Source organism: Caballeronia sp. LP006, assembly GCF_031450995.1.
In the GTDB taxonomy this organism is placed as follows: domain Bacteria; phylum Pseudomonadota; class Gammaproteobacteria; order Burkholderiales; family Burkholderiaceae; genus Caballeronia.
In genome coordinates, this window is the sequence record NZ_JARTVW010000004.1 from 1,149,506 (window position 1) to 1,262,969 (window position 113,464).

Sequence of the window (113,464 nt, forward strand, 5' to 3'; positions counted from 1 at the left end):
GATAGCCGTCGAGCAGCTTGGCCGCGAGCAACGCATAAGGCCCGGTGCAAATGCCGCCGAGCGGAACGCCCGCTTCGTGCACGCGCTGCAATAGCTCGATGATCGTATCGTCCACGTGATCCGTCACGTGCCAGCCCGCGCAGACGATGAGCACATCGGGCATGCCGGCTTCGTCGAGCGTCGTGGTTGGCTTCACGGTGATGCCATTGCTTGCTCGAGCAGGCTCGCCATCCGGTGTGATGACCGACCACGTGTAGTGCTGCGCGCGGCCGACGTAGTTGGCCATGCGCAGCACTTCGACCGCGCTCGTGAACGCGATCATCGAGAAATTCGGCAGCGTGAGGAAGCCGAAGTGCGCGAGGTTGGACAACGGCGATTCCGAGGCAGCCGGAACGAGCGCGTCGCGTTTCATGAGCGCATCAGCCTTGTTGCGCGGCCGGTGCGCGGCGCACCTTCATGACGCTGCGAATGCCCGAAAGAAGCGGGGCGCGCGCCATGCCGGGCGAACGGCCGAAGCTCTCGGTGATACGGTCCAGAATGATCGCCAGCAACACGACGGACAAGCCGCTCTCGAAGCCGAGGCCGATATCCAGACGCTGAATGCTCGCGAGCACGTCGTTGCCGAGACCGCCCGCACCCACCATCGACGCGATGATGACCATCGACAGCGCCATCATGATCGTCTGGTTCACGCCGGTCATGATCGAAGGCAGCGCGTTGGGAATCTGCACCTTGTAGAGCAGTTGCCACGGCGTGCAGCCGAACGCCTGACCCGCTTCCACGATCTCGCGGTTCACGTGCTTGATACCGAGCGACGTAAGACGGACGGCGGGCGGCATCGCGAAGATCACGGTCGAAAGAATGCCGGGCACGCGGCCGAGGCCGAACAGCATCGCGGCGGGAATCAGATACACGAAGGCGGGCATCGTCTGCATCAGGTCGAGCACCGGACGCACGGCCATCTCCACGACCTTGCTCTTCGCCGTCCAGATCCCGAGCGGTATCCCGAGCAACAGGCTGATGAAGGTCGACGAGAGCGTGAGACCGAGCGTGATGACCATCTGATCCCAGAAGCCGGTCGCGTAGATCAGCAACAGCGAGAGCAACGTGAAGGCGGCAAAGCGCCAGCCCACGCGCCACAAGCCGATGCCGACGAAGATGGCCATGAGCGCCCACATCGGGACGGCCTGCAGGCTGTGTTCGATGAAAGCGGCGAAGCTCTCGATGACCTTGCCGATTGAATCGAACGTCTTGGCGTCGTGGTCGAGCAGGTAATGGACGCCGTGATCGACCCAGCTACCGAGCGGAATGATTTCAGACATGGGAACCTCGATGGCGGGTTAAGACCTTCAGGACGTTCGACTTGTTGACCGAACCGCAATAGAAACCCTCGGCGTCGACCACCGGCAGCGGCGCGGGACTCGCGACAACGCGGTGCACGACGTCATCGAGCGTCATGTTGCGCTCGATACACTCGATGTGATTGATCTGCGGCACTGGATTGCCGTTCGAATCGCGGCCGACGAAACCGCGAATGCGCCGCTCGCCGTCGAGCACGAACGCATAGTCCGCGCTGCCGTTGAGCGTCGCCGCCACACTCGATGCGTCGATCTGCGGCGAATGCTTCATGAGCGGCACGACATCGGTCTGCATGAGGTCGCCGGCGGTCAGATAGCGGCTGGTATCGATGCCGTCGAAGAACGCTTGCACGTAGTCGTCGGCGGGGTTCTGGATGATTTCCTGCGGCGTGCCGATCTGCACCACGCGGCCGCCTTCCATGATCGCGATGCGCGTGCCGATACGCATGGCTTCTTCGAGATCGTGCGAGACGAAGAGAATCGTGCGCTGCTGCTCACGTTGCAAGTCGAGCAGGACGTTCTGCATTTCTTTGCGTTTGAGCGGATCGAGCGCGGAGAACGCTTCGTCCATGATCATCAGCGAGGGATTCACCGCCAGCGCCCGCGCAAGCCCCACGCGCTGCTGCATCCCGCCCGATAGTTGCGCTGGCAACTTCTGCGCGAACGATGCAAGGCCGACTTGTTCGAGCACGGTCATCGCGCGCTTCTCGCGTTCCTTCTTGCCGACGCCCGCGACTTCCAGACCGAACGCGGCGTTCGAAAGCACGGTGCGCTGCGGCATCAGCGCGAAGGACTGAAACACCATGCTCATGTCCTTGCGGCGCAGCGCCGTGAGTTCCGAGCGCGGCACGGCAGCCACGTCGCGGCCATCGATCAGCACCTTGCCGGCGGTGGGATCGACGAGACGGTTGATCAAACGGATCAGCGTCGATTTGCCGGAACCGGAAAGGCCCATGAGCACGAAGATCTCGCCTTCCTTGACGTCGAAGGAAACGTTATGTACGCCGACGATCTGCCCGGTGCGCGCAAAGACTTCTTCTTTCGTCGCGCCGCCGGCGAGCATGTCGATCGCCTGCTTGGGGCTGTTGCCGAACACCTTGCATAGCCCTTCGACTACTACCTTTGGGGAATTCATCGAAATCTCCATAGCGTGGCGGACGTGCGTCCGCGCTGTGCATACATAGTTGCCAGAAAAAAGTATCGCTAGCCGACTATTTGCGACAACTGCATGTCGAAATACGACAATGAAATAAGGAGGATTCTGGACGGGCGCGGGTAAGCCCTTGTGACGCAAGGATTTTTTGGCGTCGAATGGACAAGATTCGGCGAATTGCGCGTGTCGCGCAAGAACAAGTGTTCGCGCGTTTGCGATGCAGATGCGGGGAAGAAGGATGATCGTGCGGCCGAATTGCTCGGTCGGGGCGATCTTAAAGGCGGAAAGTCAGCGAGAATCCGCTAGAAAAACTACAAACTTAAGACTAATCGGCGGGCGGGGTCTACGGCGTCAGGCCGTCTCGCATTGCTATTTGTGGTTGTCCCGCACCGCCATTAGTTACGCATTACAGACGAACGCCGAAAGCGGTACCGCGTGACTTGCGTTGACGCTCAGATTCACGGAAACGCGCTTGATACGAGTAGTCGCTGTCCATCGGCAGGTGCGGCGATTCGAACAGCGAAGCGAATTTTTGCAGCAAGGCGAAGAGGTAGCTCATGTCAGACTCCGGTTGGTGATAAGAGGGTTTTCCCTTAGGACCGATTATAGGGTTTGCACTTAGCCATTCCTAGTGCAATGCAACATTTACAGCCGAACAATTTGGTAGTTTTTCTACATTCTTCCGCGTAACTGTTTCTCGCGAAAACGGGGACAGCTCGCAGACGGCCTTCCAGCAAGCACGCAGAGAGTGGCGGAAAAAATTACGCGACAGTCCGTCTTGAGACAGAATGTCGCGTCAAAGTAACAGTTTTTGGCGGAAATCAGCGCGTGTGGCGTTGCGCGTGGAGCGCACGCGCCGTCTCTCGACTCGCAGCGCCGTTACTGGCGTCGGTTTCGGAATCCGCATCGAAGAGAGAAGCAAGTGTCGCCTGCTGATTGAGCATGAGTTGCTCCATGCGCTCCTGCTGCAACGTGGTGTCGCGACCCATACGCATCAGCACGACCGTTTGCACGACGCCGGTCGCCACCGTCAGCAGCGTGACGCACACGATGATCGTCAGCAGCGTCTTCATGCGGCGGGCGTGCGCGGCAGTCGATCCGCGCTGCTCGGAGATCACGGCGCGTAACGCGTCGATGGTGTCGGTGAACGCCGTCACGCGTGCGCGATCCAGCACCGGATTGAAGGACGCGTCCTCTAGCCCAATGCGTGCATCAACGAGCGCGGCGCTCAATGAGCCTGCGACGATATCCGCGGAATGCGAGTCGATCGATGCGGCGAGTTCGCCTGGCGCATGAGTTGGCGGCGCAGCGTCGGTTTCATCGCCTTCGGCCGCCACGAGAAGCTCGTCCTGAACCGATGCCGGATGCGGCGCGGCTTCCGAACGCGGCGCCGTCCGCTTGTTCACGGCCAATGCGCCATTCGATTGCACCGCCGCCAAAAACACGTCCGGCAGTTCGAAGCCTTCGAACGTGCCCTGGCGAATGTCGGTGTTCAGCGCCTGAAGGTTGGCGCGCTCGGCGTCTTCGGCGAAGAGATCGAGCGTCTCGCCCGCGCAGCGCTGCGTTGCGCTCAACTGGGCAAGACGCTGCGCCGAACGCACGGCGCGCGCGAGTTTCTTTTCGGTGTCGGCGCTGTCGGCCGAAGACGCCTCGGCGGTGCGGCCACGGCGCGGTCGCGTGAGAGGAGCGACGGCGTCGGCGGGTGTATCGAAGGTATGGCGGTGACGCTTAACAGCAGGATCTGGCATAGGTCGAAAGGCGGTGACCGGGACAACCGGCGCGAAACGCGCACATGCGGTTCGGCAATGATTTTCGAGAGGCGGCATTGTCGCACGGCGCGGCGGCTTATCCCACATCGTGTTCGTGCATGTCTTGCGCCGCGCGGGCGATGCCGTCAGCTTCCATCCTCTTCGTGGAATTCCCGCACCACGCTCAGATGCTTGAGCCGCTCGCAAATCGACCGATATTCCTGCGTCGAAAGCCGCGAAAGCACGACCTGCACTTCATCGAGTTCCGGCGATTCGTCGCTTTGCTGCACGACGAACTGCTTCACGCGCACGCTGCCTGGCCCGAGCGCTTCGTGCAGGCCGTGAAAGGACAGCGAGCCGCGATCGACCAGCATCGTCAATTGCCGCTGCTGCTTGACGCTGATGAAGCGCCGCTCCAGCGGTTTGAGTCCCGCCAGAATGACGAGGATGATGGCCGTCGCCGCGATCGATGCCGTGTACAGCCCGCCGCCTACCGCCAGCCCGATGGCGGCGACCGACCACAAGCTCGCGGCGGTGGTCAGCCCGCGCACGATCTCGCCGCGCAGCAGAATGGATCCCGCGCCGAGAAAGCCGATGCCGGACACGACCTGCGCCGCGATCCGCGATGGATCGAGCACGACGTGGTCCGCCTTGAGCGCCTCTTCGAAACCGTAGGCAGACACGATCATGATGAGCGCGGAGCCAACGCACACCAGCATGTGCGTGCGCAAGCCCGCCGCCCATGAAAGCCGTTCGCGCTCAAAACCGATCACGCTGCCGAGCGCCGCGGCCATGATGAGTCGTGAAACGAGTTCTACGTTGCCCAACATCTTTGACCTCCTGTCGTCGTGGCCGGTCTCCTGCCGGAGCGCTTTTGCTATGCTTATCCGGCTGTGCCGAGCCGTTTTCAAAGGGCTCATCTCTTCCGAACCATCAGGCTGGAACTTGTCTTATGCAGCAACAGCACTCAAACGGCACTTCATTGCGCGAACACTACACGAGCATCGTGCTGCCCATTTGGCGCGGTCCCGGCTTCAACACAGCGCTTCACCTGCCATTCGAAGCCGTTACGCCCGACGATCACGCGCCGTTGCCACCCAAGCGTTATCGCGCGATGGCATGCGCCCGTCAGTTGTTCGCTTTCACGGATGCGGGCGATCTCGCGCACGCGTCGGTGCTGTTCGATTCGTTGCGACACTATTTTCAGGACAAGCAAAACGGCGGATGGTTCTATAGCGTCGATGCAAACGGCGCGCCCCACGAGCGCCAGAAGGACCTTTATACGCACGCGTTCGTGGTTTATGCGTGCGCGCATTTCGCGCAAAAGAGCGGATCGGCGGACGCATTCGCCTTGCTCGATGAAACCGCGCGGCTTATCGAAACGAAGTTCGCGGGTAGCGATGGCGGCTTGCTGAACGCCGCGTACAGCGAAGACTTCGGCGCGATGCTCGAAGGTCCGCTGCAAAATCCGCTCATGCATTTGAGCGAAGCGTGGCTCGCCGCGCGCGATGCCACGGGCAACATCGCTTTCGACGAGCGGCTCGCCGTGCTGGCGCAATCGGTCGCGCGCACGTTCGTGCACGAGGCGACCGGCAGTATCGCCGAATTGCCGATTGGCGCGCCGGGCAATCGCCTGGAGCCGGGACATCAATTCGAGTGGTATTTCCTGGCAATCGGCAGCGGCCATCCCGCATTCGAGGCGGCGGGACTGAACGCGCGGCTCGAACGGGCGTTCGACTTCGCGCGGAAACATGGCGTCGACAAGTCGACTGGCGGCGTGAGCGCCGCGCTGGACGAAGCGGGACGCGTGATCGACGGCACGCAGCGCATCTGGGCGCAAACCGAATATCTACGCGCGCTGGCAACGCGCGGCGAAGCCGTCGGCGGACAGATCGAACGCTTCGGCGCACGGTTCCTACATGCGCGCGGGTGGATCGAGTGCCGCTCCGCCGACGGCGCGATCACAAGGTCGGAAATGCCTTCGACCACGCCGTATCATTTGGCCACGGCATACGCGGCGTTGCCGGATTGAGCGGTTGGATCGCCATCGCATCACGGCATTGCTTACGGCTGCAATCGATAGCCGCCCTGCGCATTCGACGAGCGAAAGCGTCAGGGCCGTGAAAACTCAGGCGCCCGACAGACGCCGAAGTCATCCACTCGTCAAGCCACCTGAAACACCGAAACCGCATCCTTCAACTGCCGCGTCTGTTCATGGAGCGACTGCGCGGCAGCCGCGGCCTGCTCCACGAGCGCGGCGTTCTGCTGAGTCATCTCGTCCATTTGCGTCACGGCCTGGTTCACCTGCTCGATCCCCACGCTCTGCTCCAGCGACGACGCGCTGATCTCCGCCATCATCTGCGTGACGCGTGAAATCGAGGTCGATACCTCGCGCATCGCCGTGCCCGCGCGTTCGACCAGCGTCGAGCCGTCGCTGACCTGCGCGACCGATTCGCCGATCAGTTCCTTGATTTCCTTCGCCGATTGCGCCGAGCGTTGCGCGAGGCCGCGCACTTCGCCCGCGACGACTGCAAACCCGCGCCCTTGCTCACCGGCGCGCGCCGCCTCGACGGCCGCGTTCAGCGCGAGGATGTTGGTCTGAAACGCGATGCCGTCGATGACCGAGATGATTTCCGCGATCTTGTCCGAGCTTTTAGCGATGCCGCGCATCTTCTCCACAACGTCATCCACCACGCCCGAACCGCGTGAAGTCGCTTCGAGCGCCACGCCCGCCAGCGTGTTGGCCTCGCGCGCGTGCTCGGCGTTCTGGCGCACCGTCGCCGTCAATTCTTCCATGCTCGACGCCGTTTCCTCGAGCGATGCCGCCTGATTCTCCGTGCGCGCGGACAGATCGGCGTTGCCGCTCGCGATTTCATCGGCGCCCAAGTTGATCGAATCGGAAGTCTCGCGCACGGTCTTTACCGTCGTGGCGACGCTTGCCTGCATCGTCGCGAGTCCCGCGAAGAGCCTGCCGATTTCATTGCTGCCGCGATCCGCGATACGTTCGTCGAGGCGGCCTTGCGCAATGCGCTCGAAATGGCGTCCCGCTTCTTCCAGCGGCGCGATCACGCCACGGCGCAGCGCAAAATGCACCGCCGCGACACCCGCGACCAGCGCCACGAAGATGGCGATGCCGACCGCGCGGAACCAGGCGTAGCGCGTATCGATCGATTCGAGATACGCACTGCTCGCCGCATTGCCGAAGTTGACGAAGTTCTGCTGTTCGGCGAGATAGCGATCCTGAAAGCCCTGTGTCGGCTGATCGAGGAACGCCTGAATGTTGCCCGCATCCAGATACTGGACGAGCTCGCCGAGCGCCTTCGAATACTCCGCGTATTTGGCCTGAAGCGCGGCCATGCGCTCCTTGTTCTCATCGCCGGTCTTCGGCGCGTCGAGGAAGGCCGCGAACGACTTGTCCGCCTGCGCGATCTGCTCACGCGCGTGCTGCACGATCTCGACCGGCTCCGTGCCGCCGCGCACCATGCGCGTGCCGGCGCGAGACAGGTTGATGCGCGCATCCATCAGATGCTGCGTGGTCTTGTTGACCGCGTTGACTTGCTTGAGCGCGATATCGGACAGGTTGCCCACATCGTCATGCGTGCGCGAAAGCGACCAGAAGCCAAGCCCTTCGGTGACCAGTTGGAATAGGCAAAACACCACCAGCACGGCGAGCAAACCGGATGAAACCTTGATCTTTGCAAACATTTCTCAAGAACCCGAACTAACGAATGAGCCGTATGACTACGGCGGAAGTCCGGGTTTACGGCAATGAAGCGCGCGAGCTTGAATTGTTTTGCGTCGATGCCGCTTTGCGCGAGCGGGATGACCGGCGCGCTTGCCGAAACGGCGGGCGCGCGCATGCTGCGTTCGCACGATTTTTGTCGAACGTCCTTGCAGTGCGAAGAAACCCTACCTATTGTCTTTGCAGGACGGCGCCGAACCCACCCCAAGGAGTGTCCGAATGGCCGAATTAGTCGATATCGCGCGCGGTGCGCTGAATGCGCAACCGTTTAGCGCCTTGCTCGGAACGAAACTGATGCAGGTCGATGCAGCGAGTCTCACGCTGTGTCTGCCGATCCGCGATGAGCTGAGGCAACAACACGGTTTCGTGCACGGCGGGGTGGTGAGTTATCTCGTGGACAACGCGCTGACTTTCGCGGGCGCGCTGAGGCTCGGTCCGAAGGTCGTCACCGGCGAATACAAAATCAACTATCTGCGCCCGGCGGTTTCCGGCACGCTGATGGCGCGGGCGCGCGTGGTGCATGCCGGCATGACGCAGGCAACCTGCCAGTGCGATGTCTTCGTCACCGACGGCAATGCCGAAACGCTCGTCGCGGTGGCGCAAGGCACGATCACGCGCATCAGCGAAAGCGCGGCCGAAGCGCTCTATAACGCCTGAACCTCAACCTTCCGTCCTGAAGACGAAAAACCTCGCCGCAGCGAGGTTTTTTGCTTTCACGGCGCGAAGCTATTACGCGTCGACCGTCTTCTGCTGCTGCTCGCCGAGACCTTCGATACCAAGGCGAATGGTCTGCCCGGACTTCAGGTACACCGCGCTGGGCTTCACGCCCATGCCGACGCCCGGCGGCGTGCCGGTCGAGATGACATCGCCGGGCTGCAGGCTCATCGTCTTCGACAGATACGCGACCAGTTGCGCGACGGTGAAGACCATGGTCTTCGTGTTGCCGTTCTGGTAACGGTGACCGTCCACCTCGAGCCAGAGATCGAGCTTCTGCGGATCGGCGACTTCGTCTTTCGTCACGAGCCACGGGCCGAGCGGCCCGAACGTGTCGAAGCCCTTGCCCTTGTCCCATTGCGTGCCGTGTTCGAGCTGCCATTCGCGCTCGGAGACATCGTTGATCACGCAGTAACCGGCCACGTAGTCGAGCGCGTTGGCTTCATCGACATACTTGGCTTCCTTGCCGATCACCACGCCGAGTTCGACTTCCCAGTCGGTCTTCTTCGAATTGCGCGGAATTTCCACGTCGTCGTTCGGGCCGCAAATGGCACTCGTCCACTTGCCGAAAATGACCGGCTCGGTCGGCACGGGCAGATTCGATTCGGCGGCGTGATCCGCGTAGTTGAGGCCGATACACACGAACTTGCCCACACGTCCGACACACGGCCCGATACGCGGATTGCCATCCACCACCGGCAGCGACGCCGGGTCGGTCGCGCGCAGCTTAGCCAGGCCCGCATCGGTCAGCGTAGCGCCGGAGATGTCGTCCACGACCTTCGACAGATCGCGAATCTTGCCTTCGGCATCCAGCAAACCCGGTTTTTCCTGACCCTTGGGGCCGTAACGAAGCAGCTTCATCTGAATAGATCCTCGTGTTTCGAAATTCAAAGGTTGAAAACGCAGCGGCCGGTCTTAGTTGGACCAGCCGCCATCGATGACGTGAGCCTGACCCGTCGTGAACGACGACTCGTCCGAGGCGAGATACAGCGCGAGCGCCGCGATTTCTTCCGTGCGGCCGACGCGGCCCATTGGTTGACGCGAAACGAAAGCCGCCTGAATCTGGTCGATCGTCGCGCCCTGCGCCTTGGCTTGCTCGGCGATGCGGTCCTTCAGCGACGGCGACTCCACCGTGCCCGGACAAATTGCGTTGCAGCGGATGCCGCGCGTGACGAAATCCGCCGCGACGGATTTCGTGAGCCCGATGACCGCCGCCTTCGACGCACCATACACGAAGCGATTCGGCACGCCCTTCACGCTCGACGCCGCCGACGACATATTGACGATCGAGCCGCCGCCCTTTTCCAGCATCTTCGGCAGGAACGCGCGGATCGTCCGATACATGGCCTTCGCGTTCAGATTGAAAGCGAGGTCCCAGTCCGCTTCGCTTGCTTCGAGAATCGAACCGGGATGCACATAGCCCGCGCAGTTGAAGAGCACGTCGATGGCGCCAACTTCCTTCGCGAGCGCCTCGATGGCTTGGGGGTCGAGCACGTCGAGCTTGTGGGCTTCGACCGGCTTGCCTTCGAGCCCTTCGATACGAATGTCGGTTGCGATCACGCGCGCGCCTTCCGCCGCGAAAAGCTCGGCCGTCGCGAGCCCGATTCCTTGTCCCGCCGCGGTGATCAGCGCCGTCTTGCCTGCCAGTCTTTGTACCATCTACTGCTCCAGTGGAAGTTGATTTTAAGACATGCCGGGTATATCAGCGGCTTCAGAGGCGATAGAACGCACGGGCGTTTCCGCCGAAAATCGCGTCTTCCTCGGCTTTTTCGAGATGCGAGACCAAGCGCCTCGCGGCGGCGTGCCAATCAGTGTAGCAACCGTTTAAGTTCAGTACCGGCCAATCGCTGCCCCACATGAGGCGCTCGTGTCCGAATTGGTCGATGAGATGCGCGACGTAAGGCGCGAGCGTGTCGGCGGTCCAGCTAGGCGACGCTTCTGTCGCGAGCCCCGAGAGCTTGCAATAGAGGCGCTGCGGCAAGGCAGCGAGTTGCGCGATGCCACCGGCCCACGGTTGCCAGCCCGCTTCGCCATCGCGGATGGGCGGCTTCGCGCCGTGATCCACGACGATACGCAACGCTGGATAACGCCCGGCGAACTCGACGAGCGATGGCACGTGGCGCGCGAAGATGAGCGCGTCGAAAGCAAGATCGAGCTCGATCAGACGCTGGATGGCTTCCGGGCGCGGCGCGTGGTCTATCCACGTATCGTCGGGCAGGTCTTGCAGCATCGGCCGCACGGCTTTGAATTTTTTGTCGCGCGCAAATTCATCGATGATTTCTACCGCGTCGACGGAATCGAGCGGAACCCAGCCGACGACGCCCGCAATGGATTCGTCATCGCGCGCTAGATTGAGCAGATAACGCGTTTCATCGACGGTCGCCGCCGCTTGCACGACGACCGTTTGCTTGACATTCGTGATCTTGCGGAGCGGCGCCAGATCATCGGAACCGAAGACGCGATAGAGCGGCTTGAGATCGGGCGTGAGCCAACCGTAATCGCCACGCGCCAGGTCCCAATAATGTTGATGAGCGTCGATGTTCATTGCGGTGTTGGCGCCTTCTCATGCAGCAAGCCAGCCGCACGCAAAGCGTCCCACAACGCCGAAGGAACCGGCGTGGCGAATGACGCCGCATTCTCACGCACTTCCTCGGGCTTGCGCGCGCCCATCAACACCGTGGCGACGACTTTATGCGCATAAGGAAACTGCAGGGCGGCCGTCGACAGCGCGACGCCATACTCGCGACAGATGCGTTCCAGCCTCGCCACACGATCGACGATCTCTTTGGGCGCATCGCCGTAGTTGAATTTGAGATCGCCTTGCGCGTCGGCATCGAGACCGCGCGCGAGAATGCCCGAATTGAACGCGCCGCCAAGCAGGATGCTCACACCGCGCTGTTCGCACTCGGGCAGGAGATCGTCGAGCGTGTTCTGTTCGAGCAGCGTGTAGCGGCCAGCGAGCAACGCGCAGTCGATGTCGTATTCGGCCATTGCCTCGCGCACCGCCGCGCCTTCGTTTACGCCGAGCCCAACTGCTTTCACGCCGCGCGACTGTTTGAGTTCATCGAGCGCGCGAAAACCGCCTTCGCTGGTGAGCTGACGCCAGTAATGCGCGTTTTTTTCGCCGTGCGTGACACGGCCGATGTCGTGTATCAGCACGATATCGATGTCGATCATGCCGAGCCGCTGCTGGCTGTCTTCGAACGAGCGCAAGATGCCGTCGTAGGTGTAGTCGTAGATGGCCTGGAACGGTAGCGGCGCGGCCCAGCCTTCGCTGCCGTCGTCGGGCGCGGTGCGCGGCACGAAGCGGCGGCCCACTTTGGTCGAGAGCACGTAGTCACTTCGCGCGTGGCGTCGCAGGGCATCGCCGAGACGGTGTTCTGCCTTCGTGTGTCCGTAATGCGGTGCGGTATCGAAGAAACGGATGCCCGCTTGCCACGCCGCATCGACTGTAGCGCGCGCCTCGTCTTCCGTCAGTTCGTAATATAGCCCGCCGAGCGGCGCCGTGCCGAGCGAAAGTGCCGTCACCTCCAGATCCGTCCGCCCGATCTTGCGTCGGCGCGTGACGGCCTCCTGCGTGTCTCCGTTCATTGTGCAACCCTCAGTCGATTGTTCAGTTCGAAACGACTTCTGCGGTGCCGCGAGACGCAACACTAACGCGTTGCGCGCCGCCAGGCAAACACGCGGGGCCGACGGGCTCGAAGGTTTTGTAAGTCAGGATGAATTCCTGATGCCCCAGCGACTCCGATTTCGACGCAGCGCCCGCCGCCACCGCCACGGTGACATCGAACACTTCGCGTCCTACTTCGTCGAGCGTCGCGCGGCCTTCTAGAATGCGGCCGGCATCCACGTCCATGTCGCCGGACAGGTTGCGATACGTCGCCGGATTCGCGCAGACCTTGATGACGGGCGATATCGCCGAGCCGACCACCGAGCCGCGCCCCGTCGTAAAGAGGATTACGTGTGAGCCGCACGCGATGAGTTCGCCGATTTCAGCGTTGTCGCTGATGTTCGGAAAGCCGAAGCGCGGCTCGCCGTCGGGCACGACATCGAGCAGATAAAGGCCGCCGGTCGGCGGGACATCGCCCGGCTTGATGATGCCGACGATAGGCGACGCGCCGCTCTTCGCATACGCGCCGAGCGACTTCTCTTCCTGCGTCGTGAGCCCGCCGTCCGCGTTGCCGACCGCGAAGGAACCGTGGCCCATCGTCGTGTAATAGCGCGCGGCTTTTTCCACGCACGCGACGATTTCATCGCCGAGTTCGGGACGCGCCGCGCGGGTCTTCATATGAAATTCGCAGCCGACGAGTTCGCCGGTTTCCTCGAAGATGCACGCCGCGCCTTCGTCGATGAAGGTGTCGAAGGCGCGGCCCACGGCTGGGTTCGCCGTGATGCCGCTCGTGCCGTCCGAGCCGCCGCAGATCGTGCCGATGACGAGTTCATCGAGCGCCATCGGCACTTTCTCTTGCGCGGCGAGCGTCGCGCGCGCTTCGCGTACCCAGTCGAGACCGTGCTGAATCGTGCTGCGCGTGCCGCCGTTTTCCTGGATCGTCACGACGGCGGCGGGGCGGCCGCTCGCGCGCACGACATCGGCGAGATAGTGCTTGTTCATGCTTTCGCAGCCAAGCGACACGAACAGCACCGCGCCCACGTTCGGATGCGTGCAGATGCGCTCCAGCATCTTTTCGGCGTAGCTATTCGGATAGCAGCCGGGGAAGCCGATCAGGTGCACGGGCGGCGCTTCGTTTTGCGCGGCGTCGAATGCGTCGAACGATGGGCGGAAGTGCGTGACGATCTCGCGGGCAACGTGATGCGCGCACTCGACCATGTACGCCACCGCGACGATGTTGCGGATGCCCTTGCGGCCATCGGATCTTGGGAAGCCCAGCAATGTTGATGTGTTCATGGCTCTCAATGCTGCACGTAGGCGTGGCCGGCGTCGTGCGTGTAGGTGGAGATGTAGTCGCTCTCCAGATTGTGAGTGTGGAGATGCGCGCCGCGGGGAACGTCTTTGCTCACGTGGCCGATGATCGCGCCGTAGCGGAGGACCTTGTCGTCCTTCTTCAACGCGCGGCGGGCTATTTTGTGAGCCAGTTCTATCGTCGTTTCCAGCTTGACTGGCTCGCCTTCTATCTGAAGCGTTTCGCCTGCGATTAGGCGGGCTGCTGCTATCAGGCAGTTGTCTTCTTTGCTCAAGAGGATCAGGCGGGGGTCGGTGGTTTTTGTCTCTGTGTCGGGCATCTCGTTCCTTCTGAAATCCGTGTCGTCGTGGACATTGAGCCGTATGCTCGCGGCATCTTCAGCAGCCGCCTGCTGACGTTCGTCGTCCGGGCGCTGGACGCGTCAGCCGATTTCGCGAGACGCGTGCGGCTGCGCTCCCGTTTCAGTTCTGCGCATCTCCACCCGCCAGTCTCGCCACCATCAGCGAACCCAGGATGATCGCGCCGTAAATCGCCTGAATCCAGAACGATGGCACCTGCGCCAAGGTCAGCAAGTTCTGCACGACGCCCAGCAGCAACACGCCCGATAACGCGCCGAGCATCGTGCCCTTGCCGCCATCCAACGAAATGCCGCCGATCACTGCCGCCGCGAACACCGTGAAAATCATTCCATTGCCCTGGTTCGCGTTGATCGCGCCGACGTAGCCTGTAACGATCAAACCGCCAATCGACGCCAGTACGCTGCCGAGCACGAACACGCCCCACGTGATGCGCTCCACGCGAATGCCTGCCGCGCGTGCCGCTTCGGGATTGCCGCCGATCGCGTAAAGCGCGCGGCCGAGGCGGTGGTAACGCAGCATGAACGCGGCAACGGCGAACGCGGCCGCCGCGAGCCATACCGAGATCGGCAGACCGAGCACGAGTGTCGTGGCCAGCGTGAAGAACGAAGGCGGCATGTCGAATAACGTGCCGCCCTTAGTCGCGCCGACGAGCATGCCGCGCAGCACGATCAGCATCGCGAGCGTGACGATGAACGCGTTCAGCCGCAGCCGCACGACCAAAAAGCCGTTGAAGAAGCCGATCAGCGCGCCGACCACGACGATCGCCGCAAGTCCCGCTGCCGCCGGCCACTCGAAGCCGAAGCCCGCCGACGCCGCCGGCATCACGAGCATCGCGCCGACAGCGGGCGCAATGCCGACCGTCGATTCGAGCGATAAATCGAATTTGCCTGTCAGAACGATCAGCGATTCGGCCAGCACGACAAGCGCAAGCGCCGCCGATGCCCCAAGGATGCTGATGAGATTTGCCTGCGTGAGAAAGCTCGGGCTGACGAACGCGCCGATGGCAAGCAAGAGCGCCAGCGCGGGCAGCAATGCGAGGTCGCGAAAACGCGCCAGTTCGATGCGCGGGCGCGCCACGGCCATGCTCGCGCCGTTCATCGCCGGGTTGGGTACGTCATGCTTCATGGAGATTCACCCCTTCGACGGATGCGATGAGTTCATGGTCCTGCCATCCGGCAGCGAATTCGGCGACGATGGCGCCGCGAAACATCACCAGGACGCGGTCGCACGTGCGCAAGTCGTCCAGCTCGCCCGATACGACGAGCACCGCCTTTCCTTCCTCGCGCACGCGTTCGACGACGCCGAGCAGCGCTTCCTTCGACTTCACATCGACGCCAGCGGTGGGATCGATCAGAACGAGCACGTCCGGATCAGTGGCGAGCGCGCGCGCCATCACCACTTTTTGCTGATTGCCGCCCGACAAGCCCGACACGATATGTTCCGGGCCCTGCGTCTTGATGCCGAGCGCGGCAATCATGCGGCGTCCGAAGGCGTTCTTTTTCGCGGGCGTCGCAATACCGAAGCGGCCGAGCAATCGCGCGATCGTCATGGACGCGTTTTCCGCGACGGATTGCGACAGCACCAAGCCTTCGCGATGCCGGTCTTTCGGCACGCAGCCGACACCATGCGCCAGCGCGGCGGGCACGTCGCCCGGCGGCAGCTCGTGGCCATCGACGCTGATCGTGCCCGCGCGTTGCGCCTTCAATCCGGCGATGGCTTCGGCGACGCTCGTCCGGCCGCTCGTCGTCGCGCCGGTCAGGCCGATCACTTCGCCCTTGCGAACGCTCAACGTGACGTTCTCGTAGTTGTCGCCGCATAACGCTTCGACACGCAGCGCTTGCGGCGCATCAGCGGGCAGGGGCGCGCGCGCGGCGGCATCCGCGACGGCAAGGCCTCCCTGCTCGCCCGTCATCGCTTCGATGAGCCGGTCGCGCGGCAATGCCGAAACCGGCGCGCTGACGATATGCCGTGCGTCGCGCAGAACTGTCACTGCCTGACAGATTTCGTACACCTCTTGCAAGTGATGCGAAATGAACAGGAAAGTGACACCTTCGCGCTGTAATTCCTCAATACGCCTGAAGAGACGCTTGATCTCCTCGCCGTCCAACTGTGCAGTCGGTTCATCGAGAATGATGAAGCGCGCACCGTACGACAGCGCCCGCGCAATCTCCACCAACTGCCGCGCTTCCACTGTCAGATCGCCCGCGCGTGCGTCTTCGCGCACGTCGATCTTCCAGTGGTCGAGCAGCGCGCGGGCATCACGGCGCATGGCGCGCCAGTCGATCACGCCGCCCTTCTGATGCTGCCGATTGATGTACAGATTTTCGGCCACCGACAACTCGCGGATGATCGTCGAATGCTGATAGACGCAGGCGACGCGCTCGCGCCATGCATCGCGGTCGGCGAGCGGCGGCGCGGGCGCGTCGTTGAAGCGGATCTCGCCAGCGTCCGGCTTCTTCAGGCCGGTGATCATCGACACGAGCGTCGATTTGCCCGCGCCGTTGCGTCCGACGAGCGCATGCGACTCGCCGGGCAGCACGCGCATGCTTACATCTGCGAGTGCGGGCGTCGAGCCATAGCGCTTCGTCAGGCCAACTGTCTCAACGACGGGCGCGCTCATTTGACGGTGTTGCCCCAAAGTGTTTTGTCATCGACATTGGCTTTCGTCACGAGCGGCGCGGGCAATTGATCTTCGAGAATGCCTGGACCGCGCTGAACGATCGTGCTGCCGTGATCCGTCGGGCCCGGTTTGAAGGTTTGTCCCGCCAGAGCCGCCTTGATATAGAAGAGGCCATACTTTGCGTAGAGATCGGCGGGTTGCGAGATGGTCGCGTCGATATCGCCACGGCGGATCGCATCATATTCCTGCGGAATGCCGTCATTGCTCACGATCACGATGTGCTTCGGATCGCCCGCCTTCACCAGCAACTGCTTGCGGCGCAAAGTCTGCAACGTCGGCGACAGATAGACGCCGCCCGCCTGCATATAGATCGCCTTCACGTCGGGGTTCGCGGTGAGCAGGCTGTCGAGCGCGGTCGCGGCGGCCTCGCCTTTCCATGCGGCGGGAATCTCGAGCAGGCTCAGCGACGGGAATTTCTTCAGGCACTCGCGAAACGCTTCCGAACGATCGCGGCCATTGACCGATGCCAGATCGCCCATGATCTGCACGACCTTGCCCGACTTCACGTGCTCGCCAATGTACTCGCACGACTTCGAACCATACGCGCGGTTGTCGGCGCGTACCACCATCGCGACCTTGCCTTGCGTGGGCGCGACATCGACGGCGACGACCGGCACGTTCTTCGCCGCCGAGGCGTCGAGCGCGCGGCTGATTGCGGCCGAATCCAGCGGGCCGACCACGATGCCCTTCGCGCCCAGGTTCAGCAGGTTGTTCATGTCGGTGATCTGCTGCGCGGGATCGCCGTTCGAGTTGACGGGCGCAAGGATGTCTATGCCCATGTCCTTCGCGTACTTCGGCAGATAGTTGTTATACGACTGCCAGAACGGCGAAGTCAGAAGCGGGAGACCGAGGCCGACCTTGCTGGCATCGGCGGCTTGCGCGAGGCCAACTGCACCGGTGGTCGAAAGTACGGCGAGCGCCACGCCGGCTTTTACGGCCAGGCGGCGAAAGGAAGTTGAGGACGTCATGCTTGTCTCCTGATCTTGTGTTTTTTGCGACTACGGCCGTGTGGGTGACTACGGGAAACTGTCGATACGCATATTCATCAGTGAACGTATTATTCATATACGGACAATCAGAAGTCAGTTGGTGCTTTCCCTAGCGCGGGCAACGCTATTGCTGACGAAAGGCTTAAACTCGGCGCCAATTCATGAATCGACGCATACCCAACATGGACGTTGAAGTAACCGACACCGATGGCGACGCGGATCGCTATCGCGCGCCCGCGCTCGACAAGGGACTGGACATTCTCGAACTACTCTCGGAACAGAAATCGGGACTGACGCGCGCCGAGATCACGAAGATGCTCGGGCGCAATGCAAGCGAGATGTATCGGATGCTGGAACGGCTGGTCGCGCGACAATACGTCGTGCGCTCGCCCGAGGGCGACCGTTATTCGCTGAGCCTGAAGTTGTACGCGCTTGCGCACCGGCATCCGCCGATGAACCGGCTGATTGCCGAGGCTCTGCCCGTGATGCAACGTTTCGCCGATACCGCCGAGCAGTCAATTCACCTGGTCGTCTACGATCGCGGCAACCTGCTGGTGATCGCGCAAGTGGACGGTCCCGGCACGTGGGGGATTTCGGTCCGGCTGGGGTCACGCGTCGGACTTATCGACACCGGCTCCGGTCGCGTGGTGCTCGCGTTTCAAACCGAGGAGCAGCGCGAGCACATGCTGGCGGAACATACAAAGGTGAAAGGCGAACTGGCGCTCGATCGCGCGGTGCTCGATGCCGACTACGAAAAGATCGGCGAGCTCGGCTATTCACAAAAGGACAGCCAGCAGACCTTCGGCGTGACAGATGTGACTTTTCCGTTGCTCGGGCCGTCGGGCCAAGCCATCGCGGCGCTGACCTGCCCTTTCATGCGGCGTATCGACGAATACGTCGCACCTTCCATCGAAGAAGTGACGGCGCTTTTGCGAGGCGCCGCGAGCGAGCTTTCGATGACGCGAGACTAAATCACGGCTGATACACGCGTTAGAATGGCGGCCCTCCTAAAAAGCGGCAGCCGGTTCACGCCCACGCCGCGCTCTATCTTCACGGTTCATGGCAAAACTCCTTTCCGATTCAGAATTCCAGCGTTTTTCCGAACTTCAACAGAAACAGGCGAGCTTTACGATCACGCCTGACGAGGCCGACGAATTGCGCGATATCGTCGCGCGCGCACAGAAGAAGCGCGACGATCGCGCCGCTGCAATGCAAGCGCTCGAAGCGCATATCGCGCAGTTCGACATCACGCCGGACGAGCTTTTTTCCGCCGAGCAGATCGCGGAAGCGGCGCGCAATTTCGGCCTTATTCCGGCCGCGAAGAAGGAACGCACACTGCCGCCGCAACTGACGCATAACGGCAAGCCTTATCAATGGACTTCGCGTGCGCTGCCGGAAGAGATTCGTGTACCGCTCTTCGAAGCATTCTCGGCGGGACATTCCGTGAAGTCGTTCATCGCGACGCCGAAAGACTCGGCGCGCTCGGCGCTGACGATCGCGAGACTCGAAAAGGAAACGGGAAGTTCGTATCCCGATGCTTTGCTCGAAGAGTTGGCGATAACGAGAGCGCAGATCGACGAGGCGTCCGGGCGACTGGCCGGCTAATCGCGAACGGCCGGCTAGGTCGGTTTTTCACCGAGTCGCATCCGAAAACCAACGACGCTCGGATCTTCGGTTCTGATCAATTCGAAACCGGCTTTGCGCGCGAGCGCGATCATCCCCGTGTTCTCGCGCAAAGCCTCGCCCACCAGCCAGCGTGTTCCACGCTCTCGCGCATAGTCGATGATTCGCGTGAGCAGCAGCGAGCCCAAGCCCTTCCCTTTCATGTCCGAGCGCGCGGCGACGGCAAACTCCGCAGTCTCGTTGTCCGGATCGGAAATGGCGCGTGCGACGCCCAGCGTTTCCGTGGCGCCCTCCGCAATGCTCCGTGTCACGATCAACGCCATTTCGCGGTCGTAGTCGATTTGGGTCATCCGCGCGAGTTGCGAATGATCGAAATTGCGCACGGCGCCGAAAAATCGCAAGCGCAAATCTTCGGCCGTGTTCGCCGATACGAACGCGCGATGCGCATTTTCATCCTCGGGACGAATGGGCCGCACGGTGATACGCATACCGCGCCAGTCGAGCGTCTCATCCATGCATCGCGGATACGGCACGATCGCTAGCTGCTTGCGATGCGCGCCTAAGGTCAATTGCGGCTCGTGCACCGCAACCGAATCGCGCGTGACACGCAACGTCAGCCGCAGTGCGACGATCTCCTCTATATAACAAACCATTTGCGACAGCGCGGTCAGCGCGTTCAACAGCATGTCGGTGGGCAACTCGCGCGAGCGCGGCGATCGCATGACGAGATCGCGCGCAAGGACAGGGTTGAGCGGAGGCAGCGCAAATTCATGAAGCGCATCGGCAAGTCCGAGCGCGCCTTCGGCCTTGAATTCGAACACCGGTCCAAAGACGCGATGGTTGAGCAGGCGCGTCTGTATCTCGACTGCATCGGCGGAAAAGGAATCGGGCGGTCCCGGCTTCACCGTGATGCCGAAGCGGGCGAGGATGCGCGCCGCACGTTCACCATTCAATTCCGCAATGCCGTTTTCCAATGCGATTCGAATTTCGTTTTGCGCGATATCGATTTCTTCTGGAATTTCCGTTGGAAGTCCGTCGGGTGTTTGCATCAACAATTCGCGTCCCTGACGAAAATCGACGAGGCGTGCAAAGCCACGCGCGAGACGCTGCGGGGTGGTGTGAACCGGGATGCCATTTGCGTGGAGTGCGTCGCGGGTGGCGGCATCCACGCAACCGAAGAAACACGCGAGCAATCCGCGATGAGCATGGCGGCGCGCGGCGATCAATGTGCGAGCGACGTCCGCGACGGGCGCGCTATGCGTCGGCGCGTGTACGACGAAGATGGTGCCGGTGTCGCGATGCGGAGCCAGCGTTTCCACCGCGATGCCGAAATCGGCGGGCGACGCATCGTCGCCGAGCAAAAGGGGATTACCGGATTCGGCTCGGGGTAACGCGAGCGAGACGGCGTCGCGTGCGGCGAGTGGCCATTGCGCCAGATCATCGCCGGCCTTGCTGAACGCATCTCTTGCCAAAGTGGCGACGCCGCGATCGCTGGTGATGACGGTTGCCACGTCGCCGGCTGCGACGCTTCCTACGCCCAGGGTTTCGATTTCGTCGAGCAGATCGTCGAGCGAATCCACGCGTACAAGTCCGGCACGGCGGAAGGCTGCACCGTATAGGCGATCGAATGGGTCGTCGTGTCCGGTTCGTAGAACGAGTACCGGCTTATTCCTCGCGGCGGCGCGCGCGGCGGAGATAAATTTGCGTGCGGCGCGGACGGTTTCGATTGCAAGAAGAATCGCTTTGGTCGATGCGTCGGTGGCGAGGAAGTCGAGGATATCGCCGGAATCGACGTCAGCTTCGTCGCCCAACGCGACGATGCGTGAGAAGCCGAGGCCCCGCGCGCGGGCCCAGCCGAGCACGCCATTGGTTAGCGCGTTCGAGCCTGATACCCAAGCGACGCCGCCCGATTTGACACTGCACGCTGGCGCCCCGAGGCATGCGCCGACGGCGGGAGACACTACGCCGAGACTTGCCGGTCCTACCACGCGCAGCAGGAAGGGACGCGCGGCGGCAAGGGTACGGGCAGTCCATTCGTGGGACTCTGCATTGGAGATGAATTCGGCTCTCGCGGGGTGTCTCGCTGCCTCTCCAATAACGACGACAGCTTTGGTCCCACAGTCTCCGAGTTGTTCAACTAGTTGAGGCCAAGTTTTAGGGGGCGTGCATAGCACCGCAACGCTCGGCGCTTCAGGGAGGTGAGCTATGTCGGCGAAGCTCGGCTGTTCGCCTATGGTTCGGTACTTTGGATTTACTGGCCAGATCGGGCCTCTGAATCCAGCGCTGTTGGCGCGGACCCATACCATTTCGCCGATGCTGCCCGGCCGCGTCGATGCGCCGATCACTGCAATTGACTTCGGCGCGAACAAGATGTCCAGGTTGCGAACGGTCATTACGGAGCTCCGGACTCGGTCGGCGAATGGCGGTTGAGGCAGGGTTAGGATAGGCGATTTTGGGGGTGGGGGGTGCGGTGTCGTTGCGGGCTGTGCGCTTCGGGCTGTGGGCTTCGGGCTGTGGGCTTCGGGCTGTGGGCTGTGGGCTGTGGGCTGTGGGCTGTGGGCTGTGGGCTGTGGGCTGTGGGCTGTGGGCTGTGGGCTTCGGGCTTCGGGCTTCGGGCTTCGGGCTTCGGGCTTCGGGCTCGGGCTTCGGGCTTCGGGCTTCGGGCTTCGGGCTTCGGGCTTCGGGCTTCGGGCTTCGGGCTTCGGGCTTCGGGCTTCGGGCTTCGGGCTTCGGGCTTCGGGGCTTCGGGGCTTCGGGGCTTCGGGGCTTCGGGGCTTCGGGGCTTCGGGGCTTCGGGGCTTCGGGGCTGCCGTGACTTTATGCGCATAAAGCTGGTCCGGCCGCGCGGCACCGCTTAACGATTTCCAAGACGCCTAAAGCCGTGACGGGGAGATATTGGTCTCGCGTCTTAGCTTCTTGCTGTCGAGCATGATGTTTGATTTAAAACTGCATCCATCAGGCCCACGTCCGCGCTTTCACAATATCAACTAAAGCTCACCCCTATGCCAAATGGCTAACGACACATTTAATGTCGAATTAAAGTTGAAATTACTAAACCTCAATGTAAAATTCAACCGCCTGCAAAAACTGGAGCATTAAAGTGGCGGCGGAAATCATAGCGATCACGCAGCAGAAGGGCGGCGTTGGCAAGAGCACGATTGCAATGCACCTGGGCGCAGCTTTTCACGAAAAGAAGAAGCGCGTGCTCGTCGTCGATGCAGACGGTCAAAACACGTTAATCCACTGGTCGAGCGCTGCGTCAGACGAAGCGAGCGGCATCCCCTTTCCTGTCGTGAATCTTTCGGAAGCGGGCGGACAAATCCATCGTGAAATCAGGAAGTTCGTGAATGACTACGACATCATCGTGGTGGATTGCCCGCCGTCAATTACAGAGAAGGTGTCAGGCGTCGTTCTGCTAGCCGCGAGCGTGGCAGTGATTCCGACTTCATCATCGCCAGCCGATTATTGGTCGAGCGTCGGCCTCGTCAAACTGGTTCAGCAAGCGCAGGTGATGAACGAAGATCTGCGCGCGGTGTTTCTGCTGAACAAGACGGAAGAGAAGCGGATGCTCACGCGCGAGCTGAAGGTCGCTCTTGAAGAACTGGGCTTTCCGCTACTAAAAACGCAGATCCCAACCCGAGAGTGCTACAAGCAGGCCATGGCGCTAGGACAAACCGTTTTGCAAATGTCCGACCGCGGCTCGCGCCTCGCTGCTGCCGAGATTCGCGCGTGCGCCGATGAAATCCTCGGCATGCTCTCCTGACTTTATGCGCATAAAGGACCCTGAATGAAACCGTCCCAACTGGCAAAAGGCTTCAAGGCCCGCCCCGATACGACAAGCAGCGAGAAGCGAACCGCTCTAGATCGCCTGAACGCCATCGATGGAATCGTCGATATACAAAGCGTCGGACAGGCCGCGAATGGACGCGCAAGCACTTTCGTATCCGACGAGCACGCCGACGCAGAGGTCAGCACCGAATCCGAGCAGTTTCGCGCGTGGCGACGGGCGAACCGCTACACGGCTGGGCAGGTCATCGAGTTGCCGCTAAAGGCGATCAAAGCGAGCCCGTTTAATCCGCGCCATTTCTACCTCAAGGCATCGATCGCCGAACTAGCCGTCAACCTTGCAAGGCAGGGACAGCAGCAGGCCATCCACGTCATTCCTGACTACGATAACGCTGGAACCTTCTTTGTAAGCGACGGTGGCCGTCGCGTCCGTGCGCTCAAGGAAGCCAACAAGGAAACCGTCAAAGCGATCGTCGTCGATCTGCCTATTGGAATTCAAAGCTACAAGCTTGGCTACGATCTAAACGTTCAGCGGGATTCGCAAACTGTCTTCGATAATGCCGTCGTCTGGCGACGCTTTCTGGACGAGCAACATTTCCAGAGCCAACGAGAATTGGCCGACCATCTTGGGCTAGACGAATCTACTATCGCAGTCGCGCTATCGGTTGCGAAGCTTCCTGAAAACGTCATGCAGGAAATGGTCGCTCGGCCTGATCGATTCGGGTCGAACATGGCCTATCAAATCACCCGCTACCACTCGGCGCGTGGCAGCGATGCCACGCTGCGCCTCATCAACAAGATCACGTCGGATGATCTAAGCACGCGACAAGTCGCGGATATCGTGAAGGGACGCGCAAGCGGACAAGAAGTGCCCAAGCCGCCCGGCCGTCAACGCTATGCCCAACGAATGGAGATTAAACTGGACGGCGTCGCGGTCGGCGATCTCAAGTCATATGGCGAGGATCGCCTTGAGTTGCGGTTGCGCGGCTTGTCACGGGATCGACGAGATGAACTGCTGCGTCAGATCGAAACCATGCTTCAGTTCAACGAAGAGAAGAAATAACAGCGTCCGCCCTCCGCCAGACGCGTTCAGTTAGCGCGTGTCTGGCTAAGTGTGAAGGCGAGCAAATCCCCATCGGTCGGCTCGCCCCACGTCTTCCTAGCCAGCCAGTCGAAAAATGACGTTTCCGCCAGCTTCGAATCGAGGCCGCGCTTACGCCAATCGTCGCGCATATGCGTGCCGAGTTCCGGCAACACGTCGTCTTCAAAACTTTGCCGCGCCAGCTCCCGTTCCCGCTCACCTTGCTCGTCGTAGAGCGCACGCGCTTCCTTCCTTCTATATGCCGAAAACTCGCCAAGCAGGCGTGCCTTGAGATCATCGGCGCCGGATGCCGATCCCGCTGTCGACCGCGGCGCGCCGTTGGCCGTTGCCGGCGGTAGCGCTTCGAGCGGCGGCGCGTAGCCCTTCTTGAGCGCGTCCTTGAACAGCGCTGCCGCGCTTCTGATAGGCGGAAGCGTCGTGCTGCGCAACCGTTGCTCGGTCATCTGCAACGCCGCCCGAATGCGATTTTCCTCGCTGTCGGCGTACAGCGTCTGCGCCTCTTTCAACGGAATGCCGATCTTTACCATCCTGTCGACCAGCGTGCTGTCGAAGACGTTCGGATGTTCGTCGAGCGCCAGCATCGGCTGCTTGCGCTCCGTGACGCGGAACTGAATCTCGGCGACGCGCCGACCCTCTCGATGTTCCACCAGTTCAACGAAAATGTTAGTGACGGCGTTGACTTCCGCGATTGCGGGACGAAGATAGTCGCGCTTGAAATACTTGTACTCTCGCTTGGCCTCGTCTCCAGCCTCGGTATCTGGCGTGCCGGATAGAATCGGCCGCCACCACTCCCACGTTTCGCGCATCGTCAGATGGCTGGGGTTGGTCAGATAACGCACGCATATTTCATAAAGCGCAAGACCCGCGCTGCTGCGCAACTGGCTTTGGAACTGCAGGCTCAGACGCGCATACTGCACCGGATCGAGCAGCTTCTTTTTGATTTTTGGAGCGAAGGAAAATTCGACCCATACGCGGCGCGTCGTCGGGTCCTCGAGAATTTCCGCGTCGGCGATGAGCGTCGAGATGCCCCACTTGCGGCCGGGCTTCTGGCTCGACGTGCCCGTGCTCCACTCGACCTGCACCGACACCATGCGACGCAGATGCTCCTTGACCAGCGCTGTATCGTTTGAATCGAATGCGGAATTCGCGACAATGTCGGACAGCAACGCGCGGTAGGTGTCGCCAGATTCGTCCGCCTGCTGCGCCACGGCGAGCAGAACGTTGAAGAGCTTGCGAGTAAGCAGCGTGATCTTGCCGCTCTTCGGTTGAATCGCGATGGCTTCGACCGCCTTGCGCAACTCAGCCGAGCTCGGGCTGACAACATCGGTTTTCTTTGCGCGTTTGGTTGCCATGCGTCGGACAGTATCGGGATTGCCAGCAGCATACCGAGTGCGGTGATCAACGTCTACAGGGTGGCCTTCACCGTTTGGGGTGAAGTGCGAGAACGAACAGAAGCTCACTGCGGTGCGGCCCCGTAAACTCTCACCACTCACCTTTGAGCGTCAGGCGCCATCCCTAGAAGCCACGCGGGTAAACGGGAGCGGCGAGCGCCAGGGGGCATCACGGCATCGCGGCACAGGTCCCGAAAAATCTCACCGAAAAAAAATTTCCCCAAAAATGGCGTGTCGCACACGCACGACGCGTTCATTTGGGATGACGATCGTCGCCAAAAGCAACAGAAAAAGGGCATATGTGGATCTCCTTAAGTCGACGAACTTCAAAACGCTCCTGTAATACCTCACCTTAAGCGGAATAGAGGACAGACCTGAGCAAAGCCGTCTCCAGACGCCGTCTTGGTTCATGCGTGTTGGCATCCCGAAAGGGCTCACCTTGAAGGAAAATTCGAGACCCGTTTGGGTCCTGCAAAGGCTCACTTGAAGCTCCTGAGAAAGCTCACCTTCGCTGTCTACGTCTGCTGAAGACTCGCCCTATAAGGCTCCGAAGACGGCTGGAAAGGCTTACGTGACGAATGCCCGATCCTGAATATTCTCACCCTAGAAGATATTCCTTGAGCGCTGCCTTATCGCGACGAGGTCCCGAATACTCTCACCCTAACGCCGGCATAACCCATGCGCTTGTGCTAACTCATTGTTTAAAAAAGGTATTCTGAAGATGAGGTGTTTCAACCGAGTTCAGCGATGTCACGCTATTTCGGAGTAGGACAAAGGAAGTGTTTTCCGTCGAGCAAGCCAATGCGGGAATGAGGCTAGATTTGCCACGAGTAGGCCCCCGTAAAAGCTCACCTCTCCTATTTTGGCCCGCTTCAAGGGAAGCATTGCACAAAACGTGGCGGTCTCTCTGGCCTCACCTCTCCCCGTAAAACCTCACCTCCAAGGCTTCGGGGTCCGATTTCGCTCGTTTTATGGCTGTTGGTCCTGCAAAGTCTCACCGCACGAACACTTTGGCGCCTGAAATACCTCACCTATCGGTAAAATCGACCCGTTTTATCCGGTGACGGACACAAATCGGCCAATCCCGATAAGCCTCACCTCGGTTGATCGAGGATTTCGACCACAATCCAACCATGGCGGGAGATCTGAGGCACTAAGCCCCCGGAAAATCTCACCTACATCAAAAACGGGCTCCCTGAATCCGCTCACCAAGCCTCCCGCGAGTCCTCACGTACGGCCCTGAAGGACATCACCAGAGTGTCCCGAATAGCTTCACCTTCTATCCTGAAACATCTCACCCGACGGCCTGGAAAGCCTTATGCAGTAAGGCTTTGCCAAGGCGTTAACAGGGTTAACAAGGTTTCAAAGGTGTTTACTTTTATTACTCTCAAACGAGCCCCGCGAGCATCTGGCTCTAAACAAAACGATCCGTCCCGGCTCTGTACGACGTGAAACCTCGCAAAAGCCAGTCGCAGTAGAAATTATTCAAGAATATCAACATGATAGATGGAAAAGCTAAGGATGTTTCACGCTCTGATGTTCTAAGCACTAAGATTTGCAGTACTCAGTCGGTGCCACCGCACATCGACAACTCTTGACTCGAGTGGATCTGCTGCCGTATAACGCTCAAAACGTAAAACGTACCGTTCGATACAAATGCGCTGGAAATTGATATGAAAATGGCGACTCGCGAGTCCTTGCGCGAAGAAATTGAACAGATGAGGGCGTCAGGCGCACGCAGGCAGGACTTGTCCATGCACGCGTGTAAGCGCCTGTTTTTCGATCTTGGCGTTCGTCCGTCAGTTACGACGGTCCGAGAGTTCACGCAGACGGGTAGCGCTGGCGACATTCCCAAAGACATTGAAGCGTTCTGGTCCACCGTGCGCTCGTCGATGCGCGTACGAATCGATGCCGGCGGGCTGCCTGCAGCCTTACAGGAGCGCGCTGGCGAGCTGCTCACGGAACTATTCGTACATGCGCAAGAAGAAGCCCGCTTGAAGCTGGATGCCGAGCGCAAGCAAGTCGATGCCACTGTCAGCGCGGCTCAAATGCAAGCGCGCGAGGCCGAAATCCGGAGGGAAGCGATCGAGCTAGCGCATCAGCAAGCAAAAGCGCATCTCGACACGGCGATGGCGCAAATCGCAAATCTTGAAGCCGACTTGAGAGTGGCCCGTGAGCAGCAGATCGATGCGCAGACAGGCCTGCGTGAAGTCATCGCGCGATTGGAAAAGGAAAACGGGTCCCTTTCCGATCGTCTTTCGCAAGAGCAAGCGCATGGCGCGCGGCTGCGCGAACGCATCGATGCGCTTCAGGACGAATCGCGTCGAAATAGCGAGCACTACGCGCAGCAGATCAAGGATGCAGTCAAGGAAGCGGAGCGCCGGGTCAAGCCCATGCTCGTCGAACTGGATGCGTTACGCGGCATGGCGGCGACGTATCAGGCCGGCACGCGAGAAGCAGGTCAGAAAGAATTCGAATTCATTCAACAACTTAGCGCCGCGAGGGGCCGCGCGGATCGGCTGGAATCGCAGGTCCGCACGCAGTCGGACGAGATCGATGCTCTGGTTCGCGAACGAGACGCGCATCGCGTCAGAGCGGGCATGAGTGCCGAGATTGGCAAACTGCTGGCGTCGATGGCCCAGGACCGCCGACTGAACCCCGAAGAGTTGGCGGCGCTCGGCACCCAGGTCGATGCGTATTTCGTGACCCCCACCGCGTGCCCGGCCTGCGAAATCGGCGAGCCGGAATTGCAGCGTCACGAAGACGAGTTCGAACTCTCGTGTCCGAATTGCGAGCGCACTTCGGGCGCAGCCGCGTCGAAGCTGGCCGCAATCAAAGGTTTCATCGAAGCCCCGCGATTGAAGGCTGATTAGCCCGCACGCGGGTATCGAAGGTCAAAGGTGAGAGTTTTCGGGATCGATTAACCGATCTTCCATCCCCTCTTGCCCGCAAGCCTCGGCCATATCGCGCTCCCGTATTTGCTCACCCATCCAGTCCTGCCACGCCCGATGCAGGCGATGAACCGAGATCATCTGCTGGAATCCGAGCCATTGTCCAACGCGTTCAGGGTCCGTGCCGTTCTCGAAAAGTTCGGCCGCATAGGTATTGCGCAGCGTTTGCGGGCTCGCGCGCGCGGCGCGTGATTCGGCGATTCCCGCCGCTGCGACCACCGCATCGATGGCGCGCAGCATGGTCGCTTTGTGCATCGGCCGACCGGCGGGCGCGGCCGGGAAGAGCAGCGCGCCCGAGAGTCCGGCGACCTTTCGTTCGTCGATCCACCGATCCAGCACATCGACGGCAAAAGGCGCGAGCCGGGCCTGCCGAATCAGCATGGGATTCGAGGCGTCGACGGTGACATACGGCGCGCCGCGCGCATAGCAATCGATAGTGAGTTGCGCCGCCTCACCGGTCTTCACCCCTGCGCCTAGAAACACCGCGACGAGCGCTCGATCGCGAAGCTCGCGCCACCGCTGCACACTCGACAAAGCGCCAAGCGGCGCATCGAGTCGCGCGATCAGCAAGCCGCGTTCGTCATGCGTGAGAAAGCCGGTCGGCTCGTTGTCGCGTGCCTTGCGCCACGCCGCCTCGCCGTCCTGCGCGATGAATCGAGCCGGATTCGTCGACGCCGATTCGATCTCGCGCACGTGATCCAGCACGCGTTCGATCAAGCGTAGATAGCGCATGCGCTGTGGCCGCCGAATCTCGAGTTGAGAGACGAACTGCTCGATGACCGGTCGCTGCACCGTATGAAGCGTTGTGCGCCTGGCCGCGAGCCATTCAAGAAAGTTGCCCCATTGCGCCCGATAGACATCAGCCGACGATGCCCGGAACTGCTGTTGCGCGAGCCACGCATCGAAAGCAGCATGCGGGTCCGCTTGCCAGTCGGCGCGCTGTTGGTCGAAGAGATCGGTAGTGTTCGGCATGGTGTTCAAAGTGCGCTTCTAAGCGTCATGTTGCGTTGCGAACAGCGTCGGACTTCGGACTGATTCCGTCAAGGGCACTCTTCAGGATAAGTGTGGTGAAGTGTCTTGTAGCGGTGTTTGCAATCGTCGACTACTGTTTTCGATGTGACGTACTTCGAATAATAACGAGAGGTGATCCATGGGCGAAGGCTTAGCTTCACATTCGGGGCAATCGACGTTGACGTGGCAGGAACGCCGGGCTAGCGGACGTGCCGCGCGTCAGCGAACACCACGAGGCACGCAAGAGGCTGTCGGCGACATCGATCGCGATCCCATCGAGTTGCTGCGAATAAGCAGCATGGGTCGCGTCCCTGCGCTGATTCCGCTGCGATACGGCCGCATGTTGGCATCGCCATTTGCTTTTTTTCGTGGCAGCGCGATTGTTCAGGCGCACGATCTGGCTAGTACACCTTCGAGTGGATTGACCGTTCAAATCTGCGGTGACTGCCACCTGTCAAACTTCGGCGGGTTCGCGACTCCCGAGCGTGCGCTCGTATTCGATCTGAACGATTTCGACGAAACCGCACAAGGTCCATGGGAATGGGACGTCAAGCGACTCGTCGCGAGCGTGGCGGTCGCGGGCAGGCATCTGGGCCACGGGCGTGCGGGCTCTGAAGCACTCTGCTTCGAAGCGGCCCAGAGCTATCAGCAGCACATGCACGAGTATGCCGAGATGGGCGTGCTGGATCTTTGGTACGAACGAATTACGTTCGACAGGATGTACGACGATGTGCAAAACGAAGACGTGAAACGTCGGATCAAGCGCGGTAGCGAACGCGCGAGCCGGCGCACGCATGAAAAGCTGCTGCCGAAGCTCGCCGATCGATCGGGCGATGCCTGGCGAATTCGCGACGCGCCGCCCGCGATCTTTCATATTCGCGGCGCAAGCACGCTCGTCGACGAGGACGACGAGTGGATGAAACTCGAAGGCGATTCGCACACGATCCTGACTCCGCTCATACGCGATTACGTTTCGACGCTGACAACCGAGCGCGCCGCGCTTTTGTCGCAATTCGCGCTTCAGGACATCGCTTTCAAAGTGGTTGGAGTGGGAAGTGTCGGAACGCGATGCTTCGTGTTGTTGCTTACCGATCATCTTGGTAAGGCGCTCTTCCTGCAGTTGAAAGAGGCATCGACGTCCGTGGTGGCGCGCTACGTCGGCGCGACGAAACATACGCACGACGGGCATCGCATCGTTCACGGGCAACGCCTGATGCAGGCGGCGAGCGATCCTTTTCTAGGCTGGGCGTCGGGCCCGGTTGGACGCCCGCTTTATGTTCGCCAACTGCGCGACATGAAAATATCCGCCGACCTCGAAACATTCAGCGGCGAGGCCTTTCGCGGATACGCGTCGCTATGCGGCTGGGCGCTCGCGCGCGCGCATGCCAAGGCAAGCGGCTGCGCGCTTGAGATTTCCGGCTATCTGGGTTCTGGTGATCGCATGGCGGAAGTGCTCGTCCGATACGCGAGCTCCTATGCGGATCAAGTCGAAAAAGATTACGACGCGTTCCGCTTGGCCTGCCGCAGCGGCAGACTTATGGCGCGCACGGATGCGGACATGGCGGCGGACTTTGCCGCCTGATGACTAGCGATGTGCGGCGTGCATCGCTCGCATGTCAGTGTGCGGCGATGGCCAGTTGCGGTCGGCCTTGTCGTGCAGCGCATTCGTAGGCGTCGACGGCGAATGCGAATACTGCCGGCAAAGCGTCGGAAGAGGCGACATCGACCACGTCGTCGGTTTCGGGGAAATGGAAGTCGTCGGGGCGGGCAAAAAGTTCGCGCAACGCAGCCTCGTGCCGGCCAGCGAAGCCCAGGTCCGCCACGGCTTCCGCTTCGATGGCGTGCAGCAAACGCCAGGTCAACGGGACGCCCAGATCGATGTATCGGCCCGCAATCTGCCGCGTAATGCGTTCCAGATCTTGTACCGCACGTGCAAACTGCTTCCTGCTGAGATGCTCGCCGTTCGACTCCATGATTCGCCCCTTCCGACTGGTCTTTGTACTGTATAAATATACAGTACTTGCCGCCATGAAAGTAGGGTCTCGCCAGTCGCCTTGCGTGTATGTGCGGTTTCGCTTATGGGCGGTTCAGTCCTGCGTGGGAGTGCGCGGCGAGTCACGTAAGGCGGCCGCGCGACGCAGACGGATGCTACGTCTTCGCAGGACGCGCCAGAAATTTATGCGCATAAAGAAGTGCCATGCCACCGTTGCTGTGAGCGGAAGGAAGAGGCGGAGCATCTGCTCGCGGAAAACCGCAGACTTGCGAGTCGGGCCATTACCCATGTATAACCACGAGCAAAGCCTTTGCTTCGCCTCGCCCGACATTCCTGATGACATGACCGTCGTCGGCAGCGTAACGTGCGGTTTCCCCTGCCTTAAGTCGCTTCGCAGCACCCGACGCTTCAATTTCGATCGCGCCATTTAGCACCGTCAAATGCTCCCGCGTGCCTGGCTCATGCGCGTCGGAGATAAGCGCCGCGCCCGCATGCAACGTGAGCTCGTACCATTCGAATTTCCCAGCCAGCTCAATCGGTCCCCACACGCGAAGCTGATAGCCGCCGTTATCACCATTCAATGTCGGAATCTCATGCGGACCCGCAACGCGTATGACGTCACCGGCCTTCTGCTGCGCAAATAGCTGATCGAGGCTGATACCCAGTGCGTTCGTTAGCCGCCACGCCACGGCAATAGTTGGATTGGCCTTGTCCCGCTCGATCTCCGATAGCATCGATTTCGAAACGCCAGCGGCGCGGGATAAGTCATCGAGTGTCAATTTCCTTTCATTGCGTAGACGCTGAATCTGCTCGCCAACGCGTGGTGGCGCAGTTCCGCTGCCTGAGGAATCACCAGCCTTGCCGCTTGTGACAGAACTTGTCATGAACGCTGCATTCCCTTAGAGTGTTCGATATACTGGAAATCGGTTCGAAATACCGAACCTGTCCAATGCAATGAATGAACTATAACAGGGCTAAAGGTGTGGCCGAGCCTGGCTGGTCCGCATCGACTCCTAAACAGCCGGATACTGGAAAGATGCCGATGAAAGACCGATACCTCTCCCATTTGCGAACTACGCTTAACGAGATTCGCGCCGCCGGGTTTTACAAAAGCGAGCGGGTCATCGCTAGCTCGCAATCCTCGGAGATCCGCCTTGCCAACGGGAGCACCGTCCTCAATTTTTGCGCGAACAATTATCTCGGTCTTGCGAACGACGCTCGCTTGGTCGAAGCCGCAAAAGCCGGACTTGAAGCAGATGGCTTTGGCATGGCATCCGTTCGCTTTATTTGCGGAACACAAACAGTCCACAAAGCGCTCGAACAACAAGCCGCGAAGTTTCTCCACTCCGACGACGCCATTCTTTACTCAAGCTGTTTTGACGCAAACGGCGGGCTCTTCGAGACGTTGCTGACCGAGGACGATGCAATCATCAGCGACGAGTTGAACCACGCGAGCATCATCGATGGCGTGCGTCTTTCCAGGGCAAAACGCTTGCGCTACAAGAACAACGATCTTGTAGACCTCGAAGCGCGCTTGAAGGAAGCCGATGCAGCCGGCGCCCGCTTCAAATTGATTGCAACTGACGGCGTGTTCTCGATGGACGGCATCATCGCCAATCTCGCTGGCATCTGCGATCTGGCTGAACGCTACGGCGCGCTGGTCATGGTCGACGACTCGCATGCCGTTGGATTCATCGGGGAGAACGGACGCGGGACGCCCGAGTATTGCGGCGTGCTCGATCGAATCGACATCATCACGGGTACGCTCGGCAAGGCGCTCGGTGGTGCGTCAGGCGGATATGTGGCTGCGCATCAGGAGATCATCGACTTGTTGCGGCAGCGCAGCCGGCCGTATCTGTTCTCGAACACGCTTGCGCCGAGCATTGCGGCTGCGTCGCTGAAAGTGCTTGAGTTGCTGGATAGCGATGAAGGCGCCGCGCTCCGGCGACGCGTTCGCGAAAACGGCGCGCGGTTTCGGCAAGCGATGACCGCTTTAGGTTTCGATCTAGTGCCCGGCGAGCATCCGATCATTCCCGTCATGCTTGGCGATGCCCAACTTGCTTCGAAGATGGCCGACGCGCTTCTCGACGAAGACGTTTATGTGATCGGTTTTTCATACCCTGTCGTGCCCAGGGGCCGCGCGCGCATCCGCACGCAGATGAGCGCCGCCCACACCGCCGAACACATCGACCGCGCAGTCGATGCATTCGCGCGCGTGGGCCGCTCGCTTGGTGTGATCCGTTAGGACTCACGCTTCGCAGGGTCCTTTATGCGCATAAAGTCAGGACACGTCCCCCGACCTTTAGATGCACGGCGCGGTCACAAGCAGCGCCGCGACACAACCGCCCGGAACACCAACAATGAAAGCACTCGCCAAACTCGAATGCGCCCCCGGTCTTACCTTGACTCACGTCAAGCGGCCGGAGGTCGGACATAACGATGTCCTCATCCGCATCCGCAAGACTGCAATTTGCGGTACTGATATCCACATCTGGAAGTGGGATGACTGGGCGCAGAAGACGATACCGGTGCCGATGCACGTCGGCCATGAATATGTCGGTGAGATCGTCGAGATGGGACAGGAAGTCCGCGGCTTTGCCCTCGGCGATCGCGTTTCCGGCGAAGGTCACATCACATGCGGATTCTGCCGCAATTGCCGCGCAGGTCGCCGTCACTTGTGTCGCAACACCGTTGGCGTCGGCGTGAATCGCGAAGGCGCGTTTGCCGAATACCTCGTGATTCCTGCCTTCAACGCGTTCAAAATTCCGCCCGATATCTCCGACGACCTCGCCGTGATCTTCGACCCCTTCGGCAATGCGACGCACACTGCCCTTTCGTTCAACCTTGTCGGCGAAGACGTGCTGATTACCGGCGCCGGACCCATCGGTGTAATGGCCGCCGCCATTGCGCAGCACGTCGGAGCGCGTAATGTCGTCATTACGGACGTCAACCAATATCGTCTCGAACTTGCCCGCAAGATGGGTGCAACGCGAGCGGTCAACGTTTCCAACGAAAATTTGCGCGATGTCATGCAAGAACTCGGCATGACCGAGGGGTTTGACGTCGGCCTGGAAATGTCCGGCGTACCGAGCGCTTTCACCGCCATGCTGGAAGCGATGAACCACGGCGGCAAAGTCGCTCTGCTCGGCATTCCACCCGCGCAAACTGCGATCGACTGGAATCAGGTTATCTTCAAGGGTCTTGAGATCAAAGGCATTTACGGGCGTGAAATGTTCGAGACTTGGTACAAGATGGTCGCTATGCTGCAAAGTGGCCTCGATCTTTCGCCGATCCTCACGCATACATTCCCCGTCGACGACTACCAGCGCGCGTTTGACACCATGCTTTCGGGCAACAGCGGCAAGGTCGTGCTCGACTGGACCGCGGCGTAAGGATCAGCGCTTCACTGCTTCTCTTTTGCGAACTCGGCCTGAATGGCGACGTGAACATCGTCGCCGACTGCCGGATACCACGTCGTCAGTCCGAACTGCGCGCGGCTGAAATGACCGTCGGCCGAGAAGCCTAACGTTTCCAGCTTGGTCAGTGGATCGACCGAATGCCCGTTGAACGTGACATCCAGAGTGACGGGTCGTGTCGTTCCGCGAATCGTGAGATTGCCTGCCAGTGTGCCCTTGTCGTTGCCCGTACGCGTGAAGCCGGTGCTGACGAATTCGATGTTCGGATAACGCGCGACATCGAACATGTCGGGGCCCTTCACCATCCGGTCGAGCAACGGCACATTCGTATTGACGCTCGCGGCGTCGATAGTCACATGCACCGTGCTCCCCGTCATGCCATCCGCGCTCCAGTCGAGCTGTCCGGCCGTCTTGTCGAAACGCATGACAAAGCGCGAATAATGAAGATGATCGACGTCGAAGCTCACATTCCAGTGATGCGCATCCAACTGATAAATCCCGGGCGGCACGCTCGATTCATTCGCGGACACACTGTGCGTGACGACGGCAAGCGGCGTGCATCCACTCGTTGCGATCAACGCGAATAGCGCGACGCATTGCAAGCTTTTCCAAACTTTCATCGACTGTATCTCCTCGACGCGCGAAAAACGAGTTTCCTCCGAAACAGAAAAGTGCGCATTCGTCACGTGCGTGTCAGTTCATCACACGAAAATGGCACGATCAGGTAGAGTTCGCGACGACCTTCATCTCGAAAATAAGACGCCTAAATCATGCGCTCATGGCCACTCTGTTTCCGATTCGCTCGCGCCGCGTGTGCGGCGGCGCTCGCTGCCATCACGGTATCTTGGACGCCGTCGGCGCACGCCGCGCTGTGCTCTGACGGCGTTTGGATCGATGCGATGATCGGCTCGCATCACGTTCATCCCGATAAGCACTTCGAGCAGTTCAATCCCGGCATTGGCGTGGAATGCTGGGTCTCGCCGCAATGGGCATTAACCGGCGGCTATTTCCGCAACTCGCTCTCGAAGCCTTCGTTTTACGGCGGCGGGGTCTGGGCGCCCGAGTTCCTTCACTGGGGCTTCGTGCGGCTCGCAGCCATGGGTGGCTTGATCTCCGGTTATGACTACGGCCGCTGGGGTATTGGCCACAATCACACGCTTGGCCCCGTGGCCGCGCCGCTCATCATGGTGGACTATAAGCGCGTGGGCGCGAACATCATCCTCATTCCGCCCATTCCTTCGAGCGACTTGCCGTTCACGCTCGGCTTTCAGATCAAGGTCAAGTTTTGACCGTCAAACTCGATTTTATACGGCATCCGAACTAATCAACGGCACGCTGGATTAAAGACTCGTTTCGTCGATGCCGGGTTCTTCTCCAGTTTCTCCGCCGGTCGTCGCGGACGCTTCACCAGTTCACCGCCGCAGTTCGGACACGTGCCCTTTAGCACTTGCTCGGTGCAGTCGCTGCAAAATGTGCATTCGAACGAGCAGATGAATGCCTCCGATGAAGCGGGCGACAAGTTCTTGTCGCAACATTCGCAACCGGGCCGTAATTCAAGCATTTTTTGCTCCTTTCTCCTCAGTGCTGCATTCATGGTCTCGAACGTGAGATCGTACCAATCCCCGCACGAGCAGTGGACATTTACGCCAAATCCCGCTCATGCAGGCACAATACGTTGCGATGCCATCGCACATCGCCACCCGCTTCCCGACGCCTCCATGCCATCCGACATTCCCAGCCGCACCAGTACCGTCGCGCGCGTATCGAATTCGCCGCGCTATCTCTTGTTTCTCGTATGCCTGTTCGCTTCGGCAGGGCAGCTCGCAATCGACATCTATGTTCCCGCGCTGCCCGCGATGGCGCGTTTCTTCGATACCTCGCCGCAAGCGATCCAGTCGAGCGTATCCAGTTACATGGCCGCTTATGCGCTAGGCCAACTCGTTTTTGGTCCGATAGCGGACGCATACGGCCGCAAGCCAGTGCTGGCCTTCGGACTCGTCGTCTATACGGTAGGCTGTCTGCTGTCACTCGTCGCGCCGAGCCTCGAGACATTCCTGTTGGCGCGCTGTCTGCAGGGCTTCGGCATTGCGGCCACCAATCTGCTCGCCAAGGCGATCATCACCGATTCATTCAAAGGCCAGGCGCTGCTGCACGCATTCACCTACATGTCGATTGCTTGGGGACTCGCGCCGATCATTGCGCCCGTGATCGGTGCGCACTTGCAGGAGTGGTTCGGCTGGAAGGCCTGTCTCGTGTTTCTGCTCGTGTATTCGATCGTCATGTGGGTGCTCGTGTGGCGTTATCGCGAGACATTACCCAAGCCTGTTCGACTCGAATTGCGTACGCTCGTCGCGAACACGGGCAAGGTCTTGTCGAGCCCGGTTTTTCAGAGCTGCTTTCTTGCACAAGGACTGTGCTACAGCATTCTGCTCGTGTTCAACATCGTCGGGCCTTTCATGGTGCAGAACACGTTGCATAAGCCGCCGACTTACTTCGGTTACCTCGCGCTTGGCATCGGCTTGATGTACTTTCTCGGCGGCCTGTCCAACCGTATTCATAGCCTGCGTCTGCCGACAGCAGAACAACGGCTCAAGTATGGCTCGCGGATCATGGCGGGCGCATCCATCGTGATGCTATTGCTTTCGTTGACGATAGGTCTGCAAGTGTGGACGCTTGCGCTACCGGTCCTCGTAATGGGCTTCTGCGCAGGCGCCATGTATCCGACATTGATGGCCAAGGGCAACTCGCTGTTTCCCCACATTGCTGGATTGACGAGCGCGATACTCGGTTGCGCATTGCTGCTCGTATCGGCGGTGATGATGGGACTCGCGGGCTTCGTATCGGTCCATATCCTCGCGCCCCTTGCAGCGTTCTTCGTGTTGCTTGGACTTACCGTCGTGTGGATGGTGACGAAGCTGCTCGCGCATCTCGAACAGATGAACGCCTGAAGCGACTTGTCCATGCCGCGCGCATCGGCGACACTTGATGCATTCCCTTGACTGCCAAGCTTCGCATATGAAGCATGGTCATATCCATCGAAGATAAACGCATGACACATCGTCCCGCTCCAACCGATATCGACATTCATCCGCTGCTTGCAGGGCGCTGGAGTCCGCGCGCGTATGCAGAGCAGCCCGTAGCGCATGAACAGGTAGTCGCGGTTCTGGAAGCCGCACGCTGGGCGCCGTCCGCTTATAACGTTCAACCGTGGCGTTTCATGGTGTTCGAGAAGGGGCAAGATGCAGCGGCGTTCGAGCGCGCATTCGCCACGCTCGTGCCGTTCAATCAGTCGTGGAACGCGCATGCGCAGGTGCTCATCGCCGTTCTTGCGGACACGCTCACGGCCAAAGGCACCATCAATCCAAGCGCGAGTTACGACGCGGGCGCCGCGGGTCTTGCCGTATTGTTGCAGGCGCATGCACTCGGCCTCGCCGCGCATGCGATGGGCGGCTTCGATGCAGCGAAATTGCGCGATACCTTCGCCATTCCCGAGCGCTATCAGGCTTTGAGCATGATCTCCATCGCGCATCATGGCGAGGCAGAGGCGTTGCCCGAAGCGCTTGCCGAACGTGAGCAGGCGCCACGTGCACGCCTTGCGCTGGACGAGATCGCCAAGTTCGGTGGATGGCCCGAATCGGCTTAGTGATAGTGATAGTGATCGCGAACAAGCCGTAGCGCCCATGAAAAAAAGCCTTCGCCACTCATGGCGAAGGCTTTTTCGTTAAAGCGAGGTAGTTTAACTCTGCGCGACGGCCACGCGTCGTTCGACATCGTGATAAGCGTCGCTATCGTGTGCGGCGAATGCGAGCGCAAAGCTCGATGCTTGACGGCCCACGGTGCGCAGCTGCTCGACGACCTTCGGGTCGGAGCATGTATCGGCGCTTTCGAAACGCGTTTCAAGCGTGTTGACGGTCGCACCGAAGGGCGTCGGCCAGCCGCGCAACGCGTGCACGATCGAACGCAGCGACGTCAGCACGGTGCCTGCTGCCTGCCATCCGTAAGCGGTCACGATGCTGCCGACTGCGCGCCCATCCAGATAAGGGCGTTCGTCCTCACGCAGCTCTTCCAGCGTATCCAGCGCGTTCTTGACCAGCCCCGAGATGCCGCCGTGATAGCCCGGCGTCGCGATGATCACTGCGTCGGCGATACGCACCGCCTCGACGAGTTCGTGCTGCTCGTCGGTCAGATTGCGATGCTCAGGCGCGTAGTGCGGCAGGCTATGCAGGAACGCGCCGCCGAACAACTGCACGCGCGCGCCGGATTCCTGTGCGCCGCGCAGCGAAAAAGCCAGCGCACGCTCGGTCGACGATGCCGGCCGCGTCGTTCCGCCGATACCGACGACCAGCGGCTGACGCGATGAGGTGTTTCGAGTCAAGGTGAACGCTCCATGAAAGGTAAAGCAGCGCGCGCGTTCGTTTTACGGCGAGCCGACAGACTAAACATGATAGCCAGCGAACGTGCGTATCGGAACGCATGATTTGCGCTAAGGATATTCAGTAAGCATGTGCAAGTGCCGTGCCGCGCACCTTATCTCGCACGGAGATAACCGTATGGCGTTTTCTTGGTTCGCGCGTGACGAGACGGCTTGTACATTTCATCGTCTTGGCGCGACGAATCCACGGCAAAAATCCCGCATGACGATCAAAGGCTCAAGCAATCGCAGCATGGCCGCGCTCGCGCTGATCGCATCGATCGCGCTTCCCTTCGAATGCGCGCATGCTGAGGGCGAAGTGAAAGTCGCCGACCAATACGGCATCGGCTCGCTGCTGCTGAAGGTCGTAAAGGACCAGAAGCTCATCGAGAAGGAAGGCGAGCGCGCCGGAATCAAGATCGACGTGGAATGGCACACGCTCTCCGGCGGCGCGGCCGTGAACGAAGCGCTGCTTTCGCGTGCGGCGGATATCGCCACGCTCGGCATCGGACCGCTCATGACGATCTGGGACCGCACGCAAGGTCACCAGAATTTCCGTGCAATCGCGGCGCAAAGCTCGGTTCCGGTCGTGCTCGTTTCGAACGACCCCCGCATTCGCAGCATCAAGGATATCGGCGAGAAGGACCGCATCGCGGTGGTTTCCGTCGCGGTCTCGCAGCAGGGCAGGCTGTTGCAGATGGCATCGGCCAAGGCATACGGCGATGCGAACTACGCGCAACTCGACCGCTTCGAAGTGAACATGCCGCATGCCGATGCAACCACCGCGATGCTCTCGGGCAACTCGGTCATCAACCTGCATTTCTCGAACGCGCCGTATCAGTATCAGGAGCTCGACGATCCGAAGATCCACAAGGTCATCAGCTCGACCGACATTCTCGGCGGTCCATCGACGGGCAGCGTGGTCGTGACATCGGAGAAATGGCGCAAGGACAATCCGAAGACCTATGCAGCCGTACGCGCCGCACTTGTCGATGCCGCAAAGCTCATTACGAGCGACAAGCAACAGGCCGCAGCCATCTATCTTCGTCAGGACGAGTCGAAACTCACGCCCGATTTCGTCGCACGCATTCTCGACGACAAAGACGTGAGCTTCACGACGACGCCGCAAAACACACTGCAATTAGGCGCTTTTCTTTATCGCGTAGGCGTGATTCATCATGAACCGAAGTCCTGGCGCGACTACTTTTTCGTGGACGATGCAAACGCGCAAGGCAGTTGACGCGAGCATCCGCGCCGGCATCAACATCAATCAGGAGACAGGCATATGAACGCAGCCGTCATCGAACACGCAGCGCGTGTCGAAGTGAAGCCGTTGTCCGCGCATATCGGTGCGGAGATCAGCGGTGTCGATCTTACGCGGCCCTTGTCGAAGGACGAGGTCAAGGCCATTCGCGACGCGCTTCTGAAGTGGCGCGTGGTGTTCTTTCGCGAGCAATTTCTGAGTCATGAACAGCATGTCGCGTTTTCCGCGCAGTTCGGCGAATTGACGGTGGGCCACCCTGTCTTCGGTCACGTGGACGGGCATCCCGAGATTTATTCGATCTCCAAGTTCCGCAAGGCCACGCGCTTCGAAGGGCAGTCGGTGTTGCGTCCGTGGACCGGTTGGCATACGGATGTCACCGCTGCCGTGAATCCGCCGTATGCATCCATCTTGCGCGGCGTGACCATTCCGCCGTATGGCGGCGATACGCAATGGACCAACCTCGTGGCCGCGTACCAAAAGCTCTCGGCGCCGCTGCGCGCATTCGTCGATGGCTTGCGTGGCGTGCATCGCTTCGCACCGCCGCAAGGCGCCGCCGGCACCGATGCTTTCGCGAAAGCGGTCGACCAGCACACGCTCGTGAGCGAGCATCCGCTCGTGCGTGTGCATCCTGAAACCGGCGAACGCGCGCTGTATGTAAGCCCGAGCTTTCTCAAGCACATCGCGGGTCTTGCGCCGCGCGAGAGTCAGGCGTTGCTCGAACTGCTGTGGGAACACGTGACGCGGCCGGAATTCACCGTGCGCTTCAAGTGGGAGCCGGGCAGCATCGCGTTCTGGGATAACCGCACGACCGCGCATCTCGCGCCGACCGATATCTTCGATCTGGATTTCGATCGACAGCTATATCGCACGACGCTTGTCGGCGATATTCCAGTGGGACCGGACGGTCAATCATCGGTGGCAATCGAAGGCTCGCCGGTGGGTGCCGCGGCCGCTGTCGCACTCAACTGATCGACGACGCCATGGCAAAACGAAGCGGACAACTGCGCCTGGGCGCGTTTCTTTATCCGACGGGACATCACATTGCCGCGTGGCGTCATCCGCATGCCGTCGCGGATGCCGGCGTCAACTTCAAGCATTACACAGCGCTCGCGCAGGCAGCGGAAGCGGCGAGCTTCGATCTCGTCTTTCTCGCCGATGGCTCCGGCACGCGCGGCGACGATGCCGCGTTCCTGAGCCGCACCGCGCACAGCTATGTCGCGCAGTTCGAGCCGCTTACGCTGTTGTCCGCGCTCGCGGCCGTGACCGAGCGCATCGGGTTGGTCGGTACGGCATCGACATCGTTCAACGAGCCTTATCACATCGCGCGCAAGTTCGCGTCGCTGGATCACATCAGCGGCGGCCGCGCGGGCTGGAACCTCGTCACTTCGTCGAGCGAGCATGAAGCGCGCAACTTCAATCTCGATCAGCATCTCGCGCATGCACACCGTTACGAACGCGCGGAGGAATTCGCCGAAGTGGTGACGGGCCTGTGGGATAGCTGGGACGACGACGCCTTCGTGCGCGACAAAACATCGGGCAGGTATTTCGATCCCGACAAGCGGCACGTGCTCGACCATCGCGGCGAGTTTTTCAAGGTGCATGGTCCGCTGAACGTTTCGCGTGCGCCGCAGGGTCATCCAGTCGTGGTGCAGGCGGGATCGTCTGAAGCGGGCAGGGCGCTTGCCGCGCGCACCGCCGAAGTGATCTTCACCGCGCAGCAGACGCTCGAAGATGCCGTTGCGTTCTATGCCGATGTAAAGGGACGCATGGCGCAATATGGACGTGATCCCGAATCGCTCAAGATCATGCCGGGCGTCATGCCAATAGTCGGACGCACGGAAGAAGAAGCACGCGAAAAGTTCGATGCACTGCAGGCATTGATCGATCCCGTGGTCGGCCTAGCGATGGTCTCGACGCTCACGGGCGGCTTCGATCTCTCGGGCTATCCGCTGGACGGACCCATTCCCGATTTGCCGGAAACGAATGCCAGCAAGAGCCGCCAGGGCTTGATGATCGACCTGGCGCGCCGCGAGAATCTGACCATACGTCAGCTCTATTTGCGCATTGCGGGCGCGCGCGGTCATTGGCAAATCGTCGGCACGCCGGTGCAGGTTGCGGATGCGCTGGAAGAGCGCTTTGTCAATTACGGGGCGGATGGTTTCAACGTCATGGCGGCGTTGCTGCCCGATTCGCTGAATGATTTCATTGAACTGGTGCTGCCTGAATTGCGCCGGCGCGGGCTCTTCCGACACGGCTATGAAGGGCGCACGTTGCGCGATCATCTTGGTCTCGAAAGACCGCGTTCTCGCTATGCGGTGACGCAAGAGGAAACCAGCACGGATCTCGTCTGAATGTGAGCCAGCGGCGCGCAAAACGATATTGCGCGATCCTTGGATAGCATCTGGCAAACCGTTGGTTTGCGTGGGGCAAACACGAACGTAGTATCGGGTGTTCTCTTTCTCACTCGAAGAATGCCCATGAATGCCCCTCGCTTTTCCTCGGCGACACTCGAGCTCGATCCGGGCACGCCGCTCGAACAGCCCGCGCCACGCGCATCCGGCGCACAGACGCTGGTCGAACTGCCCACACGCGAACGTGCCCGTACCACGACACTGAACTGGAAGCTCATCCGCTCGCGCAGTTTGCGCGTGGGCGTGCCCATTGCGATTGTCGTGCTGTGGCAACTCGTGTCGTCGCTGCAACTCATCGCGCCCGAAACGCTGCCGCCGCCGACCGTCATCCTTGCTGCATTGAAGGAACTCGTCGCGGATGGCGAATTGCAGAGCGCTATCGGCGTATCGCTTGCGCGTGCGGCGACCGGCCTTGCCATTGGCGGCGGTATCGGCCTGATTGCGGGCTTGTTCGCGGGACTGTGGCGCGTAGGCGAAGAAGTCGTCGATGCGCCCTTGCAGATGTTGCGCACGATTCCATTCATCGCGCTCATTCCGCTCTTCATCACGTGGTTCGGTATCGGCGAGGGCGCGAAGATCGCGGTCATTCTCGCCGCGACCATCTTCCCGATGTACCTCAACACCTACGCGGGCGTGCGCGGTGTCGATCCCAAGCTGCTCGAAGCGGCCACCGTGTTCGGGCTATCGAGCCGGCAAGTAGCGTTGCGCATCATTCTGCCGACCGCGCTGCCTTCCATACTCGTCGGCTTGCGCTATGCGTCCGCCGTGGCGCTGCTTGCGCTCGTCGTCGCGGAGCAGATCAACGCGCAGAACGGCATTGGCTACATCCTCGTCAATGCGAACCAGAACCAGCGCGCGGACATCATCATCGCGGGCATTCTGGTTTATGCGGCGCTCGGCATTCTCACCGATCTCATCATGCGCGGTCTCGAACATGTCGCGCTTCCGTGGAGGCCGCGCTTTGAATTCGCCTGATATCGATGCCTTGAAGAACGTACGCGATCATCGTGAAATCGCACTCGAATTGCAAGGCGTGAGCCGTCGCTTCGGCGGACGTGCAGTACTCAAGGACGTATCGCTGAACATAAGGCGCGGCCAATTCGTATCGATGCTCGGCGCATCGGGCGCCGGCAAGACCACGCTACTGCGTATTCTCGCGGGCCTCGACAAGGCCGATGAAGGACGCGTGCGCGTGGCGAATGCGCGCTCCGTCGTGTTTCAGGAACCGCGTCTCGTGCCGGCGCGGCGCGTGTGGGAGAACGTCGTCATCGGCCATGACAGGTTGGGAGCCGCAAAAAACGACGCACTCGCCGCGCTCGACGAAGTGGGTCTTGCAAGTCACGCGGAAGGCTGGCCAAAGACGCTTTCGGGCGGCGAAGCGCAACGCGTCGCATTGGCCCGAGCGCTCGTGCGCGAGCCGCGTCTCTTGCTTCTCGATGAACCCTTCGCCGCACTCGATGCATTGACCCGCATCCGCATGTACGACCTCGTCGCACGCTTGTGGCGCGCGCATACGCCGGCGGTCGTGCTGGTGACGCATGACATCGACGAAGCCATTCTCTTGTCGGACCGCATTGTCGTGTTGTCGCAAGGCGAGATAAGCGCGGACTTCACCGTGGACTTTCCGCGGCCGCGCTCGCGTGCGGACGGCAACGCCATAGCACTCAGAACACAACTGCTCGAAGCGCTCGGCGTGACGACAGAAGAACCACAACGAGCCGCGACAGCAAACGCGGCCTGACATTCCTTTCCTTAACCGACCACTCACTTCATGCGCATCAAGAAAAGCTTAACCGCACTCTTCGTTTCGGGCTTCCTCGCTTTATCGACTTCGGCGTTCGCGGAAGAGCCGCTCACCATTCAGATCGGCACGCAGGATGCCGCGTGGCCATTGATCGTCGAGGCATCGCACGTGCTGGATGGCGCGCCGTACAAGGTCAAGTGGGCCGTGCTCACGGGACCCGCCGCGCAACTGTCCGCACTCTATTCGAAAGTGCTCGACGTGGGTCTGATGGGCGATACCTCGCTCATCATCGAACAGGGGAATGCGCGTCAGACATGGACGCCGGAGACCGCGCCCTTGCAGATCATCGCGGGATGGCGCAACCCGGACAACGCGTATCCGCCTATCGTCACCGTGGTTCGCAAGGAAGCCAACGTGAAGACGCTCGCGGACCTGCGCGGCAAGACCTGGGGCTACAACTTCGGCGGCTTCAATTATCTGCAATACGTGCTGTCGTATGTGAAGGCCGATCTCAAGCCGAAGGACTTCCAAGCGGTCAAGTTCGGCGATGGCAACGTGTCGGCTTCCGCTTTCAACGCGGGACAGGTGTCGGTTTATTCGGGCGGCTTTGGTCCGGTGAAGGAAGCGGTCGACAAGGGCGATGCACGCGTGATCGTCAAGAGCGACGAACTGGATATCCCCGCGCTCTCGGTGTTCGCGGCCCGCACCGATGTCTTGCGCGATCCCGCGAAGAGCAAGGCCATCGGTGACTTCCTGGGACGTCTCAAGAGCTCGTGGACGTGGTGGGCGCAGAACGTGCCGGCCGTCGAGAAGATCTATGCGGAGAAAATGAAGCAGTCGCCGGCACGAGCGAAGTTCTCGGCGGAAAATGGACGCTCCGTGTTTTATCCGCTCGACAAGACGCTCGTCGCGCGCGAGCAGAAGATTGCGGACACGCTCTACAAGTCCGGCGATATCAAGAACAACATCAAGGTGGATATCGAGTTCAATCCGGTATTCGATTCGCAAGCAGTCGCCGCGCGTTGATGCCTGAAGCGGGCGTGCGCAGAACACGCCCGCTTGTTCATTCCTTCACCGCCGTATAAGGATGCGCGTAGCTGAAGGGATCGCACAGCAAGTCGTTCAGCGCATACTGCCCCACCGCGTGATACTTCCAGCGCACGCTGTCATGCAACGTATGCGTGCGCGCATTGCGCCAGTGACGGTCGAGGTTATGCTCTTCCCGTGTCGATTGCGTGCCTGCAAGCTCGAAGAGTTTGTTCGATGCATCGAGCGCGAGGTGGGTCGTGAGAATCTTGGCTTCCGCCGTCGCGACGATGGCCGCGCTCACTTTGTCACGCGCTGAACCGGGCACACGCGCCGCTTCGATCAACACCGCTGCGCGCTCGGTCAACGCGCGCGCAGCGTGCAGGTCCACGGTCAGCTTGCCGATATCGCGCAACGTGAACGGATCGTCCGTGGCATGTGCGGCGCCACTTCCTCGTGCCGGATGCGCAAGCGTGCGCAAGAAGCGCTTCGTCTCATCGAGCGCGGCACGGCCGATACCCAAGTCGATCGCCGCATGAATCAGCTGCGAAACCGCGTTGCCCGTATCGATCTCGCCGCCTGGCTCGCGACGCACCACTTGCACCGCGTCCACTTCGACATTGTCGATATGCACCTGACCGCTTGCAGTCGTGCGTTGCCCGAAGCCCGACCAGTCGTCGATCACTTCGACGCCGCGCGCATGACGCGGCACGTAGACGAACACGGGCGAGCCATCATCGTCCCGCGCGGCGACGGGTATCCAGTGCGCGAAGAGAGCGCCTGTGGAATACACCTTTTTGCCCGATACGACGAGCCCGCGCGTCGTGCGCCGCACGCGTGTTTCATGCGAGCCCGGCAAGCGATCGCCGGGTTCGGCCGTCGCATTGCCGAGTCGCTCGCCTGCAAGCGCGCGTTCGAAGAAAAACGCCTGCTGCGAAGGCGTGCCGTCGTGCCGCAGGCGTTCCAGATTGGCGAAGTGATTCTGCGGAATCTGGCCGAGCGATGAATCGCCTGCCGAGATATGTTCGAAGACCTGCGCGATGGTCCATACGGAAACATCCGCGCCGCCGAATGCCTTGGGAACCGAGATGCCCCACAGTCCCGATGCGCTGAACGCTTCGAGTTCTTTACGCGGCAAGCGCCGCTCGCGATCTCGCTCCGACGCTTCCTGCGCGAACGCATGTTCGAGACGTTGTGCCGTTTCCAGCGCTTCTGCATCGGTACGAATGCGATGCGCTTCTTGCGCGCGAGTCGGTTGATCCAGAGTAGAAGACATGAAACTCCCTTAGAGGCTCGGACGATAAAAGATCAGGCGGCCTCGCGCCTCTTTGCATACTGGCTGTCGGGACGCGGCAAACCATAATGTTCGCGCAAGGTCGTGCCTTCGTAATCGGTGCGGAAAATGCCTTTGCGCTGCAAGAGCGGCACGACGTGATCGACGAACGCCGCAAGGCCGCTCGGAAACACATCCGCGTTGAGATTGAAGCCATCCGCGCCACGCTCCTCGAAATACTGCGCGATGTCGTTGGCAATCTGCTCGGGCGTACCGACAATGATTCGATGCGCGCCCGGATTGCGATCGAGCAGATCGCGTACGGTCAGGTTTTCGGCCTTGGCAAGCGCAACCGTCGAGTCGATGAAGCCGCGCGGCAAGTCCGAGCGCACGACCTTTTCGATGCGCTCGTAAGGCAGCGGCTTGTCGATATGCAGATCGTCCGGCGAGAGCCCGAGCGCGCCGGCCAGCCGCGCGACTTCCCGGTCGGTGTCGAGCAGCGCATCGAGTTCGGCTTTATGCGCGCGCGCTTCCTGTTCGGTTCCGCCGACCACCGGATACAGGCCCGGCAACAGCAGAAAGTGATCGGGGTTGCGCCCATGCCGCGCCACGCGTTCCTTCATCTCCTTGTAGAACGCCTGCGCGCTCGGCAAGGTGGTTTGCGCGGTGAAGACCGCATCGGCGAAACGGGCGGCAAGCGCGCGTCCGCCTTCGGACGATCCCGCCTGCACGAGCACGGGCCTTCCTTGCGGACTGCGCGGCACATTGAGCGGGCCGCGCACCGAAAAGTACTGACCGCGATGCTCGATGGCATGCACGCGCGACGGGTCCGCATAACGTCCCGTGGCCTGATCGGCGACGAGCGCGTCGTCTTCCCAGCTATCCCAGAGCTTCGTCACCACATCCACGAATTCTTGCGCGCGTGCATAGCGCTCTTCCGTGGAAAGCGGCGTGTTGAAGCTGAAATTCGCGGCGGCGGCTGCGTCGTAGGTCGTCACGGCATTGAACGCGACGCGCCCGCCGCTCAGGTGATCGACCGATGCGAAGCGCCGCGCCAAATTGAACGGATCGTTGAACGTGGTCGATGCCGTGCCGATGAGACCGACATGCTCGGTCGCGCCCGCGAGCGCGGTGAGGAGCACCGTCGGTTCGAACGATTGCTGCGGACCTTCGGCGTGATTACGCAGGGCGAGCGCATCCGAGAGAAACACGGCGTCGAGCTTGCCGCGCTCCGCTGTCGTTGCAATCTCCCTAAAGAACTTGAAGTCGATGATCGCGCGCGGGTTGTCCAAGGTGCGCCATCCTGCGGGATGCCGCCCGACGCCCGTGATGTTGGTGTTCAGATGCAATTGGCGATGTTTGGTCATGACGTCGTCCGAGGTAAGGAGTTCGCTGCGGGCACGGGCAGTCGCAAGCCCGCATCGACGAGAAGCGGCAACACGGCCTCGCCGAAATACGCGAGGTCCGGTTCGAAGTCGAAGAAGGTGAGTTGCACGCCATCGCAACCGGCGCGCTTCAATGCAAGCAACTGATCGACGATCTGCTCGGGCGAGCCGATCAGATGCAGATTGCCGCCGAGAATGCGCTGCTCGCGCTTGTGATTCGCCCACGCCTTCGCGTCGCTGCGGCCGTGCTGGCCGACGAAGCCATCGAGCGCGCCTTCATCGGCGTGAGCGACGATGGCATCGCGATACTCGCGCGCCTCGCGTTCGGTCGGCCGGCATACGATGGTCGGATTGATGAGCGTGCGCACGTTGCGTTTCACCCGCGCGGCCTCTTCGCGAATGGTCGCGGTATGCGCAGGCAGGGCGCCGATGGCGTCGTGGAAATCCGCGCCTGCGGGGCTCGTGATGAAGATCAGGTCCGAGTGACGCACCGCGTACGCAATCCCCGCGGGCGACCCGGTCGCATTCACGAGTACCGGCCGATGAAAGCGCGGTCGCGGACTCACGAACGCGTCCTGCAACTGCCAGTGCGGCGAATCGATGTTCTGATTCGCATCGCTGCGCCACAACGAATCGAGCACGGCGACGAATTCGGCCGCGCGTTCATAGCGCGTGTCGTGCTCGATCATCGGCTGGCCGAACATCGCCCATTCGCTTTTGACGTGACCCGTCACCAGGTTGATGCCCCAGCGTCCGCCCGAGATATGGTCGAGCGTCGCGCCGAACTTGGCGAGATGCAGCGGATGCCACGGACCATAGAGCGCATGCACCGTCGAGATCAGCAGGATGCGCTCGGTGACGGCGGCAAGCGCGCTCGTCGCGATGAACGCGTCGAGCGATTGCTCACGATACTTGAGCGCGCCGCCATGCCCGTTCTTGCCAAGCCATTGCGCGAGGCCGAAGACCAGATCGAAGCCGAGCGCTTCCGCGGTCTTCGTGAGCCGCGCGTTGTAGTCGAAGCGCCAGTCGGTCGAGCGCGGCAAGGTCGAGATGGACCAGCCGCCGTTCTGAATCGGCAAGAAGAGGCCGAGCATCAACGGTTGCTGAAACGCGCCGTGAAGCGCGCTGCCGGGAATGTCGGCGGGACTCGTCGAACCGTCGAAGACAGGGCGTATCGTCGGTGAAGTCATGATGCCAGGCGTTCGCGGCTGCGCTTGTCCGTGGCCGTCTTGAAGTCCAGCACATCGATCGATGCAATGGCGTCGCGCTCCACCTGTTCGACCAGTTGCAGCTCCCACGCGAGGTACGCATTCATTTGCTCGGCCACGCGTTCCTTCTCGACGTGATACGGGCTATACCACGCGTCGTCGTCGCCAGTCAGGTTGTGCGCGTCGCCGGTTTCGAGCGGCAAGCCAATCGCGCTCCAGCGCGCCGTGCCGCCCACGAGCGCGGCGATCTCCGGCCAGCGCGGCGCGAGTTCGGCGGCGACGAGTCCGGCGAGCAAGCCATCTTCCGAAGTCAGCACGACGGGCGCATCGCGCTTGAAAACGCCCGAGCGCAGGTGGTCTTCCACTGCGCTTGCCGCCACGAAACGTGCGCCCGGCACATGGCCTTTGCGATACGCAATGCTCGCGTCGATATCGATCACTTGCGCGCGACCGGCATCGAGCGCGCGTTGCAGATGATCCGGCTCGATCCAGCGCGTGCGCGCGCCATGCGGACGCACGCGCAACGGCTCGGGACCGGCTTCGAGCGCGTCGTGGGTGAGGGCGGCGCTGGCGGCATCGTCGAGCACGCGGACATCGAGATAGCCGAGTTGCTTGAGCCACGACGCGGTCATGCGGGCGCGCACGCCATCGTCGTCGCGCAGTACCACGCGTGCATGCAGCGTGGCGATGTACTCGTCGGTCGCCTGCACCAGTTGACCGCCCGGCGCCGAACGCCAGCCTGCCGGATGCCCCGCCGCGTATTCGAGCGGATCGCGCACATCGAAGCGATACAGCGTGCGCTCGCCGCTTTCGCGTTCGAGCGCCGCGAGCGTTTCGCCGTTGATCACGGGCACGTTCGCCTTGCGCGCGGCGGCCGCCGCAAGTTCGCGCGCGGTCGCGAGGCTCGCGCCTTCGGGACGCGGTGCGGTGCGAATCTCGCCGTGTTCGAGTTCGAGGCCCGAGAGCAGCCAAGCCATCGAGCCGCCCGTGAGTGCGGCGACCGGATTCGGCACGCCCGCATTGATGAGCGATTGCGCGCCGAGAATACTGCGCGTGCGCCCGGCGCAATTGACGACGATCAGCGTATCCGGCGAAGGCGCCGCCGCGAGCGCGCGATACACCAACTCCGCGCCCGCGCAGTCGATGCCGCCGGGAATATTGAAGTTGTTGAATTCGCCGAAGGGGCGCGAGTCGAGCACGACCAGATCGTCGCCCGCATCCTGACGCGCCTTAAGCGTTTCGGCGTCGATGTTGGGCGTATGCAGCCGATGCTCGATCAGTTCGCCGAACGCCTTGCCCGGCACGTTGGTGCCGCTGAAAACTTCGAAGCCGGCGCGCGCCCAGCCTTGCACGCCGCCATCCAAAATCGACACGTCCGTGTAGCCCCAGCGCGCAAGCAATGCGGCGGCGCGTTGCGCATAGCCGTCCTCGGCGCCTTCGGCATCGACGAGAACGACGGGCGTGCCGCGCCGTGGAGTGAGCCGATCGATCACGAGACCCAGGCGTCCGACCGGCGCGACCGACGAATAGAACAGGCGTTTTTTCGACGACACGCCTTCTTCGCGCACGTCGAGCACCGCGAGTTCATTGTGTTGAGCGATCAGGGTGCGCAATTGCGCGGGCGAAACGAAACGTGACATGAAGAAGGTCCTTGGATGGGTTTCGGTTGACGTGGCGAATCGGGCGCTATGCGTTACGCGTTACGAGTTACGCGTAGGGCGGCCCGCCGCCATCGACATAGAGACGCGAACCGGTGACGAAACGGGCATCGTCCGAAAGCAGATATGCGACCGCGGCCGCGACGTCTTCCGGCGTGCCGGGACCTTCGAGCGCGGTCAGGCGCGTGGGCTCGTTCTGACTTTGCGCGCCGGCGAGCGCATCGAAGCGCGGCGAGCGGATCGGACCGGGCGCGACGGCATTCACGCGCACGCCTTGCGGACCGTAGCGGCGGCCGAGACCTTGCACGAGCAGATCGATAGCCGCGTTTACGCTCGAACCGGGGAAATGATTCGGCGGCGGCGCAATGCCGCCGCGTCCCGAGATCGCCACGATCGCGCCGCGCCCTTGCTTGATGAAGAGCGGCAAGGCGGCGCGAATCGGGCGCACCGAGCCGAGCAGCTTGGCATCGATCACGCTTTGCCAGTCGTCGTCGGTGAGTTCGAGGAAGTCGCCGAAAGTGGAGACGTTGGTGCTGGTGACGAGGCCATCGAGGCGCCCAAAGCGCTCTTCGATCTGCGCAAACGCCGCCTTCACGCTTTTGTCATCGGTGACGTCGACCTTGAGCGGGACCACGTTCGGCGACGCTGCGAACAATCGCTCATCGACGCTGCGTGACGATGCGACGATCGTCGCGCCCGCATCGGCGAGCGTGCGCGCGGTGGCCGCGCCCAGCGCGCCGGAAGCGCCCGTCACCCAGACAACCCGGTCCTTGAATGTGCTGCTCATGGCTTACTCCGATAAATGGTTGGAAAGTACGCGGCGCGCGCGCCCACACAGCCGGTAGTCGAGGCGACCGGCGGAAGATTCGCGGAAAACGTCAAGGAACGAGGCGGACAGGCGCCGGGGCAACGCGTTCATGCGCGCCGCCCCGGTGTGTTGGTGGCGATGGCGGAAAGGAGCATGGACGAAGTGTTTCGGAAGCGGAGTCGCCCATCTTCGCCTTGCTTGCGGTCATCGCAAACCGATCATTTCAACGATGCTTCTTACCTGATTTCGTATTTGGTTAGATGGTCAGGTTCAAAGCGAAATGCCTTCGTGTTCGAGCGCGAGCTTGACAGCGGGCCGCTCGCGCATGCGCTCGTAGAACGCTTTGAGCTTTGCCGGCACTTCGATGCTCATCTTGTTGGCCCATGTCAGCATCGTGAAAAGGTAAGCATCCGCGACGCTTGCGGATTCCCCGAAGAGATAGTCGCCCTTCATCATCTTGTCGATGAGCGTAAAACGCTGGCCGATCTTCTCGCGCGCCGCCGACGCTTCCGCATCCGATGTCGGGCGGAACACGCGGCCGAACTGCTTGTGGATTTCGGTCGAGATGAAGGCGAGCGTTTCGAGCAGACGCGTGCCGCCTTCATCGTCGGATGGTGCGAGCGCGGGCTTCTGACGCGCGACCCACGAGAGAATCGCGATGTTTTCGGTCAGACGGCGGCCATCGTCCAATTCGACTACCGGCACGTAGCTTTTCGGGTTGATCTCGTCGAATGGACGGCCGTCTTCAGTCAGCTTGGTCTTCAGATCGATTTTCACGCGTTCGAAATCGAGCCCTGCCTCGTGCATGGCAATGTGATCCGCGAGACTGCATGCGCCGGGTGCGTAATAAAGTTTCATCGTGTGCCCCTCCTTGGTTTCGTTGATTTGGCGTCTTGAAGGCGAGCAAGGGTTATGCCGCGCGCAAACGTCGCGCCGTGGCTCAAGTTTCACGATTTGGCTGCCGATATACCGGTGTCCTTCTCCCTCGCGCGCGCAGGCCGCGTCGCCCGGTCATGTTCCCCACACCCGACACCGAAACCCTACGTCTTTGCAGCGTGCTTTCGAGCAGCGCGTTCGGCCTCGTCTTTGCGCTCGTGCGCTTCGAACCGCGCGCGGAACGCTACTTCGCGCACTGGTCGGCGAGCGCGTTTCTCTATGCGGCGGTTCTGGTCGGCTTCGAGTTCTGGGAAGACCGTTTATTCCTCGATGGCCTGCTGCTGGGCGGGCTGGCGGCGAGCAATATGCTGCTGATCACGGGCATGCGCGCGTTCGACGGCAAGCCGCCTTTTCGCTGGTGGATGCTCGCGCCCATTGCGGGCTCCGTGCTGGTCCACGTGCTTCCCACGTGGATGTTCGGCGCACGGCCGGCGGTGTTCGCCTGGACGCGCGCGGGCGATACCATCGGTATCGCGATATCGGCGCTGATCGCGGGCGCCATGCTCGTGTTGGACGCGCGCCGCCTGAGGAGTCGGGGCGGGCGCATCGCCGGTCTTGCGATGCTCGGTTATCTGCCGGGTTACGCGATCACGCTCGCGGCATTGGCGTGGGGCGACTCGCGCGTGAATTTTCTCGCGGTCATTCCAATGCTTTCGGATCAACTGCTTCTGGCCGTGCTCAATCTTGGCCTGCTCGCGATTCCGGCGGAACGCGCGCAGCAGCGTCTGCGCGACGCCGCGTTGCGCGATCCGCTGACGAGCGTATGGAATCGCGCGGGCTTTGAGCAACACGCGCGGCCATTGATCGCACCGGGCGCGACCATCCTCGCCATCGACCTCGATCACTTCAAGCAGATCAACGACCGTCACGGCCATCTCGCGGGCGATAACGTGCTGATGGAACTGGCGCGGCTGGCGGGCGCGGAAGTCGGCTCGCTCGGCGGCGAGTTCGGGCGGCTGGGCGGCGACGAGTTCATCGCGATCCTGCCGGAATGGCGCGCGCCTTATGCACAGGCGTGCGCCAACCAGATTCATCGCGCGTGCCGCTCGTTCACGGAAGGCATGCCGGAATGGACGATGAGCATCGGCGTCGCGCAGGTGAGCGAAGGCGAGCAAGGCTTTCAGGATGCGTTGCAACGCGCGGACAAGGCGCTGTATCGCGCGAAGGTCGCCGGACGCGACAAGCTGACCGCTAACGGCGACGCGTGCTGGTAGCGCGCTCAGTCGTCCGCCAGAAAGGTTGGATGACGCGTGCGAATCTGATCGATCTGATGCAGCGTGCCGGACAGATGCTTGCGCAACGCGGCGTCGGCGGCTTCGGCGTCGCCATTCGCGATGGCATCGACGATTTCGGTGTGATCGCGCACCACGGCAAGCGTCTTGCCCTCGACGGGCAAATGAAGCCGCCGCAACCGGTCGATATGGCCGCTCAACCTGCGCACCAGATCCCACAACTGCGGCACGCCGGCGGCTTCGTACATCTGCCGGTGAAACGCCTGGTCTTGTAGCGAGAACTGCTCGTAATTCTTGAGGTCGCGCAGCTCCATCTGCTTCTCGATGGTCGTGCGCAGCCGCTCCACCAACTCGGCATTGCGCGCGTTCGCCAGCGTGCGCACCACTTCCAGTTCGATCGAGCGGCGCAGGAAATGCGCTTGCAGCGCCGAAGTCACGCTGATGCGGCTAACCACGGTGGCGTGCTGCGGGAAGATGTCGACGAGACCTTCCTCGCCCAGCTTCATCAACGCGTCACGCACGGGCGTTTGGGAAAGGCCATAACGCGCGGCGAGATCGGCGCGCGACAGCACCGTGCCCGGCGCGAGTTCGAGCGAAAGAATGCGCGCGCGCAATTGCTCGAACACTTGCGGTGCGGCGTGGCGCGACCGGTCGAGGCCTTGTCGGGTTGCCGCAGCCGGGGCGTCGATGAGTTTCATGGCGGACTGTTTGATTGCGATATTCGCGATTTTAAGGCCTGCAAGAGCGATTTCCGGCCGTATGGCGCGGCAGTGACGATGGGTACTTTCCCCACTGACGCACTAATATATTAGTGTTTATGATGCGGACATCGATTCCATTTTCGGACATTCCCATGAGCCGCAGCGTCACCATCACGCAAGTCCGCATTACGCCCATCGCCTTTCGCGACGGCCCGCTCCTGAACGCGGCCGGTATTCACGAGCCGTGGGCGTTGCGCGCCATCGTCGAACTGGAAACGAGCGACGGGCGCGTCGGTATCTCCGAAACTTATGGCGATGAGCCGATGCTGCGCGTGCTGGAACAAGCGAAGGAACTGGCCATCGGCCTCTCGCCGTTTGAGTTGAACCGCATGGAGGAGCGCGTGCGTGCGAGCATCAAGCCAAGCCCGGGCGCGGTGGAATTCGAGCTCGCACCCGGCTCGCACACGGCCAAGAACGCGTCGAAAGTGATCAGCACGCTGGAAGTCGCGATGCTCGATCTGCAAGGGCAAATGGTCGGCGCGCCTGTCGTCGATCTGCTCGGCGGCAAGGTGCGCGACGCGGTGCCGTACAGCGCCTATCTCTTCTTCAAGTATGCGGAACACATCGACAAGCCGTATGCGCCGGATGCCTGGGGCGAAGGCATCAGCCCGCAACAGATCGTGGCGCAGGCGCGCCGCATGATCGATCTGTACGGCTTTCAGAGTATCAAGCTCAAGGGCGGCGTATTCGAGCCGAAGCATGAAATTGCCTGCATGCGCGCGCTGTCCGAGGCTTTTCCCGGCACGCCGCTGCGGCTCGATCCGAACGCCAACTGGACGCTCGAAACGAGCATCGAGGCCGCGCCCGAACTCGACGAACTGCTCGAATACTACGAAGACCCGTGTCCGGGTCTCGCAGGCATGGCGGAACTCGCCAAGCACACGCGGTTGCCGCTTGCGACCAACATGGTCATCACGACTTTCGACGACTTCCGGCGCGGCTGCGAAATGGGCTCGGTGAAGGTGCTGCTGTCGGATCACCACTACTGGGGCGGCCTGCGCGCGACGCAGACGCTTGCACGCATGTGCGCCCTGTGGGAGCTTGGCATGTCGATGCACTCGAACTCGCACCTGGGCATCAGCCTGATGGCGATGACGCATGTCGCCGCGAGTATCCCCAATCTCACTTACGCATGCGACACGCATTATCCGTGGCAGGAAGAGGAAGTCATCAAGGGCGGCCGGGTGAAGTTCGATAACGGCGCGGTGCGCGTGCCGACGACGCCGGGCCTCGGTGTCGAACTGGACCGCGACAGGCTCGCGGAACTGCATGAGCAATATCTCTCGTGCGGCGTGCGCAATCGTGACGACCTCAAGCAGATGCGCAAATATCAGCCGGAATTCACCGGCAAGAATCCGCGCTTCTGAGCGGCACGCACGATCAACGAGGAGACAAGCCCATGAGCAGTTCGACGCCAGATCGCGCGGATGAACCGACGAATCCACTGACCAGCGCCGTCAGCAAGATCAAGTGGCATATCCTGCCGCTCTTCGTCGTGATGTTCATCGTCAATTACATAGACCGCGTGAACATCGGTTTCGTGCGTCAGCATCTGAGCGCTGATCTTGGGATCGGCGCTGCGGCTTATGGACTAGGCGCGGGCTTGTTCTTCGTGAGCTATGCCGTGTTCGAAGTGCCGTCGAACATGCTGTTGCAGCGCTTCGGCGCGAAGGCGTGGCTCACGCGCATCATGATTACTTGGGGACTGGCGGCGGTCGGCATGGCTTTCGTGCGCGGCGAGACTTCGTTCTACATCATGCGCCTGGTCCTCGGCGCGGCTGAAGCGGGCTTCTTTCCCGGCGTGGTGTTCTACTTCACGCGCTGGCTGCCGAGCAATCAGCGTGGCCGTGCCATGGCGATTTTCTTGAGCGGCTCCGCGTTGGCTTCGGTGCTATCCGGGCCGATCTCCGGCGCGCTCATGCTGATAGACGGCATGGGTCTGCATGGCTGGCAGTGGATGTTCCTGATCGAAGGTTCCGCTTCCGTGGTGCTCGCGGCCTTCGTGTGGTTCTGGCTCGATTCGAAGCCGCGCGATGCAAAGTGGCTCACGCGTGCGGAGCAGGACGCGATCATCGACGAGATCGAGAGCGAACAAGTGGAACGTGACGCGTCGCATACCGTCAAGCCATCCACGTGGAGCCTGTTGCGCGATCCGCAGATTCTCATCTTCTGCCTGATTTACTTCTCCGTGTCGCTGACGATCTACGGCGCGACGTTCTGGCTGCCGAGCATCATCCGCAAGATGGGGCACTTCAACGACTTCCAGGTCGGGCTCTTCAATTCGATTCCGTGGATCATCTCCATTGCAGCGATGTACGTCTTCGCCATGCTCGCGGCGCGCTTCAAGTTTCAGCAGGCGTGGGTGGCGGTGGTGTTGATCATCGCCGCGCTCGGCATGTATGCGGCGGGGCAGGGCAGCGCGGTGTTTTCGTTCGTGGCGATCTGTTTTGCGGCGATGGGTTTCAAGGCCGCGTCGTCGCTGTTTTGGCCGATTCCGCAAGGCTATCTCGACGCGCGCATCGCGGCGCCGGTCATCGCGCTCATCAATTCGCTCGGCAATCTCGGCGGCTTCGTGGCGCCCGCGACCTTCGGCTTTCTCGAGCAGAAGACGGGATCGATCGAAGGCGGCCTCACGGGGCTCGCCGCGATGTCGGTCGTGGCCGCGGCGCTCGTCTTCTTCGCGGCCATGAAGCCGCGCGATGGACGCGGCGTGATGATTGCAAAGGCGGGGCGTTCGCACTGATTGTGGCGTCCGGCGTCAGGCGATACGCGCCGCACGGCGTTTCGATTCATCGCGCGTCCCGGCAATGTCGAAATGCTTGGCCAGCGCATCGACTACGTTCGGCCATCGCCTGGCGCATTTCTTCCGTACCCGAACCGATATGCCGATTTCGCAGGCATGTTCGTGTGCGCCGCCGAACTCGTCGGCCGGCTCGCGAGCAGCTTTGTCGAGCTTGCTTTCGCTGCTCGTCCGATGCGTATGCGTCTTGCGCGCGCTTGGCATGCCTCGCGTCACGCCGAGCCTTATCCGCAGGGCGATTCCCGCGCGGATCTTTTATGCGCTTTCGAGGCATCCGATGTGGCGCGTGCCTTGATCGATTGAGCCGAGCGTCTGACAGGCAGGAAGCCCGCGATCGACGTCGCGCTGGCTGCGCTCGTTGAGCATTGAGAGTTACCGGAGGGTGCGGCGTTCGCGTTGTTCTCCATCGCGCGAAGCGTGGGATGGATGGCGCATTCGATGGAGCAGATCGAGGAGGGAAGTTTGTTGCGGCCGCGGGCGCATTGCATCGGGCCCGCGGTTGTCGATTGACGTTTGAATCTGTTTGATGCTGCAAAGGCAGCATCGGGTGCTTCTAGCGCTTTGTGTTGGCTTTGCTTTTGACTCGCGTCGACCGGATTGCGGTCCGATCGACGCGTTTGGGAAGGGTGAGTTAGCGGCCGCCTGCTCCACCACCGCCACCACCGCCACCGCCACCGCCACCGCCACCGCCACCGCCGCCGCCGCCACCACCGTGACCACCGCCGCCGTTGCCGTGGCCACCGCTGCTGCCCGCGCCGCCGCCATTGCCGTGACCGCCGCTGCTGCCATTGCCGTGGCCGCCGGTGCTACCTGCGCCGCCGCCATTGCCATGACCGCCATCGCCGTGGCCGCCAGCGCTGCTGCCGTTGCCACCGCCATTGCCATGACCGCCGTCGCCGTGGCCGCCGCCATCGCCGTGACCACCAGCGCTGCTGCCGTTGCCACCGCCGTTGCCATGACCGCCGTCGCCGTGGCCACCGCCATCGCCATGACCACCAGCGCTGCTGCCGTTGCCACCGCCGTTGCCATGACCGCCGTCGCCGTGGCCGCCGCCATCGCCACCGCCATTGCCATGACCGCCGGTGCTGCCGTTGCCGCCGCCGTTGCCATGACCGCCGTCGCCGTGGCCACCACCATCGCCGCCGCCATTGCCATGACCGCCGGTGCTGCCGTTGCCGCCGCCGTTGCCATGACCGCCGTCGCCGTGGCCACCACCATCGCCGCCGCCATTGCCATGACCGCCGGTGCTGCCGTTGCCACCGCCGTTACCGTGGCCGCCATCACCGTGGCCACCACCATCGCCGCCGCCATTGCCATGACCGCCGGTGCTGCCGTTGCCGCCGCCGTTGCCATGACCGCCGTCGCCGTGACCGCCATCACCGTGACCGCCGCTGCTGCCGTTGCCACCGCCGTTACCGTGGCCGCCGTCGCCGTGGCCACCATCGCCATGTCCGCCGTCGCCATGACCGCCATCACCGTGACCGCCGCTGCTGCCGTTGCCGCCACCGTTACCGTGACCACCGTCGCCGTGACCGCCGTCGCCGTGACCGCCGTCGCCGTGACCGCCGTCGCCGTGACCACCGTCGCCATGACCACCGTCGCCGTGACCGCCATCGCCGTGACCGCCATCGCCGTGACCGCCGTCGCCATGGCCGCCGTCACCGTGACCACCGCTGCTGCCGTTGCCGCCACCGTTACCGTGACCGCCGTCGCCATGGCCGCCGTCACCGTGACCACCGCTGCTGCCGTTGCCGCCACCGTTACCGTGACCGCCGTCGCCGTGACCACCGTCGCCGTGGCCGCCGTCGCCGTGACCGCCGTCGCCGTGACCGCCGTCGCCGTGACCGCCGTCGCCGTGACCGCCGTCGCCGTGACCACCATCGCCATGACCGCCGTCGCCGTGACCGGAGCTGCCGCCGCCATGGCCCGTGCTACCACCACCCGTGCTGCCACCGCCCGTGCTTCCACCACCCGTACTGCCACCGCCCGTGCTACCACCACCCGTGCTTCCACCGCCCGTGCTGCCACCGCCCGTGTTGCCACCGCCCGTGCTGCCACCGCCCGTGCTGCCACCGCCCGTGCTTCCACCACCCGTGTTGCCACCGCCCGTGCTGCCACCGCCCGTGCTGCCACCGCCCGTGCTGCCACCACCCGTGCTGCCACCGCCCGTGCTGTCACCACCCGTGCTGCCACCACCCGTGTTGCCACCGCCCGTGCTGCCACCACCAGCGCCTACACCACCCGACCCCGTGCTCCCGCCACCCGAACTCGAACCCGACCCAGAACCAGACCCCGTACTACCGGAACTCGAGCCACCATGCGAACCAGTCGACCCCGCACCTTGCCCTCCGGTCGATCCCTGACCAGCCGCCGTTCCAGCACTAGCGGTTCCACTACCCGTGCTCGCGCCATTGCTACCCGAAGTACCCGCGGCACCAGCGGATGTCCCGCTCCGGTTACCCGCTGGAAGTCCAACCATCCGTCCCGGCAAAACGGCGGCTTGAGCGCGCGTTTGCGGGTCCGTTGCAGCAGACACTGCCGCCGGCGCAACGCCAACGACACCATTCGCGCATGCCGCCGATGTCAGGTTATTGCAAGCCTCCGTGGCTGTCTGAGCATGTGAAAGATTCGACACCGCAGCCGTGATAACGATCACGCTAAGCTTGAGCGCCGTCCTCAATTTGTATTTGTTTGGGTTCCTCATGTCTTCCCCGTAGTTTGGCTATCGCGACGCTTCGGTGAGGCGTTTAACGCGATGTGGGGCAAGAATGGCAGTCTCAGGATGTCGTTCTGTGCGTTACTCAACCTAGCGCCGGGCGGCCATGTAGCAGGGCGTGCGCGACCTCTCAGAAAACGTTTGCATAAGCCACAAAAGACACGGTTGCAGTTACCACGTGGAGCCGATCATCAGCGGAAATTTTGCCTTGCCGCAATGGGAGAAATGCATCGATCAGCAACGGGAGAATCGTGAAAATAGTCGGCATCCTAACTAATAGGAGGAACATCGAACGCACGTAGGAGCACGGTCGAGCACTCGGAACGAATGCTAGTTGAAAGTTAATTCGATGGTTATTCGAAAGCTTCAATGACAGTCGATATGCGGTCCACACCGCATAACTTCCTCAAGCGCGTAATAAAAAAAGCGGCGGTGTCCGAACCATCGAACACCGCCGCATTGCGCTCAAGCGATCGGTTATCAGAAGCCCTGTCCACCGCCGCCATTGGTTGAAGGACTCGTTGCACCATTCGAACTACCGCCGCCCGATCCGGTTACGCGCGGCTGCATGCCGCCCGAGCCCTGATTCGTGCCACGACCCGCGGCACTCGTGCCGTTATAGGACCCACCCGTTGCCGATTTACCAGTAGTGATATCGGCGGTGCCCGAACGAGTCATATCGCTATTGACCTGTCCGGGGCTGGCCGGACCATGACTCGCACCCGGCTGTGTCTGCGCGCTTTGCGCGACCGCCGCGCCGGACAATCCCGACATGAGTGCGCATAGAACGAGTTGCTTGCTGATCTTCATGGCATCTCTCCTTTTCGATAACACTCACGCTTCCGAATCGCGCTTGCTCGATGGATGATCGGGCCCGGCGTCCGGATCGACATCGGGATCGATATGATCGTTCTCCGGCGTGTAAGGCCCTTGCTCTGGATGGTCCTTGCCCTTCGGGACTAGCGATGCATCCATGTTTCCGTGTTCGCGCTGTTCGATCGTGCCGTCGGCCTTCTCCTTCACGTCGCCTTTGCCAATCGCTTCGCGACGCTGGTCCGCGCGTTCCACCGGGTCCGAAGGTTCGCTATTCATTTCTTTACTCCTGATCGAGGATCAGTGCGCCGAAGGTCGGCCGCACAGTTGCAACGGTTACGCAAATAACGCAGCAACGGTTATGCCGCCGCAATGCATCACGTCGCATCGAAAGCTATTTGTCCCGATGCCCCGGCAGCACAGCGCCCAGGACTTGCCGCGCCGTATCGACGATCACGTTGCCCTGGTTTGGATCGCCCTTCAAGAGTGTGGTCGCGAACGCCTTCGCTTGCTGCAGCGTAATATGCGGCGGCAGCGGCGCCACATTGGGATCGGCCTTGACTTCGATCACGACAGGCCGGTCCGATGCAAGCGCCTCGTCCCACACGGCGGCCATGCGTTCGGCATCGTCCACATACAGGCCTTTGAGGCCGATCATCTCGGCGAACTTGTGATACGGCACCGATGGAATGTCCTGCGATGCCTCGAACTTCGGGTCGCCTTCCATCACGCGCTGCTCCCATGTCACCTGATTCAGGTCCTGGTTGTTGAGCACGAGACAGATCCAGCGCGGATCGGACCATTGTTTCCAGTACTTCGCCACGGTGATGAGCTCGGCCATGTTGTTCATCTGCATGGCGCCATCGCCGACGAGCGCGATCACCGGCCGCTCGGGATGCGCAAACTTCGCCGCGATGGCGTAAGGCACGGCCGCGCCCATCGATGCAAGGCCGCCCGAAAGCGAGCACATCATGCCGCGTTTCACCTTGAGGTCGCGCGCATACCAGTTCGCGCACGAGCCGGAATCGCTCGTGACAATGGCATTCGACGGCACGCGCGGCGACAATTCCCACACGGTGCGCTGCGGGTTCACGCCGGTTGTAGCGGGCTCGAGCGCGCGCTTTTCGAGCGTCTTCCACCAGTCGCTCATCCATCCTTCTATGTCCTTGCGCCACGAGCGATCCGTCTTCTCTTCAAGCAAGGGCAGAAGTGCCCGCAAGGTTTCGGCGCTATCGCCGACGAGGTTGACTTCCATCGGGTAGCGGATACTCAGCATGTCCGCCTTCAGGTCGATCTGCACGCCGCGCGCCGCGCCTTCCTTCGGCAGAAATTCGGCATAAGGGAAACCCGAGCCGATCATGAGCAGCGTGTCGCATCCGGTCATGAGCTTGTAGCTCGGCTCGGTGCCGAGCAAGCCGATGGAACCGGTCACGAAAGGCAAATCGTCCGGCAATGCAGCCTTGCCCAGCAGCGCCTTGGCCACGCCCGCGCCGAGTTTTTCCGCAATGGCGATGACTTCATCGGTTGCCTGCAACGCGCCCGCGCCGACGAGTATCGCGACCTTCTTGCCGGCGTTGAGCACATTGGCGGCTTGCTGCAAGTCAGCGGGATACGGCACGGTCTTCGGCGCGCGATAGCCCACGCCCGAATGCAAGGTGCCGTGTTTGCGGCCGGGCGCTTCATAGTCGAGGTCCTGCAGATCGTTCGGCAGGATGAGGGCGGTCACGCGCTTCTCGGCAATGGCGATGCGCACCGCGCGATCGACGAGATGCCGTATCTGCGAAGGCACGCTTGCCTGTTGCACGAACGCGCCCGCGACATCCTTGAATAACGCGCTCAGATCGACTTCCTGTTGATAATGACCGCCAAGCGCGGCGCGCGCCTGCTGGCCGACGATGGCGAGCACTGGCATGTGATCGAGCCGCGCATCGTAAAGGCCGGTGATCAAATGCGCCGCGCCCGGTCCCGATGTCGCGATGCACACGCCCAGCTCGCCCGTGAACTTCGCATGTGCGGATGCCATGAACGCGGCCATTTCCTCGTGCCGCGCCTGAATGAATTCGATCTTGCCTTTCGCGCGATTCATGGCGCCGAAGACGCCATTGATTCCGTCGCCGGGATAGCCATAAATACGGCGCACGCCCCAGGCGTGCAGACGGTCGATCAGAAAATCGCCGACAGTAGTGGACATGGAATTTTTCTCCGGATGACGAAGCAAAAAGCGCACGCGTACGTCGCAATGTCGCAACGTAGCAGAGATAAAGAATGCTGCGTTTAAAGCTCGGGAACCTGCAAATCGGCCTGGACGATTTCCCGGCCGCGCAGCACGGCAGCATCTTTTGCCGTCTGCTTCGAATCGAACGGGCCAATATCTTCCGCGCCCTCGAAGGGAAAGAGCAAGCGGGCATCCGTCAAGCGCACGACTTTCAGCGTGCCGACATAACCGCCTCCCACATGCGGCCGATATGACGCGTAAATCGCGTAGTCGTCATCGGTCAAACCCGGCTTTGCATTGCGATCCTTCTTATGCGGGAACAGCACGAGCTTGGCTCGTCCGGAAACTGGCTCTTTCATGATTCGTGGAGGTCGATGAACTTTGAAAATCCGATAAGCATTCGTTGTGCCGCATTCGAGCCATATGGCTTACTGACTGGCGCCGCCCGGCGTATCGCTTGCGGCCGTCGCAGGGAAGCTTGCCGCTGCGGGCGCGGAGGATGTGGGCGTGGTCGAAGCGGCTGTGTCCGTGTCGCGCTTGCAGCCGGTTGTGAGCGAGACCATCGCGATGGCGAGGATGAGTGTCGGCAGGACAGTGCGCTTCATTTCGTCACCTGGTCGCGATGGTTCGATTGCATCGTCATTGTTCGAGCAATCGGCGTACCGTCGCGCGGCGAGACGTGTCTGGCGGATGCGCGACGACCGATCACTGGCGCGAACTTTGCTCCTCGACCGCCAACTACGGGAGATCAGCAAGTGACCTGCGCTTATCCGCCTGACCTCGAACTGCCTGCATCGCGGCGGTTTATCGCGTGAAGCCGACTTTTCCTTTAATCGCCGTCAGTTTCTTCGCGGCGGATGTACAAGCCGGCGTCGGGCCGTTCCTTGGCATCTATCTGCTGGCCAATGGCTGGACGTCGGAAAAGATCGGCACGGTGCTGACCATCGCGGGCATCGTCGGCATGTTGGTGACGGCGCCCGCGGGCGCGCTCGTCGACGCCACCACGCGCCGCCGCAGCATCGTGGCCGCGGGCGGCGCGCTGACGGTGCTGGCGGCGGTGATCATCTGGCTGGGCCAAGGCTTCTGGCCTGTCACGCTTTCGCAGATCGCCACGGCAGTGGCGGGCGCCGCCATGGGACCGGCCCTGGCGGGGCTGACGCTTGGCATCGTCGGGAGACAAAACTTCGACCGTCAATTCGGCCGCAATCAGGTGGCGAATCATGCGGGCAATATTGCTGCTGCCTTGCTTTCTGGATGGCTTGGCGCGTGGCTTGGCATCGTCTATGTGTTTGCCTTGAGCGCGGCTTTCGGCGTGGGCTGCGTGCTTACTGCGTTCCTTATTCCCGCGCGTTCCGTGCATAGGCATCACGCACGCGGTATTGCTCGCGATGACAACGACGACAACGCGCCGGTACAAACCGACAGCGCGAGCATCCTCGTGCGCAATCGGCCCTTGCTCCTGCTGGCCATCGCGCTTGCCGCGTTCAACCTCGGCAATTCGGCGATGCTGCCGCTCTACAGTCTCGCGGTTGCATCGACACACAAAGCGGGCGCAAGCCAGATCACGGCGGCGAATATCGTGATTGCGCAGGTCGTCATGTTGTTGGCGGCGGCTTTCGCGAGCCGTCTGACGCGGCGCTTCGGCTTCTGGTGGATCATTCTCGTCACGCTTCTGACCTTGCCGTTGCGCGCGGTGACGGCAGCGTGGTTAGAGCCGCCATGGGGCATTCTTCCCGTGCAGATTCTCGACGGCATTGGCGCCGGTTTGCAAAGCGTGGCCGTGCCGGCGCTCGTCGTGCATCTTCTGCATGGCAGCGGTCGCGTGAATCTGGGGCAGGGCGCGGTGCAGGGCGTTCAGGCGGCGGGCGCGTGTCTGAGTCCACTTATCGGCGGATGGCTCGCGCACCTGTTCGGCTATCCGGTTGCGTTCATGCTACTCGGCAGCGTGTCGGTGGCATCGTTCGCGATATGGATTGGCTACGGCGGCCAGATCCGGCAGGCATGCGACGAACGTGGCGAAGAGTTGTCGAAGCTCGCGGATGTGGATTCGTCACCGCTCTTTCGCTGATACCGCGGTCCTCAAAGCATCGCGAGAATCGTGCCGTCGTGTTCGCGCGCTTCATATGTTTTCGCGTAAGAGTCATCGCGGCACGACGATGCAACCGTCAGCGGTCGCACATGCTGACCGTTGCTATCGAAGCGCCAGCCATGCGATGCGCACGTGATCAACCCGCCCGTCACGCGTCCTGTCGATAGTTCATTGCCTCGATGCGGGCAAGCATCGTCCCAGACATGGATGCCGCCTTCGCCATCGCGCCACACGACGAGTCGTCTATCTCCATACGAAACGGCGCGCGCCGCTTCGCACGGCACGTTCTCCGACGTGCACACGTGAGCCCATCCAGACATTTCCTGCAGTTTCAACGACTTCATACGCCAACGACTCTCTGTGTTTGCACGGGCAACGCGCCTTAAGCTTCATCCTGAGCTTAAGCGATAAGCCCAAGGGCGCCTAAGGTTATCGCGCTAATTGTCTGCAGACATGCTCCCCGAAAACGCTCACCTTTGGTCGAAGAGCGCGTCCATACGCGGAGCTTGAGCAAAACAAGCGTCATGCCGCTTGTCCTTATGCAGCAATGCTCCGCGCGCTTCGAGCAGCGCATCCAATGAAGCGAAATCCAGGCAACTGAAGCGCACAAACACACGATCCCGCAAACCCTCACCTTTCACACGTACATGAAGCGCCGCGCAGTCAAGCTGTGATACGGTTCCTGATCGATTCCACTCATTTCTCTCGTTCAAGTAAGGAGCTGCCTTGTCATCGATTCAAGCCTCATCGCCCTTGCGCCTCGGTATTCTCGGCGGCGCCAATATCGCCAGGCAATTCGCGCGTGACGTGCAGCCAAGCGAAAACGTGCGCATCGTCGCGGTGGCGAGCCGCAGCGACGACAACGCAAAAGCATTCGCGGAAGCGAACGACATCGGCGCATGGTTCGGCAGCTATGAAGCACTGCTCGCCAGCCCCAATGTCGATGCCATCTACATTCCCTTGCCCAACAGCCTGCATGCCGAATGGGCAATCAAGGCAGCAAACCACGGCAAGCACGTCCTCTGCGAGAAGCCGCTCGCGTTGTCCCGCGACGAAGCCGCCAGCATGTTCGAGGCCGCCGAGCGCAGCGACGTGCTGTTGCTCGAAGCCTTCCCGTGGTACTTCCAGCCGCAGACCGCGCAGATGATGTCGCTGATCGGCGAAGGCGCCATCGGCGCGGTGCGCGCCATTCAGGCGAACTTCGGCTTCACTGTGGGCAACCCGGGCGCGAACATCCGCATGAAGCCGGAACTCGGCGGCGGCGCGCTGCTCGATGCAGGCAGCTATCCGCTAAGCCTGATTCGCCTCGTGACCGGAACCGCACCGCAAAGCGTGCAGGCCGTGGCGACGTGGGCCGATACCAAGGTCGACATCAGCCTCATGGCGACGCTCATCTATGCCGATGGCCGCCGCGCGCAACTCTCCTGCGCAATGGATGGCGCGAATCATCGATATGCGACGATCATCGGTTCCGAAGGCACGATCGATACCGAGTATCTCAACCATACGAGCGATCTGACGCACGGGCATCCGTATGGCTATCTGCCGAGCCAGTTGCGCGTGCGGCGCGGCATTCCCAATTCGGTGCCGTTCGAAGTAGTGCAGTCGGACACGGGCAGCGGCTTCTTCTTCACGGCGGAAGCGTTCGCGCGCATGGTCGCCACGCACGATACGGCCGCCATCGAGTTCTACGCGCAGGCGAGTCTTGATAACGCGGCGACGCTGGCCGCTATCATCGAAAGCGCTCGCACTGGAAAGTCCGTGGCGCTCGCCTGAATGACGAACGGACTCACTTCGTCTGCGCAAGCGAAATCACGAGATCGAGAAACGCCCGCGTCTTCGCGGGCGGATGATGCCGCGACGGATAGTACGCGTACAGCGGGAAGCGCTCGTCGGGCCAGTCGGGAAAAAGATCGATCAACTTGCCTTCCGTGAACAGATGCTCGGAGCCGAGTTCGAGAATCTGCGCGACGCAATAGCCCGACAGGCTGGCGCTCAACATGGTGCCGACATCGTTGAGCGTGAGGCGGCCGCGCGTATCGACGGTCATGCGCTTCTTCTTGCGGTGAAACTCCCACACGAACGGACGCCCTGTTTCAGGATCGCGAAATTCGACGCACGTATGCGCGTCGCTTTCCAGCGCTTGCGGTGTCGCGGGCCGTCCGCATCGCGCGATGTATGAAGGCGCGGCCACGGTGCGCACCGGCGTGTCGAGCAGCTTGCGAGCGACGAGACTCGAATCGCGCGGCTCGCCAAAACGGATCGCCAGATCGAAGCCGTCCGCGATCATGTCGCCAAGGCGGTCGCTCGTGATCAGTTCGAGTTCTATCTCCGGGTGCGCGTCCATGAACGCGTAGAGCTTCGGCCCGAGCACGAGGCGCGAGAAAATGGGATCGACATTCACGCGCAACCGGCCGCGCACGGCGGTCGCGCCGCCCGAAGCGGTGGCCGCCGCTTCTTCCAGTCCGTTCAGATGCGGCATGACTTGTTCGAAGAAGCGCCGGCCGTCGTCGGTGAGCGACACGCTGCGCGTCGTGCGATCGAATAGCCGCACTCTCAAACGCGCTTCTAGGCGGGCGATGGCGCGGCTTACGCCGGGCTGCGACATGCCGAGACGGTTGCCCGCGGCGGCGAACGTGCCTGCATCGACGATAGCCGCGAACACGCTGATGCCGTTCAGGATGCGTTCGTTGAAGCCCGCCATTCATGCCTCCGCGTCATCGATGAAATGGCTTTCATGTTATCGCGAAGCGGCGCCTTCACGCGCAGAATGGGCTCTGGATCAATCGCCATAGGAGCGTTGCATGTCACGAATTTTCATCACCGGATCGAGCGACGGGCTCGGTCTCATGGCCGCGCGTCTTTTGATCGAACAAGGGCATGCCGTGGTGCTGCATGCGCGCAACGCGGCGCGCGCCGAGGACGCACGCACTGTCCTGCCGCAAGCGCAAGGCGTCGTCACGGGCGATCTCGCGAGTCTGGAAGCCACGCGCGGCGTGGCGGAGCAAGTCAACCGGCTGGGACACTTCGATGCCGTCATTCATAACGCGGGCGTGGGGTATCGCGAGCCGGGCCGTATCGAAACCGTCGATGGCCTGCCGCATGTTTTCGCCATCAACGTGCTCGCGCCGTACGTGCTGACGGCGCTGATCGAGAAGCCATCGCGGCTCGTGTATCTCAGTTCCGGCATGCATCACGGCACGCCCGCGAATCTCGACGACATCGAATGGACGCAACGCCGCTGGAACGGCTCGCTCGCGTATGCCGAAAGCAAGTTCATGGACGTGCTGCTCGCGCTGGCGGTGGCGCGCTACTGGCCGGATGTGCTGTCCAACGCGTTAGAACCCGGCTGGGTGCCGACGAAGATGGGCGGCGCTTCCGCGCCCGACGACATGGACAAGGCGCATCGCACGCAAGCGTGGCTCGCAGCCAGCGACGACGACAAGGCGCGCGTATCGGGCCGCTACTTCTTCCATCTGCGTGAGCGCTCGTGCGATCCGGCCGCGCGCGACGAAGCCATGCAGGACCGCCTGATCGGCATTTGCGAGCGTCTGTCGGGCGTGCGTATCGACAGATGAGTTCGTGCCGGACGAAAAAAAGCCGGGCTTCGAAAAGCCCGGCAATCACTCCAACATCGCGTGTTCTTTCTGATCAGGCGTGCGCCTTGGCGGTTTTTTCCACGGCCATGGAGTCGGCGCGCTGACGGTCGTATTCCTGCTGAGTCATCGGCACGGCGTCCGGCTTGCCCAGATCGTTCAGGCGAACGCGGAAGGTCTCGCGAGCCGACCATGCCGCAAGCGCCGCGATGATCGTCACCACCAGCGTGATGCAACCGACCGTCATCGGAATATTGTTCGATCCCGGCGGCGCGACCGCTGCGAAGAGGGCGGGCAAGAGCGCGGTAATGGTGGTGCCGATGTTCTGCGCGATCGCCATGGCCGAAACGCGGGAGCGCGTCGGGAACAGTTCCGGGAAGAAGCTCGGGAAAATCGCGTTATAGCCCTGATACACGAGACCCCACATCAGCAGCGACATGACGATGGCAACCGGCACGTTGTGGATGCTGATCGCCCACAGATAAGCGAACGACAGCAGCCCCGACAGGATAGCGCCGACGATGATCGGCGGACGGCGCCCGATCTTGTCCGACAGATTGCCGACGAACGGAATCACCAGCACGGCGAGGATGTTGCCCGCGACCGGAATCCACAGATACACGCTCTTCGAGAAACCGATGCCGTAGGAAGCCTGCACCGCGTAAGCCGCGCCGAAGATCGTGGCGACCACGGGAATGACGTTCATGAGCGCCATGCAGATCACGCGCAGCATGTCAGGCGTGCTGTTGGCGAACGCTTCCTTGATCGGCGACTTCGGCAGATCGCCGTGCTTGCCTTCTGCCGTGAACGCCGGCGTTTCGTGAACCTCGCGACGGATGATGTAACCCGCGACCAGCACGCCCGCCGACAGCAGGAACGGAATGCGCCAGCCCCATGAGTTGAACGTGTCTTCCGGCATGAAGTACGCGAGCGGCAGGAACACGGCGGCGGCGAGAATTTGGCCCGCCTGCACGCCTTGCAACGTGAAGCTCGCGAAGAAGCCGCGTCGTCCGAAAGGCGCGTGTTCGAGAATCATCGAGCTTGCGCCGGAGATTTCGCCGGCCACGGCGAAGCCCTGAACCAGACGCAAGATCACGAGCAAGGTCGGTGCGAGCATGCCGACGCTGTGATATGTCGGCAATAGGCCCACGGCCATGGTGGAGAAGCCCATCAGGAACATGCAGACCAGCAGGACGTTCTTACGGCCGTGGGTGTCGCCCAGATGGCCGAGCACGAATGCGCCGATAGGACGCGCGACATAACCCACGCCGTAAGTCGCGAGCGACGCGACGATAGCCACCTTCGGATTGCCCGAGGGAAAGAACAACTGCGGGAATATGAGCGCTGCCGCCTGGGCGTAGATAAAGAAGTCGTAGTACTCGAGCGCCGAGCCGATCCAGCCGCTCGCCGTCGCTTTCTTCGCCTGGCGGCCGCCGTGTGCTTCGTCCTGAAGGCTAGCCATGTAATGTCTCCGACAATGGTTATGAGTAGAACCCGTTTGCCACCGAGGCCGCCGCTTTCTGGCCTGCTGCTCGTGGCCGAGCGGCAGGGCATTCGGATCACCGGAATACGCCTCGCTCAGAAGTGTTTCGAGCATAAGAGCGCTGGCTGATCGCGGCAACGACTTATGACGCATTTTGCGCGATAATCGTACGCGTGTGTCCGATAATCGACCGAATTGGGGGTTAGCACTGACCTTTCGGCTTTGTCAGCGCACGCCGGCTGCCCCATTCGAGCAACGAACATGACGAAAACATCGACACTCGACAAGCGCGACTGGATCGCCGGACTGGAGAAAGGTCTAGCCATTCTCGAAGCCTTCGACGACCAGCACGCGCGCATGACGCCGACGCAAGCCGCCGTGCGCACCGGCATGACGCGCACGGCCGCGCGCCGCTATTTGCTGACGCTGGCACATCTCGGTTATGTGCAAACCGATGGCAAGCTATTCAACCTGACGCCGCGCGTGTTGCGCGTGGGCTGGTCGTACTTCGACTCGGCGCGGCTGCCGCGTATCGTGCAGCCTTATCTGCAGCAGTTGAGCGCGCTGATCCACGAGTCAGTGTATGTGAGTGTGCTGGACGAGTGGGATCTCGTCATCATCGCGCGAAACGGCTCGACGCGCGTCATGACCACCGGGTTCGTGCTCGGCGCGCGCGTGCCGGCGGCGTTGATGTCGGGCGGCATCGTTCTGCTCGCGCACAAGCCGGACGAGGAAGCGGTGCGCAAGTGGCTCGACGCCACGGAGTTCAAGCCGTTCACGCCGCTCACCATCACCAACAAGGAAAGGTTGTACGAAAAGATTCGCGCGGCGCGCGTGGAGGGTTACGTTGCAATCGAACAGCAATTGCAGGTGGGCGTGCGCGGGATCGCCGTGCCGATGAAGAACCGGCACGGGCAGGTGGTCGCGGCTTTGTCGGCAAATATGCCGATCGGAAAAGAAACGAGCGAGGCTGCGCTCGCTCGGGTCTTGCCGCCGCTCCAGGAGACGGCGTTGAACATGCTCAACGTGATCTGATCAGTCGAACATGTCCGGCTGCGTGGCGACGAGGTCATTCCAGATAGTCTGGAAGTGCAGCCAGCCGATATAGTCGCTGCCCACGTGTTCGCGGCTATAACGCGCGCGGTCCGGCGTGACGAGCTTCGGCGTGATGCCGGTTTGCTCGATCATCAGTTGCTGATGGCAGCAGCGCTCCAGCGCAATGAACCAGAACGCCGCGGAGTCGATACTGTGGCGGCTCGCCGTGAGCAGCCCGTGGTTCTGGTGGATCGCGGCTTTCACGCCCTTGAACGCGAGCGCGACTTTGTTGCCACCTTTCACTTCCACTGCAACCTTGCCCGCTTCCTCGCCGATCACGACGTGATCTTCAAAAAACGCAGCCGCGTCTTGCGAGATCGGTTCGAGCGCTTTGCCGAGCGACGCGAACGCGGTGCCGTAGAGCGTGTGCGCGTGGCACATGGCGACGATATCCTGATGCATCTCATGCACGGCCGCATGCAACACGAAGCCGGCGCGATTGATCGCGTGATTGCCCTCGACGACGGTGCCCTTGTGATCCGCGCAGATCAGATTCGACACCTTCACTTGCGAAAAGTGAATGGCCATCGGATTAGTCCAGTACAGGCCCGGGTTTTCCGGATCGCGCACGGTGAGATGCCCGGCGAAACCGTAATCGAAACCTTGCAGCGCGAAGGCGCGACATGCACCCACTAGCCGCTCTTTCAAATACTGCCGATGTTCGGCCGCATTCTTGAATTCCGGCAATTCAGGAAAGATCAGCCCTTCCTGCTCCGGCTGATAGATCGATACCTTGCCTTCCTTGACGATCGACGATGCGGGTTTTTCGAGCACTTCGTTCATGGCGGGTCTCCAATGTTTGTTGCCTCGTTATCGTTATAGTCTCCCCGCCGCGATCCGATGACAAACGATCGATGTTCATCCATGCATGAACCCGGCTCATGCATGCAGTCAACGCATGACGGCCAATCCATCTTGCTTGCTTCATGTTGCACTGCGAGAGGCTTGTCTAGCGTTTGGCCCAGAACTCGCGTTGTACGCGTAGCACCTCGTCTTCTACTTCGGCAACCGGGCCGATCAGTTCGACGGGCTTCTGGCAGTGATCGAACACGTAGCGTGACGAGACGCTCATGGTCGGATTCTCTTCGTGATTGCCGGTGGCTTCCAGCAGACGCGCTTCCGTCAGTCCATACACCACGCGTCCGATGTTCGCCCAATACGCGGTTCCCGCGCACATGCAGCACGGCTCGACGGACGTATAGAGCGTGCAGCTCCACAAGTACTCCGGCGTGAAGTTGAGCGCCGCGACGCGCGCGAGCACCGACTCCGCGTGATTCACGGTATCGACATTGCCTTGCTCCATCAACACGGTTTCCTGGTCAGGACCGACGAGGATCGCGCCGAACGGATGATGACCGAGCAAGGTTGCACGTTCGGCGATAACGCTCGAATGCCGCAGATGCCGGATGATCTGCTCGCGCGTGGGCGTGAGACCTTGCGGCGGAAAAGCGTCGCTTTGCTGCTTGGGCGCGGGCGCGGTAATGCTCATGGACTTGTCTCCTGCAATCGCCGTTGGAAGGAAAGGCAGCATAGCGCAGGCAAAAAGCCGCTAGCGCGTGCGAGGCGGATGACGTGTATCAGCTCGAAAGGTGAGGGTATTCGGGAGGCATGTTCGCGGTTGGCACGGAGCCTTGAAAACAAAGGGCTTTTCCATCGATTTGGCGGCTTTCGAGCGTCTAAAGGTGAGCGCTTTCGGGAGCCGTGGTATTCGGCTGCTTACGAAGCCGAGCTTCATTGCGCCCGGAAGTAGTCCGCGCTTCGGTCACGCGCGCTCGCCGGGATTGAGACAGCCAAGTCCGACGAGCGTAGCTTCGACGGCTTCATCGAGCGGTGTGTGCGGTTCGTGGCCGAGCGTTTGGACGAGCAAGGCGTTGTTCATGCGCACCGGCGTGCGCCATAAGTAGCGCATCTCGCGCAGCTCTCGAAACGTCGTATTGAAGGGCGATGCCAGCGCGAGCAACCACCACGGAAACCCGACGATGCGCGGCCGGCTGCGCGCGGCGACGCGCTGGATAGCACGAGCGAGCTGCATGCCGTCTTCGTCCCAATGTCCGCCCATGTGAAAGCGCGCGAAGGGTGCGAGCGTATCGCGGCGTCGAAGCAACTCGATCATCGTGCGCGCCACATCGGGTAGATACGACCATTCATGTCCGACACCGCGCGCACCGGGACAACTGATTTTCCTGACCGGTTTGCCCGGCGTCACGAGTCCCTGCGAAAACCAGTTGTTGCCCGCTTTCGGCCCGAAGAAATCGCCCGCGCGCACGATCAGCACGCGCGCGCCTTCCTTGCTCGCGCGTTCCAGTCGCGCTTCCATCTCCACGCGTATCGCGCCTTTTTCCGTGAGCGGACGCTGTGGCGCGCGCTCATCGATGAAGGGCAGCGCGTCCGGCCCGAAGTTGTACACCGTGCCCGGCAGCACGATGGTCGCGCCCTCGGCTTTCGCGGCGGCGATGGTGTGATCGATCATCGGCAAGACGAAGTCGGCCCAGCGCTTGTAGCCCGGCGGATTCACCGCATGCACGATGACCGCGCAGCCCCGTGCGGCGCGCTTGACATCCGCGCGGTTCATGGCATCGCCCTGAATCCATTCGATGCCGTGCACGTCGGGCCGCGCGTCGGGTGCGCCCCGCTTCATGCCGCGCACGCGCCAGCCCGCATCGCGCAGCTGCCGCGCCACTTCGCTGCCAATTCCGCCGCTCGCCCCGAGCACCAATGCCTGTTCGCCGTGTGTCATGTCTTGCGCCTCTTATGGATCGAAGACCTTATTCTGTGCCGTGCAGCGATACAATAAAATTGCCTAACCTCGTTGAGCAGATATACAAATTCGTATGGCAGAGAGTATTGGCTGGGAGCTGTACCGCACTTTTTTGGCGGTCTTGCAGGAAGGTTCGCTTTCGGGCGCGGCGCGTTCGCTCGGCATCACGCAGCCTACTGCGGGACGGCATGTCGAGGCGCTCGAAAAGGCACTCGGCGTAAGCTTGTTCACGCGCTCGCAAACCGGCCTGCAACCGACCGATGTCGCGCTCGACCTGCGCGCGCATGCCGAGGCGATGCACAGCACGGCCGCATCGCTCGAACGCGCCGCGACGGGTCATGCGGATGGCGCGAGCGTGCAGGGCGCCGTGCGGATCTCGGCGAGCGAAGTCGTGGGCGTCGAAGTGTTGCCGCCCATTCTCGCGGCGTTGCGCGAGCGGCATCCGCGTCTCGTGATCGAACTCGTCCTCAGCAATCGCGTGCAGGACCTGCTCAGACGCGAAGCCGACATCGCCGTGCGCATGGTGCGGCCGAAGCAAACGCAACTCGTCGCGCGGCGCGTCGGGCGGATCGAAGTGGGCTTGCACGCGCATCGCGACTATCTCGCGAAGCATGGCACGCCGCGCAACGTGGCGGCGCTGGATCGGCATGCGATCATCGGTTTCGATCAGCCGAACGCCTTCGTACGCGAAGCGAGCAAGTCGCTGCCGGAATTTTCGCGCGATACGTTCGCCCTGCGCTCGGACAGCGACCTCGCGCAACTTGCGCTGATCCGCGCGGGCGCGGGCCTCGGCATGTGTCAGGTGGCGCTCGCCCGGCGCAACGATTCGCTCGTGCGCGTGCTGCCGAAAATATTCACGTTTCAGCTCGAAACCTGGGTGACGATGCACGAAGATCTGCGCGGCAGTCCGCGCTGCCGCGCCGTGTTCGACGCGCTGGCGGATGGCATCGAGCGCTATGCGGACTGATCACGCACTGGCCTGCCGGTTCACGTGGGAATCGTGCATGTGCGGGGGTGCTTCGGTCGGCGAGAATATCGGCGGGCGCGAAAGCTCGCGCTCATCGGCAAACACTCGACTCGCCGGAGCCACTCCATGTCTGCTCACGCATTTGTCAGCGCCAACCTTCTGCTGGCCTATTCCGCTTATTTCGTCGGCACGGCAAGCCCCGGCCCGAGCAATCTCGCGATCATGTCGATTGCGAGCACATCCGGCCGGCGCGCGGCGTTCGCTTTCGCGGCGGGCGTGATCTCCGGCTCCTTCTTCTGGGCGATGCTCGCCGCGCTCGGCCTTTCCGCCGTGTTGACGGCATACACGGGCTTTCTCGTCGCGGTCAAGCTGTGCGGCGGCGTGTATCTCTTGTGGCTCGCGTTCAAGTCGGGCCGCTCGGCGTGGCGGCCGGCGCGCCGTGCATCGTCGGTGGAAACGACTGAGCAACCAGACACGCGCAAGCTCTATGCACGCGGCGCGCTGCTGCATCTGACCAATCCGAAGGCCATTCTCGTATGGATGTCGGCGGCGGCGCTCGGCTCATCGGCGGGCGAGGGCACCGCGCACATGCTCGCGGTCGTCGCGGGCTGTCTGTGTATCGGCGTATGCGTGTTCGGCGGCTATGCCGCGCTTTTTTCGATGGCATCGGCGCGCCGCATCTACACGCGCATCCAGCGCGGTCTCGACGCCGCGCTCGCGCTCGTCTTCGCAGTCGCAGGCATTCGACTGCTGACTTCGCGGGTTTGACGCAAACCGCCGTCTTTTTGTCTTGCCTTTGCGCTCGGGCCGCATCGCGACTACGCTGCAAAGTGCATCCTCGAAGACGCCCGGACAATGCCCAACGAAAACTCGACCCGAGCCGCCCCGCCGCTCGAACGTGACGCCCTGAGCGGCGTGGACGCGCTCGCGCCCGTTCTGCGCGATGCCTTCGTCTCGCTGGGCCGCGAACTCATCGCGATCAAACCGACGCCCGAGCGCGCGCTCTTCGCCACGCAGGCGATGTTCTCGGTGGCGCTCGCGGTCGCGCTGGCCTACGCGTTTCACTTGACGCACATCTGGTGGGCCGCCATCAGCGGCTTCGCCGTTATGCAGACCAAGTTCTCCGCGTGCGCGCAACGCGGCGTGCATCGCGTGCTCGGCACGGTGGCGGGCGCGTTGCTCGGGGCGGTGGCTGGGCCGCTCATCGGCGATGTGCCGTGGCTCTTCGTGCCACTGCTCGGGTTGATCGCAGGCTTCTCGGTGTTTCGCGCGCTCGTTTCGGATGCCGGCTACGCCTGGGTGCTCGGCGCGGTGACCGCGCTGATGGTGACGTTCGAGGCGCATCGGCTCGATTCGGCATCGGCGACGGCTTCGTTCGCGGTGCTGCGCGTGGTCGAGGTGATCGTCGGCACCGTGGCGTGCGTGGCCGTGTCGGCGCTCTTTCACGCGGGCGTGCAGCATTATCGGAAAAAGCGTGGCGCGGCGCTCGTGCCGGGTGCGCAGGCGTCGTCCACGGCCGACAGGGTGAATGCCAACAGCCTCGCCGTCACGCATGCCATCACGCTCGTTCCCTCCGATGCCGCGCAAGCCGTGCAAGCGCTCGAAGCCGCGCACGCGCAGCACGTTGCCGACGTCATGCGCAAGCGCCTGGCATGGCAGTCCGCGTGGTCGATCATGATTCTCGCGGCGCTCGCGTATGCGTGGAATTTGCCCGGCTTCGCGCAGGCGATGGTAACGGCCGTTGCCGTGCTGATCTTGCCCGCATCCGCACTGGACAAGCCGACGAAAAAACCCGTCACGCAGCGCATGGTGCAGCGGCTCGTCGGCTGTCTGCTGGCGGGAGCGGTGAGCCTCGCGCTTTTGCCACTGCTGGGCGACAACGCGTTCGCCTGCATGCTCGCGCTGTGCGCGGGCGTGTGGCTCGGCTGTCACGTGCAGACGGGCTCGCAGGGCGCGAGCTATGTCGGGCGGCAGTTCAGCATCGCGTTCATCATGGTCTTCGTGCAGGACCACCATTGGTCGTCGGACCCGATGCCCGCCGTGCTGCGGCTGTCCGGCATTCTGTGCGGGATCGTCGTGCTCGCGTGGGTGATGGCGGTCGGCACGGCGTGGTCCGCGCGGCAGGGCGCTCGCTCGATGATGCGATAAAGCGCCCGCCGCGAAGTCAGCGCGAAGTCAACGCATCACGCTTCCTCGGCCCACGCGAGATTCTCGCGCGCCATCAGTGCCGATGAAGCCGCCGGGCCGAACGTTCCCGCCGTATAACCGCGCGGCTTGTCGCCAAGTTCCTTCCAGCCGTTGAGAATGGGCTCGACCCACGCCCAAGCCGCTTCGAGTTCGTCGCGGCGCATGAAGTGCGTGAGACGGCCGCGAATCACGTCGATCAGCAAACGCTCATACGCTTCCGCGCGGCGCTCGGTGAACGCCTGCTGCAGATCGAGGTTCAGATTGACGGGCAGCATTTGCATGCCGCTGCCGGGTTCCTTCGCCATCATCTGCAACTGGATGGATTCTTCCGGCTGCAACGTGATGGTGAGCCGGTTGCCGTAATGACGCGGACCCGCCGGAATGATCGAGAACGGCAAGTCGGCAAAGTCGATGACGATCTCCGAGCGCCGGTTCTGCATGCGCTTGCCGGTGCGCAGGAAGAACGGGACGTTGGCCCAGCGCCAGTTGTTGATATGCGCGCGCAATGCGACGAAGGTCTCGGCGCGGCTTTCGGCGGGTACGTTGTCTTCCTGCAGATAGCCTTTCACCGCCTCGCCGCCGACCGCGCCCGCCGCATACTGACCGCGCACGGTGTCGCGGGCGATATCCGCGACCGACATGGGCCGCAGCGACTTCAGCACCTTGAGCTTTTCGTCGCGCACGGCGTCGGGATCGAGCGAGACGGGCGGTTCCATTGCCACGATGCACAGCAGTTGCAGCAAGTGGTTCTGCACCATGTCGCGCAGCGCGCCGGTGTGATCGTAAAAGCCCGCGCGGCTGCCCACGCCCACCGTTTCCGACACCGTGATCTGCACGCTCTTGATGTAAGGCGCTTGCCACAGCGGACCGAAGATGGCGTTGCCAAAGCGCAGCACCATCAGGTTCTGGACCGTCTCCTTGCCGAGATAATGGTCGATGCGATAAATCTGCTCTTCCTTGAAGCGCTTGCCGACGGCGTTGTTGATCTCGACCGCCGAGGCGAGATCGTGGCCGAGCGGCTTTTCCAGCACGACGCGCGACTGCTCGTCCACGAGACCCGCTGCCGCGAGATTGTCACAGATAGTGGTGAACAGTTCCGGCGAGGTCGAAAGATAGAACACGCGCTGCGCGTTCTCGCGCGATGCTTCGGCGAGACGGCGGAAGTCGTCCGGGTTTTCGACATCCACGCGCACGTAGTCGAACAGCGCGAGGAATTTGTCCCACGACTGCGCATCGAAGCCTTTTTCGTCGATGAACGGGCGCGACTGCTTCTCCATGAAATTCTTCAGATAGTCTTCGCGCGTCCAGTCCTTGCGGCCGATCGCGAGAATGCGCGTGTCGGGCGGCAGATTGCAATGCGAATGAGCCATGTAGAGCGCGGGCAGCAGCTTGCGTGCGGCAAGGTCGCCGCCGCCGCCGAAGATGATCATGTCGAGCGGGCGTTCATTCGAGGAAGATGTTTGATTCGTCATGGTGCGTGAGCCGTTGAAGGTTCAGGAAAGCCGAAGCGCGGCGACCGTGACATCCGGTCGAGAGAGCTATGTTGCATGGTTTGCCGGCATTTTGCACGGGGCGCGCGCTAACGGCCGTTCGATTCGAGCGGACGAGCTTCGAAGCGCGCGTATCTTGCCCGCCGCGCGCAACCAAAACTAACGCCAGTTAAGCGATGGATTCGCGCGCAACGCAGGCACGGCGAGATCGAGAAACGCGCGCACCTTCTGCGCGACATGGCGCCCTTCGCGATGCACGAGATGCACCGGCAGCGGCGGCGGTTCGAAATCGGCGAGAAGGGTGACGAGCGCGCCTTCGTTCAGATGCGACGCGATCTGATAAGAAAGCAGCCGCGCAATGCCGAAGCCCGCGAGCGCGGCTTCCATCGCCGAGTCGTTGGTCGTGGTGGAAAGGCGCGGCCGCGCGCGCACGACGATATGCCGCTCGCCCTCGTAAAGACGCCATTCGGGCGGTGTCGAGGAGCCGGTGGACGTGATGATCGTATGGTCATCGAGGTCGGCGGGATGTCGCGGCGTGCCGTGTTCATCGAGATATTCGGGCGACGCGCACAGCACCCGCCGCACGTGGCCCACGGGAATCGCCTGCAGCGACGAGTCCGGCAGTTCCGCGATCCGCACCGCCACGTCGATACCTTCGTCGACGAGATTCACCACGCGGTCGACGAACCAGCAACTGGCGTCCGCTTCCCGATAGCGCGAAAGGTAGTCGAGCATCACCGGCATGACATGCAGTCGGCCGAACATGACTGGCGCGGTGATGGCGAGGACGCCACGCGGCGACGAATGGGTGCCGGTCGCGGCGAGGTCGGCGCTGTCGAGTTCGCCGAGAATGCGGCGGCAGTCCTCGAAGTAGCCACGGCCTGCGTCGGTGAGACGCACGACGCGTGTGGTGCGCGTGAGCAGCCGCACGCCAAGCCGTTCTTCGAGTTCCGTGACGACGCGGCTCACCACCGATGGCGACACTTCGAGCTTGCGCGCGGCGGACGCGAAGCCTCCGGTTTCGACCACGGTGACGAAGGTCGACATTGCCTGGAAACGATCCATGTTGGGGCGCACGGCCTGCGGGCTGGGAAGTTGCCGTGCATTCTCGGGCATGCTGGCGCGCCGCGCAATCTAGAGATCGAGTAGCAGCGGCGCGCTTTGTTCCGCGGGAAGCGCGCAGCAGATCAAGGCTTCGTCGTCGCCGACATGAAACGCGGGCTCGCTTGCATAGGTCACCGCGCCTTCCCTGATGCGCGTCCTGCACGTGCCGCACGTTCCGCGGCGACAGTTGAACTCCGCGTCGACGCCGTTTGCTTCGGCCAGATCGAGCAACGAGCCGCTTTCGGGCGACCATTGCACGCGCTTGTCCGACTTGAGGAAACTCACCGATACGGCTTGCGTGGCCGCTGGCGGCATCGGCTTCGTCTCGATACCGCGATCGGCCGTGCGTCGCAGCGATGCGGGACCGAAGGCTTCGGCATGGACGCGCGTGTCGGCCACGTTGAGCGCGCGCAAGCCATCGTAGAGCGATTGCATGAACGCGCCCGGTCCGCACAGATAGAAGTCGTAGTCGTTGAACGGCAGAAAGCTCGTCAGCAAGTCGATATCGATCCGCCCCGACACCTCGTAATCTTCCTTGAAGGTCGCGCCTTGCGGGTCGCTCAGCACGCGAATCACGCGCACCGCGCCGCCCGCGCTTTGCACGAGTGCATCGATCTCGGCGGCGAACGCGCGATTGGCGAGCGTTCGCGCCGATACGATCAGCCACGTCGGGCGGATGCGGCGCTTGCGCAGGCCTTCGTAGACGACGTGCCGCAGCATCGCGATCATCGGCGTAATGCCGACGCCCGCCGCGATCAGCACGGCCGGGCGTCGCTCCAGCGCGTCGATGGTGAAGTCGCCCGCCGGCGCGCGCGCCTCGACGACATCGCCCACTTTCAATGTGTCATGCAGATGCGCGGACACGCGTCCTTCGCGCTTCACGCTGATGCGATACATCCCGTCCGATGGCGCCACCGACAGCGTGTACGTGCGGATCAGCGGCTTCGCTTCGCCGGGAAGATGCGCGCGAATCGGCAAATGCTGGCCGGCCGCGTGCGCCACGATGCCCGCGCCATCCGCCGATTGCAGATGGAAAGAGCGGATGACATCGCTTTCATCGACGATGCGGCTCACCCTGAACGGCCGCCACGCGTTGGCGAGCGCGGCCGCCTTCATGCGTTCGGATGCCTCCGCCCAGTCGCCCGTCATCAGCGCATTGGGCGAAAAGCCTTCGCGGCGCAGCGCCCAGCGCAAGGGCAGCGCATTCTCGCGCAGCACGACACGACGCGGCGTGAAGCGCCACAGCCTTTCCGCGCCTTGAAACGCGGCGATTTCGGGTGAATCGGTGAGCACTTCGGCGTCGCCCGTAAGTTGCAGCAGCGTGCCGCTTTCGAAGTCCGTGAAGAGCAGACCGGCGCGTCCGTTCACAAGAATATTGCCGAGCGTGTTGAAGAAGAGGTTGCCCGCGAAGTCGGGAATGGTGAGCACGCCATCGTCCGAGATGCGCACGAAACCCGCCTTGCCGCCGCGATGCGACACATCCACTTGACGATGCCCGTCTTCGCGGTCGAAATACGATGCCACGAAGAAGGTGTCGGCGCGTTCGATCATCGCCCTTGCGCGTGGCGAGTGCGGATCTTCTTCGACCGGCTTCGAGCTCGAAGGCTCGGAAGGCTCGCGCACGAATTCGAAATCGCGCAGTTGAATGTATTGCGGGCAATTGCCGAAGCTCTGTTCGACGGCCACTTCGAACGCGCGGTCGCCATTGCGATGAATCACGCCGTTCATGCGGTTACGCCGCCGCGTATGCAGTTCGATGCCGAGCATGCCGACCGATGCGCCATCGTTCATGCCGGCATCGGCGGGATCGTTCTTGTCGCGCGGATGCCTGACGGCGAGAGTCGTCGCGTCAGGCGTTTGCAGAAAGCCGGGTCGGCCCGCGAGGAGCGTGGCCCAGGCGTCGCCGTTTCGATCGACCGCGCCCGTGACGATGAACGGCAGCTGCGCGAAGAATTGCCGATGCTGCTCCGGCATGAAGCTGCGCACCACGCGCCGCCCTTGTTCCTGCATGCGCTCGTAGACGCCCGCGGTTTTCTGCAGCGTGATTTCGCCGCGATGCCACGGCGCGTCCATCGTGACGGGACTGGAGAAGGACATGATCGTCTCAGGCCCGCAGCCCGGCCGCCGTCTTTTGGAACTCGATGAATCCGGGCAGCGCTTCTACGCGCGCCAGCCACGCGTTCACATGGCGATAACCGGACAAATCGACGTTGCCTTCGGGCGCGCTGGAGATGTAGCTGTAGAGCGCGACATCCGCGATGGTCGGATGCGAGCTGCCGATATCGGCGATCCAGTCGCGCGACTGCAATTCTTCGTCGATCACTTCGAGCGAAGCGTGCGCCCGGCCGATGACTTCTTCGGTATCGAACTTCCGGCCGAACACGGTGACGAGACGCGCCGCGCATGCGCCGTAGGCGATCTGGCCTGCGGCAACGGAGAGCCAGCGTTGCACCTGGGCCGCTTCGAGGGGCGTTTCGGGGAGCCAGCGGGCATCGCCGCTTTTCTTCGCGAGGTAGACGAGGATGGCGTTCGAATCGGCGATGACGTGATCGCCGTCGGTAAGCACCGGGATTTGGCCGAAGCGATTCAGGCGCAGGAATTCAGGCGACTTGTGCGCGTTGGCGGCGAGGTCGACGACTTCTTCTTCGTGATCCAGGGCAAGAAGGTGCAAGAAAAGCCGCGCCCGGTGGGAGTGGCCGGAAAGGGGATGGTGGTAGAGCTTCATGGCGGGCTTCAGTCCTTATGGTTGGTTCTTGGCGGTCTTTTGACGCGGAGGCGCGTTTCGCTGACCTTCACGGAGGGTCTCTCCGTGTACGAACCAAGTATGGGGACTTGCCCTGCTGAGTTGAATACCAGATAGATTCAAATCACTGTTCTTGTTTGGAGAACGGTGAGGTATTTGGGAGATTTTGATTCACGCTTGAGTAGGCGCGCGGTGGAAGGGTAGCTTAATTGAACTGCAAGCGACCGCATTTGAAATGCGCGTCGCGAGGCGCTTCGTTCCCGAGCGGATACGAAGCCCGGATTTCTTTCTGCGATGAGACTCCTCGTTCCCGAGCGAATACGAAGAACGCGCAAAGCGCGGCGCTGCCTTGCGAATACAAGCTCGCAATGGCCTCGAAATAATAAGAATTTATGAGATGTATGGCATCAAAGGCTCGATACCGCGTGTGCCTGGCAGGCAAGTCGATCGTTTCTTAGACTTGGCCCGCATAACAACACGGGCCATCAGCATCGCGTCAACGCTCTCAATCCAGCCCCGCTGCAGCCTGCCATTCCTCGAGCGCTCGTTCGAGACCACTAAACGTCACCGGCTTATGCATATACCCGTCGAACGACGGAAAGTCGTTGTCGCCCAATTCCGTGCGCCCTGTCATCGCGATCATGTATGCATCGTGAGAAGCGCCTTCGGCCCGCAAGCCCTCACACATTTCACGGCCGTCGCCATCGGGCAGCTCGACATCCGCGAGGATCACATCGAAGGTATGTGCATGCGCAAGTTCGCGTGCGACGCCGCAATCGTGAGCAAGCTGAACCTGATGCCCCAGTTTGCCGATCAGCGAAGCAATGCCTGCCGCGAAATCGCGATCGTCGTCCAACACCAGAATTTGCATAAGTCGCCCCGTTCGCGCGTTGGTTGAGTTGCTAGCGACCTATGCAAGGACAGTGCCATCAGCCCGCGATAAACACAGCGCCTTGCGCCGTGTGGCCGAGCCAACGAAGCGAACGGTCGTATCAGCCGCGATTTGGAATAGTTACCGGGCAAGCGCGCTCATTGTTGACGAGACTGCTACGCGCACCAGACGCCGCGGGCCACGCGCAACCTTAATTCTGGGGCGGCACATTCGCCTTGTTCCCCGCCAGCGGCGACCCATACCCGCCACTATTCGCGTTGTTAGGCAGTCCATTGACTAGTTGCGCTCGCGGATCGCTCGGATTCAAATTCAACTCTCCCGCCTGCGCATTCCCGTGCGTCGGGTACTGGCTTCCAAGCGGCGCATCCGGCATGAGCTTGGGGTTGTTCTGAGGCGCGCTCATATCCGTTTCCGCACTCGGCGGATGCAACTGCGCAAACGCGCTCGACGCCGCGAGCAACAAGCCCGTAAAAACACAAAGGCGAACGTTCATGACAAAACTCCCGAGGTGGCGGCGCGAAGCGGTCCGCATTGCTTGAGTCTAGACCCGCGCCGTGCCACGAACGCTGATCTCCCTACCGTCGACCAGTCCAGCGTTTGTCTCAAGCGCGCGCTATTTCTTGTGTTTCTTGAGTTTGGCTTTGCGCTTGCCGCGCTCATCGATTATCCGCACGCGATGCTTGTCCTTCATCTTCTTCCATTCCTTGCATTCTTCCTTCGTGCGCAGGCAACCAATGCAGAAGCCCGTCTTTTCATCGAACTTGCAGATGCTGATGCAGGGCGAATCGACTCCCATGATTTATCCGTGAAAGTGCCGCATGGGCGTGACAGTGGGCCAACAATTTCGCACGCTGCGTGCCCGCGTCGCCAACTGATTGTTTCGATGATCCTCATAGCGCCGCCAAGCGGTGCCCCGCAAACCCTCACCTTTGACCCGAATTGCGGCATGACGCTTGCTTCATGCGGACAAATGCGTGACACGTCCGTTGCGCCGATGACGCTTTTCCCTCCTCACGAGCGAGCGAATAATTCAAATGCCTCCCGCACCCGGCTCGCGCCGTCCACCCGCCAAAATACTGCCGCCCGACGCGCCTGGCCTGCGCGCGCTGGCGTCGCTGGTGACTGGTGTCATCGTCATATGCGCTTTGTACTTCGGGCGCGCGGTACTTATTCCGATCATCCTCGCGATTCTGCTGAGCTTTCTGCTCGCGCCTTTCGTCGATATGTTGCGGCGCATTCGCTTCGGGCAAGTGCCATCGGTGATCGTCGCGGTGTTGCTGGCGTTGTCGGTGCTGACGGCTGTCGGCGCGCTGATCGGCGCGCAGGTCGCGCAACTTGCGGGCGATCTGCCGAAGTATCAGGTCGCGGTCGAACGCAAGATCGACTCGGTGCAGCGCCTGACAGTCGGTCGCGCCGATGAATTTCTGGGGCGCGCATCGCGTGCGCTCAAACGCATTTCGCCCGCGCGCGAGCAGGAGCAGCGCACCGCCGAGAACAATCCCGCCGCCTCGCCGATCGATCAGCCGATGCCGGTGGAAGTGCACGAACCATCGCCGTCGCCGCTGGAACTGGCGCAGCGCTTTCTCTCGCCGGTCATCAGTCCGCTGGAAACGACGGGCATCGTGCTGGTGGTCGCCGTGTTCATCCTGTTGCAGCGTGAAGATCTACGCGACCGGCTGATCCGTCTATTCGGCTCGCGCGATCTGCATCGGGCAACTACCGCGATGGACGAAGCCGCGCGCCGTCTTTCGCGCTATTTTCTGGCGCAGCTCGGCATCAACGTGAGCGTGGGCATCATCATTTCGATCGGGCTCGCGGTTATCGGCGTGCCGGGCGCATTGCTGTTCGGCGTGATGACGGCGCTTCTGCGCTTCGTGCCGTACGTCGGGACGTGGATCGCCGCGCTCGTCGCGGTGGTATTCGCGGCGGCGGTTGGCCCCGGCTGGACCATGCTGATCTGGACCATCGTATTGTTCGGCGTGACCGACATCGTCGCGGGACAGATCGTCGAGCCGCTCCTGTACGGTCACAGCACGGGGCTTTCGCCGTTCGCGGTGATCGTCGCGGCAATCTTCTGGAGCTGGATCTGGGGGCCAATCGGTCTCGTGCTGTCGACGCCGCTCACGCTGTGCCTCGTGATTCTCGGGCGCCATGTGGATCGCCTCGAATTTCTCGATGTGCTATTCGGCGACCGGCCAGCGCTCACCCCTGCGGAAAACTTCTATCAGCGCCTGCTTGCCAACGATCCCGACGAAGCGCTGGCGCAAGCGGAATCGCTGCTGACGGAACGCTCGCTGATCGCTTACTACGACGAAGTCGCGCTCGAGGGCTTGCGGCTCGCGCACAACGACGTGCTGCGCGGCGTGGTGACGGTGGATCAGTTGCGGCGCATCAACGAGTCGGCGCTCGACATCATCGAAGGGCTGGAGGAAACCGACGATACCGCCGTGCTGCCGCCGCCTCATCGCGAAGATCCGCCCGCGAGTCTGGAGTCGCCGGACGAAGCGGTGCCGCTCGCCTACGAAGCGCCGCCGCCGCATTTCGACGCGCAAGCGGAAGGTCACACGGCGTCGGTGTTGTGCATTGCAGGGCGCAGCGAACTGGACGATTTGGCCGCGACAATCGCGGTGCAACTCTTTAGGAAGCACGGGCTGGGCGCCGATCTGGCGGGCTACGAACGCTTCTCGCGCGGACGCTTCGGCGAAGTGAACCTGCACGGCGTGTCGATCATCTGCGTGGTCTCGTTCGATGCCGCCGAGTCGCCGCCATATCTGCGCAATCTCTTGCGCCGCCTGCATCAGCGTGCGCCGGCAGCCGAGCTGATCGTGGGACTCGTGTTCCCCGAAAGTCCGCTGCAGGGCGAAGCGCTGGTGCGCACGAGTTCGGCGGCGGTGTCGTTCAAGGAACTGGTCGAGGCATGCGTGGCGGCGGCGCGCCGTCAATCGACCGATGGCGTCTCATGGACCGGACTCGATCCCTCGGATGGCGAAGCCGCGCTCGAAGGACCGTCCGCGCCCGAAGAGGACGCGCCGGCGTTGCGCAACGGCTGAAGCCTGCGGCCGCCTTAGCGGTTGCCGTCGAACAAGTCGTTGAGCATGGTGTCGAATGCGGCTTGCGCCTCTTCGAGCTCTTGCAGGGCGGCGTCGAAGGCCGTCAGCGCGAGTTGCGTCGGGCGGCCGTCGCCTTCGGGCGCGAACTGCTTCTGCAAGGCAAGAAAGGCGGATTGAACCTGGCGCGTCGCGTTGACGATGCGTTCCATCGCGCGCGCTTCTTCTTGCCGGTTGGCTTCTGCGGTCATGTGGGGCACTCCTTGTTGACAATGCCCGATATTATCAAGCGCGGAAGCCTTCGCGTTCCAACTCCGACTCAAGCCGTCGCTTTTGGGCCGGCGACCGTGAACAATCTTACCGCTTCCTCCAGCACCGCCGCCACTTCGCCAGGCGCTTGGCCGTCACCGCCGCCTGTTCGACCAGCGCCGCGTTCCGCTGGGTCGGATCGTCGAGATGCGAGACTGCCTGATTCACTTGCGCGATCCATCCGCCTGCTCGCTGCTGGCTTTCGCCACTTCCATGATGATCGTCATACGCGGTTCACTGCTTCGTCGATAGCACGCATCTGGCGCGTCGTGCGCGTGACGAGGCGTGCGTTTCGTGCCGATATCGGCGCCGCTTCGCCGGGCGCTTTATTGCGCGCTCCAGCCGCCGTCGATCTTCAACTCCGAACCGCGCATTTCGCTCGCGGCGTCGGAGCAGAGGAACACGGCGAGATCGCCGATCTGCTCCGTCGTCACGAATTGCGCCGACGGCTGCTTCTCGCCGAGCAACTTCGCGCGGGCGTCGTCGGGCGAGAGCGATTCGCGTGCGGCGAGATCGTCGATCTGCTTCTGCACGAGCGGCGTATGCACGAAGCCGGGGCAGATGGCGTTGACCGTCACGCCGCTTCGCGCGTTTTCGAGCGCGGCGACCTTCGTGAGTCCGAGGATGCCGTGCTTGGCCGCCACATAAGCGGACTTGCCGACCGACCCGACGAGTCCGTGCACCGAAGCGATGTTGATGACGCGTCCCCAGCCGCGCTCGCGCATGCCGGGCAGCGCGACGCGCATGGTGTGAAACGCCGAGCTGAGATTGATGGCGATGATCGCGTCCCAGCGTTCCACCGGGAACTGGTCGATGGTCGCGACATGCTGGATGCCTGCGTTGTTCACGAGAATATCGACCGCGCCGAAGGTTTCGTTGGCGAAGGCGAGCATGGCTTCGATTTCGGCGGGCTTGGTCATATCGGCGTCGTGATGCACCGCTTTCACGCCGATGGCTTCGATCTGCGCGAGGGCGCCGTTCACATCGCCGAAGCCGTTGAGCACGAGATTCGCGCCGGCTTGCGCAAGCGCCGTGGCAATGCCTAAGCCGATGCCGCTCGTCGAGCCGGTGACGAGTGCGGTCTTGCCGGCGAGCGATTTCGATGCGAGTTGAGTCATGGACGGATTTCTCGATGAGTTTGAAGGGAGATGCGCGTTCGGCTGACTTTACAAAACGTCGCTAAGTTTGCCTAGTGCGTAAAACACCGCGCATCGAAACACGGCCGCAAGGAGCCGATGTTATCTTTGCCAGCAACCCCAAGGAGCCCGACCCATGCTCTCACTCATTTACCGCGACTACATTGCCTGCCTGAACGAAAAGGACTGGACGAAGCTCGGGCAGTTCGTTCACGACGAGGTGTCGTATAACGACGTGCCAGGCACGCTGGCGGGCTATATCGGCATGCTGGAGCGAGATTACGAGCAGATTCCCGATCTGCATTTCAATATCGAACTGCTCATTGAGGATGCGCAGACGGTGGCGGCGCGCCTGCTGTTCGATTGCTCGCCGAAAGGGACGTTCCTCGGCGTGCCCGTGAACGGCCGGCGCGTGTGCTTTCGCGAGAACGTGTTTTATCGGTTTCGCGATGAGCGTATCGAGCGGGTGTGGTCGGTCATCGATAAGGCGGCGATTGAAGCGCAAGTCTTGTGAATGATTACATGCCATGTAATTGGCGAGCCTCACGCGCGCTCCTACTCTCTCATCATCGCGGTGCAGCCATGTTGGCCGCAGCGTTCGAGAACAAGGAGCCTCTCATGTCGAACCATACCGTTCATACGATTCAAACCGCCCCCGAGCAATCGAAGCCTGTGCTCGAACGCCTGCAACGAACCTTCGGCCTCGTGCCGAACATCGCGGGCGCGATGGCTGCATCGCCCACGCTGATCAATGGCTTCATCGGCTTGTTCGAGCGCGTGCACGCGAGCAGGCTCAGCGAGCCGCAGATTCAGACGCTGCTGCTCACCAACGCGGTGACGAACCGCAGCGAATGGGCCGCCGCGTTTCATACGGCGCTCGCGTTGCAACAGGGCGTGAGCCGCGCCGATGTCGATGCCATCCGCGAAGCACGCTTGCCCGCCGATGGAAACCTCGCCGCGCTCTCGGCGCTGGCGCGCACGCTCATCGACAGGCGCGGCCGGATTGATCGCGCCGACGAAGAGCGTTTCATCGATGCCGGCTTCGGCGCCGCGCAGATACTCGATGTAATCGCGGTCGTGGCGGCATCGACCATCACGAACTACACCGGTAGCGTCACGCAACCGCCGCTCGAAGCGCAGTTCGTCGAGTATGCGTGGCAAGCGCCGACACGTTGAGGAAAGCACATGACGACAGCCGCTCACGCCGAGAAAAGTCGAACGTCGAACGCTATCGGCGACCTGCTGCGTTACTGGCGCGATGTGCGCGGCGTGAGTCAGCTCGGCTTGTCGCTGGACGCGGGCGTATCGCAGCGGCAGATTAGCTTCATCGAAAGCGGCCGCAGCGTGCCGGGCCGGCAGACCGTACTCGATCTTGCCGAGACGCTCGACGTGCCGCTGCGCGAGCGCAATGCGCTGTTGCTTGCAGCAGGCTACGCGCCGCTCTATTCCGATGCGCCGTGGAACGCCGAAGAGATGCAGGGCGTCGTGCGCGCGCTCGAACGCGTGTTGCGTCAGCACGAGCCTTATCCCGCCATCGTCATGGACCGGCATTGGAACGTGCTGATGACCAACGCTGCCGCGCCGCGCTTCTTCAATCGTTTCATCGATATGTCCGCGCGCACGGGGCCGCGCAACATGCTGCATCTGGTGTTCGATCCGCTGGGCATGCGCCCGTTCATCGAGGACTGGGGTAACGTCGCGCGCAGTCTCTTGCAACGCGTGCATCGCGAAGCAGTAGGGCAGTTTGTCGATGAAGGCACGCGTAATCTCTTCGATGCCTTGCTCGCTTATCCCGATGTGCCGCGCGACTGGCGCTCGCGGGAAGTATCGCGCGGCGCTTCCGCGTTGCCGGTCGTGCCGCTCGGCTTCGTTTTCGAAGGTACGGTGCTCGACTACTTCTCGATGGTGACGACGGTCGGCACGCCGCGAACCATCGCCGCGCAGGAGTTGCGCATCGAGTGTCTCTTTCCAGCCGACGATGCAACGGAAGCGCGGCATTTGGCGACGTTCTCGACATAGGCGCTTGCAGCGCATAGAGTGCTTCATTCGACTCTATGAAGGAGAAACGTATGACGACCACGGACAAGGTTGCACTGATCACGGCGGCGGGCAAGGGCATGGGCGCGGCCATCGCGAAGGAACTCGCGGCCAACGGCTACAAAGTCGCGCTGATGTCGCCTTCGGGCAGCGCCGTTACGCTCGCGGAGCAGTTGAACGGCTTCGGCATGACGGGTTCGGTGGCGCAGGACGCGGATATCGAAAAGTTCGTGCAAGGTACGCTCGAAAAATACGGCCGCATCGATGCCGTGGTGAACAACACGGGGCATCCGCCCAAAGGCGATCTCCTCGCACTCGACGACGCCAAATGGCACGAAGGCCTCGACCTCATCATCCTCAACGTGGTGCGTGTGCTGCGCCGCGTAACGCCGGTGTTTCAGAAGCAAGGCGGCGGCGCCGTCGTCAATATTTCGAGCTTCGCAGCGGTGGCGCCGGAGCCGGTGATGCCGGTTTCATCGGCGTTGCGTGCGGCGTTGAGCGCATTCACGCGCCTCTATGCGGAGCGGCATGCGGCGGAAAACATTCGCATCAATTCCGTGCTGCCGGGGTTTATCGATAGCTGGCCGGAAACGCCGGAGATCGTCGCACGCATTCCGGCAGGGCGCTTCGGTAAGACCGAAGAGATTGCGAAGACCGTGGCGTTTCTGTTGTCGGACGGCGCGGGCTATATCACCGGACAGAACATCCGCGTCGATGGGGGAATCGTTCGGGCGCTTTGAATGCGATGCCTGTGTCCGGCGTCGCTTCGTGTGGCCGTGATCTCAAGGCGCGATGGCGTCCGCCGCTTCCTGATCCCAATACGGCGGCAGCGCCTTATAAGGATTCGAACCTGCAAGCGACGTGACATACACGCCGCCCGCGCCATGTGTCTTCGCATACTGAACGACGCCCGGCAACTGCGCGGCCGTTGCGCCATACACCATATGCACGAAGCGGTTCTTCGGATACGCGGCTTGCCAGCTCATCGGTTGATAGCGCGCGTAACTCTTGACCGTGCTTTCGAAGACCACGAACTGATCGGCGGTCGGCAGGCTCGCATAAAGCTCGGGAACGTTCGTTCCCGGGTTACCCATGACCGAGTACGTCGACTTCAATCCCTTGATGTAGTTGTAGATGGACTGATAGAACTGGATGTGCGACATCTGGCTATCGGCCGTCATCTCGTCGATGAAAAAGCCATCGACCTTATAAAGCGTCACGTACGCGTTGATGTCCGCCACGACCGCCGAAAGCGAGCGCTTTGCATACGACGTCGATACATAGCCAATCACCTTGCCGCCCGCCGCATGAAGTCGTGTTACGGCGGCGGCATAGGCGACGTCTTCCTTGATACCGGGACCGCTGTTCGGATTCAGAATGGCCGTGGTCGGAACCTTGCGCGCGGTGGCGGTCAAGCTGTTCCAGTTCGAGACGCTGCTCGTGGCATTGAAATACGAGGGGACGACGACGCTGGTGGCCGTGTTGGCCGTTGTGGCCGCTAAGGCCGTGCTACCGGTGCCCAACAAGGCGGCGAGAGGCATTGCCCACTTCAGACAATTCAAGCATTTTAAAGCTGCGTTCAGCATTTAGCCTCCTGACGCGGTCATTCAAGCCGCTGTCTTTTGGCCCGCCGCACAGACGGCGGGCAACTGGCAATTTCTCGTCAAGAAAGTCCCTTTAGTTTTGCGTCGCCGGATCACTCCGGTTTTGCCCCTCTCCCCTAACGGCAGGCTTTGAGATTTCTTTAGCGTATTAAAAAGAAATCTTTGGCATCGCTTGATGACGCTTGGACGACTCGTTATCTCTCAGCGCGTCGCCAAACGTTTGCCTTAAAGTTCTATTGAACATGGTCGTTAATGCCTAGCAACGTGCACTGGTTTGTTCGATGCATAAGCGGTCTTGAGCGGCTAAAGGTCATGTGCTATCGTGCGCGCCCTTGGCATTTAAGCAAAAAAATATTGCTTCGCGACCCGCGCAACGCGGGCTTTGCGTAGCGCGATTGCGGCTAGCCGAATGAGCTTGCGGTGACGATTTCCTCAAGGCGATGTCCTTGAGAAAAGCGCGCTGCACTCGTATAAAAATCAAACGGGGAAAAGATCTTGCCGATGGAGAAGTGGACCCGGGCACGCGCCGGTATGTTCTCTTGCGCGCGTGCGGAACGGGCGCCTGAACGTTTCGTGATGCGCGTATTGGCAGCCGTTCTGTTGAGCACGGCGGGCCTTGATCCGTTCATCGCTTATGCGCAAGCAGCGGCGCTGCAGTCCAATGCGCCGCGCGCTTCACAGTCCGCTGCATCTCAACCCAATATCGCTTTCTATTACGCGGCGAATCCGCCTGTCGATCAATTGCAGGCATTCGACGCAGTGGTCATCGACCCGGTAGCGGGCTTCGATCCGTCCATGCATCCGCTCGCGCATACGACATGGATCGCGCGTAGTCAAAGCGGCAATGCCGCTGAAATCGAAGCGCTGTGGCAGCGTGGTTATCGCGGATTTTTCCTCGATACGCCAATCGCTCTTGCCGCAGCCCTTCGAATTCATGCGGCGCATCCGGACGCGCGTCTTATCGCGGGTGGCGAGAACATTGCGCAAAGCGCGTTGCCCTATGCAAGCGCGCTATACGCGGTTGTCGGCGATTCGCTGATTCGCGGTATAGACGAAAGTGGTCAGTTCACGGAAGTTCCTGAAGCGTTGCGCGCACGGCGCATGGCGGCGGCACGCGAATTCACGCAGCAGAGCGGCGTGCCGGTCGTGTCGATCGAGTATTGCAATCGCAACGACCGGCAGTGCGCGCGCGATACAGCGAGCCGCGTCGTGTCCGCAGGCATGCTGCCTTACGTGACGAGCAAGGCGCGCGATGTGGTCGGCATCGGCAAGATAGAAGTGCTGCCGCGCAAGATTCTCGTCGTGCAGGACCGCGATACCAAGGACCCGCTCGATTTAAGCGCGGGGGTGCGTGACCTCGCCACGCCGCTCAATTACATGGGCTACGACGTCGAGTACGCCGACTTTTCGTCGCGCTTGCCGGATAACATCACACCCGACCGTTACGCAGGCGTGGTCGCATGGATTCAGCGCGGCGCGGTGCCCGATGCACAAGTCTGGCAACGATGGGTTGCCGCGCGCATGGCGGATCACATTCCTGTCGCGTTTCTCGGTCAGTTCGGTTTCGATGCAGCCGGTTCCGCTGGCGCCGCGCTCGATCTGCAACCGGTCGGCGGAACGTTCGCGGCGCCCGTCACGGTCGTCAAGAGCGATCCGATGATCGGCTTCGAGATCAGCCCGAAACCGGAACCGCGCGATCTGCAAGGGGTGCGCGTGGGTCCGCGCAGTCAAGCTTTGCTGCGCGTCTCGGCAAGCGGAGAGGAGGTGGACCAAGTCGCGCTCACGCCGTGGGGCGGGTACGCGCTGAGTCCTTACACAGTCGTATCGTTGGACAGCATCGAACAGGAACGCTGGGCCATTCAACCGATGGCCTTCATGAAGGCGGCGCTGCATCTGCAAGACATGCCCGCGCCGAGCGTGACGACGGAAAACGGCCGACGCCTTTTCATGTCGCACGTGGATGGCGATGGCTTCGCCTCACGCGCGGAATTCCCCGGTCCCGACTACTCGGGCGAAGCGTTGTATCAGCAGATTTTCACGCGCTATCAAGTGCCGATGACGCTCTCCGTCATTGAAGGCGAGGTCGGTCCTGCCGGTCTGCATCCGGATATCTCGCCCCGTCTGGAAGCCATCGCGCGCAAGATGTTCGCGCTGCCGCATGTCGAGATCGGCACGCATACGTACTCGCATCCGTTTCAGTGGGAACAGGTCGACAGCAAGGGCGCACAGATGGATCGCGGCGGTGGCGACGCGGCGTTCTCGTTGAATATCCCGGGATATCGTTTCAATATCGATCGTGAGATCACGGGCTCGATCGACTATATCAACTCGCGTCTTGCACCTGCCGGCAAGAAGACCGTTCTCCTGCAATGGTCCGGCGACTGCCGTCCGCCTGGCTTCGTCGTGCGCAAGGTGGCCGAGGCGGGCGTCTACAACTTCAATGGCGGCGATACGGTCATCACGAAGTCGGCCAATAGCTGGACCAATATCGCGCCTGTCGGTGTGGACAAGGGACCCGGCGCGTATCAGGTCTATGCGCCGAATCAAGACGAGAACGTCTATACCAACGACTGGCAAGGTCCGTTCTATGGCTTCACGCGCGTGCTGGAAACGTTCGCGATGACCGAGCGTCCGCAGCGCTTCAAGCCGATCGACATCTATTACCACATGTATAGCGGCACCAAGGTGGCGTCGCTGCGCGCGTTGGATCAGATCTTTTCGACGACACTCAAGCAGCCGGTGATGCCGGTCTATGTGAGCGAGTACATCCGCAAGGTGCTCGACTGGCATACCTTCGCGGTGGCAAAAGACATCGATTCGAAGTCCGGTCAATGGCTCGTGCGCGGCAATGGCGAAGTGCGCGAATTGCACTGGCCGCAAGCGACAAAGCCATCGGTCGATGATGCTTCGGGCGTCACGGGTTTCGCGCCGGGGCCTGACGGTACTTACATCCATATTGATAACGGCAGTGCGCGTTTTGCCATGGGCGGTACAACGACCGCGCCGTATATCGAAGAGGCAAATGGTTTCGTGCGCAACTTTCGCCGCACGCCGCAAGGCATGCAGTTCGAATTTGCCGGCCACTATCAGCCGTTCGTCAAGGTAGCGAACGCGCAGCAGTGCAAGGTCCGCGTCAACGGTCAGAGCGTTGCTGCCCGACGCGATGGCGATTTCCTGCGCTTCGAGACGTCGGCCGACGTCGGATCTATCTTGAACTACAAGCCGGTCGAGGTCGCCTGTGCTCGTTAATCGCCCTCGTATTGCGCCAACGTGGCTCGTGATGTTGCTCGCGGGCGTCGTGTTGATCACGCTATGGTTCATGCATCCGCGTGGCGGATTGCGCAACCGCTTGACATCCACCGATGCACCGAGCGATCTCAGCATCGCTTATCTTGAAGCGTGGCTGCGCGTGCAGCCCGGCAACACGGAGATTCTCTCGGTGCTCGGCACGCAATACGTGCGTCTCGGGCGCGATGAAGATGCGCGCCGCATTGCTGACCGCATGGCCGCCGCGCCTGGTGACGAGCTTCATCGCGCCGCACAGTTGCTGCGCCTGACCGTGGATACGCGCGAGACCTTCGCATTGCCCGCGAACGATCCGGGCCGCGAGGCCGCGCTGGTTCGCCTGCGCACGCAACTGACCAACGCGGCGGCGCTGTCGTGGTCGAATGCGGACCTGCAAATGCTGGCCGAAGCGGCTGCATCCGCGAATGCGCAACAGCTTGCGGGGCAGCTCTATGCGCGGCTTGCCGTGCAGGACCCGGCACGACAGACGCGCTGGAATCGCGAAGTGGTGCGCTTTGCCATGTATGGCGGCGACTATCGCGGCGCGGCGGAAGGCTGGTTCCGTTTGCAAGCGAAGGCACCCACGTTCGATGCGAAGCGTGATTGCTTCATCAACGGCATTCGCGCGCTACAGTCGGGCAATCTGCTCGATGAAGCGCTTGGCGCCGCGAAGGAACATGGCGCAGCGTTCGCGCACGATCACGCGACGCTTGTCGTGCTGCTGAATCTGGCGCGCGCGGCGCATCGGCCGGACCTCGTGGATCGTTATGCAAAGGCGCTCGCGGGTTATGCGCAAGCGCAGCCAACGGATGAAGACGGCGCGATACGGCTGGTCGCGTATCTTCGTGAGCGCGCATCACAGAAAGAATATGCGTACATGGATGGTTCGCAGCCGATGCATGCACGCCGTCACGATGTGCATGTCGTTCGTGTTGCCACGCCTGCATCGGCTCCGAACGCCACGGACGATGTCCCGGGTCTCCTGTACCAATCGTTCCTCGAATCGAACGACTTGCAGAACGCACAGCGCGTCGCGAGCGAACAGGTCGAGAAGAATCCCGGCTCGACGGTGTGGACGAAGCGGCTCGCTCAAGTATCCGAATGGAATCACGCGTCGCCGCTCGCGCTCAAGATGTGGCTCGCTTACGCGCAAGCCACGCACGACCCGGAAGGCTGGAAAAACGTCATGCGTCTGGCTCCGATGCTCAACGACGACAACGCGTATCTCGCCGCGTTGATCCAGGCATCGAATGCCGCACCCGCCGATCTCAAGCTGCTCGACTCGGTCGTCGCGGCGTACGAACGTCTCGGCCGTCCGGACGATGCACTGGCGTTCCTGCGCACCCGTCAGCGCACGATATCGAACGAGGCCATCGTTTTGCGGCTCGGCCAACTCGCGGAACCCTCGGGCCACGACGATGAAGCGCTCGCCGCTTATCGCGCGCTGAACAAGCGCAATCCGGCGAACACGCAATACGCATTGCGCACCGCGAGCCTTTTGTATCGTCATGGCGACTACAAGGGTGCGCTCGATGCCTTGCTCGCTGCACGCCAAGGCGCCAGGAACGATGACATTCTGTTCTGGCGCAACGCGGCGCAACTCGCGCGTCTTCTGCAACGAGATGACATCGCCAACGACGCGTACAAGCATCTGCTTGCAAGCGGCGAGGCCACGCCCGAAGACTTGAGCGCGATGACGTACTTCTACGACGCTTATCCAGTCGATGCCGCTCGCACTTCGGAGTTGCAGTATCGCCGCGATCGTTCGCCGCGCTCGCTGGAAAGCGCAGTCCACTATTACACCGATGCCGAGCAATACGATCGCGCCGATGCATTGCTCAAAAGCCTGAGCCCGGAGCAACTCGCCGTTGCGTCCGAGTCGCCGTCGTTCCTGCGCATTCGCGCCGAATACTATCGACAGACGAACCGTCCGCTCGATGCGCTCGCCGATCTTCAACATGCCGTCACGCTGCCGGGTGCCGCGCTCGACTTGCGCGCGGCATTGCTCTGGACGCTCGTCGACTACGGCACGGATGCGCAATTGCACGACGCGCTCAAGCCATGGCGCGATACGCCTGCGCAAGAGCCCGCGTTGTGGGGCCCGCTCGCTGCTGCCTATATGCGCTTGAACAAGCCTGAAGCCGCGCTCAAGTACTTGCGTCTGCAAGCGGCGTCCGCATCGCGTGATCCGCTGTGGCAGTTGAGCTATGCCGAAGCGCAAGAGATGGCGGGACGCAGCGACCTCGCATGGTCCATTCGCCGCAATGTCTGGCGCCAGATGCAGGACGAGGAAGCGGCCGTTCGCGCGAACACGGCGGTGGGAAAGAACATCGTGCAGACGCACCAGTCGCAAGGCAGTGAAGTGCGTGAACAACTGCAAGGCCGGCGCGTGACGCTGGCATCGATATTCGAGAACGCGGATGTATCGAAGGCATTGCTGATCGACCTGCTCGCAACCGATGCCGGGCGCAACGACGACACCGCCGCACGCCGCACCTTGTTGGGCGATACGGCCGGTCTTCCCGCTGCGCAATTGGAGGCATCGAACGCGAATGCATCTCCGAAAGAGACACAACTGACCTCGTCCGTTGCACGCGATGTCGCGCTTGCCTGGGCCATGTCGCACGAAGCGAATCCGTTGGCGAAGCGCTGGCTCGCGCGTCAATACGCCGACGTGCTGGTTCAGCCTTCGGAGCAGTTGATCGCCATTGCGCTTGCCGACAACGACAAGCCCGCGATGGAACGTCTTCTCGATGATCAGAAGGCGCGCCTGCCGATCTATGACCGTATCGATGCATCGATCGCGGTGGATCGTCCGGGCGATGCACAAAAGCTCGCGTTTCAAGGCCTCGAAGATGCGCCCTATGACGACGAACTTCATGGCCGCCTCGTGCAGACCTCACTGACGTGGCCGCAATCGCTCGATGCAAGCGTCACGAGTTATGTCGAACATCCGCTCGATTACATCGAGCAGACGCTTGGCGGCAGCCTCAAGATCGCGGACAAATACATGATCGGCGTAAAGGGCGTTCAACGCTTCCAGCATTCGACGGATTCATCGCAACTCACCGATGTCCCTTCGGTGGATCGCTCGTTGGAAGTCTTCGCGCGCCGCCAGACTTACGACACGGCGTTCATGGTCACCGTGGGCCGCCGCGAAGCGCTCGACAGTTTTTACAGCGTATCGGCGGGTGCCGAATGGGGCCGAAATTCCGCTTTGTCGCTCGCCGTGAAGGCGGGCTACAACCAGACCGCACGCGAGTCGCAAGTGTTGCAAGTGGGCGGTGTGAAGGACAACGTCGCAGGCACCGTGATGTATCGCGCGACGGAAAGCCTCTATGCCACGGGCACGGTCGAAGCCGATCGCTTCTATAGCCAGGCGCGTAACTATCTCGGTAGCGGCGTGCTGTCGGCGGGCGAGATCGGTTATCGCATTCGCACGAACTATCCGGACTACACGCTGCGCCTGATGGGCGCGCATGGCGGATACGGCGCAAGTGGCGCCGCCGATGGCCTGATCTCGCGCCTCATTCCGGTGACCGCCGGTCCGGTGAGTGCGGCGAGCTTCATTCCGCAAAGCTACTCGCAATACGGCCTGTTCTTCGGTTTCGGCAACGATCTGCTCGATCAATACACGCGCGCATGGCGGCCATTCTTCGATGCAGGCGTGCTGCACGACTCGAATCAGGGCTGGGGACCGTCCATCAGTCTCGGCCTCGCGGGCACCGTGTTCGGCGGCGATCATGCGGCGCTTTATTTCTCGCATCAGCGTGTGTCGCGTCTCGGTACGCCGGTCACGCAAATCGGTGCGCGCTATAGCTGGTTTTATTGAAACGATTCTGGATCCACGGAAGGGGAAGCAACATGCACGGTATCAAACGACTCGCGCGTTCAGGCGCATGGTGTGTGGCGGCAACCGCGCTCGCGCTTGCAATGAGCGCATGCGGAACGGTGCGTCAGACGGCCGGCCCGACGCTCACGCATGGCGACAAGGTGGCTGTCGTGTCCATCGCCAACTACACGGAAACGCCGGATGCGGGCAAGAGCGCAGAATCCATCGCGGCGAATACGCTGCGCGCAGGCGGTGTCGGTGATGTACGTATCGCTCCCGCCGATACCAACCGCAACGCGCTCTTCGATAACGCGCAACGCGGCGATGGCGACAAATCGCTCGAATGGGCACGCTCGCAAAACGCGCGCTATGTGCTGACGGGCGCGGTCGAGGAATGGCGCTACAAGACCGGCGTAGATGGCGAACCGGTAGTGGGCGTGACCTTCGAACTGATCGATGTCGCGAACGGCTCGGTCGTCTGGAGCGCAACGGGAACGCGTACGGGCTGGAGCCGCTCGGCATTGTCGAGTGTGGCGACCACTTTGATCGGCAATGTGCTGTCGCCGTTGCAAGCGCGCCAGTAAGTCGCCGATCAAGCTTGCCCGCCTGCCGCCGAGATACAGGATGCAGGTTGATACGAAATAAGCACGAGACAAGAAAAGGAAATGGCCGTGAATACCGCAGCCGTCGAAACCAACCCGGGCGCCGCCAAGCGCCACGCGCATCCGTTCGGCAATCTGGGCCGCGTGCGCCGCTTTCTCGCGCCCGCGGTGGCGCGGCCCTTCGCTATCGTCGAAAGCGTCGCGCTGATGCTCATCATGCTGTCTGTCGCGCGCTGGCTTCAGCATGACGATCCCTTACTCGTGCGCGGCGGCTTTCCGTGGCTATGGATGGTGCCGCTGCTCGTCGCGTTGCGCTACGGTACGCTGCTTGGCTTGCTGTCCAGCTCCATCATGTTCGGTGTGTGGGAGTTGTTCTATCCGCCGGGCGGCACGTTTCCCGCGTTGTATTTCGCGGGCGGTCTTTGTCAGACGATCCTTGCCGGTCATTTCGGCGATACGTGGGGCAGCCGCGCGGAACGTGCATCGTCGCTGAACGATTATCTGAACGACCGCCTCGTTGCGTTGACCAACAGTCACTACTTGCTGCGTCTTTCGCATGAGCGGCTTGAGAAGGATCTGCTGTCGCGTCCGACGACGTTGCGCGATTCGATCACCGAGTTGCGGCGGCTTTCCGTCGCCGGCGACACGGCGAAGAACGATTCATCGATGCGCGGCGCGGATGGCCTGCTCGAGTTCATCGCGCAAGCATGTCAAATTGAAGTGGCCGCGCTTTTTCCGGTGCATCGCGGCAAACTGGGCATGGAGCCGATCGCCCAACTCGGCGATGCCTTCACGCTCAAGCTCGACGATGAACTCGTCATGCATGCGCTCGCCACGCAAAACGTCGCGCATCTGAAGAACGTCGATTCGACCGTGCCGGTCAGCGAGTATCTCGTCTGCGCGCCGCTGGTTTCCGCCGATGGCGAATTGCGTGCGTTGCTCGTCATCAAGCGCATGCCGTTCCTGTCGCTCAACTTCGACAATCTGCAACTCCTGCTGGTGCTGTTGGGTTACTACGCCGATGGCGTGGCGCACGCGTCCTTCGTGCAGCGCATCGTCGATCAGGTACCCGATTGCCCGCATGAATTCGCGCTCGATCTCGGCCGTCTGACGCGTCTGCAGAAGAAGGCGGGCGTGGCTTCCTCGCTGGTCGCGCTCGTGTTTCCGCGCGATGAAGAAGGCGATGAACTCTTCGAACACGTCATACGCCGCCGCCGTTCGCTCGACGTCATGTGGCCCGTGCAAACGCCGCGGCAATCCGTGCTGCTCAATCTCATGCCCGCAACGGATACGACCGGCATCGACGGCTATCTCGCGCGTATCGAAGCAAGTCTGAAAGCGCAGTTCAATACCGACCTCGAAGGCGCGCGCGTTGGCGTGCATACGCTGCATCTCGGAGGCGAGGAACCTGGCGCGGCGCTCAAGCGTCTTCTCAAGCGAAGTGGCCTCGATGTCTAAAGGGTCCTCACTCCTCGTCGGCGCGCTTGCGGCTATCGTCGCGGGAACGGTGCAATACCTTGCGATTGCGAGCCTGATGCAGGCACCGGGCGCGTTCGATCCGCTCATGCGCTTCCTGGCTTGGCAGGCCGCAGCGGGTCTGGCCGAAGCCGTTGCGTTTCGCGCCTGGTTGCCGCGGAACTATCGCGAGCCGCTTGCGTGGTCGTTGCTCTCGTTGTGGCTTGCGTGCACGTTCGTACCGCTCTTGGGTGGCGTCGTGGTGCTTGTGAGCTGTATCTGGGCAGCGCTCTTTCCCGCGCTCAAGGAAAGCGGTGAACTCGACGATGTCGCGCGTCCCAAATTCGTCACGTATCTGGTGTCACGCGTTCAGCATGGCGGCGGCGCGCGCTTGCAGGCACGTCTTGCGAACACGCAGGTGGCATCGACGGATCGACTGTCCGCGTTGGTTGCCATTCAGAGCATGCCGACCCGCACCACCGGCACCTTGCTGCGCGACTTGCTCGCCGATCCCCTGGAAGATATTCGCCTGATTGCATACGGCACGTTGGACCATGCCGAGAACGAGATCATGCAGAAAATTTTCAGAACGAGCAAAACGCTCGAAGCAACCGAGAAGCCCGCCGAGCGTCACGCGCTGAATCGACTGCTTGCCGAACTCTACTTCGAGCTCGTGTACCAGAATCTCGTGCAAGGCGCGGTCTATAAGCACACGCTGCAGCAAGCCGACCGCTACGCGCAGGCCGCGCTCGAAACCGATTCATCGGATGCCGCACTGTGGCTCATTCGCGGACGTTTGGCGCTCGCAAGCGGCTTGCCCGATGAAGCGCATGAACACATTGGCTGCGCGCTCGAGCTCGGCTTTCCGCGCGAACGTCTCGTTCCCTGGCTTGCCGAAGCGGACTTTCTGCGCGGCGAATATTCACGCGTGGCGAACCTTCTGGCGACGCTCGGCAATGCCGCTTCGTTGCCCACGCTCAAACCGGTTGTGAAGTACTGGTCATGATGAAACAACTCCCGATCCGCCGCGCCGCCGATGCCGATGTCTGCCTTCTCCTCGAAGGCACGTTCCCGTTCGTGCGCGGCGGCGTATCGAGCTGGGTCAACGAGATGATCCGCTCTTACCCCGACACGCGCTTCGCGATCGTCTTCATAGGCAGCCAGAAGTCGGATTATGCGGGCGTCGCTTATGCATTGCCCGACAACGTCGTGCATATCGAAACGCATTACCTGTACGAGCCGACCACGGCGGATTTCACGCCGCGCGCGGCCGCTGGCGACAGCGCCGCATTCGTGCGCTCGCAGCAGCTGCACGACACCTTGCGCGACCCGCGTAACGGCCGCGATGCTGGCGCGTTGCTCGCCGACATGATCCCGATGATCGGCACGAGCGGCGCGCTCAACGAAGAGCAGTTCCTCACGAGTCGCGCGGCGTGGCATACCATCGTCGATCAATACGAGCAGTTCTGCACGGACCCGTCCTTTACCGATTACTTCTGGACCGTGCGTATCATGCACAAGCCGCTGTGGCAGCTTGCGCGCGTGGCGGAGCAGTTGTTGCCGGCCAAGGTTTATCACACGGTATCGACGGGATATAGCGGCTTTCTCGGCGCGTTGATGCACTACCGTACCGGACGGCCCTTGCTGATCTCCGAGCATGGCATCTATACGAAGGAACGCAAGATCGACTTGCTGCAAAGCCAGTGGATTCGCGACAACCGCGGTGTGTTCGAACGCGACATCTCGCGGGTGAGTTACTTCCGCGAACTGTGGGTGCGTTTCTTCGAAGCGATCGGCAAGCTTGCCTACGACGCCGCCGACGATATCGTCGCGCTCTACGAAGCGAATCGCCAGCGTCAGGTGATGGACGGTGCGCGTGCCGAGCGCACGCAGTGTATCCCCAACGGCATCGACGTCGATGCGCTCGGGCCGCTCGTCGCGCAACGCAAGCCGCGTTCGAATCGCGTGGTTGCGCTGATCGGACGCGTGGTGCCGATCAAGGACATCAAGACTTTCATTCGCGCGATCTTCATCGCGTCGCGCAGCATGCCGGACCTGGAAGGCTGGATCATCGGACCGGAAGAAGAAGATCCCGCTTATGCGCTCGAATGCCGCGCATTGGTGGAGAGTCTCGGCTTGAGCCGCAATCTCAGGTTTCTCGGCTTTCAGCGTATTGACGACATGCTGCCGCAAGTCGATGTCATCGCACTGACCTCGATCAGCGAAGCGCTGCCGCTCGTGGTGCTCGAAGGTTTCGCAGCGGGCGTGCCCGCCATCACGACGGATGTCGGGTCGTGCCGCCAATTGATCGAAGGCGTGGATGAGGAAGATCGCGCGCTCGGATCGGCGGGCGGCGTCGTGCAGCTTGCGGACCCGGCCGCGTTCGCGCAGGCCGTGCTGTCCTTGCTCGCGGATGAAACGCGCTGGCAAGCCGCACAACAAGCCGGTCTCGCACGCGTGCGCCGCTATTACACGAAGAAGCAGATGATCGACCGTTATCGCGCGCTGTATGACCGTCTGTCGGCACTGCCGGATCGCGCGCGCAGCGGCATGTCGGCCAGCGCCGCGCAATGCCCGATGCATCATCACAAACCGGCAGGCGCCGCGAAAGAGCCGCTTGCATCGCAGGAGTCACGCTGATGGCCGGTATTGGTTTCGAATTGCGCAAGATCATGCGCCGCGACACGCTCGCGGGCGTGGCGCGCGCGTATGCCTATGCAGGGTTGATCAGTTCAGGTCCGCTCATTCTGTCGATCTTCGGCATTTTGATCATCGGGCTCATCAGCCTGGCTTCAGTCATACCGAAGTTTGCGATCGTGCAGTTTCAGGTGTCGGTGACATATTTGATCGCGCTTAGTCTGATATTGACCGGACCGTTGCAACTCTCGTTCACGCGCTTCATTTCCGACCGATTGTTCGAGAAGCGCGATGACCTCGTGCTGTCCAATTACAACGGCGTCGTGCTCGTGTCTTCGGCTCTTTCGAGCGTGGTTGCGGTCGTTGCGATGTTACTAGGCTTTCGTGAAGAGCCGATCGTCTATCGCCTGTTGATGATTACCGGCTTCGTCGTGGTCGGCAATATCTGGATCGCGGTGATCTTTCTGTCGAGCGTGAAGCAGTATCGGCAGATTCTTTACGTGTTTGCCGTGGGTTATGCGTGCGTCGTTTGTCTTGCGCTCGCACTGAACGGCTATGGACTCATCGGTTTGCTGGGCGGCTTCGTGGCCGGCCATATCGTCTTGCTGGCGGGTTTGTCGGGCTTGATTTACCGGAACTATCGCAGCGAGCGCTTCGTGTCGTTCGAAGTGTTCGAAGGACGTTATGCCTATCCTAGTCTCGCGCTCGTCGGCTTGCTGTTCAATATCGGCGTGTGGCTCGACAAGTTCATGTTCTGGTATGCGCCGGGCACGGGTACGCGAGTCATTGGGCCGCTGAATGCATCGGTGATCTACGACATCCCCATTTTTATCGCTTACGTATGCGTGATGCCGGGCATGGCGACGTTCCTCGTGCGTATCGAAGCGGACTTCGTCGAATACTACGACGCGTTCTACGACGCCGTGCGCAGCGGCGCGACGCTGCGCCATATCAGCGAGATGCGCGACATGATGGTGGGCAGCGTGCGTGCCGGACTCTATGAAATCATCAAGGTGCAGACGGTGGTGCTGCTGCTGATCGTTGCGTTCGGTGAGCGCGTGCTGGGCTTGCTCGGCATCTCGCCCTTGTATATGCCGCTTTTGGTCGTCGATGTCGTGTCCGCGAGTCTGCAAGTGCTGCTGCTCGGCCTGCTCAACGTCTTCTTCTATCTCGATGGACGACGCACCGTCATGAAGCTCACCGGCGCGTTCGTCCTGTTGAATGGCCTTTTCACGGGCATTACGTTGCGGCTCGGACCGGATCTCTACGGCTTTGGGTTCGCACTGGCGTTGCTCGTCGTCGTGGTGGCCGCCGTGAAGGTGCTCGACCGCAAGTTCCTGTCTCTCGAATACGAGACTTACATGCTGCGCGGCTGAGTGGCTTAACGACATGAACAGATTCGTCCGACGATCTGGCCTGCGCGCATTGCTGCATTTCGCGCGAATCGCCGCCTTCGGGGCGATGGTGACGGCCGCGCACGCGCAAACGCCATCGGTCGCGCTGTATTACGGCGCAAATCCGCCTGTCGAGGAACTCACCGGTTTCGATGTCGTCGTAGTCGAGCCCGATGCACATTTCGATCCGCAAGCTCATGCGGATGCGCACACGGCGTGGTTTGCTTACGTGAGCATCGGCGAAGTGAATCCGCATCGCGCTTACTTCAAGGCAATTCCGTCTGCGTGGATGCCTGGCGTGAATCAGGCGTGGGCGTCGCATGTGGTGGATCAAACGGCGGCGCAATGGCCGGCGTTCGTCGTGAACAAGGTTATCGCACCGTTGTGGAAGAAGGGTTATCGCGGCTTCTTTCTCGATACGCTCGATTCGTATCAGCTGATCGCCACGACCGATGCCGCGCGTGCGGCACAGGAAGCGGGACTCGTGCGCGTCATTCGCGCCATCAAGGCGCGTTATCCGGAAGCGAAGCTGATCTTCAATCGTGGCTTTGAAGTACTGCCTCAAGTGCATGAATCAGCCTGGATGGTCGCGTTCGAATCGCTGTATCGCGGCTGGGATGCAGGCAAGCAACGCTATACGGAAGTACCGCAGGCCGACCGCGACTGGTTGCTGATGCAGGCCACGACCATACGCGATCGATACCATCTGCCGGTCCTTTCGATCGACTATTGCGCACCCGCCGATGCCGATTGCAAGGCTGCGACGGCCGCACGCATCGCGGCCGACGGCATCGTGCCCTATGTCACCGACGGCGCGCTCGCCACGGTAGGTACAGGAGCGCCACCAGCGAATTGAACGCAACGAAGAACAACATCATCTGAGAGAGCAAAGCCATGTTTGGCATCGTCGGCGCCGTACCTAACGCAATATCGTTCCCTTATTGATCGAAGGGCTGCACGGATGTGGATAAGCCGCGGACTCTGGCAAAGTCGGTCACGGTGGAGTAAGGGGCCGTTGCGAACACTGAGCAGCAGCGTGTTCCTTGGCCTCACCCATTATCCCCACCCGCCACGGCCAGCACCGCACCCGTGATATACGCAGCCTCATCCGAGGCAAGAAAGAGAATCGGCGCGATCTGCTCGTCGAGCGTGCCGTAACGCTTGAAGAAGGTCGACTCGGTGACCTGCTTGACCGCCTCGCCCATCCATGCTTTCTCTTGCTCGCTATCGCCTGAGGCGTTACGAGGCACTCGTCGCGGAGGTGCCTCTGTCCCGCCGGGCGCAGCCGCAACGACGCGAATGTTGTACGCGCCGTACTCCATCGCAAGCGATTGAGTCATCGCGTTTACGCCGCCCTTCGCCGCGGAGTACGGTACGCGCCGAATCCCGCGAGTCGCATTCGATGAAATGTTGACGATGGTGCCGCAACCCTGCGCGAGCATGTACGGAAGCACGGCATGACACGCGTAAAGCGTTGGCATAAGCGAACGCCGAATCTCCGCATCGATATGCGCGGGCTCGAACTCCGCGAAAGGGCGCATGCGAATGGCGCCGCCCACGCCGTTGATGAGAATGTCGATCCGACCGAACCTGTTCTTTGCAAAAGCCATCGTCGATGCCGCACCGTCGTAGGTTTCGAGATCGGCGACAAACGCAGCCGCATCATCGCTTTGTGCTTCAGCGGCGACGTCCGCCACGAAGTCCGCTCGATCGACGAATAGAACCTTCGCTCCTTCCGCGATCGCACGAAGCGCAACGCCCCGCCCGATCCCTTGCGCCGCGCCTGTGACCACCATGACTTTGCCGGCGAATCGGTTGGTGTTCATGCGGTCTCCGGCGCAGCGTTAGGGGTGAACTTCTCGTAGTGGAAGCTATTCGGCTTCACGCCGGTATCGTCGAAGTACTTGCGCACGGCATCGACCATTGGAGGAGGACCGCAGAGATAGACATCGACGTCACCGTCATTCAATGACTCTGCCGACATGTGCTGCGTGACCCAGCCTTTGCGTGGATGATCCGATTCGGCATCGGCCACGACGGTGCTGTAAGTGAAGTGCGGGAGCTTCATGGCATACGCAGCTATTGCATCGGTTTGCACGAGGTCGAGGTCTCGCGTCACACCGTAGATGAGATGAACCCTTTGCTGCGCGTTCGTCCGGTATAAGACTTCCAGCATCGACAAGAAGGGCGCTAAACCAGTGCCACCCGCAAGAAAGAGCAACGGCCGCTCGACGGGGCGCAGATAGAAGCTACCCAGCGGCCCGGTCAATTGGGTCTTGTCGCCCGGCTGCGCGGATTCGAGCCAGGTACTCATCACGCCGCCTGGAATCTTTTTGATCAGGAAGCTGACCTTGCTTGCACCAGGCGCGGAAGAGAACGAATAGGAGCGATGCTGCCCGCTGCCCGGCACATCGATATTGACGTATTGACCGGCGAGGAACACAGGCGCGGCAGCTTCGACATCGAGTTCGAGCACGACGGCTGCGTCGTTATGCGGTTCGACCTTCGCGACGGTCGCGGCAAATTTGCTTTGCTCGGTCTTGCACACTACTGACGATGCCGGCACTGCAATCACGCAGTCGCTTTGCGGCACCATCTGGCACGTGAGGACAAGGCCGGTTTCCTTTTCGTCGTCGCTTAGCGCGTCTTCGATATAGTCGTCGCCGAGGTCGTACGCGCCGCTTTCCGCGCGGCATTTGCAGGTGCCGCATACACCGTCGGAGCAATCCATCGGCAAGTTGATCCGGGCTCGAAATGCGGCATCGAGGACCTTCTCGCCCGCCTTGCATTCGACAAAGCGAGTCACGCCGTCTTCGAAGTTCAATGCGATGTTGTAGCTAGACATGTTGTCTCCTGCTTCGTGTCTCGTTCCCATCAAGCGCTTCAGACGTGATAGACGTCGAGTACCTGGCGGATATAGTCGTTCTTCAACGCAATCTTCTTGCTGGCAATCAAGAGACGGTCATCCACCTTGCGGAAGGTAACGAAAATGGTGCCGAAGAAATAGTCGGTCATCTTGTAGCGATGGCTCTGCGTAGTGAAGTTGTAGCGCACGTCCACTTCGTTCGCGCGTTCGGCCAGCAACTCGACGTTCGTCACGTTGTGGCTGGTGCGCGGTTCCGGCATCGACGCACCGCTGCGCTCGGTCTTGATGCGGAACACTCGATCTTCCAGGCCGCCACGGTCGGCGTAGTACATCAAGGAGATTTGACTGTGCGGGTCGTCGGTGAGCTTGTCATCGTCGTCCCAGGCGGGCATCCAGTACTCGACGTCTTCGGTGTAGCAAGCGAGCCACTCGTCCCACTGACGGTCATCCAGAAAGCGCGCCTCTTGATAGAGCGCGGCACAGACCTTTTGATAGTCGATGCTCATACCGTCGCCTCCGTCTGTTCCTTGCGTAGAGCTTCGCGCATGACGTGCATCCAGTACTCGTGTTGCACCACGAAGAGCCCTTCGTCTTCGCTGCGCTCGCCCGAGATAAGCGGCTTCAGTCCCATGCCTTTTGCGTTCGCATCGGGTCCGTGCACCCATAGCGGCGCGCCGCGCGACATGTCGTTCCACATCGATGTCGTGCTCGCATAGCCCGCCTGACACGCGCGAAATTCTTCGAGGTCGTCGCTCGTGCCCATGCCCGAGACGTTGAAAAAGTCTTCGTATTGACGAATGCGGATGGCACGGCTTTCCGCGCTCTCGCCTTTGGGTGCGAAGCAGAAGATGTTCACTTCAGTCTTGTCGACGCTGATCGGGCGGATCACGCGAATCTGCGTGCTGAACTGGTCCATCAAGAACACGTTCGGATACACACAAAGATTGCGTGTCTGATTGACAATGTACTTCGCCTTTTCGTCGCCCACGCGTGCTGCGATCTCTTCGCGATGTTGATACACCGGACGCACTTCCGGATTCATCGTGTTGGTCCAAAGCAGCATATGTCCATGCTCGAAGCCATATACGCCAGCGACGGACTTGCTCCAGCCGTTGGCATCGACGGCCTTCGTGCCTTCGACCTTGCGACGGCCCATGGTTGCAGCGTAGTTCCAGTGCACGGTGCTGACGTGATAGCCGTCGCAGCCGTTTTCCATCTGCATCTTCCAGTTGCCGTCGTAGATGTACAAGGAATTGCCGCGCAACACTTCGAGACCTTCAGGCGCCTGCGAGACGATCTGATCGATGATGATCTTGGTCTCGCCGAGATAGTCTTCGAGCGGCATGACGTCTTCGCTCAGGCTGCCGAAAAGGAAGCCACGGTAGTTCTGAAAGCGCGCAACATTCTTCAAGTCGTGCGAGCCTTGCTTATTGAACTGCAATGGGTACTCGGTCGTCTTCTCGTCCTTGACCTTCAATAGCTTGCCTGCGTTGGAAAACGTCCAGCCGTGGAACGGGCACGTGAAGCTGCCCTTGTTGCCGTGCTTGCGACGGCAGAGCATCGCACCCTTGTGTGCGCAAGCATTGATCACGGCGTGCAATTCGCCAACCTTGTCACGCGTGATGACGATCGGCTGACGGCCAATCCACGTGGTGTAGTAATCGTTGTTGTCTGGAATCTGGCTCTCGTGCGCGAGATACACCCAATTACTCTCGAAGATGTGCTTCATTTCGAGTTCATACAAATCGGCGTTCGTGAAAATATCGCGGCGGCAGCGGAACACACCGCTTTCCTTGTCATCCTGAACGGCGTTGTTCAGCAAGTCGTGCAGTTGTCGTGCTTTATCGATGGTTGCGGGCATGACTCGTCTCCCTATGCAGGCTCCGTGCGAAGCGCTTGCATCGGTTCAAAGAATTTGCGAAAGAGGTTTGGCCGCGTAACAGCGGCGGCCGCGTGGGCGGTTAAGCCGCGACAGATACGCGAGGGCGATTGACCAGCTGGTTGTCCTTACCTTGAACCAGCGGAGTCAACTCGATGTTGAACTCGATTTCCTTGTACGTGTCGGACTTGAGTCCCAGCGCAGCACCGCCCGTCTTCCCGCTCACGCGCGGCACGAGTTCTTCGCGAGTCGCATAGGCAAAATCATCCCAGATGAGCGGGTCGTCTTCGATGTTGATTTGCGTCGTGAGCTTGCGAGTCTTGTCGCTAGTCACGAAGAAATGCACGTGCGCCGGACGATTGCCGTGGCGCGCGATGAGGTCGAGCAGTTGCTGAGTCGCGCCGTGCGGCGGGCAGCCGTAACCCACGGGCATGAGCGTGCGGAATTCGTATTTGCCATCGGCACCCGTCTTTACCGCGCCACGAAGATTGAAGGCGTCTTGCGCGCCCGTCGGGTCGAAGTGCGAATAGAAGCCCTTCGAGTTTGCGTGCCAGCATTCCACGACCGCATTCGGTACGGGCTTGCCATCCGGGCTCGTCACCGTGCCGCGGATGATGAGCGGACCCGCGTCTTCGTCCGCGTTGATGTCGATTCTGGAGACACCATCCCGCACCGGAGCGCCGGCAACGTACAACGGACCTTCAATGGTGCGCGGCGTGCCGCCGTGGATATCTGCTTCACGGTCTTCCGCATCCATGCGGATGTCGAGATACTTCTCGATACCGAGACCAGCGGCCAAGAGTGCAGCCTCGCCATCTTGTCCGAGCTTGTTGAAGTAGGTCACGCCGGCCCAGATCTCGTCGGGTGTCATGTCGAGGTCGTCGATGGCCTTGAAGAGGTCACCCAGCAAGCGATGAGTGATCTGCTTGGCGCGTGCGTTACCGTCCTTGCTTCCGAGATTCGCAGCGGCCTTCAAGAGGTCCTGCGCTTCCTTCGAATCGAACACTTTGACGCTCATTTGTCTGCTCCTGAATCTCTTGTTCGGTGGGGGTTAACCCTCGTTTTTCCGCAGTCCGTATAATGTTTGGAAGGTATGATCGGCGGCGAAAACAGAGTGTGATTGCAGAATAATGAGCCGCCAGACCGCCGTCCAACACTGATTTGGTATCGGGCTATACCAAGGAGGTATAGAAATGGAATTGCGACACCTGCGCTATTTCGTGGCCGTGGCGGAAGAGCGGAACTTCACGCGCGCCGCGCAGCGGCTCAACATCGCGCAGCCGCCACTGAGCCGTCAGATTCAGCAGCTCGAAGAGACGCTGGGCGTTCAACTGCTCGAGCGCAACTCGCGGCCGCTCAAGCTGACAGAGACGGGCAAGTTCTTTTATTCGCATGCCGCGCAGCTGATTGCGCAGACGTCCGAACTCGAATCCATGACAAGGCGCGTTGGCAATATCGAACGCAGCTTGTCCGTTGGTTTCGTAGGCTCGACGCTATACGGCATGCTGCCCAAGATCATCCGCCGCTTTCGCGACGAAAATCCTACCGTCGAGTTGAGCCTGCATGAGATGTCGACGATGGACCAGCTTCGCGCGCTCAAGGACGGTCATATCGACGTGGGGTTCGGTCGAATCCGCAATGAAGACGCGAATATTCGCCGGGTCATTCTGCGGGAAGAAAAGATGATCGTGGCGCTTCCGCAGGGGCATGCGCTCTCGGTTCTCAAGCCGGTGCTCGCGCTGCGTGACTTGCTCAACGAGACGTTGATCGTCTATCCGAAGGCGCCTCGCCCGAGTTACGCGGACCAGGTGCTTGCCGCTTTCAAGGACCGAGCGCTCGAACCCCGGCGAATTTACGAAGTGCGCGAGCTGCAGATAGCGCTTGGTCTCGTGGCGGCGGGTGAAGGCATCTCGATCGTGCCGAGCAGTGTGTATGGCCTTAAGCGTGATGATGTGAGTTACAAGGACCTGGACGACCCCACGCTGGTATCGCCCATCATCATGAGCATGCGAGCGCTCGACGAATCGCGCGACATTCGCGAGATGCTCGAATTGATTTATCGGCTCTACGATGAGGAACACGTGCCTTACGCGCCCCGCACCGACCGGGGGCGCTAAGTTTCGATACCTGGCGAGTATGGCATTAGACGTCGAAGGTCTTGGACAAGGTGTTATTCGCCGTTCGATACTTCGTTCAACCCATCCACTTCGCCAATCCAGGTATGAACCCTCACATCGAATCCGTCGAGGCGATACTGGTCGATTTACCGACCATTCGCGCGCATCAGCTTTCCATGGCGACGATGCAGCAACAAACCATGGTCATCATCCGCCTGCGTTCGAGCGATGGCATCGAGGGCATCGGCGAAGCCACGACTATCGGTGGCTTGTCTTACGGCGAGGAAAGTCCCGAGGGTATCAAGCTGACCATCGATATTTACCTGGCTCCGGCGCTCGTCGGACAGGACGCGAACAATATCAACGCGGTCATGCTCAAGCTGAACAAGGTCGCGCGTGGCAATCGCTTCGCCAAGTCCGGGATCGAGACGGCGCTGCTGGATGCGCAAGGCAAACGCCTTGGCGTGCCGGTGTCCACGTTGCTCGGTGGCGCGGTTCGCAAGACGCTGCCGGTGCTGTGGACGCTTGCCAGCGGCGACACGAATCGCGATATCGAAGAAGCCGAGATGCTGCTCGCCGAACGCCGCCACAATGTGTTCAAGCTGAAGATCGGCCGCCGCGGCGTGCGCGATGACGTCGCCCATGTCTCGAAGATAAAGTCGGCTTTGGGTGACCGGGCCAAGGTAACGGTAGACGTCAATCAGGCATGGAGCGAAGTCGATGCCACGCTCGGCATTGCAGCGCTGGAAGCGGCGGGCGTCGATCTCGTCGAGCAACCGACGCCGCGTGAGCATCGCGGCGCGCTTGCCCGGCTCGCCGCGCGATTCAACGTGCCCATCATGGCCGATGAAAGCGTGACCGGTCCCGAAGATGCCCTCGAACTCGTGCGCGACGCATGCGCCGATGTATTCGCGCTGAAGATCGCGAAGTCCGGCGGCATCTTCGGCATGATGCGCACGGCTGCGATTGCCGATGCAGCGGGCGTGCTGCTTTACGGCGGGACGATGCTAGAAGGGAGTATCGGTTCCGTTGCTTCCGCACATGGCTTTAGCGCGCTTCCGCAACTCGCTTGGGGTACGGAGCTCTTTGGACCGTTATTGCTCAAGGACGACATAGTGACCGCTCGTCCGCAGTATCGCGACTTCGATCTGCATATGCCGGCAGGTCCGGGGCTGGGGCTGCAAATCGACGAGGAAAAGCTGGCGTTTTATCGTCGCGACAAGAAGGCCTGAAGGTTCATTGCCGGATGAGACATGACGCT

The 113,464-nt window shown here is 61.6% G+C and carries 102 protein-coding genes, 5 pseudogenes and 1 riboswitch (1 of these 108 only partly in view); of the genes and pseudogenes, 48 read left to right on the forward strand and 59 right to left on the reverse strand.

Translation table 11 applies throughout. From position 1 onward, the window contains the following. The 6 genes from P9250_RS15285 to P9250_RS15310 form a co-directional block, all read right to left on the reverse strand. A protein-coding gene (locus P9250_RS15285; RefSeq protein WP_250509764.1) for a GlxA family transcriptional regulator crosses the window boundary here: on the reverse strand, positions 1-412 show its start. 581 nt of this gene lie to the left of the window's left edge; the window shows 412 of its 993 coding nt (coding positions 1-412); the start codon lies at positions 410-412; the stop codon falls past the left edge of the window. 7 nt (positions 413-419) lie between these two features. Beyond that, positions 420-1,322 (reverse strand): choline ABC transporter permease subunit, encoded by a 903-nt coding sequence (gene choW / locus P9250_RS15290; protein WP_244829016.1) that lies wholly within the window; start codon positions 1,320-1,322, stop codon positions 420-422. After that, positions 1,315-2,493, reverse strand: a complete 1,179-nt coding sequence (locus tag P9250_RS15295; protein WP_310393840.1) for a glycine betaine/L-proline ABC transporter ATP-binding protein — start codon at positions 2,491-2,493, stop codon at positions 1,315-1,317. The genes choW and P9250_RS15295 overlap by 8 nt, the downstream gene beginning before the upstream one ends. 424 nt (positions 2,494-2,917) lie before the next feature. Further along, positions 2,918-3,070, reverse strand: a complete 153-nt coding sequence (locus P9250_RS15300) for a hypothetical protein (protein ID WP_250466395.1) — start codon at positions 3,068-3,070, stop codon at positions 2,918-2,920. A 262-nt stretch (positions 3,071-3,332) separates the two neighbouring features. Next, positions 3,333-4,259: a hypothetical protein gene (locus P9250_RS15305; RefSeq protein ID WP_310393842.1), complete on the reverse strand. Its 927-nt coding sequence runs from the start codon at positions 4,257-4,259 to the stop codon at positions 3,333-3,335. Positions 4,260-4,405: 146 nt separating this feature from the next. Beyond that, positions 4,406-5,089, reverse strand: a complete 684-nt coding sequence (locus P9250_RS15310; RefSeq protein ID WP_244829012.1) for an MgtC/SapB family protein — start codon at positions 5,087-5,089, stop codon at positions 4,406-4,408. 122 nt (positions 5,090-5,211) lie between these two features. Here P9250_RS15310 and P9250_RS15315 point away from each other — a divergent pair, with 122 nt between their 5' ends. Further along, on the forward strand, positions 5,212-6,291 hold the full coding sequence (locus P9250_RS15315) for an AGE family epimerase/isomerase (protein ID WP_310393845.1): 1,080 nt from the start codon (positions 5,212-5,214) through the stop codon (positions 6,289-6,291). Positions 6,292-6,422: 131 nt separating this feature from the next. Here the strand turns inward: P9250_RS15315 and P9250_RS15320 are convergent, their stop codons facing one another. After that, positions 6,423-7,964 (reverse strand): methyl-accepting chemotaxis protein, encoded by a 1,542-nt coding sequence (locus P9250_RS15320; RefSeq protein WP_309850265.1) that lies wholly within the window; start codon positions 7,962-7,964, stop codon positions 6,423-6,425. Between the two features lie 256 nt (positions 7,965-8,220). On the opposite strand from P9250_RS15320, the gene P9250_RS15325 reads away from it, so the two are divergent. Then, positions 8,221-8,658, forward strand: coding sequence for a PaaI family thioesterase (locus P9250_RS15325; RefSeq protein WP_244829009.1), 438 nt, complete (start codon positions 8,221-8,223; stop codon positions 8,656-8,658). 72 nt (positions 8,659-8,730) lie between these two features. On the opposite strand, the gene P9250_RS15330 is transcribed toward P9250_RS15325, so the two are convergent. The 9 genes from P9250_RS15330 to P9250_RS15370 form a co-directional block, all read right to left on the reverse strand. Next, positions 8,731-9,576, reverse strand: a complete 846-nt coding sequence (locus P9250_RS15330; RefSeq protein ID WP_244829008.1) for an ureidoglycolate lyase — start codon at positions 9,574-9,576, stop codon at positions 8,731-8,733. Between the two features lie 54 nt (positions 9,577-9,630). After that, positions 9,631-10,374 carry an SDR family oxidoreductase gene (locus P9250_RS15335; protein ID WP_244829007.1) on the reverse strand — a complete coding sequence of 248 codons (744 nt, stop codon included), beginning with the start codon at positions 10,372-10,374 and terminating at the stop codon, positions 9,631-9,633. Positions 10,375-10,426: 52 nt separating this feature from the next. Next, complete coding sequence (locus P9250_RS15340; protein WP_310393848.1) at positions 10,427-11,260, reverse strand: amidohydrolase family protein; 834 nt, start codon at positions 11,258-11,260, stop codon at positions 10,427-10,429. Next, positions 11,257-12,306 (reverse strand): aldo/keto reductase, encoded by a 1,050-nt coding sequence (locus tag P9250_RS15345; RefSeq protein ID WP_310393850.1) that lies wholly within the window; start codon positions 12,304-12,306, stop codon positions 11,257-11,259. Before P9250_RS15345 ends, P9250_RS15340 begins: the two co-directional genes overlap by 4 nt. Positions 12,307-12,328: 22 nt before the next feature. Beyond that, complete coding sequence (locus tag P9250_RS15350) at positions 12,329-13,621, reverse strand: UxaA family hydrolase (protein ID WP_309850272.1); 1,293 nt, start codon at positions 13,619-13,621, stop codon at positions 12,329-12,331. Positions 13,622-13,626: 5 nt separating this feature from the next. Beyond that, entirely contained in the window at positions 13,627-13,956 is a 330-nt protein-coding gene (locus tag P9250_RS15355) for a UxaA family hydrolase (protein ID WP_310393852.1), read from the reverse strand. Between the two features lie 142 nt (positions 13,957-14,098). Further along, a complete protein-coding gene (locus tag P9250_RS15360; RefSeq protein ID WP_244829002.1) occupies positions 14,099-15,121 on the reverse strand; it encodes an ABC transporter permease in 1,023 nt (340 codons plus the stop codon). Further along, the gene (locus P9250_RS15365; RefSeq protein WP_310393856.1) at positions 15,111-16,616 is read right to left on the reverse strand and encodes a sugar ABC transporter ATP-binding protein; all 1,506 of its coding nucleotides are present in this window, start codon (positions 16,614-16,616) and stop codon (positions 15,111-15,113) included. The genes P9250_RS15360 and P9250_RS15365 overlap by 11 nt, the downstream gene beginning before the upstream one ends. Then, a complete protein-coding gene (locus tag P9250_RS15370; RefSeq protein WP_310393859.1) occupies positions 16,613-17,644 on the reverse strand; it encodes a sugar ABC transporter substrate-binding protein in 1,032 nt (343 codons plus the stop codon). Before P9250_RS15370 ends, P9250_RS15365 begins: the two co-directional genes overlap by 4 nt. Positions 17,645-17,847: 203 nt before the next feature. On the opposite strand from P9250_RS15370, the gene P9250_RS15375 reads away from it, so the two are divergent. Further along, the gene (locus P9250_RS15375; RefSeq protein WP_310393861.1) at positions 17,848-18,636 is read left to right on the forward strand and encodes an IclR family transcriptional regulator; all 789 of its coding nucleotides are present in this window, start codon (positions 17,848-17,850) and stop codon (positions 18,634-18,636) included. Between the two features lie 88 nt (positions 18,637-18,724). Beyond that, positions 18,725-19,270 carry a hypothetical protein gene (locus P9250_RS15380; protein ID WP_250466373.1) on the forward strand — a complete coding sequence of 182 codons (546 nt, stop codon included), beginning with the start codon at positions 18,725-18,727 and terminating at the stop codon, positions 19,268-19,270. 14 nt (positions 19,271-19,284) lie between these two features. Here P9250_RS15380 and P9250_RS15385 read toward each other — a convergent pair whose 3' ends face one another. Further along, positions 19,285-21,681, reverse strand: a complete 2,397-nt coding sequence (locus P9250_RS15385; RefSeq protein WP_310393863.1) for a GNAT family N-acetyltransferase — start codon at positions 21,679-21,681, stop codon at positions 19,285-19,287. 707 nt (positions 21,682-22,388) lie between these two features. On the opposite strand from P9250_RS15385, the gene parA reads away from it, so the two are divergent. From parA to P9250_RS15395, 3 genes and pseudogenes are all read left to right on the forward strand, one after another. Continuing rightward, positions 22,389-23,051, forward strand: coding sequence for a ParA family partition ATPase (gene parA, locus P9250_RS15390; protein WP_250466370.1), 663 nt, complete (start codon positions 22,389-22,391; stop codon positions 23,049-23,051). Between the two features lie 24 nt (positions 23,052-23,075). Continuing rightward, positions 23,076-23,181, forward strand: a pseudogene (locus P9250_RS32635) (chromosome partitioning protein ParB); the annotation flags it as partial. Between the two features lie 83 nt (positions 23,182-23,264). After that, positions 23,265-24,137 (forward strand): annotated as a pseudogene (locus P9250_RS15395) (ParB/RepB/Spo0J family partition protein); the annotation flags it as partial. A gap of 26 nt (positions 24,138-24,163) precedes the next feature. Here the strand turns inward: P9250_RS15395 and P9250_RS15400 are convergent. Then, positions 24,164-25,528 (reverse strand): replication initiation protein, encoded by a 1,365-nt coding sequence (locus P9250_RS15400; RefSeq protein WP_244828994.1) that lies wholly within the window; start codon positions 25,526-25,528, stop codon positions 24,164-24,166. A 1,712-nt stretch (positions 25,529-27,240) separates the two neighbouring features. On the opposite strand from P9250_RS15400, the gene P9250_RS15405 reads away from it, so the two are divergent. Further along, positions 27,241-28,440: a DNA-binding protein gene (locus P9250_RS15405; protein WP_310393868.1), complete on the forward strand. Its 1,200-nt coding sequence runs from the start codon at positions 27,241-27,243 to the stop codon at positions 28,438-28,440. A gap of 21 nt (positions 28,441-28,461) precedes the next feature. Here the strand turns inward: P9250_RS15405 and P9250_RS15410 are convergent, their stop codons facing one another. After that, positions 28,462-29,490 (reverse strand): tyrosine-type recombinase/integrase, encoded by a 1,029-nt coding sequence (locus P9250_RS15410; protein WP_310393870.1) that lies wholly within the window; start codon positions 29,488-29,490, stop codon positions 28,462-28,464. A 178-nt stretch (positions 29,491-29,668) separates the two neighbouring features. Here P9250_RS15410 and P9250_RS15415 point away from each other — a divergent pair, with 178 nt between their 5' ends. Beyond that, positions 29,669-31,111 (forward strand): DUF2252 domain-containing protein, encoded by a 1,443-nt coding sequence (locus P9250_RS15415; RefSeq protein WP_310393872.1) that lies wholly within the window; start codon positions 29,669-29,671, stop codon positions 31,109-31,111. A gap of 34 nt (positions 31,112-31,145) precedes the next feature. On the opposite strand, the gene P9250_RS15420 is transcribed toward P9250_RS15415, so the two are convergent. Then, positions 31,146-31,502 carry a DUF2471 family protein gene (locus P9250_RS15420; protein ID WP_250526479.1) on the reverse strand — a complete coding sequence of 119 codons (357 nt, stop codon included), beginning with the start codon at positions 31,500-31,502 and terminating at the stop codon, positions 31,146-31,148. A gap of 301 nt (positions 31,503-31,803) precedes the next feature. Beyond that, positions 31,804-32,406 (reverse strand): helix-turn-helix domain-containing protein, encoded by a 603-nt coding sequence (locus P9250_RS15425; RefSeq protein ID WP_250526478.1) that lies wholly within the window; start codon positions 32,404-32,406, stop codon positions 31,804-31,806. 158 nt (positions 32,407-32,564) lie between these two features. Here P9250_RS15425 and P9250_RS15430 point away from each other — a divergent pair, with 158 nt between their 5' ends. Beyond that, positions 32,565-33,767, forward strand: coding sequence for a glycine C-acetyltransferase (locus P9250_RS15430; protein ID WP_310393874.1), 1,203 nt, complete (start codon positions 32,565-32,567; stop codon positions 33,765-33,767). A gap of 115 nt (positions 33,768-33,882) precedes the next feature. Further along, the gene (gene tdh, locus P9250_RS15435) at positions 33,883-34,914 is read left to right on the forward strand and encodes an L-threonine 3-dehydrogenase (protein WP_310393876.1); all 1,032 of its coding nucleotides are present in this window, start codon (positions 33,883-33,885) and stop codon (positions 34,912-34,914) included. A gap of 11 nt (positions 34,915-34,925) precedes the next feature. Here the strand turns inward: tdh and P9250_RS15440 are convergent, their stop codons facing one another. Beyond that, complete coding sequence (locus P9250_RS15440) at positions 34,926-35,558, reverse strand: YceI family protein (protein WP_310393878.1); 633 nt, start codon at positions 35,556-35,558, stop codon at positions 34,926-34,928. A gap of 150 nt (positions 35,559-35,708) precedes the next feature. On the opposite strand from P9250_RS15440, the gene P9250_RS15445 reads away from it, so the two are divergent. Then, a complete protein-coding gene (locus P9250_RS15445) occupies positions 35,709-36,227 on the forward strand; it encodes a hypothetical protein (protein ID WP_310393880.1) in 519 nt (172 codons plus the stop codon). A gap of 35 nt (positions 36,228-36,262) precedes the next feature. Here P9250_RS15445 and P9250_RS15450 read toward each other — a convergent pair whose 3' ends face one another. Then, positions 36,263-36,499 (reverse strand): DUF1272 domain-containing protein, encoded by a 237-nt coding sequence (locus tag P9250_RS15450; RefSeq protein WP_310393882.1) that lies wholly within the window; start codon positions 36,497-36,499, stop codon positions 36,263-36,265. A gap of 157 nt (positions 36,500-36,656) precedes the next feature. On the opposite strand from P9250_RS15450, the gene P9250_RS15455 reads away from it, so the two are divergent. Together P9250_RS15455 and P9250_RS15460 are read left to right on the forward strand one after the other, a co-directional pair. After that, positions 36,657-37,886 (forward strand): multidrug effflux MFS transporter, encoded by a 1,230-nt coding sequence (locus tag P9250_RS15455; protein ID WP_244828984.1) that lies wholly within the window; start codon positions 36,657-36,659, stop codon positions 37,884-37,886. Between the two features lie 101 nt (positions 37,887-37,987). After that, on the forward strand, positions 37,988-38,581 hold the full coding sequence (locus P9250_RS15460) for a nitroreductase family protein (RefSeq protein WP_250466351.1): 594 nt from the start codon (positions 37,988-37,990) through the stop codon (positions 38,579-38,581). Positions 38,582-38,674: 93 nt separating this feature from the next. On the opposite strand, the gene P9250_RS15465 is transcribed toward P9250_RS15460, so the two are convergent. Beyond that, a complete protein-coding gene (locus tag P9250_RS15465; RefSeq protein WP_310393884.1) occupies positions 38,675-39,313 on the reverse strand; it encodes an NAD(P)H-dependent oxidoreductase in 639 nt (212 codons plus the stop codon). A 259-nt stretch (positions 39,314-39,572) separates the two neighbouring features. Here P9250_RS15465 and P9250_RS15470 point away from each other — a divergent pair, with 259 nt between their 5' ends. The 6 genes from P9250_RS15470 (at position 39,573) to P9250_RS15495 (ending at position 45,794) form a co-directional block, all read left to right on the forward strand. Beyond that, positions 39,573-40,589, forward strand: coding sequence for an ABC transporter substrate-binding protein (locus P9250_RS15470; RefSeq protein WP_310393886.1), 1,017 nt, complete (start codon positions 39,573-39,575; stop codon positions 40,587-40,589). 45 nt (positions 40,590-40,634) lie between these two features. After that, complete coding sequence (locus P9250_RS15475; protein ID WP_250466345.1) at positions 40,635-41,582, forward strand: TauD/TfdA family dioxygenase; 948 nt, start codon at positions 40,635-40,637, stop codon at positions 41,580-41,582. An 11-nt stretch (positions 41,583-41,593) separates the two neighbouring features. After that, a complete protein-coding gene (locus tag P9250_RS15480) occupies positions 41,594-42,964 on the forward strand; it encodes an LLM class flavin-dependent oxidoreductase (RefSeq protein WP_250493014.1) in 1,371 nt (456 codons plus the stop codon). Between the two features lie 126 nt (positions 42,965-43,090). Then, positions 43,091-43,999 (forward strand): ABC transporter permease, encoded by a 909-nt coding sequence (locus P9250_RS15485; protein WP_310393890.1) that lies wholly within the window; start codon positions 43,091-43,093, stop codon positions 43,997-43,999. Further along, positions 43,986-44,765, forward strand: coding sequence for an ABC transporter ATP-binding protein (locus P9250_RS15490; RefSeq protein WP_310393892.1), 780 nt, complete (start codon positions 43,986-43,988; stop codon positions 44,763-44,765). The genes P9250_RS15485 and P9250_RS15490 overlap by 14 nt, the downstream gene beginning before the upstream one ends. Before the next feature lie 30 nt (positions 44,766-44,795). Further along, on the forward strand, positions 44,796-45,794 hold the full coding sequence (locus P9250_RS15495) for an ABC transporter substrate-binding protein (protein ID WP_310393894.1): 999 nt from the start codon (positions 44,796-44,798) through the stop codon (positions 45,792-45,794). Between the two features lie 37 nt (positions 45,795-45,831). Here P9250_RS15495 and P9250_RS15500 read toward each other — a convergent pair whose 3' ends face one another. The 6 genes from P9250_RS15500 to P9250_RS15525 form a co-directional block, all read right to left on the reverse strand. Beyond that, positions 45,832-47,070, reverse strand: a complete 1,239-nt coding sequence (locus P9250_RS15500; RefSeq protein WP_310393897.1) for an SfnB family sulfur acquisition oxidoreductase — start codon at positions 47,068-47,070, stop codon at positions 45,832-45,834. Between the two features lie 32 nt (positions 47,071-47,102). Then, positions 47,103-48,434, reverse strand: coding sequence for an LLM class flavin-dependent oxidoreductase (locus P9250_RS15505; protein WP_310393899.1), 1,332 nt, complete (start codon positions 48,432-48,434; stop codon positions 47,103-47,105). Continuing rightward, positions 48,431-49,642, reverse strand: coding sequence for an LLM class flavin-dependent oxidoreductase (locus P9250_RS15510; RefSeq protein ID WP_310393901.1), 1,212 nt, complete (start codon positions 49,640-49,642; stop codon positions 48,431-48,433). Before P9250_RS15510 ends, P9250_RS15505 begins: the two co-directional genes overlap by 4 nt. Further along, on the reverse strand, positions 49,639-51,300 hold the full coding sequence (locus tag P9250_RS15515) for a rhodanese-like domain-containing protein (RefSeq protein ID WP_310393903.1): 1,662 nt from the start codon (positions 51,298-51,300) through the stop codon (positions 49,639-49,641). Before P9250_RS15515 ends, P9250_RS15510 begins: the two co-directional genes overlap by 4 nt. 67 nt (positions 51,301-51,367) lie before the next feature. After that, on the reverse strand, positions 51,368-52,105 hold the full coding sequence (locus P9250_RS15520) for an SDR family oxidoreductase (RefSeq protein ID WP_309850339.1): 738 nt from the start codon (positions 52,103-52,105) through the stop codon (positions 51,368-51,370). A 291-nt stretch (positions 52,106-52,396) separates the two neighbouring features. Further along, positions 52,397-52,984 (reverse strand): glutathione binding-like protein, encoded by a 588-nt coding sequence (locus P9250_RS15525; protein WP_310393914.1) that lies wholly within the window; start codon positions 52,982-52,984, stop codon positions 52,397-52,399. 155 nt (positions 52,985-53,139) lie between these two features. Here P9250_RS15525 and P9250_RS15530 point away from each other — a divergent pair, with 155 nt between their 5' ends. Then, on the forward strand, positions 53,140-54,276 hold the full coding sequence (locus tag P9250_RS15530; protein ID WP_310393916.1) for a GGDEF domain-containing protein: 1,137 nt from the start codon (positions 53,140-53,142) through the stop codon (positions 54,274-54,276). 5 nt (positions 54,277-54,281) lie between these two features. Here the strand turns inward: P9250_RS15530 and P9250_RS15535 are convergent, their stop codons facing one another. Then, a complete protein-coding gene (locus tag P9250_RS15535) occupies positions 54,282-54,992 on the reverse strand; it encodes a GntR family transcriptional regulator (RefSeq protein WP_250466325.1) in 711 nt (236 codons plus the stop codon). A gap of 155 nt (positions 54,993-55,147) precedes the next feature. Between P9250_RS15535 and P9250_RS15540 the strand changes: the two genes are divergently transcribed. From P9250_RS15540 to P9250_RS15555, 4 genes and pseudogenes are all read left to right on the forward strand, one after another. Then, positions 55,148-56,422, forward strand: a complete 1,275-nt coding sequence (locus P9250_RS15540; protein ID WP_244828967.1) for a glucarate dehydratase family protein — start codon at positions 55,148-55,150, stop codon at positions 56,420-56,422. A gap of 32 nt (positions 56,423-56,454) precedes the next feature. Beyond that, positions 56,455-57,798, forward strand: coding sequence for an MFS transporter (locus P9250_RS15545; RefSeq protein ID WP_250509735.1), 1,344 nt, complete (start codon positions 56,455-56,457; stop codon positions 57,796-57,798). After that, positions 57,799-58,158, forward strand: a complete 360-nt coding sequence (locus tag P9250_RS15550; protein ID WP_250509734.1) for a hypothetical protein — start codon at positions 57,799-57,801, stop codon at positions 58,156-58,158. A gap of 81 nt (positions 58,159-58,239) precedes the next feature. Further along, positions 58,240-58,365: pseudogene (locus P9250_RS15555) on the forward strand (citrate/2-methylcitrate synthase); the annotation flags it as partial. 121 nt (positions 58,366-58,486) lie between these two features. Here the strand turns inward: P9250_RS15555 and P9250_RS15560 are convergent. From P9250_RS15560 to P9250_RS15585, 6 genes are all read right to left on the reverse strand, one after another. Then, on the reverse strand, positions 58,487-60,334 hold the full coding sequence (locus P9250_RS15560; RefSeq protein WP_310393920.1) for a hypothetical protein: 1,848 nt from the start codon (positions 60,332-60,334) through the stop codon (positions 58,487-58,489). A gap of 717 nt (positions 60,335-61,051) precedes the next feature. Further along, positions 61,052-61,381 (reverse strand): hypothetical protein, encoded by a 330-nt coding sequence (locus tag P9250_RS15565; protein ID WP_250526461.1) that lies wholly within the window; start codon positions 61,379-61,381, stop codon positions 61,052-61,054. A 24-nt stretch (positions 61,382-61,405) separates the two neighbouring features. Further along, on the reverse strand, positions 61,406-61,663 hold the full coding sequence (locus P9250_RS15570) for a hypothetical protein (protein WP_250467697.1): 258 nt from the start codon (positions 61,661-61,663) through the stop codon (positions 61,406-61,408). A 115-nt stretch (positions 61,664-61,778) separates the two neighbouring features. Then, the gene (locus P9250_RS15575; RefSeq protein ID WP_250467696.1) at positions 61,779-63,575 is read right to left on the reverse strand and encodes a thiamine pyrophosphate-requiring protein; all 1,797 of its coding nucleotides are present in this window, start codon (positions 63,573-63,575) and stop codon (positions 61,779-61,781) included. Positions 63,576-63,658: 83 nt separating this feature from the next. After that, on the reverse strand, positions 63,659-63,958 hold the full coding sequence (locus P9250_RS15580) for a DUF6723 family protein (RefSeq protein WP_244828959.1): 300 nt from the start codon (positions 63,956-63,958) through the stop codon (positions 63,659-63,661). Between the two features lie 69 nt (positions 63,959-64,027). After that, positions 64,028-64,204 (reverse strand): hypothetical protein, encoded by a 177-nt coding sequence (locus tag P9250_RS15585; protein ID WP_250467695.1) that lies wholly within the window; start codon positions 64,202-64,204, stop codon positions 64,028-64,030. 206 nt (positions 64,205-64,410) lie between these two features. On the opposite strand from P9250_RS15585, the gene P9250_RS15590 reads away from it, so the two are divergent. After that, positions 64,411-65,667, forward strand: a complete 1,257-nt coding sequence (locus P9250_RS15590) for an MFS transporter (protein WP_250467694.1) — start codon at positions 64,411-64,413, stop codon at positions 65,665-65,667. A gap of 11 nt (positions 65,668-65,678) precedes the next feature. Here P9250_RS15590 and P9250_RS15595 read toward each other — a convergent pair whose 3' ends face one another. Beyond that, the gene (locus P9250_RS15595; RefSeq protein WP_244828956.1) at positions 65,679-66,032 is read right to left on the reverse strand and encodes a Rieske 2Fe-2S domain-containing protein; all 354 of its coding nucleotides are present in this window, start codon (positions 66,030-66,032) and stop codon (positions 65,679-65,681) included. A gap of 382 nt (positions 66,033-66,414) precedes the next feature. Between P9250_RS15595 and P9250_RS15600 the strand changes: the two genes are divergently transcribed. Next, the gene (locus P9250_RS15600; protein ID WP_310393925.1) at positions 66,415-67,464 is read left to right on the forward strand and encodes a Gfo/Idh/MocA family oxidoreductase; all 1,050 of its coding nucleotides are present in this window, start codon (positions 66,415-66,417) and stop codon (positions 67,462-67,464) included. A gap of 13 nt (positions 67,465-67,477) precedes the next feature. Here the strand turns inward: P9250_RS15600 and P9250_RS15605 are convergent, their stop codons facing one another. Then, positions 67,478-68,392 carry a LysR family transcriptional regulator gene (locus P9250_RS15605; protein WP_250492997.1) on the reverse strand — a complete coding sequence of 305 codons (915 nt, stop codon included), beginning with the start codon at positions 68,390-68,392 and terminating at the stop codon, positions 67,478-67,480. A gap of 100 nt (positions 68,393-68,492) precedes the next feature. On the opposite strand from P9250_RS15605, the gene P9250_RS15610 reads away from it, so the two are divergent. After that, positions 68,493-69,266, forward strand: coding sequence for an SDR family NAD(P)-dependent oxidoreductase (locus P9250_RS15610; protein ID WP_309959492.1), 774 nt, complete (start codon positions 68,493-68,495; stop codon positions 69,264-69,266). 73 nt (positions 69,267-69,339) lie between these two features. On the opposite strand, the gene P9250_RS15615 is transcribed toward P9250_RS15610, so the two are convergent. After that, positions 69,340-70,746 carry an MFS transporter gene (locus tag P9250_RS15615; RefSeq protein ID WP_250467689.1) on the reverse strand — a complete coding sequence of 469 codons (1,407 nt, stop codon included), beginning with the start codon at positions 70,744-70,746 and terminating at the stop codon, positions 69,340-69,342. A 282-nt stretch (positions 70,747-71,028) separates the two neighbouring features. On the opposite strand from P9250_RS15615, the gene P9250_RS15620 reads away from it, so the two are divergent. After that, the gene (locus tag P9250_RS15620; RefSeq protein ID WP_244828951.1) at positions 71,029-71,802 is read left to right on the forward strand and encodes an IclR family transcriptional regulator C-terminal domain-containing protein; all 774 of its coding nucleotides are present in this window, start codon (positions 71,029-71,031) and stop codon (positions 71,800-71,802) included. Here the strand turns inward: P9250_RS15620 and P9250_RS15625 are convergent, their stop codons facing one another. The 3 genes from P9250_RS15625 to P9250_RS15635 form a co-directional block, all read right to left on the reverse strand. Further along, entirely contained in the window at positions 71,803-72,645 is an 843-nt protein-coding gene (locus tag P9250_RS15625) for a class II aldolase/adducin family protein (protein WP_244828950.1), read from the reverse strand. It lies immediately after the preceding gene. Between the two features lie 166 nt (positions 72,646-72,811). Then, a complete protein-coding gene (locus P9250_RS15630) occupies positions 72,812-73,351 on the reverse strand; it encodes a nucleoside deaminase (RefSeq protein WP_250467687.1) in 540 nt (179 codons plus the stop codon). Between the two features lie 273 nt (positions 73,352-73,624). Beyond that, a complete protein-coding gene (locus P9250_RS15635) occupies positions 73,625-74,599 on the reverse strand; it encodes an NAD-dependent epimerase/dehydratase family protein (protein ID WP_310393929.1) in 975 nt (324 codons plus the stop codon). 94 nt (positions 74,600-74,693) lie between these two features. On the opposite strand from P9250_RS15635, the gene P9250_RS15640 reads away from it, so the two are divergent. The 3 genes from P9250_RS15640 (at position 74,694) to P9250_RS15650 (ending at position 77,735) form a co-directional block, all read left to right on the forward strand. Next, entirely contained in the window at positions 74,694-75,587 is an 894-nt protein-coding gene (locus P9250_RS15640; protein ID WP_310393931.1) for a LysR family transcriptional regulator, read from the forward strand. A gap of 126 nt (positions 75,588-75,713) precedes the next feature. Beyond that, positions 75,714-76,355: a LysE family translocator gene (locus tag P9250_RS15645; protein ID WP_310393933.1), complete on the forward strand. Its 642-nt coding sequence runs from the start codon at positions 75,714-75,716 to the stop codon at positions 76,353-76,355. Positions 76,356-76,442: 87 nt separating this feature from the next. After that, the gene (locus tag P9250_RS15650) at positions 76,443-77,735 is read left to right on the forward strand and encodes an FUSC family protein (RefSeq protein ID WP_250467683.1); all 1,293 of its coding nucleotides are present in this window, start codon (positions 76,443-76,445) and stop codon (positions 77,733-77,735) included. 35 nt (positions 77,736-77,770) lie between these two features. Here the strand turns inward: P9250_RS15650 and zwf are convergent, their stop codons facing one another. The 7 genes from zwf to P9250_RS15685 all read right to left on the reverse strand — a co-directional run bounded on the left by zwf (position 77,771) and on the right by P9250_RS15685 (position 84,799). Next, on the reverse strand, positions 77,771-79,246 hold the full coding sequence (gene zwf, locus P9250_RS15655) for a glucose-6-phosphate dehydrogenase (RefSeq protein ID WP_244828944.1): 1,476 nt from the start codon (positions 79,244-79,246) through the stop codon (positions 77,771-77,773). A gap of 177 nt (positions 79,247-79,423) precedes the next feature. Beyond that, positions 79,424-80,329: a LysR family transcriptional regulator gene (locus P9250_RS15660; RefSeq protein ID WP_310394177.1), complete on the reverse strand. Its 906-nt coding sequence runs from the start codon at positions 80,327-80,329 to the stop codon at positions 79,424-79,426. Positions 80,330-80,398: 69 nt separating this feature from the next. Then, complete coding sequence (locus tag P9250_RS15665; RefSeq protein ID WP_310393936.1) at positions 80,399-82,465, reverse strand: pyridoxamine 5'-phosphate oxidase family protein; 2,067 nt, start codon at positions 82,463-82,465, stop codon at positions 80,399-80,401. 7 nt (positions 82,466-82,472) lie between these two features. Next, on the reverse strand, positions 82,473-83,093 hold the full coding sequence (locus P9250_RS15670; protein ID WP_250492989.1) for a glutathione S-transferase family protein: 621 nt from the start codon (positions 83,091-83,093) through the stop codon (positions 82,473-82,475). Positions 83,094-83,616: 523 nt separating this feature from the next. After that, positions 83,617-83,982: a response regulator gene (locus P9250_RS15675; protein WP_244828939.1), complete on the reverse strand. Its 366-nt coding sequence runs from the start codon at positions 83,980-83,982 to the stop codon at positions 83,617-83,619. A 211-nt stretch (positions 83,983-84,193) separates the two neighbouring features. Further along, positions 84,194-84,496, reverse strand: a complete 303-nt coding sequence (locus P9250_RS15680; RefSeq protein ID WP_250467680.1) for a hypothetical protein — start codon at positions 84,494-84,496, stop codon at positions 84,194-84,196. A gap of 120 nt (positions 84,497-84,616) precedes the next feature. Beyond that, complete coding sequence (locus tag P9250_RS15685; protein ID WP_244828938.1) at positions 84,617-84,799, reverse strand: DUF1289 domain-containing protein; 183 nt, start codon at positions 84,797-84,799, stop codon at positions 84,617-84,619. A 238-nt stretch (positions 84,800-85,037) separates the two neighbouring features. Between P9250_RS15685 and P9250_RS15690 the strand changes: the two genes are divergently transcribed. Next, positions 85,038-87,053 carry an AI-2E family transporter gene (locus P9250_RS15690; protein ID WP_244828937.1) on the forward strand — a complete coding sequence of 672 codons (2,016 nt, stop codon included), beginning with the start codon at positions 85,038-85,040 and terminating at the stop codon, positions 87,051-87,053. A 14-nt stretch (positions 87,054-87,067) separates the two neighbouring features. Here P9250_RS15690 and P9250_RS15695 read toward each other — a convergent pair whose 3' ends face one another. From P9250_RS15695 to P9250_RS15705, 3 genes and pseudogenes are all read right to left on the reverse strand, one after another. After that, positions 87,068-87,301, reverse strand: a complete 234-nt coding sequence (locus P9250_RS15695; RefSeq protein ID WP_244828936.1) for a hypothetical protein — start codon at positions 87,299-87,301, stop codon at positions 87,068-87,070. A 68-nt stretch (positions 87,302-87,369) separates the two neighbouring features. After that, positions 87,370-87,642: pseudogene (locus tag P9250_RS15700) on the reverse strand (chemotaxis protein); the annotation flags it as partial. Positions 87,643-87,685: 43 nt separating this feature from the next. Beyond that, on the reverse strand, positions 87,686-88,477 hold the full coding sequence (locus P9250_RS15705; protein WP_250527083.1) for a 3-hydroxybutyrate dehydrogenase: 792 nt from the start codon (positions 88,475-88,477) through the stop codon (positions 87,686-87,688). 154 nt (positions 88,478-88,631) lie between these two features. Between P9250_RS15705 and P9250_RS15710 the strand changes: the two genes are divergently transcribed. The 4 genes from P9250_RS15710 (at position 88,632) to P9250_RS15725 (ending at position 91,272) form a co-directional block, all read left to right on the forward strand. Continuing rightward, positions 88,632-89,009 (forward strand): ester cyclase, encoded by a 378-nt coding sequence (locus P9250_RS15710; RefSeq protein ID WP_250492988.1) that lies wholly within the window; start codon positions 88,632-88,634, stop codon positions 89,007-89,009. Positions 89,010-89,113: 104 nt separating this feature from the next. Further along, a complete protein-coding gene (locus P9250_RS15715) occupies positions 89,114-89,671 on the forward strand; it encodes a carboxymuconolactone decarboxylase family protein (RefSeq protein ID WP_310393940.1) in 558 nt (185 codons plus the stop codon). Positions 89,672-89,680: 9 nt separating this feature from the next. Beyond that, positions 89,681-90,514 carry a helix-turn-helix transcriptional regulator gene (locus P9250_RS15720; protein ID WP_310393942.1) on the forward strand — a complete coding sequence of 278 codons (834 nt, stop codon included), beginning with the start codon at positions 89,681-89,683 and terminating at the stop codon, positions 90,512-90,514. A gap of 50 nt (positions 90,515-90,564) precedes the next feature. Beyond that, positions 90,565-91,272, forward strand: a complete 708-nt coding sequence (locus P9250_RS15725; RefSeq protein ID WP_309848310.1) for an SDR family oxidoreductase — start codon at positions 90,565-90,567, stop codon at positions 91,270-91,272. Between the two features lie 42 nt (positions 91,273-91,314). Here P9250_RS15725 and P9250_RS15730 read toward each other — a convergent pair whose 3' ends face one another. Then, positions 91,315-91,947, reverse strand: coding sequence for a spherulation-specific family 4 protein (locus P9250_RS15730; RefSeq protein ID WP_409014887.1), 633 nt, complete (start codon positions 91,945-91,947; stop codon positions 91,315-91,317). On the opposite strand from P9250_RS15730, the gene P9250_RS32640 reads away from it, so the two are divergent. The 9 genes and pseudogenes from P9250_RS32640 to P9250_RS15770 form a co-directional block, all read left to right on the forward strand. After that, positions 91,937-92,122, forward strand: coding sequence for a hypothetical protein (locus P9250_RS32640; protein ID WP_409014888.1), 186 nt, complete (start codon positions 91,937-91,939; stop codon positions 92,120-92,122). The two genes, P9250_RS15730 and P9250_RS32640, sit on opposite strands and share 11 nt — an antisense overlap. Positions 92,123-92,173: 51 nt before the next feature. Beyond that, positions 92,174-92,254, reverse strand: a riboswitch (cyclic di-GMP riboswitch). A gap of 383 nt (positions 92,255-92,637) precedes the next feature. Continuing rightward, a complete protein-coding gene (locus P9250_RS15735) occupies positions 92,638-95,385 on the forward strand; it encodes a sugar ABC transporter (protein ID WP_310393945.1) in 2,748 nt (915 codons plus the stop codon). Continuing rightward, entirely contained in the window at positions 95,375-99,253 is a 3,879-nt protein-coding gene (locus P9250_RS15740) for a tetratricopeptide repeat protein (RefSeq protein ID WP_310393947.1), read from the forward strand. Before P9250_RS15735 ends, P9250_RS15740 begins: the two co-directional genes overlap by 11 nt. Before the next feature lie 32 nt (positions 99,254-99,285). Next, positions 99,286-99,837 (forward strand): penicillin-binding protein activator LpoB, encoded by a 552-nt coding sequence (locus P9250_RS15745; protein WP_250467609.1) that lies wholly within the window; start codon positions 99,286-99,288, stop codon positions 99,835-99,837. A gap of 87 nt (positions 99,838-99,924) precedes the next feature. Then, positions 99,925-101,313 (forward strand): PelD GGDEF domain-containing protein, encoded by a 1,389-nt coding sequence (locus P9250_RS15750; protein ID WP_250467608.1) that lies wholly within the window; start codon positions 99,925-99,927, stop codon positions 101,311-101,313. Then, entirely contained in the window at positions 101,306-102,316 is a 1,011-nt protein-coding gene (locus P9250_RS15755; protein ID WP_310393951.1) for a hypothetical protein, read from the forward strand. The genes P9250_RS15750 and P9250_RS15755 overlap by 8 nt, the downstream gene beginning before the upstream one ends. Then, positions 102,313-103,950 (forward strand): GT4 family glycosyltransferase PelF, encoded by a 1,638-nt coding sequence (pelF, locus tag P9250_RS15760; protein WP_310393953.1) that lies wholly within the window; start codon positions 102,313-102,315, stop codon positions 103,948-103,950. The genes P9250_RS15755 and pelF overlap by 4 nt, the downstream gene beginning before the upstream one ends. Continuing rightward, the gene (gene pelG / locus P9250_RS15765) at positions 103,950-105,323 is read left to right on the forward strand and encodes an exopolysaccharide Pel transporter PelG (RefSeq protein WP_310393955.1); all 1,374 of its coding nucleotides are present in this window, start codon (positions 103,950-103,952) and stop codon (positions 105,321-105,323) included. The genes pelF and pelG overlap by 1 nt, the downstream gene beginning before the upstream one ends. Positions 105,324-105,336: 13 nt before the next feature. Continuing rightward, a pseudogene (locus P9250_RS15770) lies at positions 105,337-106,179 on the forward strand (endo alpha-1,4 polygalactosaminidase); the annotation flags it as partial. Between the two features lie 211 nt (positions 106,180-106,390). On the opposite strand, the gene benD reads toward P9250_RS15770, so the two are convergent. The 5 genes from benD to catA form a co-directional block, all read right to left on the reverse strand. After that, positions 106,391-107,167 carry a benzoate diol dehydrogenase BenD gene (gene benD / locus P9250_RS15775; RefSeq protein ID WP_310393957.1) on the reverse strand — a complete coding sequence of 259 codons (777 nt, stop codon included), beginning with the start codon at positions 107,165-107,167 and terminating at the stop codon, positions 106,391-106,393. Next, positions 107,164-108,186, reverse strand: coding sequence for a benzoate 1,2-dioxygenase electron transfer component BenC (gene benC, locus P9250_RS15780; protein ID WP_310393959.1), 1,023 nt, complete (start codon positions 108,184-108,186; stop codon positions 107,164-107,166). Before benC ends, benD begins: the two co-directional genes overlap by 4 nt. A gap of 38 nt (positions 108,187-108,224) precedes the next feature. Next, positions 108,225-108,713 (reverse strand): benzoate 1,2-dioxygenase small subunit, encoded by a 489-nt coding sequence (benB, locus tag P9250_RS15785; RefSeq protein ID WP_244828895.1) that lies wholly within the window; start codon positions 108,711-108,713, stop codon positions 108,225-108,227. After that, entirely contained in the window at positions 108,710-110,068 is a 1,359-nt protein-coding gene (locus P9250_RS15790; protein ID WP_310393961.1) for a Rieske 2Fe-2S domain-containing protein, read from the reverse strand. Before P9250_RS15790 ends, benB begins: the two co-directional genes overlap by 4 nt. Before the next feature lie 100 nt (positions 110,069-110,168). Then, positions 110,169-111,104: a catechol 1,2-dioxygenase gene (gene catA, locus P9250_RS15795; protein WP_310393963.1), complete on the reverse strand. Its 936-nt coding sequence runs from the start codon at positions 111,102-111,104 to the stop codon at positions 110,169-110,171. 175 nt (positions 111,105-111,279) lie between these two features. Between catA and P9250_RS15800 the strand changes: the two genes are divergently transcribed. Both P9250_RS15800 and P9250_RS15805 read left to right on the forward strand, forming a co-directional pair. Next, positions 111,280-112,203 (forward strand): LysR family transcriptional regulator, encoded by a 924-nt coding sequence (locus P9250_RS15800; protein ID WP_244828892.1) that lies wholly within the window; start codon positions 111,280-111,282, stop codon positions 112,201-112,203. A 104-nt stretch (positions 112,204-112,307) separates the two neighbouring features. Next, positions 112,308-113,435, forward strand: coding sequence for a muconate/chloromuconate family cycloisomerase (locus P9250_RS15805; protein WP_310393965.1), 1,128 nt, complete (start codon positions 112,308-112,310; stop codon positions 113,433-113,435). The last annotated feature ends 29 nt before the right edge of the window (positions 113,436-113,464 follow it).

What these genes read in the sequence shown, in the direction of transcription:
- P9250_RS15505 (WP_310393899.1), bottom strand. Translation starts at nt 48,434, where the DNA reads ATGACCAAACATCGCCAATTGCATCTGAACACCAACATCACGGGCGTC.
- P9250_RS15520 (WP_309850339.1), bottom strand. Translation starts at nt 52,105, where the DNA reads ATGAGCAGCACATTCAAGGACCGGGTTGTCTGGGTGACGGGCGCTTCC.
- P9250_RS15305 (WP_310393842.1), bottom strand. Translation starts at nt 4,259, where the DNA reads ATGCCAGATCCTGCTGTTAAGCGTCACCGCCATACCTTCGATACACCC.
- P9250_RS15345 (WP_310393850.1), bottom strand. Translation starts at nt 12,306, where the DNA reads ATGAACGGAGACACGCAGGAGGCCGTCACGCGCCGACGCAAGATCGGG.
- P9250_RS15660 (WP_310394177.1), bottom strand. Translation starts at nt 80,329, where the DNA reads ATGGATCGTTTCCAGGCAATGTCGACCTTCGTCACCGTGGTCGAAACC.
- P9250_RS15325 (WP_244829009.1), top strand. Translation starts at nt 8,221, where the DNA reads ATGGCCGAATTAGTCGATATCGCGCGCGGTGCGCTGAATGCGCAACCG.
- P9250_RS15430 (WP_310393874.1), top strand. Translation starts at nt 32,565, where the DNA reads ATGAAAGACCGATACCTCTCCCATTTGCGAACTACGCTTAACGAGATT.
- P9250_RS15415 (WP_310393872.1), top strand. Translation starts at nt 29,669, where the DNA reads ATGGGCGAAGGCTTAGCTTCACATTCGGGGCAATCGACGTTGACGTGG.
- P9250_RS15585 (WP_250467695.1), bottom strand. Translation starts at nt 64,204, where the DNA reads ATGAAGCGCACTGTCCTGCCGACACTCATCCTCGCCATCGCGATGGTC.
- P9250_RS15580 (WP_244828959.1), bottom strand. Translation starts at nt 63,958, where the DNA reads ATGAAAGAGCCAGTTTCCGGACGAGCCAAGCTCGTGCTGTTCCCGCAT.
- P9250_RS15620 (WP_244828951.1), top strand. Translation starts at nt 71,029, where the DNA reads ATGACGAAAACATCGACACTCGACAAGCGCGACTGGATCGCCGGACTG.
- P9250_RS15790 (WP_310393961.1), bottom strand. Translation starts at nt 110,068, where the DNA reads ATGCCCGCAACCATCGATAAAGCACGACAACTGCACGACTTGCTGAAC.
- P9250_RS15670 (WP_250492989.1), bottom strand. Translation starts at nt 83,093, where the DNA reads ATGAAGCTCTACCACCATCCCCTTTCCGGCCACTCCCACCGGGCGCGG.
- P9250_RS15605 (WP_250492997.1), bottom strand. Translation starts at nt 68,392, where the DNA reads ATGGCGGGCTTCAACGAACGCATCCTGAACGGCATCAGCGTGTTCGCG.
- P9250_RS15485 (WP_310393890.1), top strand. Translation starts at nt 43,091, where the DNA reads ATGAATGCCCCTCGCTTTTCCTCGGCGACACTCGAGCTCGATCCGGGC.
- P9250_RS15500 (WP_310393897.1), bottom strand. Translation starts at nt 47,070, where the DNA reads ATGTCTTCTACTCTGGATCAACCGACTCGCGCGCAAGAAGCGCATCGC.
- P9250_RS15695 (WP_244828936.1), bottom strand. Translation starts at nt 87,301, where the DNA reads ATGACCGCAGAAGCCAACCGGCAAGAAGAAGCGCGCGCGATGGAACGC.
- P9250_RS15510 (WP_310393901.1), bottom strand. Translation starts at nt 49,642, where the DNA reads ATGACTTCACCGACGATACGCCCTGTCTTCGACGGTTCGACGAGTCCC.
- P9250_RS15665 (WP_310393936.1), bottom strand. Translation starts at nt 82,465, where the DNA reads ATGTCCTTCTCCAGTCCCGTCACGATGGACGCGCCGTGGCATCGCGGC.
- P9250_RS15425 (WP_250526478.1), bottom strand. Translation starts at nt 32,406, where the DNA reads ATGACAAGTTCTGTCACAAGCGGCAAGGCTGGTGATTCCTCAGGCAGC.
- P9250_RS15570 (WP_250467697.1), bottom strand. Translation starts at nt 61,663, where the DNA reads ATGAATAGCGAACCTTCGGACCCGGTGGAACGCGCGGACCAGCGTCGC.
- P9250_RS15720 (WP_310393942.1), top strand. Translation starts at nt 89,681, where the DNA reads ATGACGACAGCCGCTCACGCCGAGAAAAGTCGAACGTCGAACGCTATC.
- P9250_RS15715 (WP_310393940.1), top strand. Translation starts at nt 89,114, where the DNA reads ATGTCGAACCATACCGTTCATACGATTCAAACCGCCCCCGAGCAATCG.
- P9250_RS15400 (WP_244828994.1), bottom strand. Translation starts at nt 25,528, where the DNA reads ATGGCAACCAAACGCGCAAAGAAAACCGATGTTGTCAGCCCGAGCTCG.
- P9250_RS15370 (WP_310393859.1), bottom strand. Translation starts at nt 17,644, where the DNA reads ATGACGTCCTCAACTTCCTTTCGCCGCCTGGCCGTAAAAGCCGGCGTG.
- P9250_RS15320 (WP_309850265.1), bottom strand. Translation starts at nt 7,964, where the DNA reads ATGTTTGCAAAGATCAAGGTTTCATCCGGTTTGCTCGCCGTGCTGGTG.
- P9250_RS15300 (WP_250466395.1), bottom strand. Translation starts at nt 3,070, where the DNA reads ATGAGCTACCTCTTCGCCTTGCTGCAAAAATTCGCTTCGCTGTTCGAA.
- P9250_RS15735 (WP_310393945.1), top strand. Translation starts at nt 92,638, where the DNA reads ATGGAGAAGTGGACCCGGGCACGCGCCGGTATGTTCTCTTGCGCGCGT.
- P9250_RS15330 (WP_244829008.1), bottom strand. Translation starts at nt 9,576, where the DNA reads ATGAAGCTGCTTCGTTACGGCCCCAAGGGTCAGGAAAAACCGGGTTTG.
- P9250_RS15615 (WP_250467689.1), bottom strand. Translation starts at nt 70,746, where the DNA reads ATGGCTAGCCTTCAGGACGAAGCACACGGCGGCCGCCAGGCGAAGAAA.
- P9250_RS15710 (WP_250492988.1), top strand. Translation starts at nt 88,632, where the DNA reads ATGCTCTCACTCATTTACCGCGACTACATTGCCTGCCTGAACGAAAAG.
- P9250_RS15295 (WP_310393840.1), bottom strand. Translation starts at nt 2,493, where the DNA reads ATGAATTCCCCAAAGGTAGTAGTCGAAGGGCTATGCAAGGTGTTCGGC.
- P9250_RS15375 (WP_310393861.1), top strand. Translation starts at nt 17,848, where the DNA reads ATGGACGTTGAAGTAACCGACACCGATGGCGACGCGGATCGCTATCGC.
- P9250_RS15380 (WP_250466373.1), top strand. Translation starts at nt 18,725, where the DNA reads ATGGCAAAACTCCTTTCCGATTCAGAATTCCAGCGTTTTTCCGAACTT.
- P9250_RS15535 (WP_250466325.1), bottom strand. Translation starts at nt 54,992, where the DNA reads ATGAAACTCATCGACGCCCCGGCTGCGGCAACCCGACAAGGCCTCGAC.
- P9250_RS15640 (WP_310393931.1), top strand. Translation starts at nt 74,694, where the DNA reads ATGGCAGAGAGTATTGGCTGGGAGCTGTACCGCACTTTTTTGGCGGTC.
- benB (WP_244828895.1), bottom strand. Translation starts at nt 108,713, where the DNA reads ATGAGCATCGACTATCAAAAGGTCTGTGCCGCGCTCTATCAAGAGGCG.
- catA (WP_310393963.1), bottom strand. Translation starts at nt 111,104, where the DNA reads ATGAGCGTCAAAGTGTTCGATTCGAAGGAAGCGCAGGACCTCTTGAAG.
- P9250_RS15625 (WP_244828950.1), bottom strand. Translation starts at nt 72,645, where the DNA reads ATGAACGAAGTGCTCGAAAAACCCGCATCGTCGATCGTCAAGGAAGGC.
- P9250_RS15460 (WP_250466351.1), top strand. Translation starts at nt 37,988, where the DNA reads ATGACACATCGTCCCGCTCCAACCGATATCGACATTCATCCGCTGCTT.
- P9250_RS15690 (WP_244828937.1), top strand. Translation starts at nt 85,038, where the DNA reads ATGCCTCCCGCACCCGGCTCGCGCCGTCCACCCGCCAAAATACTGCCG.
- P9250_RS15705 (WP_250527083.1), bottom strand. Translation starts at nt 88,477, where the DNA reads ATGACTCAACTCGCATCGAAATCGCTCGCCGGCAAGACCGCACTCGTC.
- P9250_RS15455 (WP_244828984.1), top strand. Translation starts at nt 36,657, where the DNA reads ATGCCATCCGACATTCCCAGCCGCACCAGTACCGTCGCGCGCGTATCG.
- P9250_RS15475 (WP_250466345.1), top strand. Translation starts at nt 40,635, where the DNA reads ATGAACGCAGCCGTCATCGAACACGCAGCGCGTGTCGAAGTGAAGCCG.
- pelF (WP_310393953.1), top strand. Translation starts at nt 102,313, where the DNA reads ATGATGAAACAACTCCCGATCCGCCGCGCCGCCGATGCCGATGTCTGC.
- P9250_RS15355 (WP_310393852.1), bottom strand. Translation starts at nt 13,956, where the DNA reads ATGCCCGACACAGAGACAAAAACCACCGACCCCCGCCTGATCCTCTTG.
- P9250_RS15805 (WP_310393965.1), top strand. Translation starts at nt 112,308, where the DNA reads ATGAACCCTCACATCGAATCCGTCGAGGCGATACTGGTCGATTTACCG.
- P9250_RS15480 (WP_250493014.1), top strand. Translation starts at nt 41,594, where the DNA reads ATGGCAAAACGAAGCGGACAACTGCGCCTGGGCGCGTTTCTTTATCCG.
- P9250_RS15630 (WP_250467687.1), bottom strand. Translation starts at nt 73,351, where the DNA reads ATGAGCATTACCGCGCCCGCGCCCAAGCAGCAAAGCGACGCTTTTCCG.
- P9250_RS15350 (WP_309850272.1), bottom strand. Translation starts at nt 13,621, where the DNA reads ATGAACACATCAACATTGCTGGGCTTCCCAAGATCCGATGGCCGCAAG.
- P9250_RS15635 (WP_310393929.1), bottom strand. Translation starts at nt 74,599, where the DNA reads ATGACACACGGCGAACAGGCATTGGTGCTCGGGGCGAGCGGCGGAATT.
- P9250_RS15495 (WP_310393894.1), top strand. Translation starts at nt 44,796, where the DNA reads ATGCGCATCAAGAAAAGCTTAACCGCACTCTTCGTTTCGGGCTTCCTC.
- P9250_RS15565 (WP_250526461.1), bottom strand. Translation starts at nt 61,381, where the DNA reads ATGAAGATCAGCAAGCAACTCGTTCTATGCGCACTCATGTCGGGATTG.
- P9250_RS15470 (WP_310393886.1), top strand. Translation starts at nt 39,573, where the DNA reads ATGACGATCAAAGGCTCAAGCAATCGCAGCATGGCCGCGCTCGCGCTG.
- P9250_RS15360 (WP_244829002.1), bottom strand. Translation starts at nt 15,121, where the DNA reads ATGAAGCATGACGTACCCAACCCGGCGATGAACGGCGCGAGCATGGCC.
- P9250_RS15405 (WP_310393868.1), top strand. Translation starts at nt 27,241, where the DNA reads ATGAAAATGGCGACTCGCGAGTCCTTGCGCGAAGAAATTGAACAGATG.
- P9250_RS15315 (WP_310393845.1), top strand. Translation starts at nt 5,212, where the DNA reads ATGCAGCAACAGCACTCAAACGGCACTTCATTGCGCGAACACTACACG.
- P9250_RS15450 (WP_310393882.1), bottom strand. Translation starts at nt 36,499, where the DNA reads ATGCTTGAATTACGGCCCGGTTGCGAATGTTGCGACAAGAACTTGTCG.
- P9250_RS15365 (WP_310393856.1), bottom strand. Translation starts at nt 16,616, where the DNA reads ATGAGCGCGCCCGTCGTTGAGACAGTTGGCCTGACGAAGCGCTATGGC.
- P9250_RS15545 (WP_250509735.1), top strand. Translation starts at nt 56,455, where the DNA reads ATGAGCAGTTCGACGCCAGATCGCGCGGATGAACCGACGAATCCACTG.
- pelG (WP_310393955.1), top strand. Translation starts at nt 103,950, where the DNA reads ATGGCCGGTATTGGTTTCGAATTGCGCAAGATCATGCGCCGCGACACG.
- P9250_RS15575 (WP_250467696.1), bottom strand. Translation starts at nt 63,575, where the DNA reads ATGTCCACTACTGTCGGCGATTTTCTGATCGACCGTCTGCACGCCTGG.
- P9250_RS15650 (WP_250467683.1), top strand. Translation starts at nt 76,443, where the DNA reads ATGCCCAACGAAAACTCGACCCGAGCCGCCCCGCCGCTCGAACGTGAC.
- P9250_RS15440 (WP_310393878.1), bottom strand. Translation starts at nt 35,558, where the DNA reads ATGAAAGTTTGGAAAAGCTTGCAATGCGTCGCGCTATTCGCGTTGATC.
- benC (WP_310393959.1), bottom strand. Translation starts at nt 108,186, where the DNA reads ATGTCTAGCTACAACATCGCATTGAACTTCGAAGACGGCGTGACTCGC.
- P9250_RS15530 (WP_310393916.1), top strand. Translation starts at nt 53,140, where the DNA reads ATGTTCCCCACACCCGACACCGAAACCCTACGTCTTTGCAGCGTGCTT.
- tdh (WP_310393876.1), top strand. Translation starts at nt 33,883, where the DNA reads ATGAAAGCACTCGCCAAACTCGAATGCGCCCCCGGTCTTACCTTGACT.
- P9250_RS15340 (WP_310393848.1), bottom strand. Translation starts at nt 11,260, where the DNA reads ATGAACATCGACGCTCATCAACATTATTGGGACCTGGCGCGTGGCGAT.
- benD (WP_310393957.1), bottom strand. Translation starts at nt 107,167, where the DNA reads ATGAACACCAACCGATTCGCCGGCAAAGTCATGGTGGTCACAGGCGCG.
- P9250_RS15755 (WP_310393951.1), top strand. Translation starts at nt 101,306, where the DNA reads ATGTCTAAAGGGTCCTCACTCCTCGTCGGCGCGCTTGCGGCTATCGTC.
- P9250_RS15685 (WP_244828938.1), bottom strand. Translation starts at nt 84,799, where the DNA reads ATGGGAGTCGATTCGCCCTGCATCAGCATCTGCAAGTTCGATGAAAAG.
- P9250_RS15385 (WP_310393863.1), bottom strand. Translation starts at nt 21,681, where the DNA reads ATGACCGTTCGCAACCTGGACATCTTGTTCGCGCCGAAGTCAATTGCA.
- P9250_RS15445 (WP_310393880.1), top strand. Translation starts at nt 35,709, where the DNA reads ATGCGCTCATGGCCACTCTGTTTCCGATTCGCTCGCGCCGCGTGTGCG.
- P9250_RS15515 (WP_310393903.1), bottom strand. Translation starts at nt 51,300, where the DNA reads ATGTCACGTTTCGTTTCGCCCGCGCAATTGCGCACCCTGATCGCTCAA.
- P9250_RS15310 (WP_244829012.1), bottom strand. Translation starts at nt 5,089, where the DNA reads ATGTTGGGCAACGTAGAACTCGTTTCACGACTCATCATGGCCGCGGCG.
- P9250_RS15745 (WP_250467609.1), top strand. Translation starts at nt 99,286, where the DNA reads ATGCACGGTATCAAACGACTCGCGCGTTCAGGCGCATGGTGTGTGGCG.
- P9250_RS15800 (WP_244828892.1), top strand. Translation starts at nt 111,280, where the DNA reads ATGGAATTGCGACACCTGCGCTATTTCGTGGCCGTGGCGGAAGAGCGG.
- P9250_RS15725 (WP_309848310.1), top strand. Translation starts at nt 90,565, where the DNA reads ATGACGACCACGGACAAGGTTGCACTGATCACGGCGGCGGGCAAGGGC.
- P9250_RS15525 (WP_310393914.1), bottom strand. Translation starts at nt 52,984, where the DNA reads ATGAAACTTTATTACGCACCCGGCGCATGCAGTCTCGCGGATCACATT.
- P9250_RS15675 (WP_244828939.1), bottom strand. Translation starts at nt 83,982, where the DNA reads ATGCAAATTCTGGTGTTGGACGACGATCGCGATTTCGCGGCAGGCATT.
- P9250_RS15560 (WP_310393920.1), bottom strand. Translation starts at nt 60,334, where the DNA reads ATGGTTGGACTTCCAGCGGGTAACCGGAGCGGGACATCCGCTGGTGCC.
- P9250_RS15610 (WP_309959492.1), top strand. Translation starts at nt 68,493, where the DNA reads ATGTCACGAATTTTCATCACCGGATCGAGCGACGGGCTCGGTCTCATG.
- P9250_RS15645 (WP_310393933.1), top strand. Translation starts at nt 75,714, where the DNA reads ATGTCTGCTCACGCATTTGTCAGCGCCAACCTTCTGCTGGCCTATTCC.
- choW (WP_244829016.1), bottom strand. Translation starts at nt 1,322, where the DNA reads ATGTCTGAAATCATTCCGCTCGGTAGCTGGGTCGATCACGGCGTCCAT.
- P9250_RS15410 (WP_310393870.1), bottom strand. Translation starts at nt 29,490, where the DNA reads ATGCCGAACACTACCGATCTCTTCGACCAACAGCGCGCCGACTGGCAA.
- zwf (WP_244828944.1), bottom strand. Translation starts at nt 79,246, where the DNA reads ATGACGAATCAAACATCTTCCTCGAATGAACGCCCGCTCGACATGATC.
- P9250_RS15540 (WP_244828967.1), top strand. Translation starts at nt 55,148, where the DNA reads ATGAGCCGCAGCGTCACCATCACGCAAGTCCGCATTACGCCCATCGCC.
- P9250_RS15680 (WP_250467680.1), bottom strand. Translation starts at nt 84,496, where the DNA reads ATGAACGTTCGCCTTTGTGTTTTTACGGGCTTGTTGCTCGCGGCGTCG.
- P9250_RS15335 (WP_244829007.1), bottom strand. Translation starts at nt 10,374, where the DNA reads ATGGTACAAAGACTGGCAGGCAAGACGGCGCTGATCACCGCGGCGGGA.
- P9250_RS15595 (WP_244828956.1), bottom strand. Translation starts at nt 66,032, where the DNA reads ATGAAGTCGTTGAAACTGCAGGAAATGTCTGGATGGGCTCACGTGTGC.
- P9250_RS15420 (WP_250526479.1), bottom strand. Translation starts at nt 31,502, where the DNA reads ATGGAGTCGAACGGCGAGCATCTCAGCAGGAAGCAGTTTGCACGTGCG.